The sequence below is a fragment of the Streptomyces sp. NPDC037273 genome (genome assembly GCF_055603625.1).
This window is the reverse complement of sequence record NZ_JBVJVO010000002.1, coordinates 658440-772289: the sequence shown is the minus strand read 5'-3', so window position 1 is coordinate 772289 and position 113850 is coordinate 658440. Positions and strand designations below refer to the sequence as shown.

97 protein-coding genes (2 of these 97 running past the window's edge) are annotated in these 113850 nt (G+C 73.3%); 55 read left to right on the top strand and 42 right to left on the bottom strand.

Annotation, left to right across the window (positions count from 1 at the left end; translation table 11 throughout):
• The 8 genes from ACZ7G1_RS08705 to ACZ7G1_RS08670 all read left to right on the top strand — a co-directional run.
• Window positions 1-2312: the 3' portion of a helix-turn-helix transcriptional regulator gene (locus ACZ7G1_RS08705; protein WP_470873450.1), read on the top strand. The gene continues 535 nt to the left of window position 1, outside the view; the window shows 2312 of its 2847 coding nt (coding positions 536-2847); the start codon falls outside the window, past its left edge; it ends in the stop codon at window positions 2310-2312.
• A 141-nt stretch (window positions 2313-2453) separates the two neighbouring features.
• Complete coding sequence (locus tag ACZ7G1_RS08700; protein WP_470873452.1) at window positions 2454-3326, top strand: NAD-dependent epimerase/dehydratase family protein; 873 nt, start codon at window positions 2454-2456, stop codon at window positions 3324-3326.
• Complete coding sequence (locus ACZ7G1_RS08695) at window positions 3319-4143, top strand: MBL fold metallo-hydrolase (RefSeq protein ID WP_470873453.1); 825 nt, start codon at window positions 3319-3321, stop codon at window positions 4141-4143. Before ACZ7G1_RS08700 ends, ACZ7G1_RS08695 begins: the two co-directional genes overlap by 8 nt.
• Before the next feature lie 42 nt (window positions 4144-4185).
• Complete coding sequence (locus tag ACZ7G1_RS08690; protein WP_470873454.1) at window positions 4186-7152, top strand: AfsR/SARP family transcriptional regulator; 2967 nt, start codon at window positions 4186-4188, stop codon at window positions 7150-7152.
• A 141-nt stretch (window positions 7153-7293) separates the two neighbouring features.
• Window positions 7294-8511, top strand: a complete 1218-nt coding sequence (gene eboE / locus ACZ7G1_RS08685; RefSeq protein WP_470873456.1) for a metabolite traffic protein EboE — start codon at window positions 7294-7296, stop codon at window positions 8509-8511.
• Entirely contained in the window at window positions 8508-9287 is a 780-nt protein-coding gene (locus ACZ7G1_RS08680; RefSeq protein ID WP_470873458.1) for an ABC transporter ATP-binding protein, read from the top strand. The genes eboE and ACZ7G1_RS08680 overlap by 4 nt, the downstream gene beginning before the upstream one ends.
• Window positions 9287-11848 (top strand): FtsX-like permease family protein, encoded by a 2562-nt coding sequence (locus ACZ7G1_RS08675; RefSeq protein ID WP_470873459.1) that lies wholly within the window; start codon window positions 9287-9289, stop codon window positions 11846-11848. The genes ACZ7G1_RS08680 and ACZ7G1_RS08675 overlap by 1 nt, the downstream gene beginning before the upstream one ends.
• A gap of 563 nt (window positions 11849-12411) precedes the next feature.
• A complete protein-coding gene (locus ACZ7G1_RS08670) occupies window positions 12412-12798 on the top strand; it encodes a peptidoglycan-binding domain-containing protein (protein ID WP_470873460.1) in 387 nt (128 codons plus the stop codon).
• Window positions 12799-12957: 159 nt separating this feature from the next.
• Here the strand turns inward: ACZ7G1_RS08670 and ACZ7G1_RS08665 are convergent, their stop codons facing one another.
• The 8 genes from ACZ7G1_RS08665 to ACZ7G1_RS08630 form a co-directional block, all read right to left on the bottom strand.
• A complete protein-coding gene (locus ACZ7G1_RS08665) occupies window positions 12958-13689 on the bottom strand; it encodes a helix-turn-helix domain-containing protein (RefSeq protein ID WP_470873462.1) in 732 nt (243 codons plus the stop codon).
• Between the two features lie 265 nt (window positions 13690-13954).
• Window positions 13955-14662, bottom strand: coding sequence for an alpha/beta fold hydrolase (locus ACZ7G1_RS08660; protein WP_470873464.1), 708 nt, complete (start codon window positions 14660-14662; stop codon window positions 13955-13957).
• 98 nt (window positions 14663-14760) lie between these two features.
• Window positions 14761-15306 carry a dihydrofolate reductase family protein gene (locus ACZ7G1_RS08655; RefSeq protein ID WP_470873466.1) on the bottom strand — a complete coding sequence of 182 codons (546 nt, stop codon included), beginning with the start codon at window positions 15304-15306 and terminating at the stop codon, window positions 14761-14763.
• A gap of 54 nt (window positions 15307-15360) precedes the next feature.
• Entirely contained in the window at window positions 15361-16224 is an 864-nt protein-coding gene (locus ACZ7G1_RS08650; RefSeq protein WP_470873467.1) for a haloalkane dehalogenase, read from the bottom strand.
• Window positions 16225-16264: 40 nt separating this feature from the next.
• Entirely contained in the window at window positions 16265-17080 is an 816-nt protein-coding gene (locus tag ACZ7G1_RS08645; RefSeq protein ID WP_470873468.1) for an NAD(P)H-binding protein, read from the bottom strand.
• A 312-nt stretch (window positions 17081-17392) separates the two neighbouring features.
• Window positions 17393-17737, bottom strand: coding sequence for a hypothetical protein (locus ACZ7G1_RS08640; RefSeq protein WP_471204020.1), 345 nt, complete (start codon window positions 17735-17737; stop codon window positions 17393-17395).
• 156 nt (window positions 17738-17893) lie between these two features.
• Window positions 17894-24067 carry a DNRLRE domain-containing protein gene (locus ACZ7G1_RS08635; RefSeq protein WP_470873901.1) on the bottom strand — a complete coding sequence of 2058 codons (6174 nt, stop codon included), beginning with the start codon at window positions 24065-24067 and terminating at the stop codon, window positions 17894-17896.
• Window positions 24068-24258: 191 nt separating this feature from the next.
• A complete protein-coding gene (locus ACZ7G1_RS08630; RefSeq protein ID WP_470873472.1) occupies window positions 24259-25419 on the bottom strand; it encodes an agmatine deiminase family protein in 1161 nt (386 codons plus the stop codon).
• A gap of 299 nt (window positions 25420-25718) precedes the next feature.
• Here ACZ7G1_RS08630 and ACZ7G1_RS08625 point away from each other — a divergent pair, with 299 nt between their 5' ends.
• From ACZ7G1_RS08625 to ACZ7G1_RS08600, 6 genes are all read left to right on the top strand, one after another.
• Window positions 25719-26318 carry an RICIN domain-containing protein gene (locus ACZ7G1_RS08625; RefSeq protein WP_470873474.1) on the top strand — a complete coding sequence of 200 codons (600 nt, stop codon included), beginning with the start codon at window positions 25719-25721 and terminating at the stop codon, window positions 26316-26318.
• A gap of 244 nt (window positions 26319-26562) precedes the next feature.
• Window positions 26563-30465 (top strand): GDSL-type esterase/lipase family protein, encoded by a 3903-nt coding sequence (locus ACZ7G1_RS08620; protein ID WP_470873476.1) that lies wholly within the window; start codon window positions 26563-26565, stop codon window positions 30463-30465.
• Between the two features lie 110 nt (window positions 30466-30575).
• Window positions 30576-32132 carry a hypothetical protein gene (locus ACZ7G1_RS08615; RefSeq protein ID WP_471204017.1) on the top strand — a complete coding sequence of 519 codons (1557 nt, stop codon included), beginning with the start codon at window positions 30576-30578 and terminating at the stop codon, window positions 32130-32132.
• Between the two features lie 10 nt (window positions 32133-32142).
• Window positions 32143-33453, top strand: a complete 1311-nt coding sequence (locus ACZ7G1_RS08610; RefSeq protein ID WP_470873479.1) for a hydroxymethylglutaryl-CoA reductase — start codon at window positions 32143-32145, stop codon at window positions 33451-33453.
• The gene (gene mvaD, locus ACZ7G1_RS08605; RefSeq protein WP_470873481.1) at window positions 33450-35528 is read left to right on the top strand and encodes a diphosphomevalonate decarboxylase; all 2079 of its coding nucleotides are present in this window, start codon (window positions 33450-33452) and stop codon (window positions 35526-35528) included. Before ACZ7G1_RS08610 ends, mvaD begins: the two co-directional genes overlap by 4 nt.
• Before the next feature lie 111 nt (window positions 35529-35639).
• Window positions 35640-36989 carry a hypothetical protein gene (locus ACZ7G1_RS08600; protein WP_470873482.1) on the top strand — a complete coding sequence of 450 codons (1350 nt, stop codon included), beginning with the start codon at window positions 35640-35642 and terminating at the stop codon, window positions 36987-36989.
• 202 nt (window positions 36990-37191) lie between these two features.
• Here the strand turns inward: ACZ7G1_RS08600 and ACZ7G1_RS08595 are convergent, their stop codons facing one another.
• Window positions 37192-37713, bottom strand: a complete 522-nt coding sequence (locus ACZ7G1_RS08595; protein ID WP_470873483.1) for an SMI1/KNR4 family protein — start codon at window positions 37711-37713, stop codon at window positions 37192-37194.
• Between the two features lie 176 nt (window positions 37714-37889).
• Here ACZ7G1_RS08595 and ACZ7G1_RS08590 point away from each other — a divergent pair, with 176 nt between their 5' ends.
• Complete coding sequence (locus ACZ7G1_RS08590; protein ID WP_470873485.1) at window positions 37890-39443, top strand: NCS1 family nucleobase:cation symporter-1; 1554 nt, start codon at window positions 37890-37892, stop codon at window positions 39441-39443.
• Here ACZ7G1_RS08590 and ACZ7G1_RS08585 read toward each other — a convergent pair.
• The gene (locus tag ACZ7G1_RS08585) at window positions 39397-40206 is read right to left on the bottom strand and encodes a serine protease (protein WP_470873486.1); all 810 of its coding nucleotides are present in this window, start codon (window positions 40204-40206) and stop codon (window positions 39397-39399) included. The genes ACZ7G1_RS08590 and ACZ7G1_RS08585 overlap by 47 nt on opposite strands.
• 295 nt (window positions 40207-40501) lie before the next feature.
• Here ACZ7G1_RS08585 and ACZ7G1_RS08580 point away from each other — a divergent pair, with 295 nt between their 5' ends.
• The 6 genes from ACZ7G1_RS08580 to ACZ7G1_RS08555 all read left to right on the top strand — a co-directional run bounded on the left by ACZ7G1_RS08580 (window position 40502) and on the right by ACZ7G1_RS08555 (window position 46468).
• Window positions 40502-41338 (top strand): inositol monophosphatase family protein, encoded by an 837-nt coding sequence (locus ACZ7G1_RS08580; protein WP_470873488.1) that lies wholly within the window; start codon window positions 40502-40504, stop codon window positions 41336-41338.
• Between the two features lie 127 nt (window positions 41339-41465).
• A complete protein-coding gene (locus ACZ7G1_RS08575) occupies window positions 41466-42869 on the top strand; it encodes a phytoene desaturase family protein (protein WP_470873903.1) in 1404 nt (467 codons plus the stop codon).
• A 9-nt stretch (window positions 42870-42878) separates the two neighbouring features.
• Window positions 42879-43499, top strand: a complete 621-nt coding sequence (locus tag ACZ7G1_RS08570) for an L-threonylcarbamoyladenylate synthase (RefSeq protein WP_470873490.1) — start codon at window positions 42879-42881, stop codon at window positions 43497-43499.
• Between the two features lie 112 nt (window positions 43500-43611).
• Window positions 43612-44376, top strand: coding sequence for a metallophosphoesterase (locus tag ACZ7G1_RS08565; RefSeq protein WP_470873492.1), 765 nt, complete (start codon window positions 43612-43614; stop codon window positions 44374-44376).
• A 94-nt stretch (window positions 44377-44470) separates the two neighbouring features.
• Complete coding sequence (locus tag ACZ7G1_RS08560) at window positions 44471-45958, top strand: AlkA N-terminal domain-containing protein (protein WP_470873493.1); 1488 nt, start codon at window positions 44471-44473, stop codon at window positions 45956-45958.
• Window positions 45959-45964: 6 nt separating this feature from the next.
• Window positions 45965-46468: a methylated-DNA--[protein]-cysteine S-methyltransferase gene (locus ACZ7G1_RS08555; protein ID WP_470873494.1), complete on the top strand. Its 504-nt coding sequence runs from the start codon at window positions 45965-45967 to the stop codon at window positions 46466-46468.
• Window positions 46469-46478: 10 nt separating this feature from the next.
• Here the strand turns inward: ACZ7G1_RS08555 and ACZ7G1_RS08550 are convergent, their stop codons facing one another.
• Window positions 46479-47198, bottom strand: coding sequence for an SIR2 family NAD-dependent protein deacylase (locus tag ACZ7G1_RS08550; protein WP_470873496.1), 720 nt, complete (start codon window positions 47196-47198; stop codon window positions 46479-46481).
• 64 nt (window positions 47199-47262) lie between these two features.
• On the opposite strand from ACZ7G1_RS08550, the gene ACZ7G1_RS08545 reads away from it, so the two are divergent.
• Window positions 47263-47466: a type II toxin-antitoxin system VapB family antitoxin gene (locus ACZ7G1_RS08545; protein ID WP_470873498.1), complete on the top strand. Its 204-nt coding sequence runs from the start codon at window positions 47263-47265 to the stop codon at window positions 47464-47466.
• 41 nt (window positions 47467-47507) lie between these two features.
• Here the strand turns inward: ACZ7G1_RS08545 and ACZ7G1_RS08540 are convergent, their stop codons facing one another.
• Together ACZ7G1_RS08540 and ACZ7G1_RS08535 are read right to left on the bottom strand one after the other, a co-directional pair.
• On the bottom strand, window positions 47508-48506 hold the full coding sequence (locus tag ACZ7G1_RS08540) for an ADP-ribosylglycohydrolase family protein (RefSeq protein WP_470873905.1): 999 nt from the start codon (window positions 48504-48506) through the stop codon (window positions 47508-47510).
• Window positions 48507-48576: 70 nt separating this feature from the next.
• Window positions 48577-50259 (bottom strand): BCCT family transporter, encoded by a 1683-nt coding sequence (locus tag ACZ7G1_RS08535; protein WP_470873500.1) that lies wholly within the window; start codon window positions 50257-50259, stop codon window positions 48577-48579.
• A 112-nt stretch (window positions 50260-50371) separates the two neighbouring features.
• On the opposite strand from ACZ7G1_RS08535, the gene ACZ7G1_RS08530 reads away from it, so the two are divergent.
• Window positions 50372-51523 (top strand): glycerate kinase, encoded by a 1152-nt coding sequence (locus ACZ7G1_RS08530; protein ID WP_470873502.1) that lies wholly within the window; start codon window positions 50372-50374, stop codon window positions 51521-51523.
• 65 nt (window positions 51524-51588) lie between these two features.
• On the opposite strand, the gene ACZ7G1_RS08525 is transcribed toward ACZ7G1_RS08530, so the two are convergent.
• Complete coding sequence (locus tag ACZ7G1_RS08525) at window positions 51589-52197, bottom strand: hypothetical protein (RefSeq protein ID WP_470873504.1); 609 nt, start codon at window positions 52195-52197, stop codon at window positions 51589-51591.
• 52 nt (window positions 52198-52249) lie between these two features.
• The gene (locus ACZ7G1_RS08520; protein ID WP_470873505.1) at window positions 52250-53458 is read right to left on the bottom strand and encodes a PucR family transcriptional regulator; all 1209 of its coding nucleotides are present in this window, start codon (window positions 53456-53458) and stop codon (window positions 52250-52252) included.
• 196 nt (window positions 53459-53654) lie between these two features.
• Here ACZ7G1_RS08520 and ACZ7G1_RS08515 point away from each other — a divergent pair, with 196 nt between their 5' ends.
• The 6 genes from ACZ7G1_RS08515 to ACZ7G1_RS08490 are packed head-to-tail and all read left to right on the top strand — an operon-like array spanning window position 53655 to window position 59535.
• A complete protein-coding gene (locus tag ACZ7G1_RS08515) occupies window positions 53655-54473 on the top strand; it encodes an ABC transporter ATP-binding protein (RefSeq protein WP_470873507.1) in 819 nt (272 codons plus the stop codon).
• The gene (locus ACZ7G1_RS08510; protein WP_470873509.1) at window positions 54470-55261 is read left to right on the top strand and encodes an ABC transporter ATP-binding protein; all 792 of its coding nucleotides are present in this window, start codon (window positions 54470-54472) and stop codon (window positions 55259-55261) included. Before ACZ7G1_RS08515 ends, ACZ7G1_RS08510 begins: the two co-directional genes overlap by 4 nt.
• Window positions 55258-56148, top strand: coding sequence for a branched-chain amino acid ABC transporter permease (locus ACZ7G1_RS08505; protein WP_470873510.1), 891 nt, complete (start codon window positions 55258-55260; stop codon window positions 56146-56148). The genes ACZ7G1_RS08510 and ACZ7G1_RS08505 overlap by 4 nt, the downstream gene beginning before the upstream one ends.
• Window positions 56141-57235: a branched-chain amino acid ABC transporter permease gene (locus ACZ7G1_RS08500; RefSeq protein ID WP_470873511.1), complete on the top strand. Its 1095-nt coding sequence runs from the start codon at window positions 56141-56143 to the stop codon at window positions 57233-57235. Before ACZ7G1_RS08505 ends, ACZ7G1_RS08500 begins: the two co-directional genes overlap by 8 nt.
• On the top strand, window positions 57232-58497 hold the full coding sequence (locus tag ACZ7G1_RS08495) for an ABC transporter substrate-binding protein (RefSeq protein WP_470873512.1): 1266 nt from the start codon (window positions 57232-57234) through the stop codon (window positions 58495-58497). The genes ACZ7G1_RS08500 and ACZ7G1_RS08495 overlap by 4 nt, the downstream gene beginning before the upstream one ends.
• A 42-nt stretch (window positions 58498-58539) precedes the next feature.
• Window positions 58540-59535, top strand: coding sequence for a GNAT family N-acetyltransferase (locus tag ACZ7G1_RS08490; protein ID WP_470873513.1), 996 nt, complete (start codon window positions 58540-58542; stop codon window positions 59533-59535).
• Window positions 59536-59602: 67 nt separating this feature from the next.
• Here ACZ7G1_RS08490 and pssA read toward each other — a convergent pair whose 3' ends face one another.
• The 9 genes from pssA to ACZ7G1_RS08445 all read right to left on the bottom strand — a co-directional run bounded on the left by pssA (window position 59603) and on the right by ACZ7G1_RS08445 (window position 70499).
• The gene (pssA, locus tag ACZ7G1_RS08485; protein WP_470873907.1) at window positions 59603-60469 is read right to left on the bottom strand and encodes a CDP-diacylglycerol--serine O-phosphatidyltransferase; all 867 of its coding nucleotides are present in this window, start codon (window positions 60467-60469) and stop codon (window positions 59603-59605) included.
• On the bottom strand, window positions 60462-61118 hold the full coding sequence (locus tag ACZ7G1_RS08480) for a phosphatidylserine decarboxylase (protein ID WP_453913825.1): 657 nt from the start codon (window positions 61116-61118) through the stop codon (window positions 60462-60464). The genes pssA and ACZ7G1_RS08480 overlap by 8 nt, the downstream gene beginning before the upstream one ends.
• Before the next feature lie 170 nt (window positions 61119-61288).
• On the bottom strand, window positions 61289-62494 hold the full coding sequence (locus tag ACZ7G1_RS08475; RefSeq protein ID WP_470873514.1) for an acyl-CoA dehydrogenase family protein: 1206 nt from the start codon (window positions 62492-62494) through the stop codon (window positions 61289-61291).
• A 2-nt stretch (window positions 62495-62496) separates the two neighbouring features.
• On the bottom strand, window positions 62497-63009 hold the full coding sequence (locus tag ACZ7G1_RS08470; RefSeq protein ID WP_318101974.1) for a MaoC family dehydratase: 513 nt from the start codon (window positions 63007-63009) through the stop codon (window positions 62497-62499).
• Window positions 63010-63013: 4 nt separating this feature from the next.
• The gene (locus tag ACZ7G1_RS08465) at window positions 63014-63979 is read right to left on the bottom strand and encodes an HpcH/HpaI aldolase/citrate lyase family protein (protein ID WP_015037486.1); all 966 of its coding nucleotides are present in this window, start codon (window positions 63977-63979) and stop codon (window positions 63014-63016) included.
• On the bottom strand, window positions 63976-66036 hold the full coding sequence (locus ACZ7G1_RS08460) for a protein meaA (RefSeq protein WP_470873515.1): 2061 nt from the start codon (window positions 66034-66036) through the stop codon (window positions 63976-63978). Before ACZ7G1_RS08460 ends, ACZ7G1_RS08465 begins: the two co-directional genes overlap by 4 nt.
• 14 nt (window positions 66037-66050) lie before the next feature.
• Window positions 66051-67388, bottom strand: coding sequence for a crotonyl-CoA carboxylase/reductase (gene ccrA / locus ACZ7G1_RS08455; RefSeq protein WP_470873516.1), 1338 nt, complete (start codon window positions 67386-67388; stop codon window positions 66051-66053).
• A gap of 395 nt (window positions 67389-67783) precedes the next feature.
• Window positions 67784-68602: a TetR family transcriptional regulator gene (locus ACZ7G1_RS08450; RefSeq protein WP_470873517.1), complete on the bottom strand. Its 819-nt coding sequence runs from the start codon at window positions 68600-68602 to the stop codon at window positions 67784-67786.
• Between the two features lie 115 nt (window positions 68603-68717).
• Window positions 68718-70499, bottom strand: coding sequence for a 3-hydroxyacyl-CoA dehydrogenase family protein (locus tag ACZ7G1_RS08445; RefSeq protein WP_470873518.1), 1782 nt, complete (start codon window positions 70497-70499; stop codon window positions 68718-68720).
• A gap of 280 nt (window positions 70500-70779) precedes the next feature.
• On the opposite strand from ACZ7G1_RS08445, the gene ACZ7G1_RS08440 reads away from it, so the two are divergent.
• Window positions 70780-71391, top strand: a complete 612-nt coding sequence (locus ACZ7G1_RS08440) for a HEAT repeat domain-containing protein (RefSeq protein ID WP_470873519.1) — start codon at window positions 70780-70782, stop codon at window positions 71389-71391.
• On the opposite strand, the gene ACZ7G1_RS08435 is transcribed toward ACZ7G1_RS08440, so the two are convergent.
• The 4 genes from ACZ7G1_RS08435 to ACZ7G1_RS08420 all read right to left on the bottom strand — a co-directional run bounded on the left by ACZ7G1_RS08435 (window position 71362) and on the right by ACZ7G1_RS08420 (window position 75969).
• Window positions 71362-72519 (bottom strand): MFS transporter, encoded by a 1158-nt coding sequence (locus ACZ7G1_RS08435; protein WP_470873908.1) that lies wholly within the window; start codon window positions 72517-72519, stop codon window positions 71362-71364. The two genes, ACZ7G1_RS08440 and ACZ7G1_RS08435, sit on opposite strands and share 30 nt — an antisense overlap.
• Before the next feature lie 101 nt (window positions 72520-72620).
• A complete protein-coding gene (locus tag ACZ7G1_RS08430) occupies window positions 72621-73073 on the bottom strand; it encodes a RidA family protein (protein WP_470873520.1) in 453 nt (150 codons plus the stop codon).
• Between the two features lie 92 nt (window positions 73074-73165).
• Entirely contained in the window at window positions 73166-74812 is a 1647-nt protein-coding gene (locus ACZ7G1_RS08425) for an alpha/beta hydrolase (protein ID WP_470873521.1), read from the bottom strand.
• 116 nt (window positions 74813-74928) lie between these two features.
• Window positions 74929-75969 (bottom strand): Rv2578c family radical SAM protein, encoded by a 1041-nt coding sequence (locus ACZ7G1_RS08420; RefSeq protein WP_470873522.1) that lies wholly within the window; start codon window positions 75967-75969, stop codon window positions 74929-74931.
• A gap of 146 nt (window positions 75970-76115) precedes the next feature.
• Here ACZ7G1_RS08420 and ACZ7G1_RS08415 point away from each other — a divergent pair, with 146 nt between their 5' ends.
• Entirely contained in the window at window positions 76116-76559 is a 444-nt protein-coding gene (locus tag ACZ7G1_RS08415) for an SRPBCC family protein (protein ID WP_470873524.1), read from the top strand.
• A 238-nt stretch (window positions 76560-76797) separates the two neighbouring features.
• Window positions 76798-79266, top strand: a complete 2469-nt coding sequence (locus ACZ7G1_RS08410) for an MFS transporter (RefSeq protein WP_470873525.1) — start codon at window positions 76798-76800, stop codon at window positions 79264-79266.
• A 12-nt stretch (window positions 79267-79278) separates the two neighbouring features.
• On the opposite strand, the gene ACZ7G1_RS08405 is transcribed toward ACZ7G1_RS08410, so the two are convergent.
• Window positions 79279-80481: a hypothetical protein gene (locus tag ACZ7G1_RS08405; RefSeq protein ID WP_470873527.1), complete on the bottom strand. Its 1203-nt coding sequence runs from the start codon at window positions 80479-80481 to the stop codon at window positions 79279-79281.
• Between the two features lie 161 nt (window positions 80482-80642).
• Here ACZ7G1_RS08405 and ACZ7G1_RS08400 point away from each other — a divergent pair, with 161 nt between their 5' ends.
• The 5 genes from ACZ7G1_RS08400 (at window position 80643) to ACZ7G1_RS08380 (ending at window position 87672) form a co-directional block, all read left to right on the top strand.
• Complete coding sequence (locus ACZ7G1_RS08400; RefSeq protein WP_470873528.1) at window positions 80643-82427, top strand: hypothetical protein; 1785 nt, start codon at window positions 80643-80645, stop codon at window positions 82425-82427.
• A 95-nt stretch (window positions 82428-82522) separates the two neighbouring features.
• Entirely contained in the window at window positions 82523-83356 is an 834-nt protein-coding gene (locus tag ACZ7G1_RS08395) for a M55 family metallopeptidase (protein WP_470873529.1), read from the top strand.
• Complete coding sequence (locus tag ACZ7G1_RS08390) at window positions 83349-84683, top strand: M20/M25/M40 family metallo-hydrolase (RefSeq protein ID WP_470873530.1); 1335 nt, start codon at window positions 83349-83351, stop codon at window positions 84681-84683. Before ACZ7G1_RS08395 ends, ACZ7G1_RS08390 begins: the two co-directional genes overlap by 8 nt.
• 35 nt (window positions 84684-84718) lie before the next feature.
• Window positions 84719-86722: a S9 family peptidase gene (locus ACZ7G1_RS08385; protein WP_470873531.1), complete on the top strand. Its 2004-nt coding sequence runs from the start codon at window positions 84719-84721 to the stop codon at window positions 86720-86722.
• Window positions 86719-87672 (top strand): S66 peptidase family protein, encoded by a 954-nt coding sequence (locus ACZ7G1_RS08380; protein ID WP_470873533.1) that lies wholly within the window; start codon window positions 86719-86721, stop codon window positions 87670-87672. The genes ACZ7G1_RS08385 and ACZ7G1_RS08380 overlap by 4 nt, the downstream gene beginning before the upstream one ends.
• A 75-nt stretch (window positions 87673-87747) precedes the next feature.
• Here the strand turns inward: ACZ7G1_RS08380 and ACZ7G1_RS08375 are convergent, their stop codons facing one another.
• Entirely contained in the window at window positions 87748-88836 is a 1089-nt protein-coding gene (locus tag ACZ7G1_RS08375; protein WP_470873534.1) for an adenosine deaminase, read from the bottom strand.
• Window positions 88837-88961: 125 nt separating this feature from the next.
• The gene (locus ACZ7G1_RS08370; protein ID WP_470873535.1) at window positions 88962-89714 is read right to left on the bottom strand and encodes a GntR family transcriptional regulator; all 753 of its coding nucleotides are present in this window, start codon (window positions 89712-89714) and stop codon (window positions 88962-88964) included.
• A 190-nt stretch (window positions 89715-89904) separates the two neighbouring features.
• Between ACZ7G1_RS08370 and ACZ7G1_RS08365 the strand changes: the two genes are divergently transcribed.
• From ACZ7G1_RS08365 to ACZ7G1_RS08355, 3 genes are all read left to right on the top strand, one after another.
• Window positions 89905-90156 carry a DUF1049 domain-containing protein gene (locus ACZ7G1_RS08365; RefSeq protein ID WP_470873536.1) on the top strand — a complete coding sequence of 84 codons (252 nt, stop codon included), beginning with the start codon at window positions 89905-89907 and terminating at the stop codon, window positions 90154-90156.
• Entirely contained in the window at window positions 90153-90506 is a 354-nt protein-coding gene (locus tag ACZ7G1_RS08360) for a hypothetical protein (RefSeq protein ID WP_470873538.1), read from the top strand. Before ACZ7G1_RS08365 ends, ACZ7G1_RS08360 begins: the two co-directional genes overlap by 4 nt.
• An 82-nt stretch (window positions 90507-90588) precedes the next feature.
• Window positions 90589-91146 (top strand): GNAT family N-acetyltransferase, encoded by a 558-nt coding sequence (locus ACZ7G1_RS08355; protein WP_470873539.1) that lies wholly within the window; start codon window positions 90589-90591, stop codon window positions 91144-91146.
• Here the strand turns inward: ACZ7G1_RS08355 and ACZ7G1_RS08350 are convergent.
• Window positions 91134-91466, bottom strand: a complete 333-nt coding sequence (locus ACZ7G1_RS08350; RefSeq protein ID WP_470873541.1) for a DUF6204 family protein — start codon at window positions 91464-91466, stop codon at window positions 91134-91136. The two genes, ACZ7G1_RS08355 and ACZ7G1_RS08350, sit on opposite strands and share 13 nt — an antisense overlap.
• A 178-nt stretch (window positions 91467-91644) precedes the next feature.
• On the opposite strand from ACZ7G1_RS08350, the gene ACZ7G1_RS08345 reads away from it, so the two are divergent.
• Window positions 91645-93603, top strand: coding sequence for a DUF5107 domain-containing protein (locus ACZ7G1_RS08345; protein WP_470873543.1), 1959 nt, complete (start codon window positions 91645-91647; stop codon window positions 93601-93603).
• A gap of 34 nt (window positions 93604-93637) precedes the next feature.
• On the opposite strand, the gene ACZ7G1_RS08340 is transcribed toward ACZ7G1_RS08345, so the two are convergent.
• Window positions 93638-94474 carry a methyltransferase domain-containing protein gene (locus tag ACZ7G1_RS08340; RefSeq protein WP_470873545.1) on the bottom strand — a complete coding sequence of 279 codons (837 nt, stop codon included), beginning with the start codon at window positions 94472-94474 and terminating at the stop codon, window positions 93638-93640.
• A 90-nt stretch (window positions 94475-94564) separates the two neighbouring features.
• Window positions 94565-95083, bottom strand: coding sequence for a GNAT family N-acetyltransferase (locus ACZ7G1_RS08335; RefSeq protein ID WP_470873546.1), 519 nt, complete (start codon window positions 95081-95083; stop codon window positions 94565-94567).
• 195 nt (window positions 95084-95278) lie between these two features.
• On the opposite strand from ACZ7G1_RS08335, the gene ACZ7G1_RS08330 reads away from it, so the two are divergent.
• From ACZ7G1_RS08330 to ACZ7G1_RS08320, 3 genes are all read left to right on the top strand, one after another.
• A complete protein-coding gene (locus ACZ7G1_RS08330; RefSeq protein ID WP_470873547.1) occupies window positions 95279-96487 on the top strand; it encodes a sulfite oxidase in 1209 nt (402 codons plus the stop codon).
• 83 nt (window positions 96488-96570) lie between these two features.
• Entirely contained in the window at window positions 96571-97803 is a 1233-nt protein-coding gene (locus tag ACZ7G1_RS08325; protein WP_470873548.1) for an aminotransferase class I/II-fold pyridoxal phosphate-dependent enzyme, read from the top strand.
• A gap of 157 nt (window positions 97804-97960) precedes the next feature.
• Window positions 97961-99025: an MBL fold metallo-hydrolase gene (locus ACZ7G1_RS08320; RefSeq protein ID WP_470873550.1), complete on the top strand. Its 1065-nt coding sequence runs from the start codon at window positions 97961-97963 to the stop codon at window positions 99023-99025.
• Here ACZ7G1_RS08320 and ACZ7G1_RS08315 read toward each other — a convergent pair.
• Entirely contained in the window at window positions 99005-99670 is a 666-nt protein-coding gene (locus ACZ7G1_RS08315) for a DedA family protein (protein WP_470873552.1), read from the bottom strand. The two genes, ACZ7G1_RS08320 and ACZ7G1_RS08315, sit on opposite strands and share 21 nt — an antisense overlap.
• Window positions 99667-100440, bottom strand: a complete 774-nt coding sequence (locus ACZ7G1_RS08310; RefSeq protein WP_470873554.1) for an MBL fold metallo-hydrolase — start codon at window positions 100438-100440, stop codon at window positions 99667-99669. The genes ACZ7G1_RS08315 and ACZ7G1_RS08310 overlap by 4 nt, the downstream gene beginning before the upstream one ends.
• Window positions 100441-100576: 136 nt before the next feature.
• On the opposite strand from ACZ7G1_RS08310, the gene ACZ7G1_RS08305 reads away from it, so the two are divergent.
• From ACZ7G1_RS08305 to ACZ7G1_RS08290, 4 genes are all read left to right on the top strand, one after another.
• A complete protein-coding gene (locus tag ACZ7G1_RS08305; RefSeq protein ID WP_470873555.1) occupies window positions 100577-100981 on the top strand; it encodes a recombinase family protein in 405 nt (134 codons plus the stop codon).
• A 121-nt stretch (window positions 100982-101102) separates the two neighbouring features.
• Window positions 101103-103208 (top strand): phage holin family protein, encoded by a 2106-nt coding sequence (locus ACZ7G1_RS08300; RefSeq protein ID WP_470873557.1) that lies wholly within the window; start codon window positions 101103-101105, stop codon window positions 103206-103208.
• A gap of 86 nt (window positions 103209-103294) precedes the next feature.
• On the top strand, window positions 103295-103684 hold the full coding sequence (locus ACZ7G1_RS08295; RefSeq protein ID WP_470873559.1) for a hypothetical protein: 390 nt from the start codon (window positions 103295-103297) through the stop codon (window positions 103682-103684).
• A gap of 62 nt (window positions 103685-103746) precedes the next feature.
• Window positions 103747-103899 carry a hypothetical protein gene (locus tag ACZ7G1_RS08290; protein ID WP_470873561.1) on the top strand — a complete coding sequence of 51 codons (153 nt, stop codon included), beginning with the start codon at window positions 103747-103749 and terminating at the stop codon, window positions 103897-103899.
• 50 nt (window positions 103900-103949) lie between these two features.
• Here the strand turns inward: ACZ7G1_RS08290 and ACZ7G1_RS08285 are convergent, their stop codons facing one another.
• Entirely contained in the window at window positions 103950-105158 is a 1209-nt protein-coding gene (locus tag ACZ7G1_RS08285; RefSeq protein WP_470873563.1) for a low temperature requirement protein A, read from the bottom strand.
• A gap of 201 nt (window positions 105159-105359) precedes the next feature.
• Between ACZ7G1_RS08285 and ACZ7G1_RS08280 the strand changes: the two genes are divergently transcribed.
• Window positions 105360-106100 (top strand): creatininase family protein, encoded by a 741-nt coding sequence (locus ACZ7G1_RS08280; protein ID WP_470873564.1) that lies wholly within the window; start codon window positions 105360-105362, stop codon window positions 106098-106100.
• 145 nt (window positions 106101-106245) lie between these two features.
• Entirely contained in the window at window positions 106246-106662 is a 417-nt protein-coding gene (locus ACZ7G1_RS08275) for a hypothetical protein (RefSeq protein ID WP_470873565.1), read from the top strand.
• On the opposite strand, the gene ACZ7G1_RS08270 is transcribed toward ACZ7G1_RS08275, so the two are convergent.
• Window positions 106652-107458: a helix-turn-helix domain-containing protein gene (locus ACZ7G1_RS08270; protein WP_470873567.1), complete on the bottom strand. Its 807-nt coding sequence runs from the start codon at window positions 107456-107458 to the stop codon at window positions 106652-106654. The two genes, ACZ7G1_RS08275 and ACZ7G1_RS08270, sit on opposite strands and share 11 nt — an antisense overlap.
• A gap of 115 nt (window positions 107459-107573) precedes the next feature.
• On the opposite strand from ACZ7G1_RS08270, the gene ACZ7G1_RS08265 reads away from it, so the two are divergent.
• Together ACZ7G1_RS08265 and ACZ7G1_RS08260 are read left to right on the top strand one after the other, a co-directional pair.
• Window positions 107574-107879: a 4a-hydroxytetrahydrobiopterin dehydratase gene (locus ACZ7G1_RS08265; RefSeq protein ID WP_470873568.1), complete on the top strand. Its 306-nt coding sequence runs from the start codon at window positions 107574-107576 to the stop codon at window positions 107877-107879.
• 64 nt (window positions 107880-107943) lie between these two features.
• The gene (locus tag ACZ7G1_RS08260) at window positions 107944-108705 is read left to right on the top strand and encodes a class I SAM-dependent methyltransferase (protein ID WP_470873569.1); all 762 of its coding nucleotides are present in this window, start codon (window positions 107944-107946) and stop codon (window positions 108703-108705) included.
• Window positions 108706-108732: 27 nt separating this feature from the next.
• On the opposite strand, the gene ACZ7G1_RS08255 is transcribed toward ACZ7G1_RS08260, so the two are convergent.
• On the bottom strand, window positions 108733-109197 hold the full coding sequence (locus ACZ7G1_RS08255; protein WP_470873571.1) for a hypothetical protein: 465 nt from the start codon (window positions 109195-109197) through the stop codon (window positions 108733-108735).
• Between the two features lie 39 nt (window positions 109198-109236).
• Between ACZ7G1_RS08255 and ACZ7G1_RS08250 the strand changes: the two genes are divergently transcribed.
• On the top strand, window positions 109237-110187 hold the full coding sequence (locus tag ACZ7G1_RS08250; RefSeq protein WP_470873572.1) for a helix-turn-helix transcriptional regulator: 951 nt from the start codon (window positions 109237-109239) through the stop codon (window positions 110185-110187).
• A gap of 67 nt (window positions 110188-110254) precedes the next feature.
• On the opposite strand, the gene ACZ7G1_RS08245 is transcribed toward ACZ7G1_RS08250, so the two are convergent.
• The gene (locus tag ACZ7G1_RS08245; protein ID WP_470873574.1) at window positions 110255-111109 is read right to left on the bottom strand and encodes a Rossmann-fold NAD(P)-binding domain-containing protein; all 855 of its coding nucleotides are present in this window, start codon (window positions 111107-111109) and stop codon (window positions 110255-110257) included.
• 100 nt (window positions 111110-111209) lie between these two features.
• On the opposite strand from ACZ7G1_RS08245, the gene ACZ7G1_RS08240 reads away from it, so the two are divergent.
• Both ACZ7G1_RS08240 and ACZ7G1_RS08235 read left to right on the top strand, forming a co-directional pair.
• Entirely contained in the window at window positions 111210-112145 is a 936-nt protein-coding gene (locus tag ACZ7G1_RS08240; RefSeq protein WP_470873576.1) for an AraC family transcriptional regulator, read from the top strand.
• Between the two features lie 151 nt (window positions 112146-112296).
• Window positions 112297-113259 carry a class I SAM-dependent methyltransferase gene (locus tag ACZ7G1_RS08235; RefSeq protein ID WP_470873577.1) on the top strand — a complete coding sequence of 321 codons (963 nt, stop codon included), beginning with the start codon at window positions 112297-112299 and terminating at the stop codon, window positions 113257-113259.
• 15 nt (window positions 113260-113274) lie between these two features.
• Here the strand turns inward: ACZ7G1_RS08235 and ACZ7G1_RS08230 are convergent, their stop codons facing one another.
• Together ACZ7G1_RS08230 and ACZ7G1_RS08225 are read right to left on the bottom strand one after the other, a co-directional pair.
• Window positions 113275-113739 carry an RICIN domain-containing protein gene (locus ACZ7G1_RS08230; RefSeq protein WP_470873579.1) on the bottom strand — a complete coding sequence of 155 codons (465 nt, stop codon included), beginning with the start codon at window positions 113737-113739 and terminating at the stop codon, window positions 113275-113277.
• Window positions 113740-113753: 14 nt separating this feature from the next.
• Window positions 113754-113850, bottom strand: partial view of an aldo/keto reductase gene (locus ACZ7G1_RS08225; protein WP_470873910.1) — the end only. 698 nt of this gene lie beyond the right edge of the window; the window shows 97 of its 795 coding nt (coding positions 699-795); the start codon falls outside the window, past its right edge; its stop codon occupies window positions 113754-113756.

Genomic DNA, 113850 nt, shown 5'->3' with positions numbered 1-113850 from the left:
ATGAGGACGCGGCGGCCTTCGACGGTGCGCCGGGCCTGCCGATGCTGCACCTCGGGCCGCTGACCGACGAGGAGGCGGCGGCTCTCCTGGCCGGCCGGGCGCCCGATCTGCATCCCGCCGTGAGCAGCCGGATCCTCGGGCTCGCACAGGGTAATCCGCTCGCCCTGGTCGAGCTCGTGGGGGCTCTGACGGCGGCCCAGCGGGACGGGAGCGAGCCGTTGGACGCGCGGGAGATCGCCGTGTTGCCGGCCTCGTGGCGGGTGCGGCGGATCTTCGACGAGCGGATCCGGGCGCTGCCCGCGCCGACCCGTCTGCTGCTGACCGTCGCCGCGGCGGACGACACCGGTGACGTGGCGCTGCTGGTGGCGGCGGGGGAACGGGTGGGCGCGGTCGCCGGGGACCTCGGGCCGGCGGAGGCGGCGGACCTGGTGCGGGTGTCCGGGCGCCGACTGGTGTTCCGGCATCCGCTTGTACGGGCCGCCGCGTACCAGGGGGCGATGCTGGTCGATCGGACGGCCGCGCACCGGGCGCTCGCCGAAGCGGCGCCGACCGCCGGGGACGTGGGTCGCCGGGCCTGGCACCTGGCCGCGGCGACCGTCGGCTACGACGAGGAGGTCGCCGCCGAACTGGACCGCACCGCCGAGCTGTTCCGCTCGCGGGGCGGCCGGGCCGCGGTCGCCGCCGCCTATCGGCGGGCCGCGCGGTTGACCGAGGACCAGGAGGCCCGGTCGCTGCGGCTGGCCGCCGCGTCCGCCGCCGCGGCCGAGGCCGGACAGGCGGAGCTCGCGAGGACGCTGGCCGACGAGGCGGGGCCGGTGAGCAGTCCTCCGGCCATCGCCCGGCTCGCCAGCGTCCGGGCGGCGCTCGAACAGGGGCAGGGCCGGGCGGAGTCGGCGCGGTCGCTGCTGGTCGATGCGATGCCCGAGGTGACGGCGTACCGCCCCGGGATGGGGGCGTGGCTGCTGTTCGAGTCGGCCGCCTTGGCCTGGGACGCGCCGGACCCGGTCGCGGCAGCCCGCGACACCCGGGCGCGGGTGGCCGGTCTGGACTTCGGAGGTCATCCCGTGCACCGGGGCGCGGCCGGGGTGCTCGACACACTGGCGGGTGATCCGGTGAGCGGGGCGGCGGCGGTACGGGAGTTCGCCGCGTACGTCGTGCGGACCCGGCAGGAGCGCAGCCTGACCGATCAGGTGCGACTGCACGGCTGGGACATGCTGCTCGGCGAATACCGCACGGTGCACGACGAGGCCGTGGCCCTGGAGCTGGAGTGCCGTGCGGAGGGCGCGGTCGGGGTGCTGCCCAGGGTGCTGCTGCGGCTGGCGCGGCTGCGGCTGTTCCTGGGCCGGCACCGGGACGCGTACACGACGGCGGTCGAGGGTCTGGAGATCGCCTGCGACACCGGCCAGCGCCATCTCGCCTCGATGCTCAGCGGCGTCCTGGCGGTGCTGGCCGCGCTCGACGGGGAAGGGCCGGGCCTCGGGGAGGGGCCGGGAAGGGTCCCCGGCGGGCCGGGCGGCAGGGGCCTGCCGGGCAGCCGGGAGGGTCTCGGCGCGCGGCCGGGGCGTGACCTGTGCCTCGATGTCGCGCCGGTCCCGATCTGGGGGACCAGGGCGCAGGGTTTGCTCGATCTCGGGCTCGGCCGCTACGACCGGGCGCTGCCGGGTTTCGCCGCCCTTACCGGAGGCCCGCACCGGCACCTCATGGTCTCCGTGCACAGCCTGCCCGACCAGGTGGAAGCCGCCGTCCGGACCGGCCGGGCCGCCGACGCCGGACAGGCCGCCGAACGCTTCGCGCGCTGGGCGGGAGCCACGGGGGCCGCGTGGGCGGGGGCGGTGGAGCTGCGCTGCCGCGCCCTGCTCGCCGCGGACGACGCCATGGCGGAGGAGTTCTACGAGCGGGCGCTCGCCGCCCACCAGGGGGACGGCCGGTCGTTCGAGGAGGCGCGCACCCGGCTCCTGTACGGGGAGTGGCTCCGCAGGGTGAAACGCCGGGCCGCCGCCCGGGAGGCGCTGACCGTGGCGTTGGAGTCGTTCGAGCGGATGCCGGCGGCCGCGTGGGCGGACCGGGCCCGAACGGAGCTGCGGGCCGTCGGTGCCGTCCCGGCCGTACCGGTGGCGGGCACGGAGCCCGTGGGCCGGCTGACCGCGCAGGAGCTGCGGGTGGTCCGGTTGGCGGCGACCGGCCTGAGCAACCGGGACATCGGCGCGCGCCTGTTCCTGAGCCCGCGGACGGTCGGCTACCACCTGTCCAACGCCTACCCGAAGCTCGGCGTGACGTCCCGGGCCGCGCTGGGGGCGCTCGACCTGGGCTGACGTCCCGTCGAGCAGGTCGACCCCGGCGCCCTGTCACGTACGAACGCCGGTACGACACCAGGTCGTTCGACGGATCCGCGGGGCCGGGCGCGTTTCCTACCGTCTCTCTCGTTCGGGAAAGCATTCCGCATGGGAGGGTTCATGAAGGTTCTGGTGCTCGGTGCCACCGGTTACATCGGCTCCGCGGTGGTGTCGCGACTGACCCTGGAGGGTCACGACGTGGTGGCCCTGGTCAAGGACGCGGGCGCACCGCATCCGGGCGGGTCGGCGCGGGTCGGTGACCTGGCCGACCCGGCGTCGTTGCGGGCGGCGGTGACGGACGACGTGGACGCGGTGGTGAACCTGGCCACGCCCACCGGCGACGAGGCCGTGGACACCGCCGCCCTGGAGGCGCTGCTCGCGCCGCTGCGCGGCACGGGCCGGGCGTTCGTCTACACCAGCGGCGTGTGGGTGCTCGGTGCCACCGGGGACGCCCCGCTGACCGAGGACGCCGCCACCGATCCGATCGCGATCGTCGGCTACCGGCCGCGGATCGAGCAGCGGGTGCTGGCCGCCGCCGAGGCCGACGTGCGGGCCATGGTGATTCGCCCGGGCATCGCGTACGGGCGAGGCGGCGGCATCCCCGCCCTGATGACCGGCTGGGCCCGGGAGCACGGCACGGGCCGCTACGTCGGGCCGGTCACGACCCGTTGGCCGATGGTGCACGTCGACGACCTCGCCGAGCTGTACGCCCTCGCGCTGACCAAGGGGCAGTCGGCTGACCTCCTGCACGGCGTGGCGTGGGAGTCCGTCCCCGCGGCCGCGATCGCGGCGGCCGCCGACAGCGCCGCGGGCGGCACCGGCCGGGCCGAGTCGTGGCCGCTCGCGGAAGCCGCCGAGGCGCTCGGAGCGCCGTTCGCCGAGGCGCTCGCGCTCGACCAGGTGGTGTCGGGACGGCGCGCCGTCGAGGAGCTGGGCTGGCGGCCGAGCCGCCCGTACGTCCTCACCGAGCTCGCCGGAGGCAGCCGTGGCTGACACCGCCGTCCTGGCACCTCCGATCTGCCGTACCTGTGGCACCCAGTACGCCTCCGACCGTCCGGACTGCCCGGTCTGCCTGGACGAGCGCCAGTACGTGAGCCCGGCCGGCCAGCGGTGGACGACGCTCGCCGAGTTGCGCGAGGAGGGCCACACCGGCCGCTTCGAGGAAGAGGGCCCCGGCGTGCTCGGCGTCGGCGTCACTCCCCAGTTCGCCATCGGCCAGCGGGCCCTGCTGCTGCGCACCGCCGCCGGCAACGTCCTCTGGGACTGCGTGCCGTACCTCGACGACGCCATGGTTCGGGCCATCGAGGAACTCGGCGGCATCGACCACATCGCCATCAGCCACCCCCACTTCTACTCCTCGATGGTGGAGTGGGCCCACGCCTTCGACGCCCCGGTCCACCTCCACGAAGCCGACCGCCAGTGGGTGGGCCGCCCGGACCCGGCCGTGCGCTTCTGGAACGGTCGCACGCTCCAGCTCACCGACGAGGTGACCCTGATCAACCCGGGCGTGCACTTCCCCGGCAGCGCGATCCTGCACTGGAGCGCGGGCGACGGGGCGCTGTTCACCGGAGACGTCGTCAACGTCTGCCCGGACAACCGCTGGGTCACCCTCATGTACAGCTACGCCAACCACATCCCGGAGCGCCCCCACGCGGTCCGCGCCGCCGCGGACCAGCTCGCCGACTACCGCTTCGAGCGGATCTACGGCGCCTGGTGGCACCGGGTCGTCGCCTCGCACGGCAACGAGGTTCTGGCCCGGTCCGTGGAGCGCTACCTCCGCTTCGGGACGGAACAGGAGGCCCGAAGGTAGGATGATCTTGCCGGCAGGCGCGGTCGGCCCTTGGGGGATGTGGTGGGTGAGCGGCTCAGCTTCGGGATACTCGGCCCGCTTTCGGTCGCCGCGGGCAGGCGTACGGTCTCGGTGGGGGGTGCGCGGCTGCGGACGGTGCTGGCCCTGCTGCTCCTGAGCCCCGGACGGGTCGTGCCGACGGACACCCTGGTGCACGCCGTGTGGAACGACCGGCCGCCGGCCAGCGCGCGCACCCAGATCGCCATCGTCATCGCGGCCCTGCGCAAGGCGTTCAAGAGCGAGGGGGTGGCGGAAGAGGTCATCGTCACCGAGCACCCCGGCTACCTGCTGCGGACCGAAGGCCATGACCTCGACAGCGTCACCTTCACCGCTCTGGTCGCGGACGCCGAGGCCGCCGTCCGCGAGCGGCGCCCCGCCGACGCCGCGCGCTGCTATGCCGAGGCGCTCGCCCTGTGGCGGGGGCCCGCGCTGGCCGGGGTCGCGGGGCAGCAGGTGGAGGACGAGGCGGCCCGCTGGGAAGAGGTCCGCATCCACGCCCAGGAGGCCTGGACGGGCGTGCGCCTGGATCTGGGGCAGCATCGTGTGCTGCTGCCCGAACTGGCCGCGACCGTACGGGATCATCCGCTGCGCGAGCGCGCGCAGTACCACCTCATCCTCGCGCAGTACCGCTCCGGACGCCGGGCGGAGGCGCTGGAGACCTTCCGGGACGCACGGCGCACGTTCATCGACGAACTCGGCATGGAACCGGGCCCCGAACTCCAGGATCTGCACGACGCGATCCTGCGGGACGCCCCCGCCCTGGGGGTGGCGGAGCCGGCGGCGCCGGTGGTGAGCCGTCCCGTGGTCCCGTCCGAACTGCCCGCCGACGTACCGGCGTTCGCGGGCCGGGAGGAGGAACTTGCCGCCCTGGACACGTTGGTGGAGGCCCGGAACGACGACCGAAGGACACCCGGCGTCGGCCTGATCACGGGCGTCGCCGGCGTCGGCAAGACCGGCCTGGCCGTCCGCTGGGCGCACCGGGCCACGAGGCACTACCCGGACGGCAGTCTCTTCGCCGACCTCCGCGGATACGACGAGCACCACGCCCCGACCGCCGCCGGCGAGATCCTCAGCCGCTTCCTGCGCTCCCTCGGAGTCGCCGGTGAGGCCGTCCCCGACGGGTTGGAGGACCGGATCGCGCTGTACCGCAGCATGCTGGCCGACCGCCGGGTGCTGCTCGTGCTCGACAACGTCCGCACGCCGGAGCAGATCCGGCCGCTGCTGCCGGGCGGCGGAGGCTGCACCGTCCTGGTCACCAGCCGGGAACAGCTGGAGCAGCTGGTGACCTGGCCGCCGTCCGCGCGGATCCACCTCGGGCTGCTGCCCGAGGACCGCTCCCTCGAACTGCTCGGCGGCATCGTCGGCGAGGCCAGGATCCTCGGCGCGCCCGCGGACTCGGCACGCCTGGTCGAGCTGTGCGACCGGCTGCCGCTCGCGCTGCGCATCGCCGCCGCCCGGCTCGCCTCCAAGCCGCACTGGTCGGTACGCCACCTGGTCACCCGGCTCAGCGACGAGCGGCGCCGACTGGACGAGCTCAGCCAGGGCGAGCTGCAGGTCCGGGCCGGCTTCGCGCTCAGCTACCGCTACCTCGACCGGGAGGCGGCCCGCCTCTACCGCCTCCTTGGGCTGCTCGCCGTACCGGACTTCACCGCGTGGGTCGGGGCCGCGCTCCTGGACCGCGACGTACGGGAAGCGGAGCGGCTCATCGAGCACCTCGTGGACGCGCAGTTCCTGGACGTCGCCGGGATCGACGCCACCGGCCGGCTGCGCTACCGCTTCCACGACCTGATGCGGCTGTACGCGGGCGAGCTGGCCCGGGACGAGGAGTCCGAGGCGGACCGGCTGGCCGCCTGCGACCGGTTCTTCCGGACCTGCCTGACCCTCGCCGAACTGGCGTACCGGCGTGAGGAGGGCGGGGACTACGACACGGTGCACGGCGATGTGCCGCGCAGGGAGATCGAACCCGCCCTGGTGGAAGAGCTGCTGGCGAGCCCGATGGAATGGTTCGAGGCCGAACGGCTCACCCTGGTCGCGGTCGTGGGGCAGTCCGCCGGGCTGGGCATGGCGGAGCTGGCCTGGGACCTCGCCCTGTGCCTCCAGGTGCTCTTCGAGGCGCGCAACTACGTGGAGGACTGGCGTTCGTGCAGCGAGCAGGCCCTCGCGGCCGCCATCGGCACGGAGGACGCCCGGGGGCAGGCCGCCATGCACCTGCAGCTGAGTGCGATCGACCTGAGGCTGCGCAACGTGCATGAGGCGTCCGACGGGGCCGAGACCGCCCTGGCGCTCTTCCGGAAGGCAGGCGACGCACACGGCGCGGCGCTCGTGCTCGGCCACCTCGGGCTCATCGACCGGATCAGGGGCGACCACGAGCGGGGCGCGCGCCGGCTGCGGGAAGCCCTGCCGGCGCTCCGGAAGACGGGCGATCTCGCCGCCCAGTCGTACGTGCTGCAGAACCTGGCCCAATTCGAGCTCGACGAGGGCAGGCCGCACGAGGCCCTGGAACTGAGCCGGCAGGCCGTCGCGGTCTGCCAGGGCATCGGCGTCGAGGGGCGCAGCGTGGCGATGGCCTCCTACCGACTGGGCAGTGCCTATCTGGCGCTGGGACGCCTCGGGCCCGCCGAGGAGGCCTTCGGCACGGCCGTCCGCATCGTCAAGGAGAAGTCCGACCTGCTCGGTGTCGCGCACGTGCTGTTCGGACTCGCGGAGACCCGGCGCGCGGCCGGAGCGGCGGAGGCGGCCGAGCAGCTCTACCTGGAGGCGCTGGACGGCGTACGACGCCACAACAGCGCCCTGATCGAGGGGCAGATCAGGTTCGGCCTCGGCCGGCTCCACCACGCTGCCGGCCGCCCCCGGGAGAGCCGACTGCACCTGACCGCGGCACTCGACGTGTTCCGCGTGATCGGCTCCCCGCCATGGGAGGAGAAGGCGGTCCGCGCACTGGAAGCGGTGGGCACGGCCGAAACCGCCTAACCGCTTGATAACAGGCTGATAAGGCCGGTTCCTAACGTCGCAGACGAGAAAGCCCACCAGGGGCCCAAGAGTTCCGGAGTCTTCGATGCCCCCTTCCGTCGGCGTGCCCCGCCGTGCGGCCTTGGAACCCGGAGCCGCGTGATGCGGTTCCACCACCGTGACGGCACCGCCGTCCACCTCGGCCACTGCGTCGACGTACAGCCGGCCGACACCCTGGAGGACATCACCGCCCGGCTCGCGGCGCACGCCGAGCCGATCCGCCAGGCCACCGGTGAGCCGGTCGTCCGCATCGGCCTGTGGCTGCCGGCGGGCACGGCGGCGGCCCTCGCGGCCGACCCGGCCGCCGTCGCCCGGCTCCGCCGCGAGCTCACCGCTCGGGGACTGGAGACCGCGACCCTCAACGGCTCCCGCTACCGGGCCTTCCACGCCCCCGTGGTGAAGCGGGCGGCGTACTACCCGGACTGGTCCGAGCCCGCCCGACTGGACTACACCCTGAACCTGGCCCGGATCCTGGCCGGGCTGCTGCCCGACGAAGCCGGGCGCGGCTCCGTGTCGACGCTGCCACTGGCCTGGCGCACCGCCTGGTCGCGGACCCGGATGGCGGCGGCGATGCGGCAGTTGGACGCGCTCGCCACCGGGCTCCGGCGGACAGCGGCGGAGACCGGACGGACCGTCCGTGTCGCCGTCGAGCCCGAGCCCGGCTGTGTCGCCGCGACCACCGGGCAGGCTGTCGAGCTGCTCAAGGACGCCGACCACGACTGGATCGGTCTCTGTCTGGACGCGTGTCACCTCGCCGTCGCCCACGAGACCCCGGGCACCGCCGTCGCCCGCCTGCTGACGGCCGGGCTCCCGGTGGTGAAGGCCCAGGCGTCCACCGCCCTGGAGGCCCCGGAACCGGTCGACCCCGGTGTACGGGAGGCGCTGGCGGCCTTCACGGACGCGCGCTTCCTGCACCAGACGGGAGAGGCCGGGCCCGGCGGCCGCGAACCCCTCGGCTCCGACGACCTGGGGCCCGCCCTCGCCGGCGCCCTGCCCGGAGTCGCACCGTGGCGGATCCACCACCACGTGCCGCTGCACGAGGAGCCCGCCGCGCCACTGACCTCCACCCGGGGAGTGCTGCGCGACACCCTGCGGGCGCTCTTCGCGGGTGACCGCGCCGTCACCGACCACGTGGAAGTGGAGACATCCACCTGGTCCGCGCTCCCCGAGCACCGCAGACCGGCCGACGCGGCCGGACGTGCCCGGGCCGTCGCCGCCGAACTCGCCTGGACCGCACGGGAGCTGGCAGCGGCGGGCCTGACGCGCGAGCTCCCCGGCACACCACCCTCACCCACCATCGAAAGGACAGGTCGCACATGAGGACCGAGACGAACCATCTCCACGGACGGAGCGGCGCCGGATCCGCGGACTTCGCGCTGCGCCTCGACGGCGTCGTGAAGGAGTACGGAAAGGCGGGCCGCGCCGTCCGCGCCCTCGACGGGGTCACGGTCGGCATCGAACGCGGTTCGTTCACCGCCGTCATGGGCCCCTCCGGCTCCGGGAAATCGACCTTCCTGCACTGCGCCGCAGGCCTCGACAGACCCTCCGGCGGCTCCGCCTTCATCGGCGACACCGAGCTCGGCGGAATGAACGAGACCCAGCTGACGGAGCTGCGGCGCAAGCGCGTCGGCTTCGTCTTCCAGGCCTTCAACCTCATCCCGGCACTGTCCGTACGGGAGAACGTCGAGCTGCCGCTGCGCCTGGCCGGCGAGCGCCTCGACCCCGCGTGGCTCGAAGAGATCCTGACCCGCGTGGGCCTGGCCGGCCGGGCCGCCCACCGGCCCGCCGAGCTGTCCGGCGGCCAGCAGCAGCGGGTCGCGATCGCCCGCGCCCTGATCACCCGTCCCGACGTCGTCTTCGGCGACGAGCCCACCGGCGCCCTCGACACCATGACCGCCAAAGCGATCCTCTCCCTGCTGCGGTCGTGTGTCGACGAGACCGGGCAGACGGTGGTCATGGTCACCCACGACCCCGTCGCCGCCTCGTACGCCGACACCGTCCTCTTCCTCGCCGACGGCCGGATCGTCGACCGGATGCAAGCCCCCACCGCCGACCGCGTCGCCGACCGCATGACGCACCTGGGAGCGTGGGCCTGATGCTGCGGTACGCCCTGCAGACCCTGCGCGCCCGCAAGGGCGGATTCACCGGAGCGTTCCTCGCGCTCTTCTGCGCCGCCGCGCTCGTCACGGCCTGCGGCATCCTGCTGGAGACGGGGCTCCGAGGGACCATCGGCAGCGAGCGGTACGCCGGCTCCCCGGTGATCGTCGCCGGCGACCAGAACGTCCACCAGGTCACGGTCGAGCGGAAGGGCGACAAGGTCAAGACAAAGGACAAGGCCAAGCCCCTCTCCGAGCGCGTCTGGCTGCCCGCCGGCACCGTCACCACGCTCGCCGCACTACCGGGCGTACGGGCCGTGGTGCCCGAGGTCACCTTCCCGGCGTACGCGGTCACCCCCTCGGGCCAGGTCGTCCCGGGCGTCGACGGCAAGGCGTCGTACGGACACGCCTGGACCTCGGCGCCCCTGACCCCCTTCAACCTGGTCGAAGGCGCCGCCCCGGCGGCGGCGGACGAGGTCGTCGTCGACCGCGAACTGGCCGCACGGACCGGCCTGAAGCCCGGCGCGCGGCTGACCGTCCAGTCGACCGAAGCCCCTCGCGCGTACCGCGTCACCGGCATCGCGGCACCCTCCGGCGGCGACCTCGGACAGCAGACCTCGCTGTTCTTCACGGACACCGAGGCCGAGCGGCTGTCCCGGCACCCCGGCCAGGTGATGGCCGTCGGCGTCCTGCCCGAGCCCGGCGTCTCCACGACGGAGCTCGCGGCCCGGGTCTCCCAGGCCCTCGACGGCACCACCGCCCAGGTGGTCACGGGCGGCGAGCGAGGCCCGGTCGAGTTCCTCGACGCGGCCAAGGCCCGGATCAAGCTGGTCTCCATGGGCGGCGCCATCGGGGGTACGTCGCTGCTCGTCGCGATCCTCGTCGTCGTCGGCACCTTCGCCCTCACGATCCAGCAGCGCCACCGCGAGCTGGCCCTGCTCCGCGCCGTCGCGGCGACGCCCCGGCAGATCCGCCGGCTGATCGGCAGCGAGGCGCTCATCGTCGGCGCCCTCGCCGGAGTACTCGGCTCGGTCACCGGTCTGCCCGTCGCCCACTGGCTGCACGGCGAGTTCGTCGGCTTCAAGGCGATTCCGGAGACCCTCGAAGTGACCTTCGGCGTCTTCCCGTTCTTCGCCGCCATCGGGGCGTCCCTCCTGGGCGCCTGGGCAGCCGCGCGGATCTCGGCCCGCCGCACCGCCCGCATCCGACCCGCGGAGGCCCTGTCCGAGGCGGCCATGGAGCAGCGCACCTTCTCCTGGGGCCGGGTCGGCGCCGGGCTCGCGTTCCTGACCGGCGGTGTCGTCCTTCTCGTGGTCCTCTCCGCCCTGCGCAGCGAGCCCGCCGCCACCCCTGTGACCTTCCTGTCGGTCGTGGTGCTCGCGGTGGCCGTCTCCCTGCTCGGGCCGCTCCTCGTACGGAGCGCGGTGGGCGTACTCGGGATCCCGCTGCGGATCTCCCGGGTCGGCGGCCACCTGGCCACGGCCAACGCCCGCGCCCACACCAAACGGCTGGCCGCGGCCGTCACTCCGCTCACCCTGCTGATCGGCATGGCCTGCACGGTGTTCTTCGTCCAGACCACCATGGGCGCGGCCGCCACCGCCCAGGCCCGCGCGGGCAGTAAGGCGGAATGGGTCGTGGGCTCGTCCGGACCAGGCGTGCCCGCGCAGGCCGGCGAACGCCTCCGCCGGGTCCCCGGCGTGACGGCGGTGACCGAGATCGTCCGTACGTCCGTACGCGTCGGCCTGGCGAAGTACCCGGCCCAGGGCGTCTCGACCGACGGCCTGAGCCGCACCTGGGACCCGGCCGTCACGGCAGGCAGCCTGGACGCCTTCGGCCCGAGGAGCGTCGCGCTCAGCGAACTCGCCGCCGACGCCCTCGGCAAGAAGCCGGGTGACGAGCTGACACTGACCCTCGGCGACGGCACCGAGACCGACCTCACCGTCGCGGCCGTGTACGAACGCGGGCTCGGCTTCGGCGACGTGACGATGGCCCACTCGCTCGTCTCCCGGCACGTCGACAACCCGCTGGCCTCAGCCCTGCTGGTGAAGACCCGGGACGGAAGCGCACCCGGCCGGGCGGAGCTGCGCACGGCGCTCGGCGCCCTCCCCGGGGTCGCCGTTCTCGACCGCGACGAGGCCGACGACCTGCAGGCGGAGGTCCAGCAGTCCAACGCCGAGGTGAACTACGTCGCGATGGGACTGATCATCGCCTTCACCGCCATCGCCGTGGTCAACACCCTGGCGATGTCGGTCTTCGACCGCCGACGGGAGTTCGCCCTCCTCCAGCTCATCGGCACCACCCGGCGCCAGGTGAGGCGCATGCTCCGCATCGAGACGGCCCTGGTGGTGCTCATCGCCACCACGCTGGGGAGCGGCATCGCGTTCGCCGTGCTCACAGCCTTCAGCATCGGCATGACGGGCTCGGCCTCCCCTGCCGTCGACGGCCGGATGTACCTCGCCACCCTGGGCTTCGCCACCCTGCTCACGGCCCTGGCCACCCTGATTCCCGGCCACCTCGCCCTCGCCGGCCGCCCCGCGGACGCCATCGGCTCCCGCACCTAGCGGCGGGACCGGCGTCCGGCCCGCCTCAGCACCGGCAGCCCACGCGCCGGCCGATGGCTGACCGGCCCTCCCGGTCACCCCGCCCCGGCGAGGCCATCGAGGTCATCCGCACCCTCAAAGCCGCCTTCGCCCGGTTGCCGGCCGAAGCTGAGACGTCTCAGCTTCGGCCGCGCCCCCCGTCGACCGTCGCAGGCCAGCGGTGGTGGGACGGGTGGGACGGCCGTGGGACACAGTGACAGCAGGTCCGCCACGCCCCGGCGGCGGCTAGAGTCCTGGCCCAGTGATCGTCACCGAACAGGGGAACGTCGATACGGCTGCAGCACCTCCGACACGGGGTGTGGTGCGTGCAGCACAGCATCAACTGCTACCTGAACCACAACGGCTCGGCCTCTCGCGGGAGCGCGCCGTACTGGTCGCCGGATCGCCGGATCGCCGGATCGTCGGACGAGGACGGCCAGCGGGGCCGAGTACCAGCCAAGCCCCGGCATGTACTGCGCCTACACACCGGGCCTGCCGTGCCCCCCCCGCGAGTCATCCGAGTCATCTCTCACCGAAGGGTCATCATGATCAAGAAGTCGATCGGCCGCGCCTTTGCCGCGGCCACCGCCGTCCTGCTCTCCACTGCCGCCCTGGCCGGCACCGCGAACGCCGCGCCCGGTGTGCCCTACCTCGGTTACGGCCGCACCACCTCCGGCACCGGGGTGTGGTGCGTGCAGCACCTGGTCAACGACTTCCTGCGGCTGGACGGCCGGACGACGATCAACGAGGACGGCCAGTGGGGCCCGCAGACGGATTCCGCCGTGCGGTACTTCCAGGAACGCGTCCTCGGCAGCAGCCAGGCCGATGGCATCGTCGGCCCGATGACGGGCTCCAAGCTGATGAACGTCGACTGGACCGACCCGTACGCCGGTCCCAGCGGCCACTGCCTGCCGTACGTCCCGACCTACTGACCGACACCCGGCCGCGAGGCGCTGGTGTCCAGGACCCGCGGCCGCCGGTCGGGCGAGCACCAAGTGCTCGATCCGGACCAGCAGCAGTACATCATTCCCGCGCTCAACGCCTGAACCGGCCCTTGCCGCCCGGCCCTTCCGCGTTCCCGCGCGGGATGGTCACGTGGCGACGGAGGTCGCTTCGGCGTTCGCGCGGAGGATCTCGCGGGCCTGCGTCGCTGTCCGGCCCAGACTCTCGGAGACGAAGTCGAGGACCTGAACGATGTTCCTGAGGCGCGCGGCGGCGCGGCTGTGGGAGCCGAGGACACCGATGCCTTGGCGCGCGGTGTCGACGAGATGGGCGGTGGAGCGGGCGGCCGCCATCATCGTCCGGTACCAGACCTCGTCGTCGACGGTGTAGCGCTCGCGGCGACGTTCGCCACGTTCTCGACGGATGAGGCCCTGGCTGTCGAGGAACGCGACCGCCTTGGAGACGGATGCCGGGCTGACCTGGAGGTGCCGGGCGAGTTCGGCCGCGGTGAGGCTGCCGGCCTCGGCGAGGGTGAGGCAGGCCATGACGCGGGCCATCATCGCGGGCAGGCCCATGGCCACAAGCACACCGGTGAGCGTCTCCTCGTACTCACGCACGGCTTCGATGCCGCCTCCGTGGGCCGACGGGCGCGACCGCGGACCTTGGGGAGTACCGCGCCCTCGGCGGCGGGCCCGGCGTTCGGTGGCGCGGTGGGCCAGGTCGGAGCGGTAGACGGTGGGCCCGCCGTTGCGCATCACCTCCCGTGTGATGGTCGAGGCCGGACGGTCGAGACGCCTGGCGATCTCCGCGTAGGCGAGACCGTCGGCCAACCCCAGCGCGATCAGCCGCCGTTCCTGTTGAGTGAGCCTGCCTCCCGGCACCGCGGTCCCCCTTCTCGTTCCCTGAGGCACCGAACCTAGCGTCCACGACCCACTCAATGCAACGCGCGGCGACGTCTTCGTTGCGTTGAGCTGCAACCTATTGCAACGATTGAGCTGCAACTGCCTGCGCTAATGAGCCCAGATCGTAAACTTGATGTTGTGTATTTCATGAAGGCAACGTAGCGTTTCGGTCACCGGAAACGGTGATAGGCTGAGGTCGCCCACGCCGACGCCGTCCTGCGGATCGAGGCGCCGGAGGCCTCGCTCAGGCGGACGCGACGTGGTCGGCGAACGCCTGCGGGTTGTCGAGCATGATGTTGTGTCCGGCGTTCGGGATGGTGACGAACCGGACGCCGGAGGCTGCGAGTTCGGCCGTGCCCGTCGGGGGCTGTGAGCGCGCCCCGGTGAGCAGGGTGCGCGGGATCGTCAGCTCCGCGAGCAGCGTGCGGGCCGATGGGGTCGTCCCCGCGCGCAGGCCGAGCGCGCTGCGGTGCAAGGAGACGGGGTCGGCCAGACGCATGGTCGCGGCCCACAACGGATCGACCCCTTGCAGGAATTGGGTCATCCCGCCGTCGGCGAACTCGGCCTCGGTGAACGTCGTGACGCCGACGGTGCCGCGCGCGGGCGGGGGGACCGGATCGAGGGCGGGCTCGGCGAGGATGAGACGGGAGACGAGGTCCGGCCGCCGGGCGGCCAGCACGATGGCCACGGCGCCGCCCATGCTGTGGGCGATGAGCTCGGTGCCCACGGCACCGGCTGTGTCCAACGCCCGGGCCAGCGCGTCGGCGTGGTCCTCCAGCCGGTAGCCGAAGTTCGTGGGCCGGTCGCTGAGCCCGAAGCCCAGGAGATCCGTCATCAGCGTGCGCCGGCCGGCCAGCGCGGGCAGGGTCATCACCTGGGTGAAGTACGCCGCGGCCTGCCCGCCGGCGCCGTGGACGCACACCCGGGCAGGTTCCTCTCCGTCGATCTCCACCCAACGGATCCGTGCATCGCCCGGTCCGGCTATCGCGTCTCGCACGCTTCCTCGCAGTCGGTCAGGTTTACCCAGGAGGGTCTTCTTCGAAAGGGGAGTCAGGCCGGCTGGTAGGTGAGGTCGAGGACGCCGGTGGAGAAGGTGGCCGAGCGGGTGAGCCGGAGCGGCACCCTGGCGGTGCCTTCCGGGAACAGGAGCAGTCCGGTACCCAGCACGATCGGGTGGACCAGCAGCCGCAGTTCGTCGACGAGCCCGGCCACCAGAAGGGTGCGGGTGAGGGCGATGCTGCCGGTGAGGTTGATGGTGCCGCCCGGCTGCTGCTTGAGGTCCTTGACCGCGGTGACGACATCGCCCTCGATGAGGGCGGAGTTGTTCCAGTCGGTCCCGGTCAGGGTGGTGGAGGCGACCAGCTTGCGGATGCCGTTGATGCCGTCGGCCATCTCGCCGCTCCGCTGCGGCCAGGCCGCGGCGAACGACTCGTAGGTCTTCCGGCCCAGCAGCAGGGTGTCGGCCCCGGTGAACATCTCGCCGACGGCGGCTTCCATCTCGTCGTTCAGGTACGGGAAGTGCCAGGTGTCCGGCGCCTCCACGACGCCGTCCAGCGAGATGAACAGCCCGGCCGTGATCTTGCGCTGTGCGGTCATGAGATTTCTCCTTGTAGCGGTCTCGGGGTCGTCGTCGTGCTGTGGTCATCCGCCTCAGCGGAGCTTGTGCCGGTCGGCCCAGGCGGCGATGGCGGCGCCGATCGCGAGAGGCTGATCCTCCGGGGTGTGGTGGCCGGCGACCGCGTCGTGGTGTTCGATCTCCAGGCCGGCGATGTGCTCCGCGCACCAGTCGACGATCGCCGGGCCCATCATGACGCCGGGGCCGGGCGCGAAGGTGAGGAGCAGTTTGGGCACGTTCGCGTCGGCCGCCAGCCACCGGTCGTAGGCCAGGACCCTGGCGACGACATCGGCGGGTTCGCCTCCCAGCGGCATCGAGCGCGGCCACTGCAGAAGCGGGCGGCGGCTCTCCCTCGTGGGGTACGGAGCCCGGTAGACGTCCAGGTCGGCCGGGTCGAGCGGGGTGGCGACGGTGCCGGGCAGCGCCTGCTCGATGAAGGCGTTGTCGTCCAGGACCAAGGCCTCGCCGACCTCGGGCGTCTTGATCGCCTCGAACAACGGGCGGCCGCCCTCGGGGAACTCCTCCCAGGTCATCGGCTTGACGATGGTCTCGGTGAACGCGATGCCGCGCACGCGGCCGGGATGCCGTGCGGCCCAGTCGAAGGCCAGGGCGCCGCCCCAGTCGTGTCCGACCAGCACCACCCCGTCGAGGCCGAGCGCGTCGAACCAGGCGTCCAGGTAACGGGCGTGGTCGGCGAAGGTGTACGCGATGTCGGGCTTGCCCGACGCGCCCATGCCGATCAGGTCCGGGGCCAGCAGCCGGCCCGGTTCGCCGACGGCGGGGAGGACGTCCCGCCACAGGTGCGAGGAGGTGGGGTTGCCGTGCAGGAAGACCATCGGCGCACCGGCGCCGGCCTCCCGGTGGAACATGGTGGAGTCGAGTACGGGCTGAACGGGCAAGACGGTGGAGCCTTTCACGTATGCGACCACTGGCGGGAGTTCACCGGAACGCGGGGGCGGTGCGGGCGGCCCAGTCGGCGAAGGGGCGCGGCGCCCGGCCGAGGACGCGCTCGACATCCGGGCTCGTCTCCCGTTCGGCGGGCAGCGGGTCGCCGAGGATCGCGAGGGTGCCCTCCACCACCGGCTCGGGCATGAGGGCGAGCATCTGCGAGCGGGCCTCCTCGCGCGTCTGCTCGACGAACCGCACCGCGGCGCCCAGGGCGTCGCCGATCGCCTCGGCCCGCTCGCGCGGGGTGACCGGGGCCGGTCCGGTGAGGTCGTACGTGCTGCCCGCGTGGCCGCCCTCGCGCAGGACCACGGCCGCGACTGCGGCGACGTCCGCCGGGTCGACGGTGGGCAGCCCGACATCGCCGAACGGCGCGGCGGCCGTCCGCTCCGTCCGGATGGACTCGGCCCAGGCGAAGGCGTTCGAGTTCAGCCCCCCGGAGCGCAGAACCGTCCATTCGAGGCCCGAGCGGCGCACGGCTTCCTCGTACGCCACGGGGTGACGGTAGACCGTCGGCCGCGTCCCGGCCCCCTGGGAGGACAGCAGGACGACGCGCCGCACCCCGGCCGCCTTGGCGAGTCCGAGGATGCCCTCCGGGTCCTCGCCCGCGACGAGCAGGAACAGCGCCTCGGCCCCTTCGAGGGCGACGGCGAGGCTCGGCGGATCGGCGAGGTCCGCCGCCACATGCCGTACACCGTCCGGCAGTGGGGCCGGGCGACGGGAGACCGCCGTCACCCGCTCGCCGGCTCCCACGAGGAGCCGTACGAGCTCCCCGCCGACGTTCCCGGTCGCACCCGTCAGGACAATCACGAAAAACCCCTGGTTCGTAAGTTGGTCGGCGGACGCGCGAAGCGCCCCGGCGATCGCCGCCTGGAACGGTCCGCCGTGGCCGCCGCAAGACGTGGGGAAGGCTATGTTTCGCTCATGTGGGGGTCAATCGAATCGAGAGCGGCTTGGGTCGAATCCCCAGGTGGAAGCCCTTGAATTGCTGCAATGGGAATGCCGGTGAATGCAAAGGCGGGGTGGTGGGCCGTTTGCCGTGCCTCATTGCATTCATCGCCAGGCCCATTGCAACAAATGCGACCTGATGGGGACGTCCCCGCGCTCAACGGCTGACGCGGTTCACGGTTCGTCGCGGAAGGTGAGGCGGCCGTCGGTGACGGACCAGTAGCGGCGGTGGTCGGACAGGCGCCAGGTCTCGCCGGCGGCGAGGGCCCGGGTGATCCAGTCGTGGAGTTGGGGGAGTGCCTGGGTCAGGAGGACGGGGCGGGTCCCGGCGCGATCGGCCGTGGGGATGGGGAGGATGTCGACGCGGATTCCGGCGGCGTCCGGGTGGACTCCGCGGCCGTATCGGAAAGGTTCGGGGGCCACCCAGGCGACGCCCAGGGATTCACCCGTTTCATTGGCTCCCTGGAGAAGTCGCACTTCTCCCACGGGGGTGGCGAGGTCGGCGAGGGCGTCTTTCACTTCTTTCGCTGTGAGGGGCCAGGAGCGGCCGTCGGCGAGTCTGGGCTTTCTGGACGACATGGGTTCCCTGTTTCTTGAGAGGGGGTGACCGAGCGGTGGACGGACGCCCGATGGGCGGCGGTCCGGATGTTCCGACCGCCGCCCACCGGGCGGGTTCTATCTACGGTTCAGGTGCTTCTTGATTTTCGCCCATTCCGTTCCCGAGCGGCGTTCCTTCGTGGTGGGAAGGCGCCCGTAGTGCTCCTTGAATATCCGGTCGACGGCCTGGTCGGTGGTTTCCGAGCCTTGCTTTCCCTTGCCCCTCGCCCAGGAGGGGATGTCGGTGGCGCGTTCCTTTCCGGACTTCTTGGAGACCTTCGCCCAGAGGATCTTGACCTGGCGGATGGCCCAGGCCTTCCCCTTCCACCAGACGTAGGCGAGGATCGCGACGAGGGCGGCCGCGCCGACGACGGCGATGACCGTGCCGACGCTGACGCCGAGTCCGGCGGAGGCGACGAGGGCGGCCATGGCCATGCGCCCGTCGAGGTCGAGCATGTTGACGGGGTCGCCGCAGACGTATTCGTAGCCGTTGCAGCTGCCGCCGGCGACCGGGTCGACGGAGAGGAAGCGGCCGGTGGCCGGGTTGTAGAGCCGGACGCCCATGAGGTCGAGCCCGGTGACCGTCTCGCCGGAGCGCTGGTGGGCGCCGAGCCAGCCGTAGCGGGTCTCCGCCTGGCCGGGGCGGGGCTTGCCGTACTCGTCGGCGTCGAGGGCGGTGGGGGCGACGCCCGCGTCCAGCGGGAGGAGGAGACCGACGTCACCGCGGATGGTGGTGAGTTGGAGGACCGTGCCGCCGGTCTTGGCCGTGGTGGCGGCGAGGCGCCCGTCGGGGCCGGAGATCATGCGGGTGAGGGCGCCGGTGGCGGTGTCCTCGGTGATCCAGCGGGGACTGTCGCCGTCGCTGTCGAAGTGGTTGACCTTGGAGCCGGTCTGGGTCCAGGTCGAGCCGCCGCCGGTCTCGGTCTTCCAGGAGCGGAAGCGCTGGGCGGCGTCCAGCTGCCAGGTCTGGCGCGTGCCGTTGGCGGTGAGCTGGTGGGCGAGGTCGTTGGCGTAGTAGCCGATCGTGCCGTGGCCGGGGGCCGTGGTGGTACGCCCGAAGGCGTCGTAGCCGTAGCCCGGGTCGACGAGCCGGTCGGCGCTGTCGTAGGTGTGGGTGGTGGTGGTGCCTCCGGTGGTGGGGCAGGGCAGGCCGGGGAGGCCGGGAGCGGCGGTCAGGGACTTGCGGTTGCTGCGGCCGTCGAACGCGTACGTCCGCCGGGTGCAGACGGTGTCGGCGGTGTCGTCCGCGGTGACGAGCCGTCCGACCTTGTCGTACGCGTAGGACTGGTCCGAGCGGCCCGCGTGGGTCACCACCTGGCCGAACACGGAGCGGGTGACCGTGTCGGTCAGGACGCTCACGCCGTCGCTGTCGCGCGTGTAGGTGCGCTCGACGGGGGCGCCGATGGTGTCCTCGGTCTGCCGGAGGGTGTAGCCGCCGGGCAGCTTCTGGGTGCTGAGGGAGCCGTCGGCGTCGTAGGTGGCCTGGAAGACGCCCGCGACGGAGTCCGTGGTCTGCGTCGCGAGGCCGCGCGGCTCGGCCGTGTGGTCGTAGGTGTAGGTGACGGTGGAAGGCGTGTTGTCCGAGGTCTTGGCCGGACGGTCGAGCAGGTCGAACTCGGTCGTGGTGACGCCGCCGTCGGCGTCCGTGTACGAGACGAGGCGGCGGAGCTTGTCGTAGCCCCGGACGATGGTGCCGCCGGTGGGTGAGGTGGTCCTGACGGGCTGTCCGGAGGCCGGGTCGTACTCGGTCGTGGACTCGGGCACCGCCTGGCCGACGCCGTCGGTGACGACGACCTTGGACTGCCGGCCGGCCTCGTCGTACGTCGTCGTGGTCGTGCGGGTCACGCCGTTGGCGGTCTCCGTCACCTTGGCCGGCTTGCCCCACCAGTCGTACTCGGTCGTGGTGGTCGGCAGCTGGGACGGGTTCGTGCCCCCGCCGGTGATGGCTCCCGCGGGACCGGTGGAGCAGACCAGGTCGGCCCATTCCGGCCGGCCCTGGCAGGGCCCGGTGCCGCCGGCGGACCAGTAGGCGATCACCCGGGTGCCGGCGTCCGTGCCCGTCGCGCCGGGCGGCAGCTGCTTGGTGACGCGGCCCTCGGAGTCGTACTCGGTCGTGGTGGTGACGGCGAGACCGGCGGGGTCGTGGACGGTCCTGGTCGGGAGGCCCTTGGCCCAGTCGTAGGTGATCTGGGAGGTACGGGTCTCGGCATGGACGGTGGGGTGTTCGCGGACCTGGGCACCGGCGGTGCTCTTGGTGATCTGGTCCCTGGCGGCGGCGGTGCCGTCCGTGGGGCGGCCCGCGTCGTACTCGTTGACGAGCCAGGTGCGCGCGGTCACCGAGGTGCCGGCCGAGACGAGGGTGGTCGCACCCGACGTGAGGTCGGCCGTGAGGGTGACCCGGCGCAGCGGACCGAACTTCTCGGTCTGGCGGGTGCCGCCGGCGCCGTAGACCGAGGTGGTGGCCAGCAGGTTCGCCCGCTCCGCCGTGGCCAGCGCGGCGATGCCCAGGTCCGCTTGCGCGGTCCGGTCGGCGGCGCTGATCCCGAGGGCGACGGCGCGGTTGCCGGCGGAGAGTTCGCGGACGGTGTTGCCGAAGCGGTCGTACTCGGTGGTGGTGACGTACCCGCCGGGAGCGGCCGAGTTGACCTGACGACCGGAGGCGCCGAGGTAGTGCACCTCCGCGCGCTTGTAGTCGGCGGCGTTCAGCGCGGTGCCGGTGGCGGAGGCCGGGACGGCGTCGGCGGGGAACACGGCGGTCGCGTCCGCCGGCGCGTCGAGCTGGCCCCACGCCTTCACGTCGGCGGCGCCCATGCCGTACGGGGCGGCGGCACCGGTCAGCGGCACGTCGTAGACGACGCTCGTGGTGGCGGTGCCTTCCTGGACGTCCGTGGTGCCCTGCTTGAGGCCGGACCGGGAGGCGGTCAGGAGCATGCCGTCACCGGCGGTCGCCGCGTTCCCGGCCTTGCCGTACGCGAACGTCCACGGCAGTTCGCCGGGGGGCGCGAGCGAGGTGACGCGGCCCTCGGAGTCGTAGCCGTACTCCGTCTTCAGCGACGGGCTGATCTGCGGATTCCACGCCTGACGCAGCCGGTTGGCGTCGTCGTAGGCGTAGGTCTGCACGGCCTTCGAGGTCGCCGCGGCCGCGCCGGGGGCGGTGCTCCACAGGCGGATCTCCTTCACCTGGCCGGCCACGTCGCCGAAGGCGCCGGAGGTCGCCGTGGTGGACGTCGCGTAGACGAACTCCAGGGCGCGGCAGCCCTTGGTGGCCGGGTCGGCCGCGCAGCCGGCGGCGGCGACGGCCGAGGTGGGAGCGATGATCCGCTTGGGGCGGGCCAGGTTCTTGCCGTCGACGGTGACGGTCTCGGAGACCACGGTGACGGTGGAGTTGGCCACGCCGTCCATGAGGGTGCCGGAGACCTGCCAGGTGGTGGCGGAGGCGTCGGGCTTGGTGAACTCGGTGACCGTGCCTTCGTTGTCGGTCAGGGTGAACGCGGCGGTCACCCCGCCCTTGAGGGTGAGTTCCTCGGCGCCCGGCTCGGCGATCCAGCCGGTCTTCGCCGTGTTCGCGGTGAAGTGGGTCTCCTCGCCCCCGGAGCCGATGACGGCGACCGCGGTGTCGGAGATCCGGCGGACGTGGGAGTAGCTGGACGCCGCCACTTCCGCGGCGGTGCCGGCCACCCACTCCTTGCCGAAGATCGCCGCCTGGCCCTCCTGCCTGGCCGCCTTGTCGGGCGTACGGGAGGAGGCGGTGCGCGACAGCGAGGGGCCGAACGCGGAGGCGTCCGTGGCCGAGAGCGTGAACTCGCCGGTCAGCAGGTTCACCGAGCCGGGGCCGATGTCGGTGGAGGCGGCGCCGGAGGCGTTGCGGTCCACGATCACGTTCAGCGGCTGGGTGCTGCCCGCCGCCGCGTTGGGGCCGGTGAAGTCGGCCTTGATCTGCACGCTGCCGTCGGGGTTGACGGTGTCGGTGGCGTTCCAGACCAGCGGCGCGTTCCTGCCGCCCGTCATCGGCACCGGCCACGCGGTGAGCGGGGTGCCGCCGGAGGTGACGTGGCCGGCGGGGATCGCCGCCCAGGGGTCGGCCTCGGAGCGGCGCCAGAAGAACGCCGCCGCGTCGTACTTGGTGCCGTCGGCCTCCGCGACCAGCGGCAGACGGCGCGCGGTGCGCTCGCCGTCGGCGGGCTGGACGAAGCCGCCGGGGCCGGCGTGGAAGGTGTACGTGACGGCCTCGGACTTGTTGTCGGCCTTGTCGGCCTGCCGCACCTGGAGGGTGTGGGTGCCGTCCTTGGGCGGGGTGACGCTCAGGTCCTTGGCCGTGGAGGCGCCGCCGGTGGCGACCTTGGTCCAGGTCACCCCGTCGAGGGACCATTCGAGCCAGTTGTGGTCCGTGCCGTTCGGGGTGACGGTGAAGGTGCCCGGCTGGCCCGCGCCCTTGACCCAGGTGCTCGGCGGGTAGTCGGTGGAGGTGACGCCGGCGGGGGCGGAGGGGGCGGAGGTGTCGACCGTGAAGGTCTTCCACTCCGACCAGCCGAGGTTGTAGTGCGTGCCGTCGTACGGGCTGCTGCGGAACTTGTACGTCTTGCCGTTGGCCAGCGCGCCGGCCGGTACGACCACCGGGGCGGGCTGCCCGGACGGCACGAACGCCGACCGCAGCACCGCGCCGACCTGCGTGTCCGTGGCCGCGTCGAAGACCTGGTAGGCGCCCTGGATCTTGTCGCCGTTGGGGTCGACGAACGTGTCGCGCAGGGTCGGCGTCGCGGTGTTGACGACGTAGGCGCCGGAGTAGGAGAAGTACGGCGGACCGGCCTCCTGCTTCGTGCCGGTGCGCGGCCGGTAGTTGTAGGTGACGACCAGCTTCGGGGGGTTGGTGGCGGCGTTGGCGGAGTTGACCCGCTTCCACTGCGCCGTGATGTTCTCGTCGGAGGCGCGCAGGCCCATGTGGGACTTGGCGGCCTTGGCCGAGGCCCATTCCTGCACCATCGTGGTGACGTTGGCGTTGATCCAGCCGTCCGGCTGGGTGGCCGAGCAGGAGGCGTTGCCGCGGGTCTCGGTCGAGGTGGCCTTCGCCGCGATCCAGGCGGGCTGGGCGGTCCACCGCGACGAGGTCGAGGCGGCTCCCGTGGACCACACCTCCCACGGCTGGTTCGGGCAGGACGAGCCCGTGTAGTTGGCCGAGTGGAAGTTCCACAGGGACAGCTTGGCGTCCATCACCAGGGCGTCGGAGATGGGCGCGGTGTTCCAGCTGACGAAGGAACGGGCCGTGCGGTAGGTGCCGTCGGCGTTCTTCGTGCCCGGGTTGCCCAGGTCGAGCTCGACGTCGTTGGACCAGTCGACCGTCGTGCCCTGCTGGACGTAGGTGTCGAAGACGTTCGAGAGCGCGGCCGTCGACGGGTCGACCGTCACCGGGTACTTCGTCGCCGGATCGGCGAGGAAGCCGGCGTCCGGGGTGAGGACCAGGTCGACGCCGCCCTTGGTCTTGACGACCTTCATCGCGACCCTGGCCTGGTGCGTGTGCTCGCCGGAGACGGGGTCGACGGTCGCGTCCCACATGACCGGGGCGGGCATGACCGCCGACTTCCGGGACTTCTTGTCGGTGAACAGCACACTGCCGTCGGCACGCGGCTCGACCTTCAGGCCCTTGGTCCTGAGCGGCAGCGTGTAGGAGAAGCCGGCCTCGGGCCTGGCCTTGACGTCGACGAACTGCTCGAAGCCCGTACGGGTCGCCTCGATCACGACGTCGGCCCCGGGCACCGCGTCGGCGTAGGTCGCGCGGGTGCCGTCGATCCGCGGCGCGGGCAGGCCGCCCCGCCACTGGAGGGTGATCTGCTCGTCGCCCTGGCCGAGAGTGACCAGGTCGGTGGCCGGGGCGGACGCCGCCGCGCGCGGGGTACGCGCGGGCGTGCCAGTCCTGCCCGACAGCCTCAGCCCCCGCGGGTGGGCCTTGGCCGCGACCGAGCCGTCCGGTCGTGCGGCCAGCGACACGTCGACGTCCCGCCAGACGCCGGTGAGCGGGTCCGCGAACCTGACCGGTCCGGCGGAGAGTTCGGTCGTGAGGGAACCGTCCTTGTTGACCCACGTGGTCGACGTCTCGGTCCGCTCCGACAGGGCCTCCACCCGTCGGCCCGACAGGCGCGCGGCGACCCGCGCCGAGGCGATGTCCGCCGCCTGTGTGACGGCGGGCCCGCCGGGTGCGGCGGCCGCCCGGAGCGGCGCGGCCGTCACCTCGGCGCCGCTGAGGAGCGTGACGGACAGGGCCACGGCGAGGCTTCCCGCCACGCCGGCGGAAGTCCTTCCACGCCAGAGGCGTCTGCGTCTTGAGGACGCGGATATGCCAGGCATCATGATTTCTTCGATCTCCAGTTCGGATGTGTGCCGCGCCGTCGCGGATCGGACCGCTGGGCGGCCGGGAGCCGGAAGGCGGTCGTAAGCGGGTCGGAAGGAGGTCAGACCGCGGGCGGGACGACGGGCTGGGACTGGGTGGCGCAGTGGATGCCACCGCCGCCGCTGGCGATGTTGTTGATCCTGACCTGGACCACGGTCCGGCCCGGGTACGCCGCCCGCAGGATGCCGACGGCCACGTCGTCGGCGTAGGTGTCCCCGAACTGGGGCACGAGGACGCCGCCGTTCACCGTGTAGTAGTTGGTGTAGCTGGACAGGAAGTCCTTGCCCCTGCCGGTGATGTAGCGGCGGTCGGGGCCGGGGAGTTCCGTGATCTCCAGCCGGCGCCCCTTCGCGTCGGTGGCGCTCTGCAGGACCTTCTTGGTCTCGTTGTAGACGGCGACCCACTTGCTGTTGGCGTCGGGGCCGGGCTGGTCGAGGATGACCTTGCCGGGCGCGACGAAGCGGGCGAGGCAGTCGATGTGACAGTCCGTGATGTCCGCCCCGGCCAGGCCCGGGACCCAGATCACCTTGTCGGCGCCGAGCGCCCACTTCATCGACTGCTCCACCTGATCCTGGGTCATGCCCGGGTTCCGGTTGCCGTTCACCATGGAGCTGACCGTCGCCATCAGCGTGCCCTCGCCGTCGGTCTCCAGCGAACCGCCCTCGCCGACGAACGGCGCCTGGATCCGGTTGACCCCGTACTGGCTCAGGAGCGTCGTGGCCGCCACCGCGTCGTTGGCGTAGGGCTGGTAGTAGCTGGTGCCGCTCTTGCCCCAGCCGTTGAAGTTGGTGTCCACGCCGGCGACGGCACCGGGGGCGACGACGAACGTAGGGCCGAAGTCGCGGATCCAGAGGTCGTCGACGGCTATCTCGACGACGTCGATGGGGTGGTGGGCGCCGGTGCCGCACACGTACCGCGCGTCGGCGGCCTGCGAGGGGCGCGCCAGGACGACGACCGGCTCGAACCGGGAGATGGCGTGCGCGACGCGCGCGATGTCGTCGCGGACGCCGCCGAGCTGGTTGGGCCAGATCGACGACAGCGCGGGCCAGGCCATGAAGGTACGGACATGGGGGTCGGTCTCGGCGGGCATCCGCAGCGTGGTTCCGGCGGCGGTCCCGGCCGCGACGGCGGGCGTGGGCAGTGCGGACCCGAGGGCGGCGAGGGGCACGGCGGCCGCCCCGAACTGGAGGAGCCTGCGTCGCGACGTGACAGGTGTGGTCATGGAACTTCCCTGGTGATGGAGGGGGATGAGGGTCTTTCGCCGCCCATCCTGGGGGTGACTGAAAATTCAGTCAAGATCACTTAAGGACCATCGCGAGCCCCGCCCACCAGCTCCCCCGGCTCCTCCGGCCGGCCCGTTCACCCTGGTCGCGAGCGGCGGACCGGGGCGCGAAGGCCCGCCCCCGGACGGGTCTGTTCACCGCGGACCACGGGCTCACACGGATGGCCGATGCCGTGAGCACGGCCCCGCCGTTACGTTCGCGGTGCCGATCTTGTGCCACCCCCCACCGAGGAGTCCCCGTGTCGCACCGTGCCCGGCTGCCCCGAATCCTCCGCGCCCTCGCCGGCGCCACCCTGCTCGCCGTGGTCTCCGTCGCCCCCGCCACGGCGGAACCGGCCGGCCCCGGCGCGCGGGCGGCCGCCGGGGGGCTGCCGTCGATCTTCCCGCCCGACGGTCTCGTCGGACGTCTGGTGAACGTGGGGTCCGGCAAGTGCCTGGAGATCGCGGACGGTTCGCACGAGGACGGGGCCCGCGCACAGCAGTGGGACTGCGTGGGGGTACCGCAGCAGACCTGGAGGTGGGAACTCAGGGGGATCTGGTACGACCAGTGGGAGCAGGAGCGCCACAACTACCGCCTGATCAACGTCGCGAGCGGCAAGTGCCTGGAGATCGCGGACTTCTCCCGGGCCGACGGCGCCCGCGCGCAGCAGTGGACCTGCGCCAACGTCGGCTCCCAGATCTGGGACTTCCCGTACGCCAGCTACCGGCGCACGATGATCTACAACTTCCACAGCGGCAAGGCCCTTGAGATCGCCGATGGTTCGCGGGCGAACGGGGCCCGTGCCCAGCAGTGGGGAGTGCCGCACATCGTGCCCAATCACATGCAGTGGGACTTCTGAGCGGTCGCCGCGGGAGCGGGGGGAGGCCGCTCCTGGCGGGGAGGCCGCCCTTCGCAGGGAGGTCGCCCTTCGCGAGGAGGCCGCTCGCGTCGGCGTGGGTGGAGCCGGACGTCCGGAAGGCGCGCTGTCGGAGGGGTGGCGAGAACTTGCCAGGTGGCCACCCGTTCGGTGCATGGCCAGCGGTGATTACGCTCCGTAATGTCGTGGGTGTCCACGGAGTCGGAGTCCGTCCCGGGAGGTTCCCATGCGCCTGTTCGCCGCTGCTCTGGCATGCGCGGCCGCGATCGGACTCGTCGCGCCCGCGCTTCCCGGGCCCGGGGTGCCGGACGACCCACGGCCGGGCTCGGCGGCGCGCGCCGAGCCCGGCGGGGACCTCGCGTGGACGACCGTCGGCGACGCGGAGGGCTTCCACGTCCTCACCGCCAAGCAGTCCGAGGGGCACAGTTGGCGGACCGTCACCTCGCTGTCCGAGCCCGGGATCGAGACGGACCGGTGGATCGGGAACGCCTGTCTGACGGCCTCGGGGCGCAGACTGGTGGTCGTGTACGCGCCCCGGGGCTTCACCAACCGGCCCGAACTCTTCCTGCGCGGCGGCTACTCGGCGGTCGTGGACCTGGACACCGGGGCCGTGCGCAAGCTGCCGGTGCGGACCACGCTCGCCTACTACAACCCGGGGTGCGGCGCGGGTGAGGAGGCCGTGCTCACCCAGGCCGGCGACAGCGATCTGGGGCGGACCCGGCTGATGACCCTGGACACCGCCGAGGGCACGCTCGCGGCGCCCGTCACGGTGGCCGGGCAGCTCACCTCCGCGATCCCGACCTCCCAGGGGCCGGTGGCCGCCAGTGGATCGCGGGTCGTACGGGTCGCCCCGGACGGGTCCCTGCGGACGCTGGCGCGCTCCACCGGCACGCCGTTCGAGCTCCACCCCGACGGGGACGGCGGGGTGTGGTTCATGGACCACACGGCCGACCAGGTGCGCGTCCGCCGCCACCACGACGGCGCCACCCGCTCCTACGCCGTCGCCGCGACCGGCCGCGTCGGTCTGTCACCGGGCGCCCGGGGGCGGATGTTCCTGACCGGCCTTCCCGGCGACAGGCGCCTCCCACGCGGCACGGCGGGCCCGGGCGAGACGGCGGGCGCGCTGCCGGCGATCGCCTCCTGGCTGCCCGTTCCGGCCGGCGCCGCCGCCTCCTCGACCGGTGCCCTCGCGGTCACCGAGACATTCGCCGGGACATTCGCCGAGACCGAGTACGGCGGGGGAGACCGCGCGGCCGACGGGCCGCGCATCACGACGGTGGCCGTGCCGAGCGGGCGCCGGAGCGTGGCCGGAGTCCTCGCCGAACGGCGCGCACCGGCCCTGCCGGAACAGGGGCACGCTCCGTCGCCGCTCCCCGGGGCGCGCCCCGCGGCCGGTCCGCGCGCCGCCGAGGACCCGCACGACCCCGTGGACGCCGACCGCACCTGCTCCGTCGTCCGGGGCGACGTCCGCACGCAGGTGTACCAGCCGACCCCCCACCAGGTGGAATGGGCCGCCGACATGCTCGCCCAGGGGCGCCTCGACCTGGAACGGCCGGCGAACTGGAAGGGCTCGGGCCTGCCCGCGTACGCGCCTAACCGGATGTTCCCGCCCGTCCCGCTGGCCGGCGGAGGGCACATCCCGGCGCAGATCCTCCTCGGCATCACGGCCCAGGAGTCCAACATGTGGCAGGCCTCGCGCCACACCGTGGAGGGGCTCACCGGGAACCCGCTCATCGGCAACTACTACGGCATCCCGTTCAAGGTCGCCGCCGACGAGAACCAGTGGGACGTGTCCTGGACACACGCCGACTGCGGGTACGGCATCACCCAGGTCACCGACGGCATGCGGCTGGCCGGCCGCACCAAGCCCGGCGAGGTCGCCCTGCCGCCCGACCAGCAGCGGGCCATCGCCGTGGACTATGCCGCGAACCTCGCCGCGGGCGCCCGCATCCTGGCCGAGAAGTGGAACGAGCAGGCCGCGCACGGCATGAAGGTCCACGACGGGGACCCGGCGCTCATCGAGAACTGGTTCATGGCGGTCTGGGCGTACAACAGCGGCTTCTGGCCCAAGAAGGGAGCCGGCGAGCCCTGGGGGCTCGGCTGGCTGAACAACCCGGCCAACGCCCACTACAACTGGAACCGGCTCCCGTTCCTCGACGGCCGGCCCGGCGACGCTTCGCACCCCCAGGAATGGCCCTACCCGGAGAAGGTCCTCGGCTGGGCCGCCAACTCCATCGGCAAGGCCACCCAGACCGGAGCCGGGTTCCAGCCCGCCTGGTGGACCACCGACGCCCTGCGCCGCCAGGTCAAACCCCCACAGCTGCTGTTCTGTTCGGTGCAGGCCAACGACTGCGACCACAGCCGCACCTTCGTGCCCGACGACCCGTCCGTCATGCCCACGCAGGCCGGCGAGAAGCCCGAGCCGCCCAGCCACTGCGGTCACGTCAACCCGGCCACCGGAAAGTACGACCTGCGGTGCTGGTGGCACGAACCGGTGGCCTGGAAGGTCGCCTGCGCCCAGCAGTGCGGCCACGAGAAGATCCGCTTCGACGCGGGGAAGCACCCCAACCCTCCCGACACCGCGATCCACCGGCCGAACTGCCAGGCCGAGGACCTTCCCCAGGGCGTCCTCGTCGTGGACGACGTCCCCGCGGACGTCCCCGCCGTCACACCCGCCGCGTGCCCGCGCCGCAGCGACGGCACCTTCACCTTCGACTTCGCCAAGGACGGCCAGACCGGGGACTACCTGTCCAAGGTCGACCTCCACCAGATCGGCGGCGGCTTCGGCGGCCACTTCTGGTTCACCCACAGCCGCGCCGGAGCCCTGGGCGAGCGCCTGAAGACGACCGGACGCTGGGAACTCGGACGCGAACTGGACGGCTGGGCCCGGGTCATGGTCCACATGCCCGACCATGGCGCCCACACCCAGCAGGCCGCCTACACCGTCCACACGGCGGACGGCCCCAAGCGCCGCACACTGCTCCAGCGCACCGAGGAGAACCGCTGGGTGCCCCTGGGCGCCTTCCGGTTCACCGGGCGGCCGAGAGTCGAACTGTCCTCCCTCACCGGCGGCGCGCCCGACGGCAAGGAGGACCTCGCCTTCGACGCCATCGCCTTCCAGCCCCTGCCGGGCAAGCCACGGCACCAGATCGTCGTCCTCGGCGACTCCTTCGCCGCCGGCGAGGGCGCCTCGCCGACCAACGGATCGAAGTACTACCCCGAGTCCGACCGGATGGGCCTGACCCTCTACGCCAACGCCTGCCACCGCTCGTACGCCGCCTGGTCCCGCAAGACCCGGCTGCCCGGCAGCCGGCACACCCTCGGCTACCGGACCGACGTCTGGGACCCCGAGATCGACGCCCACCTCCTGGCCTGCAGCGGGGCCCGCACCCAGATGCTCCTGCCGACGGCCGCCCCCGGACAGGAACCCGTACGCAACGCCTTCGGGCTGGCGGCCGAGGGTCAGCACCGCGAGCCCTCGCAGCTCGACAAGGGCTTCCTCGACGCGAACACCACCCTGGTCCTGCTGTCCATCGGAGGCAACGACACCGGATTCGCCGACATCTTCACCACCTGCTTCGTCACCGTGGCCTGCCACGAGAACTTCCTGCTGGACCTGGACGGCACGACGAGAAAGCGGATCAGCGAGAAGGTCGCGCCCTCCGTGCGGACTGCCCTGCGAGAGATCGCCAAGGCCGCGCCGAACGCCAAGATCGTCGTCATGGGATACGTGAAACTGTTCACGGCCTCCTGCGACACGACCTCTCAGCCCGACCAGACCGCCGCCCTCAACCCGGAAGCCGGAGAGGTCGAGTGGATGGGCAGGATCACGCTCCATCTGCGCGACCACATCGCCGCCGCGGTCAAGGACCTCAGAGAGGGCTCCGACCACCTCGACGTCCACTTCACCGATCCCATCGACCGCTTCGGAGCACGAGGGGTGTGCGGCAACCCCGAGGCGGTCAACGCCGGCATCCCCAAGCCCACCCGGGGCGAAGGTACCAAGGGCGGATTCCCCGGCCTCAACCCCCCGATGAGCCAGCAGTCCTTCCACCCCAACGAACTCGGCACCACCCTCCTCGCCGACGCCCTCACCACCGACCTCGCCCAGCTGCTGCCCCAGCCCTGACCGGAAGGCCCTGACCGGAAGGCCCTGACCGGAAGGCCCCGACTGGAAGGCACGGGCCGGAAGGCCCTCGCCCCCGTTCAACACCTTCAACACATCGCCGCCCGGCGACCGTGGTCGCCGGGGCGGTGGCCGAGCCATGCTGGCCGAAACAGGGCTGGTGCACGGAGCGGAGGGTGCGCGTGGAGGCATGGTCAACCGACGGCGGCGCGGTCGGGATCGGTGCGATGAGTGTGTATCTGCCCCGGCTGCGCGTGGACCTGCGGCAGTGGTGCGCCTGGACCGGGCACGACTGGGGGAAGGTGGGCACCGTCACCGGCAGAGCCTTCCGGATGTGCGGGCCGGACGAGGACGTCTACACGATGGCCGCGACCGCCGCGCTCCGGCTGATCGTCGACAACGACGTCGACCCGGGCACGGTGGGGTTCCTGGCCCTCGGCACCGAGTCCAGCACCGACAACGCCGTCGGCACCGCCACGGTGCGCGGGATGGTCGACCGGGAGCTCCGCCGGCGGGGCCTGCCCTCCCTGCCCCAGGACGTGGAGATACCGGAGTACAAGCACGCCTGCCTCGGCGGCATGTACGCGCTGTGTGGCGCCGCCCGCTTCGTGCGGTGCGACGCGCGCGGTCGGCGCGGACTCGTGGTGGCCTCGGACGTCGCCGAGTACGAGAGGGGCAGCTCGGGCGAGCAGACCCAGGGCGCGGGGGCCGTCGCGATGCTCGTGGAACGGTCGCCCGCGCTCGTCGAGATCGACCTCGACGACGTCACCGGCGTCTCCGCCTACCGGGGCCCGGACTTCCGCAAACCCGTCGCCCGCCACCGGCTGCCCGGCTACGCCCCGCACACCGAACGCCCCAGCGACTTCCCGGTGTTCAGCGGCCGCTACTCGGCGACCGCCTACCTCGACGCGGTCACCGGCGCCGTCGAGGCCCTGTGGAGCCGCGGCGACACCAGCCCCGCCGAGCAGCTCGAAGGCCTCGGGGCACTGTTCCTGCACCGGCCGTTCCGCCGGATGCCGCTCCAGGCCCTGTCGTTCCTGTACGCGCGGGCCCTGGCCGCCTCACCCGGACGCCAGGAGGAACTGGCCGCGCTCTGCCAGGAGTGCGGGATCGCACCGGAGGACGTACGGGCCGAGCTGAGCCACCGGCCCGACCTGTATGCCGCGGTGCTCGCCGGGGACCTGGCCCCCGATCCGTACCCCGTCACCACGCGACTCGCCGCGAGCCTGCGCCACCGGGAAGCCTTCCAGGACTTCGCGCGGTCGGCGCTCGGGCCCGGGCGGGACCTCGTCGACGACGTGGGGAACCTCTACACGGCGGCCCTGCCCGCCTGGATCGCGGCGGGCCTCGAAACGGCCGCCGAAAGGGAAGCCGACCCCACTCCCGCCGCCATGCTCGCCCTCGGCTACGGCAGCGGCGACGCGGCGCTCGCCCTGCCCTTCACCCTCGCCCCCGGCTGGCGGGACGCGGCCCGCCGCATCGGCTTCGCCCGCGCGCTCGACCACCCGGTGGACCTGGACCAGGAGCGCTACGAGGCCCTGCACGACCGGCGGGAGGTGCCCGGTCTGCACCTGCACCCGCTCGACCGTTTCACCGTGGTCGCCACCGGCGAGCGGTACGGGCGGGACTTCCAGGACCTCGCCGTCGACTACTACGCGTACGAGTACTGAGGTGGCCGAGATGACCGCACACCCCCGGACCACGACCGCCGCCCCCGGCGCAGCCGCACCGGACCCCGCCCCCGCGCCGGACCTCGTCGAGGAGCTGGCCTCCGGCCGGAGGTCCCTGCACGCCCTGCCGGCGGAGCTCGGAGTCGACGAGGCGGCGCGGCTCCGGCGTACCGCCCTCGAACACCGGCACCGGATCGGGCTGCCGGGCGTCGGGGCGTACACGATGGACCTGGACAGGGCCCGTTGCGAGAACGTCCTCGGCGCCGTACAGGTGCCGCTGGGCGTGGTCGGCCCGCTCACCGTCCACGGCGAGCACGTGCGCGGCGAAGGCCTCCACGTCCCCCTCGCCACCACCGAAGGCGCGCTCGTGGCCTCGGTCGCACGCGGTTGCCGCGCGCTGCGGGAAGCGGGCGGGGTCACCGTCCGCGCCGAGGAGGTGGGCATCACCAGGGCGCCGGTCTTCGCCACCTCCGGCATCGAGGAGAGCCGTCGGCTCGTGGAGTGGATCGAGGGCAACGGGCCCCGGCTCGCCGCCGTCGCCGCCGAAGGCAGCACCCACCTGCGGCTCCTGGAGATACGCCCCCGGATCGTCGGACGCTCCGTCTACCTGAGGTTCCGTTTCACCAGCGGCGACGCCATGGGGATGAACATGGCGACCGTCGCCTGCGAACGGATCGTCCGCGAGCACATCGAACCGGCCACCGGCACCCGTTGCGTCGCCCTCTCGGGCAACTACTGCGCCGACAAGAAACCCGCAGCCGTCAACCTCATCGAAGGCAGGGGCAAACGCGTCACCGCCGAGGCCCGCCTCGACGCCGCCGTCCTGGCGCGCGTGCTCCGCACCGGGCCCGAGCGGCTGTGTGAGGTGAACTACCGCAAGAACCTGCTCGGTTCGGCCGTCGCCGGATCGCTGGGAGGCTTCAACGCCCACTACGCCAACATGGTCGCCGCCTTCTTTCTCGCCACCGGACAGGACCTCGCGCACGTCGCCGAGGCCTGCCAGGGCATCACGTGCGTCGAGCCGTACGAGGACGGGGTGTACGTCTCCGTGTTCCTCCCCGACGTACCCCTGGCCACCGTCGGGGGCGGCACCGGCCTGGACACCCAGCGGGAGGCGCTCGCCCTCCTGGGGATCGGCACGAGCGGGGGCGGAGGGCGGAACACCGAAGGCGAGACCCCGGCGCCCGGCACCGAGGTCCTGCGGCTCGCCGAGATCCTCGGCGCCGTCGTCCTCGCCGGCGAACTCAACCTCCTCGCCGCGCTCGCCGGCGGCGACCTCGCCGCCGCACACCAGAAACTCGGCCGCCCGGTGGCCCCGTGAGCGCCGCCCTCACGGGCCAGGCGCCCGCCGTCCGGGCCACGGCGCCCGGCAAGGTCGTGCTGTCCGGGGAGCACGCGGCCGTCCTGGGCCGCCCCGCCCTGGCGGCGGCCCTCGGCCGCCACTGCACCGCCTCCATCGCGCGACGGCCCGACGACCGGGTCGCCCTCCTGCTGCCCGGCCCCGGCGTGCGGCGGCTCACCGACTGGCCGACGGTGATCCGGTACGAGGCCGAGGCACGGGACCGGTGGGCCGCACGGACCGCCACACGGCGCCCCGGAGACTTCGCGGCGGTCCGCGGCGACGACCCGGCGCATCTCGTGCTCGCCGCGCTCGGCGAGACCCTCCGCCACCTGCCGGAACCTCCCGGCGGTGTGACCCTGACCGTCACCTCGGACCTGCCGTCCGGCGCCGGTTTCGGCAGCTCCGCCGCCGTCGCGGTCGCCGTCTGCGCGGCGCTCCTGGCGTACGCGCGGGGCCACCCCGATGCCGACGCGGTGGCCGAGGCGGCCGGACGCACGGAGGAGCTCCAGCACGGCAGCCCGTCGGGCATCGACACGGCGACCGTGCTGCGGGGCGGGCTGCTCTGGCTCGCTCCCGACGGGCGGGGGACCGCCGAGGCGCGGTCGCTTACCGTCTCCGACGGCGCCCTCGACCTGTTCGCCCTGCACCACACCGGCCCGGCGGCCGAACCGACCGGGCAGGTCGTCGCGGCCGTACGCGACCGGCTCACGCCCCGGCTCCTCGACCGCGCTGCGCGACGCGCTGACCGCGCCCGTCCCGGACCCGGCCGAAGTCATCGCGGCCGTCCGGGAGAGCGCCCGCTTCCTGGCCGCGATCGGCGTGGTCCCGCCGCCGGTGGCCGCCCTCGTCCGCGCCGTCGAGGACGCGGGCGGCGCGGCCAAGGTCTGCGGCGCCGGATCTCTGCGCGGACCGGGCGCGGGCGCGCTGCTCGTCGTCCGGCCGCCCGGGGGAGCCGCGCCGGTCCCCGGTCTCACCCCCTCGACCCGTATCGATGCGCCCCTCGGCGCGCCAGGCCCGCACTGGGAGACCACCCCGTGAACGAACCCCTGAAGGGCACGGCGACCGCCGTCGCCCCCGCCAACATCGCCCTCATCAAGTACTGGGGCACCCGCGACGAGGCCGCCGTCCTGCCGGCCAACCCCTCCCTGTCCATGACGCTCAGCCGGTGTGTGTCCCGCTGCACCGTGCGGCGCCTCGACGGCGCGGACGGCGCGGACGAGATCTGGTGGCGCTCCGCCGACGGGAGCACCGGGCCCGCGCCCGCCCCGGTGGCCGAGGGCATCCGCCGCCATCTGTCGCGGCTGCGCGGACCGGGAGGGCCCGCGCTGCGGATCGTCACCGGGAACACCTTCCCCACCGCCGCCGGAATCGCCTCCTCGGCCTCGGGGTTCACGGCGCTGACCCTTGCGGTGACGACGGTCCTGGACGCGGAGCCGGAGCGGGGACGCCTCTCCGTGCTGTCCCGGCTGTCCGGCTCGGGCTCGGCGGCGCGCTCCGCCTTCGGCGGCTTCGTCCGCTGGCCCGCGTCACCGGAGGACCCGGCGGGGCCGGCCGCCCCGGTGGCGCCCGCCGAGCACTTCCCGCTGTGCGACGTGATCGCGGTGGTGGACGACCGTCCCAAGGAGACCAGCTCCCGCGAGGGCCACCGACGCGCCCTGACGAGCCCGTACTTCACCCGCCGCCTGGAGATCCTGCCGGAGCGGACCAGGGCCGTCGAACAGGCCCTGCGGGACCGTGACTTCGCGACGCTCGCCGAGGCCGTCGAGGCGGAGGCGATCGACCTGCACCTGATCGCCATGTCGGCCTCGCCCCCCACCTTCTACTGGCGTCCGGCGACCCTCGCCGTCCTCGCCGCCGTGCGCGGCCTGCGGGACGCGGGCCTGGACGCCTGCGCCACCATCGACGCGGGACCGAACGTGCACGTCCTGACGACCCCCGCCCATGTCGACGAGGTCCGGACGGCCGTCGCGGCCGTGCCCGGGGTGCTCCGTACCCTCACCGACGAGGCGGGCGACGGCCCCTTCCTCTCGGCGGACCACCTGGCCGCGCCCTGAGCTCCTGTCGCCTGTCGAACGCGGCGTTGCACGCGTTGAAAGTACTCGAAACCGGCCCGTATGAGGTGATAGCGGTTGGCGTACGTGTGAGGAAGAGATCGGAGTGACCCGATGCCCCGTCGTCGCGCCGCCAACGACCGTCTGCGTTCCCTCCTGCGCGAGGCGGACTGGACGCAGGAGGCCTGTGCCCGGGCCGTGAACGCAGCGGGTGCGGAGACCGCCGTACGCCTGGCCTACGACCGGACGGCGGTGGCGCACTGGCTGGCCGGCACGGAGCCGTACGAACCGGTGCCGCTGCTGATAGCCGAGGCGTTCACCCGGCGGCTCGGGCGGACGGTGACGCCGGAGATGCTCGGCTTCGGCAGGGCCGCCGTACGCGAGCCGTCCCACGAGCAGCCCGAAGCGCCTGCCGAGGTGCTGCTCGCCGCCGCGTGCGATGCGGGGGAGGACGGGGCCGGGACCCGGGTGCCGCCCTACCGGGCGCTGACCCGGACGCCCCGGTGGCGGGAGCGGTCCGAGCCGCGGGCCGTGGCGGCCGGGCGCGGGCCGCTGCCACGGGTCGGCGCGGGCGAGGCCGAGCTGCTCGGCGACGCCGTACGGCACTTCGCCCGCGCGATGGCCACCCACGGGGGCGCCCACGCGCGCCGCTCCCTTGCCGTCTACCTCTCCGACACCGCCGCGACCTGGCTGCGGTCGCCCGCCGACCCGGACACCCACCGCGAGTTGCGCCGCGAGACGGCCCGGCTCACCCTCGTCCTCGGCCTGATGTACGCGGACATGGGCGAACACGGCCGGGCACAGCGCTACTTCACGGCCTCCCACACCCTGGCCGGCGAGGCCGGTGACAAGACGGCGTGGGCGATCGCGCTCCGGGCGCTGTCCGGGCAGGCGCTCGCCCTCGGGCATCGCACGGCGGCGCTCCGGTGCGCGCTCGCGGCGGTCGACGCGACGGCCGGCCGAGCCCCGGGCGCCGTGCGGGCGTACACGCTCGCGCAGCTCGGAGTCGTACGGGCGGCGACGGGGGAGGAGCGGGCCGCGCTGCACACCCTCGACCAGGCGGAACGGGCGCTGGCCGAAGCCGACGGCGACGGCCCCTTCCACTCGTACCCGGAGAGCGCGCTCGCCTTCCAGACCGCCGAGGCGCACCGGCTGCTCGGCCGCCCGTCGCCGGCGCTCAAGGAACTGAGGCGCTCGGTGCGGGTGCGGGCGCCGCACGACCGGCGGGGCCTCGCGCTGTCCCTCGCCCGGCAGGCCGAGCTGCTGTTCTCCTGCCGCCGGCTCGACGAGGCGTGCGCGGTGTGGGAGGAGTTCGTCGACGCGCGCGAGGGCCTGCGCTCCCGTACGGTCACCGACGCCTCGCGCTCCCTGCGCGCCGCGCTCGCCCCGCACGCCAAGCACCGTCCCGTCCGCTCCCTCCTGCGGTACGAGGCGGCGGTGTCAGGCCGGACCGGCCACGGTTGAGCCCGCCGCCACGCGGCGCCCGACACGCGGCACCCGACACGCCGGGCCCGGGCGCTCCCCTCACCCTTTCGGCGGGCCGTGAGGGGGAGCTCCCGGCGCACGGCCGCACGATGGACCCATGAACGACCCGCTTCTCTACGCCCTGGTCAGACCCGCCGCGACCCCCGCCGCCGTCCCTCCGGGCGCCCCGGCGTCCCGTCCCTCAGGGAAGGAACGCGTGGAAGGGCCCGTCGGGCGCGCGGTCACGCGAGCACAGGGTCACGTCCCTGCCCTTCACATAGGCGAGGAACCACTCGCCGAACGTCATCTCGTAGAGGGTCCAGGACGGGCTGTCCATCTCCTGGACGAGGACGCGCCACGGTGACGAGGGGGCGTCGGGCACACGGAGGAAGACCATCTCGCCCGTCGTGGCCGTCGCCACCGGCAGCAGTTCGCCCGGGGCCGCCCCCGCCGGATCCGGCAGGAACTCGGCCATGTCCTCCTCGTTCCAGAACTCGAGGTCGCCGCGGATCATGCTGCCCAGGTCGTGCAGAAGGTGCCGGGCGGGGTGCTTCAGATACAGCTGGTCGTTGACGACGACCGAGCCGTAGGCGTCGACGATCTCCCGGAAGTCCGGGGGGAATTCGACGCCGAGCTCGTTCTCCAGCTCGGTCCAGGGCGCCGGATCGGACCAGTTGAACCGAGGCTCGCCCAGTACCGCCCGTATCTCCGAAAGCGTTGCCACCGACAGACCCCTTCTCGCGCGTGAGCGCAAGAACCTATCAGGCGACCGATTCCGCCCCGCCGGGACCGGAGGTCACGCTCCCTTGACGCCCCAGCCCGGCAGGACGAGACTCCGCACGGTCAAGAACCCCCACGCCCGCATGGCCTCGTTCCGTCCCCGAACGAAGGGTTCCGTCCATGACCGCGACCGCCTCCTCCGGTAGATCCGGAGCCTCCGAACTCGGCGAGGGCCGGGCCGAACTCGCGCCCGGCGCAGTCCCCGAGGACCCGCGCTTCGTCAACGACGACCTGCTGCCGGTGCCGCTCGCGGAGCGCCGCTGGACCACGTACAACTTCGCCGCCCTCTGGGTCGGCATGGCGCACAACATCCCGTCCTGGATGCTCGCCTCCGGTCTCGTCGCCCTCGGCATGGACTGGAAGCAGGCCGTCCTCACCATCGCGCTCGCCAACGTCGTCGTCCTGCTCCCGATGCTGCTCACCGGGCACGCCGGACCCAAGTACGGCATCCCGTTCCCGGTCCTCGCCCGCGCCTCCTTCGGGCTGCGCGGCGCCAACCTCCCCGCCCTCATCCGGGCCGGGGTCGCCTGCGCCTGGTTCGGCATCCAGACCTGGATCGGCGGGCAGGGCATCTTCATCCTGCTCGACAAGGTCATCGGCGAGCTCGCCGGCGACGGCTGGGCGGACGCGGCGCGGATCGCCGGGCAGCCGTGGACCCTGTGGCTCTGCTTCGTGCTCTTCTGGGCGCTCGAACTCGCCATCATCCACCGGGGAATGGAAACCCTGCGCCGCTTCGAGAACTGGGCGGCGCCCTTCGTCATCGTCGGCGCGCTCGCCCTCCTCGTCTGGATCACGGTCAAGGCGGGCGGTCTCGGCCCCCTCCTCGACCAGCCCTCCCGGCTCGGCTGGGGCGCCGACTTCTGGCCGGTCTTCTTCCCCTCCCTGATGGGCATGATCGCCTTCTGGGCGACCCTCAGCCTCAACATCCCGGACTTCACCCGCTTCGGCGCCGGCCAGCGCTCCCAAGTCCTGGGCCAGACCCTCGGGCTGCCCACCACGATGACCCTGTTCGCGCTGCTCTCGGTGCTCGTCACCTCGGGCTCCCAGGCCGTGTACGGGGCTCCCGTCTGGGACCCGGTGGCCCTCGCCGCCCGGACAGACAGCGTCTTCGCGCTCCTCTTCGCCCTGGTCACCGTCCTCGTCGCGACCCTCTCGGTGAACATCGCGGCGAACGTCGTCTCCCCGGCGTACGACCTCGCCAACCTGGCGCCGAGAGTGGTGAACTTCCGGACGGGCGCGCTGATCACCGGCGTCGTGGGCGTCGTCATCATGCCGTGGAAGCTCACCGCCACCCCCGAGCTGTACATCTTCACCTGGCTCGGTCTGGTCGGCGGACTCCTCGGCACCGTCGCCGGCATCCTCATCGCCGACTACTGGCTCGTCCGCCGCACCGTTCTCGACCTCGCCGGGCTCTACCGCGCCGACGGCCCCTACTGGTACCGGGGAGGCTGGAACCCGGCGGCCGTCCTCGCCTTCGCGGTCGGCGGCGTCCTCGCCGTCGGAGGCTCCCACTCGGCCCCCGGCGCGGGACCCTTCCCCGAGGACGGCCTGATCCCCTTCCTCAAGCCTCTCGCCGACTACGGCTGGGCCGTCGGCCTCGCCGCCTCCCTCCTCCTCTACACCGCCCTCATGAGGCGCGCGGGAGCCGCCCGATCGTCCGCTCGATCCAGCTGAGGTAGGACCCGACCCGGGTGTTCACCGCGGGGGTGTCGGTCGCGCACCCCTTCCCGTACGACACCAGACCGATCACGTACGGCCGCCGCCCGGCCATGTGCACGAGCGGACCGCCGGAGTCGTACTGGCAGGTGTCCCGCCCGGGCGCGTACGTGCACAGCTGCGAGGCGGTGACCCGCGCCATGCCCCTGCTCCCGCACACCGGGTTGCTCATGGTGTCCAGGGTCACCGTCCGCAGCACGTCCGAGGTCCGTCCGCCGAACGAGGTGGTCCCCCAGCCGTGCGCCTCCACGCGCGCGTGGTCCAGGGCGTCCCGCCCGTACGAGGCCGGCAGCGCGATCGGGCGCACGTCCCGGTTGAACGCGACGGGTTCGGAGAGCCGCACCAGGGCGATGTCGTTCCGCTGGCTCTCCGGGTCGTACGCGGGGTGCACCAGAAGCCGGGCGGGGGTCACCAGTACCGCGTTCGGGCTGTCGTCCCGAGAGGTCAGGTCGTGATCGCCGAGCAGCACCCCCACGCGCGCGGTGCTGCTGTACGACCCCGTCAGGCAGTGCGCGGCCGTCACCACGTACCGCTCCGTGATCAGCGCCCCACCGCACATCACCCGCCCCTCCTCCCGGTCCACGAGACCCGCCATGTACGGGTACTGATGCGGCCTCGCCTCCTCGCCGCCCACGATCCCGCGCGCCGCCCCGGCCCCCAGCGCGCAGACGGCCACGACGGCCCCCGTCACCGCGGCCGCGGCCTTCCTCGCCCAACCCATGAACCCTCCGTACGCACCCTGGCCGGCCTCACCGGCCTCGCCCCGGGCCCCGTCGGCGCTGCCGAGACGTTTCCTCACCCCGGTCCGGCGCCTCCGTCCGGCCCGTCGCGACGTCAACGATCAGGGCGCGGCCCGGTCACGTCCGGTTGACGCCGGGCCGGGGAGGGGCGCGGCACGCGCGCGCGAAAGGACCCGCATGGTCGCAGGCCCGGGCGGACCGGGGATGCCGGCCAGGGGAACGGGGGGTGACGGCGGGGCCGTACCGCTTGTCAGAAGGGCGTGCTTTGCTGGAGGCATGATCGGAGACTTCCTTGAGCACGTCCTCGACGGCGGTACGGGCGAGGTGGAGGAGGCGGTCCGCAAGGCGGCCGCCGCCGAGATCATGCCGAGGTTCCGGCAGCTCGCCGCCGACGAGATCCTGGAGAAGAACGGGCCGCACGACCTGGTGACCGTCGCCGACCGGGCGGCGGAGGCCCATCTGACGGCTTCGCTGACCGCGCTGCTGCCCGGCTCCGTCGTCGTGGGCGAGGAGGCCGTGCACGCCGACCCCGCCGTCTACGAGGCGCTGCGGGGCGACGCGCCGGTGTGGATCGTCGACCCCGTCGACGGCACCCGCCAGTTCGTCCACGGCGACCCCGCCTTCTGCACCCTCGTCGCCCTCGCCCTGCGCGGCGAGGTGCTGGCGTCCTGGACCTTCGCGCCCGCCCTTGACGAGTTCGCCGTCGCGGTGCGCGGCCGGGGCGCCACCCTCGACGGGCGGCCGTTGCGCTCCGGATCGCCCGAGCCCGGCGCGGTCGTCGAGGTGGCGACCTCGCACCCGGACTACACGACCCCCGAGCAGAAGCGCGCCCTGCTCTCCCTGGACACGGAGGGCGTGCGCCGCCGGCCCTGCGGCTCGGCGGGCCTCGAATACCTGGCGGTGGCGCGCGGCGCGCTCGACGCCACCGCGTTCACCTGGGAGTACGCCTGGGACCACGCGGCCGGCCTGCTCCTCGTCGCCGAGGCCGGCGGCACGGACCTGACGGTCGCGGGGGAGCGGTTCCGCATCGCCGGGGGCAACGCGCTGCCGTTCACCGCGGCCCGGGACGCGGCGACGGCGGAGCGGATACGAGCGCTGCTCGCGGGCCTGTGAGACGGACCGGGGCGCGGCGGTACGGGGACTCCCCGGGGGCCTGTGAGGCGGCCGGCGGCACCGGCCTATCCTGGGGGCCTTGGCCACCGGCTGACGAAGGAGTCCGAAGGTGACGAACGGGACGTCGATGCTCGATGTGGTCGTCGTGGGGGCCGGGCCCAACGGACTCACCGCGGCGGTGGAGTTGGCCCGGCGGGGCTTCTCGGTGGCCCTGTTCGAGGCCGAGCCGACCGTCGGCGGCGGCGCCAGGACCGAGGAACTGACGCTTCCCGGCTTCCGGCACGACCCCTGTTCCGCCGTGCACCCGCTCGGGGCCGGTTCGCCCGTCTTCAAGACGATGCCGCTCGACCGGTACGGACTGGAGTGGCTGCACCCCGAACTGCCCATGGCCCACCCCTGGGACGACGGCACCGCCGCCGTCCTCGCCCGGTCCGTCGCCGAGACCGCCGCATCCTTCGGGCCGCGCGACGCGGGCACGTACCGCAGGCTCGTCGAGCCGTTCGTCGCCAGGTGGGACACCCTGGCCAAGGACTTCATGCAGCTGCCGCTCACCGCGCTGCCCCGCGACCCGGTCACCCTCGCCCGCTTCGGACTCGCCGGACTGCCGCCGTCCACCTGGCTGATGCGCAGGTTCCGGGACGAGAAGGCCCGTGCGCTGTTCGCCGGGCTCGTCGGCCATGTCATCGCCCCGCTGGGCGGTTTCGCCACCGGAGCGGTCGGCCTGGTCTTCGCGCTGGCCGCGCACGCCGGCGGCTGGCCGATGCCCCGGGGCGGCTCGCAGTCCATCTCGGACGCGCTCGCCGCCTACCTGAAGGACCTCGGCGGCGAGGTCCACACCGACTTCGAGGTCAAGCGGCTCGACGACCTGCCGCCGGCCCGCGCCTACGTCTTCGACACCTCGCCGACCGCGCTCGCCCGGATCGCGGGCTTCGGCGGGCACTACGACCACTACAAGTACGGCGCCAGCGTCTTCAAGATCGACTACGCGCTCGACGGACCCGTACCGTGGACCGCCGACGAGGCCCGGCGCGCCGGCACCGTCCAGATCGGCCCCACCGCGGGCGAGATCGACACCGCCCTGTGCGAGGCCTCCTCCGGCACCGCCCCCGACGTCCCCTTCCTCATCACCGCGCAGCCCAGCCTCGTCGACCCGTCCCGCGCCCCCGAGGGCAAGCACGTCTTCTGGGCCTACGGCCACGTGCCCAACGGCTGGCGCGGCGACCTCACGGAGGCGATCGAGCGCCAGATCGAGCGCTTCGCCCCCGGCTTCCGCGACCGCGTCCTCGCCCGCGCCACCGCGGGACCGCCCGAACTCGCCGCGCGCAACGCCAACTACGTCGGCGGCGACATCGCCTGCGGCGCCGCCCGCGGCCTCCAGCTCCTGCTGCGCCCCACCCTCTCCCTCCGCCCCTACGCCACCCCGCACCCGGCGGTCTTCCTCTGCTCCTCCGCCACCCCGCCGGGCCCCGGCGTGCACGGCATGTCCGGGCACAACGCGGCGAAGGCCGTGTGGCGGCGGCTGCGAAAATAGACTGCCCCCATGGCCAAGTACTTCGACGTCCACCCCGACAACCCCCAGCGCCGCACGATCACCTCGGTCGCGGACTCCATCCGGAACGGGGCGCTCGTCGCGTACCCGACCGACTCCTGCTACGCGCTCGGCACCCAGCTCGGCAACCGTGACGGCCTCAACCGCATCCGTGCCATCCGCGACCTCGACGACCGGCACCACTTCACGCTGATGTGCGAGAACTTCGCGCAGCTGGGCCAGCTCGTGCAGATCGACAACGACGTGTTCCGCGCCGTGAAGGCGTCCACGCCCGGCGCGTACACCTTCATCCTGCCGGCGACGAGGGAGGTGCCCCGCCAGCTGCTCCACCCCAAGAAGAAGACGGTCGGCGTCCGCATCCCCGACCACGTCATCACCCAGGCCCTCCTCGCCGAACTCGGCGAGCCGCTCCTCTCCAGCACCCTCCTCCTGCCCGACGAGGCCGAACCGCTGACCCAGGGCTGGGAGATCAAGGAACGCCTCGACCACCAGGTGGACGCGGTCCTCGACTCCGGCGACTGCGGCACCGAACCGACCACCGTCGTCGACTTCTCCAGCGGCGAGCCCGAGATCGTCCGCCGCGGTGCCGGCGACACCACCCGCTTCGAGTAGGCCACCCCACCGAACGGGCCACCACCCGCGAGGCGGCCCTTACGGAACCGGGCGTGATCACCGTACGGTCGACCGGCATCCGCTCACCCGGACCGACGGAGGACCGAGTCACGTGATCGTCATCGCCCACGTCAGCGACATCCATGTCGACACGGAGCCGCGCAGCGCGGAACGCACCCGCGCGGTCATGCGCTACCTGGAGGAACTCCCGTACGACCTCGCGGCCGTCCTCGTCACCGGGGACATCGCCGACCTCGGGAACCCGCCGGGGTACGCGATCGCGCGGGAGCTCCTGGTCTCGCGCCACCCGCTGCTCGTCTGCCCCGGGAACCACGACGTCCGCGCCGACTTCCGCAAGGGCCTCCTGCCGGAGGGCGCCGGGGAGCGGCCGGACGCGCCCGTCAACCAGGTGCTGCGCGGCGAGGGCTTCGTGATCGCCCTCTGCGACTCGTCCGTGCCCGGCGAGGACGAGGGCTACCTGGAGGACGAGACGCTGGAATGGCTGGACGGCGTCCTCACCGGCACGCCGCGGGACGTGCCGGTCCTCGTCGGCTTCCACCACCCGCCGGTGCCGCTGCACACCCCGTACGTCGACGGGATCCGGCAGTTCGGCGAGGAGCGGCTCGTCGCACTCGCCGGCCGCCACCCCCACCTCAAGGCCTTCCTCGCGGGGCACGCCCACACGGCGGCCGCCACCACCTTCGCCGGGCGTCCGCTGCTCGTCGCCCCCGGGGTGGTCTCCGCGCTCCGGCTCCCCTGGGAGAACCCGAGCCCCGAGGACGAGAACGTCCACCTCACCCTGCCGCCCGGTCTCGCCTTCCACGTCCTGGGCGACGACGGCAGGCTCACCACCCACTACCGGACCGTCACCGTCTGACGCCCCGGCCACTGCTGGCGCCCCGGGGCCGGGGCCGGACGACCATGTCGTTTTCTCGCCAGCCCGGGCGTCGTCCGTCCCCGATCCTGGAAGCATGCACACCGACACCGAGCGCTGCGTGCGGGCCGTCCAGTCGAAGGACGCCCGCTTCGACGGCGTGTTCTTCACCGCCGTTCGCACCACCCGGATCTACTGCCGGCCCAGCTGCCCGGCCGTCCCGCCCAAGCCCGAGAACATGGAGTTCCACCCCAGCGCCGCCTCCTGCCAGCGCGCCGGCTTCCGGGCCTGCAAGCGGTGCCGGCCCGACACCAGCCCCGGCTCGCCCCAGTGGAACGTCCGGGCCGACGCCGTCGCCCGTGCCATGCGGCTCATCCAGGACGGCGTGGTCGACCGCGAGGGCGTCCCCGGGCTCGCCCGGCGGCTCGGCTGGTCCACCCGCCAGATCGAACGCCAGCTGCTCGCCGAACTCGGCGCCGGACCGCTCGCCCTGGCCCGCGCCCAGCGCGCCCAGACCGCCCGGGTGCTCATCGAGACGACCCCGATGCCCCTCGGGCAGGTCGCCTTCGCGGCCGGCTTCTCCTCGATCCGCACCTTCAATGACACCGTCCGCGAGGTCTTCGCCCTCACCCCCGGCGAACTCCGCGCCCGCGCCGGCCGCCGCTCACCGGACCGGGCGACCGCCACGCCCGGCGTGATCAGCCTCCGGCTGCCGTTCCGCGCCCCGCTGGAACCCTCCAATCTCTTCGGCCACCTCGCCGCGACCGCCGTCCCCGGCGTCGAGGAATGGCGCGACGGCGCCTACCGCCGCACGCTGAACCTCCCGTACGGACACGGCATCGTCGCCCTCGCCCCGCGCCCCGACCACATCGCCTGCCGGCTCTCCCTGACCGACCCCCGCGACCTCACCCACGCGATCAGCCGCTGCCGACGGCTCCTCGACCTCGACGCCGACCCCGTCGCCGTCGACGAACGGCTGCGCACCGACCCGCTCCTCGCACCCCTCGTCGACAAGGCGCCCGGGCGCAGGGTTCCCGGCAGCGTCGACCCCGCCGAGTTCGCCGTCAGGGCCGTCCTCGGCCAGCAGGTGTCCACCGCCGCCGCCCGCACCCACGCCGCCCGGCTCGTCACCGCGCACGGCGTGCCCGTCGACGACCCCGAGGGCGGCCTCACCCACCTCTTCCCGACCTCCGAGGCGCTCGCCGCCCTCGACCCCGAGACCCTCGCCCTGCCGCGCAGCCGCCGCACCACGCTCCTCACCCTGGCCGGGGCCCTCGCCGACGGCACGCTCACCCTCGGCCCCGCCGACGACCGGGAAGAGGCCCGCGCCCGGCTGCTCGCCCTGCCCGGCTTCGGACCGTGGACCACCGAGATCATCGCCATGCGGGCGCTCGGCGACCCCGACGCCTTCCTCCCCGGCGACCTCGGCGTCCGCCGCGCCGCCGAAGGACTCGGCCTGCCCGGCACCCCCGCCGCCCTGGTCGCCCGCGCCGCGCACTGGCGCCCCTGGCGCGCCTACGCCGTCCAGTACCTCTGGGCGACCGACGACCACCCGATCAACCTGCTGCCCAGCGAAGGACTCTGAACCGCCATGGCACCCACCGTCCGGCACACCGTCGTCGACAGCCCCTACGACCCGCTGACGCTCGTCGCCGTCGACGGCGTCCTCAGCCGCGTCCACATGACCGGCCAGCGGCACCGACCGCCCGAGGAGACCTTCGGCGAACCCGACCCACGCCCCTTCGGCGAAGCCGTCCGCCAGCTCGACGCCTACTTCGTCGGCGAACTCACCACCTTCGAGCTGCCGTTGAACCTCATCGGCACCCCGTTCCAGCTGCGGGTCTGGGAGCAGCTCCTCAACATCCCGTACGGCGAGACCCGCACCTACGGCGAACTCGCCGAGGAACTCGGCAACCCGGGCGCCTCCCGTGCCGTCGGCCTCGCCAACGGCAAGAACCCGGTCAGCATCATCGTCCCCTGCCACCGGGTGATCGGCGCCGGCGGCGGCCTCACCGGCTACGGCGGCGGCCTCGACCGCAAGCAGCGCCTCCTCGCCTTCGAATCGGGCGCGGCCGAGCCGGAGGCGCTGTTCTAGCGGACACCCGCTAGCGGAGCCGGTCGAGGAGCGCGGGCAGCGCCGAGCCGATCGGCTCGCGTACGACCTCGTCGGCGACCGGGTCGTACGGGGTGGGCTCGGCGTTCACGATGACGAGGCGGGCGCCGTTGTCGGCGGCGATCCCGGCGAGGGAGGCCGCGGGCTGTACCTGGAGGCTGCTGCCGACCACCACCATCACCTCGGTGGCCTTGGCGATCGACATGGCCTCGCCGAGCACCACCGGATCGAGCCGCTGCCCGAACATGACGGTCGCCGACTTCAGGATGCCGCCGCAGACCAGGCACGCCGGGTCGTCCTCGCCGGCCCGCACGCGGTCGAGCGCCTCGGCCATCGAAGAGCGCGCGTGACAGGCCGTGCACACCACCGACCGCGCCGAGCCGTGGAGTTCGATCACCTTCCGCGCGGGCACCCCGGCGGCCTGGTGCAGACCGTCCACGTTCTGCGTGATCACCCGCAGCGCGTTCCCGGACGTCCGCTCATAGGCGGCGATCGCGCGGTGCGCCACGTTCGGCTCGGCGCTCAGGACCGGGCCGTCGAGCCGCATCCGCCACGAGCGGCGCCGGATCTCCGGATCGGCCATGTACGGCCCGTACGTCACGAGCCGCTCCGCTTCCGGGTCGCGTCGCCACAGGCCGTTCGGCCCCCGGTAATCGGGGATGCCCGAGTCCGTGGAGATACCGGCACCACTGAGGATCGCGACCATCGTCATAGGGAAACCCTAGGCACCACCGAACCGCTCCCGCGAGCGGGTTTCGGGGTGTTAGGTTCCCCGCATGGCCAAGGTGAACATCGCGCTCGACGCCGAACTCGTCGTGGAAGTCATGGTCCTGGCCGGCATCGGCAGCCCCCAGGACGCCGTGGAGGCCGTCGTGCGCGACTACATCGCCCGCGGCCACCGCACCGAGGCGCGGGCCGTCAGCAGGGACGAGCCGCACCGCACGGGCGAGATCGTCCCCCAGGAACCCCCGCAGGGCTGAGCGCGGAGGCGGGCGGTCCGTCGGGGAGCCGCCCGCGTCCTTCACTCCGGCGGTGTCGCCAACCGCAGTGTCCGCTCGGCCAGTTCGCCGATCCGGACGCCGTCGAAGCCGAACACGGCGCTGCGCACCCGGTCCCGCAGCGGCTCCGACCACTGCGGCGGGATCGCCGCCGCCCCGCACATCACCCCCGCCACCGAACCGGCCGTGGCCCCGTTGGAGTCCGTGTCGAGGCCGCCGCGGACGGTGAGGGCGATGGTGCGGGTGAAGTCCCCTTCCCCGTACAGGAGCCCGGCAGTCAGGACGGCCGCGTTCGGGACGGTGTGGATCCAGCCGAGGCCCGCCGTGCGCTCGGCGAGCTCGTCGAGCGTGGCGGACCAGCCGAGCCCCGACTCGTACAGGGCGATCGTCCCGCGGACCGTACGCGCCAGCCGGCTGCCCGCCGGGATCTGGTCGAGGCCCGCGTCGAGGGCCGCCCGCACGTCCGGCGCGGTGAAGGCCGCCGCGATCACGGCGGCCGCCCACATCGCCCCGTACACCCCGTTCCCGCTGTGCGAGAGGACCGCGTCCCTGCGGGCCAGCGAGGCGGCCCGGCGCGGGTCGCCCGGGGAGGTCCAGGCGTAGACGTCGGCCCTGATCAGGGCGCCGATCCACTCCTGGTGGGGGTTGTCGTACGTGGCGGTCAGCGGCGGCCGCAGGCCGTTCGCGAGGTTGCGGTAGGCGGCGCGCTCGGCCGTGAACGTCTGGAGGTACGGCAGCCGCAGCAGCCACTCCTCGCCGAGCTGCTCGGTGGTGAAGCCGAAGCCGCGCGTCTCCAGGACGTGCAGCCCGAGGACCGACCAGTCGACGTCGTCGTCCCGGCAGCTGCCGTCGACCCCGCCCCGCACGCACATCGGCCACTCGGGCCGCAGCTCGAACCCGGTCGCCCCCGGCGGCGGGGGCGGCAGGTAGTCCGTCAGCGGCAGGGCGTCCGTCAGCCGCAGATACGCGTCGATGTGCTCCCGCGTCCAGTGGTCGCCCCGCTCCACCGGCTTGCCCAGCATGTTCCCGGCGATCCGGCCCGTCCAGCCGCCCAGGATCCGGTCCGCGAGATCCCCGTGCGCGCGCGGCACCTCAGACCCCGCCCTCGGGCGGCTCCGCGTCGCTGCGGGCCTTCGCGGCCCGGCGCAGCCGGTGGTGACGGTCGGCGCCCTGCTCGGTCATCGCCTCCCCGACCAGGGTCCGCACCGCGTCCCGCAGCCCGTGCAGGGCGTGGTGCCGGGCCGGGCCCGCCCCCGGGTCCTCGCGCAGCTCCTTCAGGAGCGCGAAGCACAGCACCAGCATCACCACGACGAACGGCAGCGCCACCAGGATCGTCGCCGTCTGGAGCGAGTTCAGACCGCCCACCACCAGCAGCACCGCCGCCACGGCGGCCATCAGGACGCCCCAGGTCACCACGAGCCAGGTCGGCGGATGGAGCGAGCCGCGGCTCGTCAGCGACCCCATCACCAGCGAGGCGGAGTCCGCGCTCGTGATGAAGTACGTCATCACCAGGAGCATCGCCACCACCGAGGTGACCGTGCCGATCGGCAGCGCCTCCAGCATCGCGAACAGCGAGGCCTCGGCCCCGTCCTTCACCGCCGTCGCCAGATCGGCCTCGCCCGTCGACTCCAGGCGGATCGCCGTGCCGCCCATCACGCAGAACCACACCACCGTGGCCCCCGACGGCACGAGCAGCACGCCCATCAGGAACTCCCGGATGGTCCGGCCGCGCGAGATCCGGGCGATGAACGTGCCCACGAACGGCGCCCAGGACAGCCACCAGGCCCAGTAGAAGATCGTCCACGCCCCCAGCCAGTCACGGTCGGTGAAGGCGCCCGTACGGCTCGCCATCGGCAGCAGCTGGTGCAGGTAGCCGCCGACCGAGGCCGGAATGGTGTCCAGGATGTAGACCGTCGGACCGAGCAGGAACACGAACAGCATCAGACAGCCCGCGAGGACGACGTTCAGCGTGGACAGCCACTTCACGCCCTTGTGCAGCCCCGAGAACGCCGACAGGACGAAGGCCGCCGACAGCGCCACGATGATGATCAGCTGGGTCGCCGTGGAGTCGTCCACGTCCATCGTCAGGTTCAGCCCCTCGGCCACCTGCAGCGCCCCGAGACCCAGGCTCGTCGCCGTGCCGAACACCGTCGCGAACACCGCGAGCAGATCGATCGCCTTGCCCGGCCAGCCCTTCGCCCTGCGCTCGCCCATCAGCGGCACGAACGCCGAGCTCAGCTGGTTCCCGCGGCCCTTGCGGAAGCCCGCGTACGCCAGCGCGAGGCCCGCGATGCCGTAGATCGCCCACGGCGTCAGCGTCCAGTGGAAGAACGAGTACTCCATGGCCGTACGGGCCGCTGCCCCCGTCCCCGCCGGGACACCGCTCGCCGGCGGCGGGCTCAGGAAATGCGTCAGCGGCTCCCCGACCCCGTAGAACATCAGACCGATGCCCATGCCGGCGCTGAACATCATCGCGATCCACGCCAGGTTCGTGAACTCGGGCTCCGAATCGTCCGCGCCCAGCCTGATCCGCCCGAACCGGCTCAGCGCGATCACCACGCACAGCACCAGGAAGGTGTCCGCCGCGACCACGAAGAGCCAGGCGAAATTCGACAAGACCCAGTTCAGCGCCGTCGACGACGCGCTGTCGAAGGAGTCCTCGCCCAGCGCCGCCCAGGCGACGACCGCCACCACGGCCGCGACCCCGATCCCGATGACCTTGGCATCGGGCGCGTGCCGCTCCTGCGGGGCCCGTTCGATCGGTTCCGTACTCATGTGACCCCACTATGGTGCGGAATATCGCTTTATCAGGGGGTGGCACGCCGTCCGGCGGTACGGATAGGGTCAGGCTCGGCGCGACTGCACGTTCGAAAGCAAGGGATGCAAGGTGACGGACGGAGCAGCAACTCAGGTCGCTCACGTGCTCGTGGCGGCCGACAAGTTCAAGGGTTCGCTCACGGCCGTGCAGGTCGCGGAGCGGGTCACGACGGGACTGCGACGAGCCGTCCCCGGACTCACGGTGGAGACCCTCCCCGTCGCCGACGGCGGCGACGGCACGGTCGCGGCAGCCGTCGCGGCCGGATTCGAGCGCCGCGAGGTGCGCGTCACGGGACCGCTCGGAGAGCAGGTCACCGCCGCCTTCGCGCTGCGCGGCACCACCGCGGTCGTCGAGATGGCGGAGGCCTCCGGCCTCCAGCTCCTCCCGCGCGGCGTCTTCGCCCCGCTCACCGCGACCACCTACGGCTCCGGCGAACTCCTCTCCGCCGCGCTCGACGCAGGCGCCACCACCATCGTCTTCGGCGTCGGCGGCAGCGCCACCACCGACGGCGGCTCCGGCATGCTCGCCGCGCTCGGCGCCCGCTTCCTCGACGCGGCAGGCGAGCCCGTCGGCCCCGGCGGCGCGCCGCTCGCCGACCTCGCCACCGCCGACCTCAGCGGCCTCGACCCCCGCTTCGCGGACATCGACCTCATCCTCGCGAGCGACGTCGACAACCCGCTCACCGGCCCCAAGGGCGCCCCCGCCGTCTACGGCCCCCAGAAGGGCGCCACCCCCGACGACGTCCGCACCCTCGACGCGGCCCTCGCCCACTTCGCCACCGTCCTCGAGAAGGCCATCGGCCCCAAGGCGGCCGAGGCCGCCGTCGCGCCCGGCGCCGGCGGCGCCGGTGGCATCGGCTACGGCGCGCTCATCCTCGGCGCGAGCTTCCGCCCCGGCATCGAGCTCATGCTCGACGTCCTCGGCTTCGCGCCGGCCCTGGAGCGGGCCACCCTCGTCATCACCGGCGAAGGCTCCCTCGACGAGCAGACCCTCCACGGCAAGGCCCCCGCCGGCGTCGCCGCCGCCGCCCGCGCCGCCGGCAAGGACGTCGTCGCCGTCTGCGGCCGCCTCGCCCTCACCCCCGAGGCCCTCGCCGCCGCCGGCATCCTCCGCGCCTACCCCCTCGCCGCCCTGGAACCCGACCCGGCCGTCTCCATGGCGAACGCGGGCCCGCTCCTGGAGCAGGCGGCGGAGAACCTCGCCCGGGACTTCCTCGCCTAGCAGCACCGACGACACCCCGGCCGATCAGGCCGGGGTCTTCCCCGGCCGGTACGGCGATCCCGTGCTCACGGCACGGACAGCTCCCGCTCCGGCTTCCCGGTGCGGGGGTCGAGGCGGATGGTCGTCTCGCCGGTCGCGGTCGTGAGGACCAGGGCGTCGGGCCCGGACCAGGCCGCCCGCGTCAGCACGCCGCCGGCGTCGCCGTCGAGGGAGGCGACCGGCCAGTGGCGCGCGGCGAGGCCCGACCCGTCCACGACCGACACCCGCCAGAGCGGGTCGGTCATGGCCGAGCCCTCCTCGACCACGAGGTACCGGTCCGCGCCCTCGGGCGCGGCCGTCCGGGCCGTCTCCTGCCAGCCGGCGCCCATCGGGAGGACGACCAAGCGGAACCACACGGCACCGACGAGGGCCACCCCGCACACCGCGAACGCCCGCCTGCGGACCGCCGCCCGCTCCGTCAGCAGCGGCACCGCCGCGCCGAGCAGCACGACCGCCACGACGAAACTCGGCCAGCGGTACTCGAAGGCGGCGGTGAGGACCAGCAGCCGCGTCGACTCGGCGAGCCAGGGCCCCACCAGGCACGCGACGCCCGCCGCGGCCCCTCCGGCCGACAGGGCCCGGCCGAGGCCCCGGTGCCGGAGGCGGTTCGCACGTATGTCCATGGTGATCGTCACGGGCCCATCCTGGCAGGTCGGTTCGGCCGCCCGGGGCGGCCCGGCGACTCCCTCAGCCGGCACCTCCCGGCGCCGTCAGCCGGAACGCGTCCAGGGCCAGGGTCATCTCCGTGAGGTCCCGGGGCCTGGACAGTGACCGTGCCGTCAGCTGCTCCAGCCGCCGCAAGCGGTTGAAGACCGTGTTGCGGTGGCAGTACAGCCGGCCGGCCGCGCGGCCGGCGGAGCCCTCGCAGTCGAGCCACGTGTCGAGCGTCTCCAGGAGGACCGCGCGGTCCGAGGGGTCGAGCTCCAGGAGGCCGCCCAGGACGTCGGAGACGAGGAGGCCCGCGAGCTCCGGCTGGGAGACCACCATCGCGCCCGCCATGCGCCGGTCGAGGCGGACGACCTCGCGGCTGCCCGGCGGGCAGGTGCGGAGGGCCAGCTCGGCGAGACGGCGGGCGCGGCCGAGTTCGGTGAGGCCGGTGACGACCGGGCTGATGCCGCCGGGCCCGGGGCAGCGGCCGGTGAGGAGTTCGGAGAGCGCGTCGAGGCCGGTGTCGCCGGCCAGCGCGACGACGCCGAGCTCGCAGTCGGCGCCCATGCGCCAGAGGAAGCGGACGCCGTCGCCCCGCACCTGCCGGTGGAAGGGTTCGCGTTCCTCGCGCCGGTCGTAGCGGAGGACGACGACCGCGTACCGGCCCTGCTCGGGCAGGTCGAGGCCGGCCGCGGCGCGGGAGACCAGCTCGGGGGAGTGCCGGCCCTGGAGGAGGGCGTCGAGCAGCGCCTGGAGCTGCTCGTCCGTACGGCGCCGGAGTTCCAGCTCGGCCGCCCGGTACGCCTCCGACGCAGTGTCGGCCTGCGCGTCCACCGCCGACCACACCGTCGTGGCGGACTGCATCAGCGCCGTCAGCTGCCCGCCGTCGGTGCCGGCGCTCTCGATGAGCGCCTCCCACACCAGGTGCCCGGCGTGCCGGTAGGCGTGGACCACGAGCTCCAGCGGCATGCCCTGGGCGGCCCGCCGCCGGCCCATCTCGTCGGCGTGCTCCAGATCGCGGCGGGGCGAGTCGCGGGGCGCCGAGATCATCTCGATCCCGATCCGCATGGCCGCCTCGGCCTCCTGCCAGTGCTGGTCGTACGGGATGATCCGCCCGTAGGCGGGCTCGTACGCGTGAAGTTCCCGTAGATGCTCGTCCACCAGTTCCGGCACCCGCTCCAGAAGCGTCGAGCACGCCAGGGCGAGCACCTTCCAGTCGTCACCGGTCCGCCGTCTGCGCCGTCCCATGCCCGGAGGATCCACCGCCGCGGCCCTCCGGGCACAGCCCTGACGCGCAGCGTTGTGCGCATGCACAGCCCGTCGCCGCGCCCGCTGGTCACCGGCAGCGTTTCGGCCGCGGAGCGTGGACGCGCGGTCCGGCGCGGTGCTGGGGTGAGCGCCGGCGAACGGCCGGGCGACGAGCACGGCCGGGGAAAGGGGAACCATGGGAGGTACCGCACCCGCTCTCCAGGTGACGGACCTGACGGCGGGATACGGGCCCGTGCACGCGCTGCGGCGGGTCTCGCTGACGGTGCCGGCCGGTGCCGTCGTCACGGTCCTGGGAGCCAACGGGGCCGGCAAGTCCACGCTCCTGCGGGCGGTTTCGCGCACCCTCCGCTTCCACGGCGGCGCCGTGGTCTCGGGCACGGTGAGCCGCGACGGCCGGCCGCTCGACGGACTGCCGCCCGACCGGGTCGTCGCGGCCGGCGTCTCGCAGGTCCCCGAGGGCCGCCAGGTCTTCGCCCGCATGACGGTCGAGGACAACCTGCGCGCCGGCGCGCTCGGCGGGCGCGGCGGCCGGGGAGCGAAGGCGGCGGCGCTGCGCCGCGTGCACGAGCTCTTCCCCGTCCTCGCCGACCGCGCCCACCAGCGGGCCGGCCTGCTGTCCGGCGGCGAGCAGCAGATGCTCGCCGTCGGCCGCGCCCTGATGGCCGAGCCGGGGCTGCTCCTGCTCGACGAGCCGTCCCTCGGCCTCGCCCCGCTGATGGCGGCCCGGATCGCCGACGCCGTCCGGGAGATCAACGCGCAGGGCACGGCGGTGCTCCTCGTCGAGCAGAACGCGGCGCTCGCGCTGCGCCTCGCCTCCCTCGCGTACGTCCTCGAGGTCGGCGAGGTCACGCTCTCCGGTCCGGCCGCCGAACTCGCCGCCTCCGACGAGGTCCGCCGCCGCTACCTCGGTGTCGTCGACGAGACGGCCGCCGCCGACGCCGCCGAGGCACGCGCCGCCCACCCGGTCCTGTCCCGCTGGGAGGAGACCCGATGACACCGACCGCCACGCCGCCTCCCGCGCTCGAAGTCCGGGACGTCACCGTCCGGTTCGCCGGTCTCACCGCGCTCGACGGGGTCGGCTTCACCGTCCGGCCCGGCACCGTCCACGCCCTGATCGGCCCCAACGGGGCGGGGAAGTCCACCTGTTTCAACGTGCTGTCCGGGGTCTACCGGGCCACCGGGGGCTCCGTGCGCTTCGGCGCCCACGAGCTGACCGCCCTGCCCCCGCACCGGATCGCGGAGCTCGGGGTGGGCCGGATCTTCCAGAACCTGGCGCTGCCGCCGCGCGCCACGGTCGAGGACAGTCTGATGCTCGGCCGGCACCGGCTGACCCGCACCGGCTTCCTCGCCGCCGGGCTGCGGCTGCCGTCGGCGGCCCGCGAGGAGGCGCGGCACCGGGCGAGGGTCCGGGAGATCGCCGCGTTCGTCGGCCTTGAGGGACAACTCCGCAAGCCCGCCGGGTCGTTGCCGTACGGGCAGCAGAAGCTGGCCGAGCTGGCCCGCGCGCTGTGCATGGAACCGAAGCTGCTGCTGCTCGACGAGCCGGTCGCGGGGATGACCGCGGACGAGCGGCGCCGTACCGCCTCGGTCATCGCGGGCGTCCGCGACAGCCTCGGCATCTCGGTGCTGATCGTCGAGCACGACATGGGCCTGGTGATGCGGCTCGCCGACTCCGTCACCGTCCTCGACTTCGGCCGCCGGATCGCCGACGGGGCCCCCGCCGACGTCCAGAACGACCCGGCGGTCGTCCGCGCCTACCTCGGAGAGGAGACCGCCGCGTGAGCACCTTCGCCGAATTCCTGATCAACGGCGTCTCGCTGGGCTCGATCTACGCCCTCATCGCCCTCGGCTTCGTCGTCATCTTCAGGGCCACCGAGGTCGTCAACTTCGCCCACGCCTCGCTCCTGCTCGCCGGTGGCTACGTCACGGCCGTGCTCCACGACACGATCGGCTTCTGGCCCGCCCTGGCCGCCGGGGTCGCCGGCGCGGCGCTGGTGGGCGCGGCCGTCGAGTTCCTCGTGATGCGCCGCCACCGGGGCGGCGACCACAGCGTCCTCGCGATCGTGACGATCGGCGTCGACATCCTCCTGGCCACCGAGCTGACCCGGCGGATCGGCACCGACATCCTCGCGCTCGGCGATCCTTGGGGCGACGCCGTCGTCACCGTCGGGCCGGTGACGATCGCCGAGACCCGGATCGCGGCGCTCCTCGCCGCGGCGCTGCTCATCACCGCCTTCCTGCTGGCCTTCCGGTACACCTCCTGGGGCGTCGCGATGCGGGCGGCCGCCGAGAACCAGGAGACCGCCGCCCTCATGGGCATCCGGCTCGGCCGGGTCTCGCTCGGCGCCTGGGCGGTCGCCGGCGGTCTCGCGGCCGTCGCCGCGCTGTTCCTCACGGTCTTCCCGACGCCGGGTCTGGAGCGGGCCACCTCGCTCGCCGCCCTGAAGGCCTTCCCGGCCGCCATCCTCGGCGGCCTCGACTCCACCACGGGCGCCCTCGTCGGCGGACTGCTCGTCGGGATCACCGAGTCGCTCGCCACCGGCTACCAGGGCGATCTGGCCTTCCTCGGCCGGGGGATCGGCGACGTCGCCCCGTACCTCGTGATGGTCGCGGTGCTGCTGATCCGCCCGGCCGGACTCTTCGGTACGAAGGAGCTCGCCCGTGTCTGAGACCCTCACCCGCCCCGCGCTCCGGGTCCGCACCCGGGTGGCCGGCTGGTGCCTGGCGGGGCTGCTGCTCGCCGCGCTCCCGTTCTATCTGGACCGCTTCTGGCTCCAGGCCGGGCTGTTCGCGATGGCCGCGGCCCTCGGGGCGGTCGGCATCAACCTGCTGACCGGCGCCACCGGCCAGCTCTCGATGGGGCACGCCTTCTTCCTCGCCGTCGGCGCCTACGGCTACTGCGCCTTCGCCGGCGACGGGACCGATGGCCTGGCCGGCCTCGGCCTGCCCGGCTGGCTCGCCGCCGTGCTCGCGGTCGCCCTCGCGGGCCTGGCCGGCGGGGTGTTCAGCCCCATCGCGGGACGGCTCCGGGGCGCGTACCTGGGCATCGCCACCCTCGCGCTGATCTTCATCGGCCAGCACGTGCTGTTCAACGCGCACGGCCTCACCGGCGGCTACAACGGCCGGGCCGTCCCCCCGCTCTCCCTCTTCGGCCTCACCTTCGACGACAGTGAACTCCTCGTCGCCCAGGTGCCGTTCGGAGCCGTCGAGAAGCTCTGGTACCTGGGGCTCGTGCTGCTCGTCGGCGGAGTCCTGTTCGCCCGCGGGGTCCTCGGGGGCCGCCCGGGGCGGGCCATGAACGCCATCAGGGACCACCGGATCGCCGCCGGCGTCATGGGCATCCCGGTGGCCCGCTACCGCGCCGCCGTCTTCGTCCTGTCCTCGATGTACGCGGGCCTCGCGGGCGTCCTGCTCGCCCTGGTCTTCCAGCGCACGGTGCCCGAGTACTTCGGCATGGCGCTCTCCCTCGAATACCTGGCCATGATCGTCATCGGCGGTCTCGGCTCGGTCGCGGGCGCGGTGGCCGGAGGCGTCTTCGTCTCCCTCCTGCCCCAGCTCCTCACCCGCTACAGCGACGCGCTGCCCCTGGTCTCCGCCCCCGGGACGGGCGGGATCGCACCGGGGGAGGCCGCCCGCTACCTCTACGGCGCCGCCGTCGTCGCGGTGGTGCTCTTCCTGCCCGGGGGCCTGGTCCGCCTCGCCGCCCGGACACGTACGACCTCCACGTCAGACCGACCCTCAGGAGAGGCACGATGAACCACCGACGACAGGCCGTGCGGGGCCTGGCCGCAGCGCTCGCCGCACTGGTCGCGCTCACCGCCGCGGGCTGCAGTTCCAAGGCGAAGACCGGGGACGGCAAGCAGACCGGCGCGGGCGGGGTGAAGACCGGCGAGGGCGTCACGGACAAGACGATCTCCCTCGGCGCCCTCACCGACATGACCGGGGTGTACGCGACCCTCGGCAAGAGCGTCACCCAGTCCCAGCAGCTGTACGTGAAGCAGGTCAACGCCGCCGGCGGGATCTGCGGCCGGCAGCTGGAGCTGACGGTCCGCGACCACGGCTACGACCCCCAGAAGGCGCTCGCCGCCTACACGGAGCTGGAGCCGAAGGTCGTCGGCTACACCCAGTTCATCGGCTCCCCGTTCGTCGCCGCCGTCAAGTCACGCGTCGACGGCCAGGACAAGGGCCTCGTCCTGCCGCAGGCCTGGTCCGCCTCGCTGCTCGGCTCCCCGTACATCCGCGTCCTGGGTGCCACGTACGACGTCGAGACCATCAACGCCGTGGACTTCCTCGTCACCGAGAAGGGCCTGAAGGCGGGCGACAAGCTCGGGCACGTCTACTTCGAGGGCGACTACGGCGAGAACGCCCTCAAGGGCTCGAAGTACGCGGCCGGCAAGGCGGGCCTGACCGTCGTCGAGCAGAAGATCAAGCCCACCGACAACGACATGTCGGCGCAGGTCGCCGCCCTCAAGCAGGCCGGCGTCAAGGGCGTCGTCATCAGCGCGGGCCCCCGCCAGGCCGCCTCCCTCGTCGGCGTCGCCGCCGCCACCGGCCTCAAGGTCCCGGTCGTCGGCAACAACTCGGCCTTCGCCCCGCAGCTCCTCGGCACCCAGGCCGGGCCCGCCCTGGAGAAGATGTACTGGTTCGCCTCCCCGAGCCTGCCCATCGGCGCCGACACCCCCACCGCGAAGAAGCTGGTCGCCGACTACCAGGCGGCCTACCCGGGCGACGGCCTCGACAACGGCATCGTCGCCGGCTGGACCGCGGCGAGCGTCTTCGGCGAGGCCCTGAAGAAGGCCTGCGCGAACAAGGACCTCACCCGCGAGGGCGTCGACAAGGCCCTGCTCACCCTGAACGCACACGACGCGGGCTTCGGCCTCACCCACGACCTCGGCGACCCGAAGGCGCCCTCGTCCCGCGAGTCCGTCATCATCCAGCCCGACAAGTCCGTCCCCGGCGGCATGCGCACCGTCCGGCAGCCCTTCGTCTCCGAGGCCGCCAAGTCCTACACACCCTGATCTTCACGTCCCCGAAACATCCCGGTGTGAGGCTCAGGCCTCATGAACGCACGCATCGAGGAGAACCGCTCCCACCCGGACCTCGCCGCCCTGCTCGGCGCCTATCACCTGGTCAACCAGGCGGAGAAGGGTACGGCGGTGGAGTCGGTGGCCGCGCTGCCGGCCGTATACCGCGTCGAGGCCGAGGACCCGGCCGGCGCCTTCGCCGCCGACACGGTCCTGCTCGCCACGCCGGCCGGTGCCCAGGCACCGGCCGGCTGTGTCGTGCTCAAGGCCCCGCGCGAGGGCCGCGCACCCGAGATCAAGCGGCTCTGGGTGGCGCCCGAGGCGCGCCGCAAGGGCCTCGCCAGGGCGCTCATGACCGAGGCCCTGCACCGGGCCGCCGCCTCCGGCGCCTCCGCCGTACGCCTCACGGTGTGGGCGTGGCGGGACGAGCCCGTCGCCCTGTACCGGAGCCTCGGCTTCGCCGCCGTGGAGCCCTGGGACGACCGGCCGGACCTGCTCTGCCTGGAGAAGCCGCTGGACGTCGTCGAGCGGCTGTCCCCGGAGGCCGTACGCGCCCACGCCGACGGCCTCGCCGCGCTCCTCGTGGACGCCGTGGACGGCGGCGCCTCCGTCGGCTTCCTGGCGCCCCTGGAGCCCGCCGCGGCGGCCGCCTGGTGGTCGGGCGTCGCCGAGGAGGCCGCGGCGGGCGTACGGGACGTCTGGGCGGCCCACGGCCCCGACGGGCGCCTCGCCGGCGTCGTCACCCTCGTCCGGGCCGCCACCGCCAACGGCCGGCACCGCGGCGAGATCGCCCGGCTGCTCGTCCACCGCTCCGCCCGCGGCCGGGGCCTCGGGCGCCGCCTGCTCGCCACGGCCGAGGCCCACGCCGCCGCCACCGGCCTCACCCTGCTCGTCCTGGACACCCAGACCGACAGCCCGGCCGAGCACCTCTACCGGGCGGCGGGCTGGACGGCCGCCGGCACGATCCCGGACTTCGCCGCCGATCCGGCGGGGACCCTCAGGGCCACGACCCTGTACTACAAGCGCCTCTGAGAGCGCATGCGAAAGGGCCCCGGGCGGCTTTCGCCACCCGGGGCCCTTTCACGTACGGCTCGTATCGCTACGGCAGCTGCGCCGCCCGCGCCTCCCGGCTCTCACGCCGGTTGTCGCGGAAGGTGTTCACCCGCCGCGCCGTGGCGAAGAGGGGGATCACCGCGCCGAGCACGACCTGGAGCGCGCACCCGGTCTGGAGCAGGAACGCCCCGCCGGGGGCGTCGAACGCCCAGGCCGCCAGCATGGCCATCGCACCGACGATCCAGCTGAGCATCGCGACCGCGAGGATGCCCCGCGGCTTCGGGTACTCGACCCGGCTCACCATCAGCCAGGCGACACCGATGATCGCGAGGAGCGTCGGGATGAACGGCAGCTCGAGGAGCACGATCGAGACGACCGTCAGCGCGCCGAAGGGGCTCGGCATGCCCTGGAACATGCCGTCCTTCATCGTCACGCACGAGAATCTCGCCAGCCGCAGCACCACCGCGAGCAGCACCACGATCGCGGCCACGGCCGAGACCTTCTGCTGCGCGTCGTCCGCGACCATGCCGTAGACGAGCACGAAGTACGCCGGGGCCAGACCGAAGCTGATCAGGTCCGACAGGTTGTCGAGCTCGGCGCCCATCGGCGAGCTGCGGAGCTTGCGCGCCACGATGCCGTCGAAGAGGTCGAAGATCGCCGCGCAGAGCATCAGTATCACCGCGGTGGCGGCGCTGTTGCGCGCCATGCCGGTCTCGGTGCTGCCGGTGAGGTGCGGGATCAGGATGCCGGTCGTCGTGAAGTAGACCGCCATGAAGCCACACGTGGCGTTACCGAGAGTGAGGGCGTCCGCTATGGACAGCCTCAACGACAGCGGCATCTCCTCGGCCTCTTCGGCCGCCTCCGCCTCGGCGTCGGCGACCCAGTCGGCGGCCCGTGTGTCGGGATCAATCACGGTCAATGCGAGTCACCCCCGCGGTCGTGGCCTGCCCGACCTCGACGGCGACCTCGACACCCTCCGGGAGGTAGATGTCGACCCGCGAGCCGAAGCGGATCAGACCGATCCGGTCACCCTGCTCGACCTTCGTCCCCTGCGGGATGTACGGCACGATGCGCCGTGCGACGGCACCCGCGATCTGCACCATCTCGATGTCACCGAGCTCGGTGTCGAAGTGCCAGACAACGCGCTCGTTGTTCTCGCTCTCCTTGTTGAACGCCGGGACGAACCCGCCGGGGACGTGCTCCACGGACGTCACGGTGCCGGCCAGCGGCGCGCGGTTGACGTGCACGTTCAGCGGGCTCATGAAGATGGCGACCCGGGTGCGTCCGTCCTTCCACGGCATGATGCTCTGCACCACACCGTCGGCGGGGGAGATGACCCGGCCCTGAGCGATCTCGCGCTCGGGGTCGCGGAAGAACCACAGCATGCCGGCCGCGAGAGCGGTGGTCGGCACGGCGATGGCCGCGGCGCGCTTCGACTTGCGCGCGCGCACGAGGCTGAGCGCCGCGGTGGCGACGGTCGGGAGGAGCCACGGCGATGCTCCGCGCGCGAGGCGTACGCCGGAGAGGCTGTCGCGGTGTGCAGAGGTTTGGCTGTGGGGCATGGATGACCTTCGTAGCGGATGATGCCGCGCTGGCAACGGGGGGACGGCGGCTTTCCGGCGATGCTATCGGTTGCGGGGCGCAACTGGGCAAGCCAGGAACCGAGTCGACGGCCGGAAGACGAACACAGGGTGTGATCTTCTTCGCGGCCGAACCGACTCAAAACCGACAATCAGCCCTGGAATCGGTACTCCTCCAGGAGCCGACGACCAATGATCATTTTCTGGATCTCGGCGGTACCTTCACCGATGAGCAGCATCGGCGCCTCGCGGTAGAGGCGCTCGATCTCGTACTCCTTCGAGAACCCGTAGCCACCGTGAATGCGGAAGGCATCCTCGACGACCTCCTTGCAGTATTCGGAGGCGAGGTACTTCGCCATCCCTGCTTCGAGGTCGTTTCGTTCCCCGGAGTCCTTTTTGCGTGCTGCATTCACCATCATGGCATGAGCGGCCTCGACCTTGGTAGCCATCTCGGCCAGCTTGAACTGAATCGCCTGGTGCTGGGCGATCGGCTTGCCGAAAGTGTGACGTTGCTGGGCATAAGAGACACCCAGTTCGAAAGCACGCTGCGCGACGCCGCAACCACGGGCCGCCACGTTCACGCGGCCGACTTCCACGCCGTCCATCATTTGGTAAAACCCTCGGCCGGTGACCCCGCCCAGGACCCGATTGGCCGGAATGCGCAGTCCGTCCATGATGAGTTCGGTCGTGTCGACGCCCTTGTAACCCATCTTGTCGATCTTCCCGGGAATCGTGAGGCCGGGACGGACCTCTCCGAAACCGGGCTCCTTCTCGACGAGGAAGGTCGTCATCGACTTGTGGGGCGCGGTGCCCTCCGGGTGTCCTTCGTCACTTCGGACGAGAACGGCGACCAGAGTTGACGTTCCGCCGTTCGTCAGCCACATCTTCTGGCCGTTGAGGACGTACTCGTCGCCGTCCTTGACCGCCTTGGACGTGATGGCCGACACGTCCGAGCCGAGGCCCGGCTCCGACATCGAGAACGCGCCACGGGTCTCGCCGGCCGCCATCCGCGGAAGGAAGTACTCCTTCTGCTCCTGGGTGCCGTGCTGCTTCAGCATGTACGCCACGATGAAGTGGGTGTTGATGATGCCGGAGACGGACATCCAGCCGCGGGCGATCTCCTCCACGCACAGCGCGTAGGTGAGCAGCGACTCGCCCAGGCCCCCGTACTCCTCGGGGATCATCAGACCGAAGACGCCGAGCTCCTTCAGCCCGTCGACGATCTGCTGGGGGTACTCGTCGCGGTGCTCGAGCTCCGTGGCGACCGGGATGATCTCCTTGTCGACGAAGTCCCTGACCGTGGCGAGGATCTCCTGCTGGACATCGGTCAGACCGTGGGTCTGGGCGAGTCGCGCCATGGTTACTTCCCCTGTTCCTTCAGCTCCGGGCGGCCGGCCTGCTCGCCGCCGCGCGCCTCGATGTACTCGGCGGTCGGGACCATCACCTTGCGGCGGAAGACGCACACCAGGGTGCCGTCCTGCTTGTAGCCCTTGGTCTCGACGTAGACGATGCCGCGGTCGCTCTTCGACTTCGACGGGGTCTTGTCGAGGACGGTGGTCTCGCCGTAGATGGTGTCGCCGTGGAAGGTCGGCGCCACGTGCCGCAGCGACTCGATCTCCAGGTTGGCGATGGCCTTGCCGGAGACGTCCGGGACGGACATGCCGAGCAGCAGCGAGTAGATGTAGTTGCCGACGACGACGTTCTTCTTGAAGTCCGTCGTGTTCTCGGCGTAATTCACATCCATGTGCAGCGGATGGTGGTTCATCGTCAGCAGACAGAAGAGATGGTCGTCGTACTCGGTGACCGTCTTTCCGGGCCAGTGCTTGTAGACGGCACCGACCTCGAACTCTTCATAGGTGCGGCCGAACTGCATGGTGCTACGCCTCCGGGATCTCGAACTTGCTGGTGCGCTGCATGCCGGCGGCGCGGCCCTTGCCGGAGATGACCAGGGCCATCTTGCGGGAGGCCTCGTCGATCATCTCGTCGCCGAGCATCGCGGAGCCCTTCTTCCCGCCGGCCTCGGACGTGTAGTAGTCGTACGCGTCGAGGATCAGCTCGGCGTGGTCGTAGTCCTCCTGCGAGGGCGAGAAGATCTCGTTCGCGGCGGCGACCTGGTCCGGGTGCAGCACCCACTTGCCGTCGAAACCCAGGGCGGCGGCGCGCTGCGCGACGGCCTTGTAGCCCTCCTGGTTGCGGATCTGCAGGTAGGGGCCGTCGATCGCCTGGAGGTTGTTGGCGCGGGCGGCCATCAGGATGCTCATCAGGATGTGGTGGTACGCGTCCGCCGGGTAGCCGGGCGGCTGCTCGCCGACGACCAGCGACTTCATGTTGATGGAGGCCATGAAGTCGGCCGGGCCGAAGATGATGGTCTCGACGCGCTGGGAGGCTTGCGCGATCGCGTTGACGTTGGTCAGGCCCTGGGCGTTCTCGATCTGCGCCTCGATGCCGATCTTGCCGACCTCGAAGCCCATCGTCTTCTCGATCTGGGTCAGCAGGAGGTCGAGCGCCACGATCTGCTGGGCGTCCTGGACCTTCGGCAGCATGATGCAGTCGAGGTTCTGGCCGGCGCCCTCGACGACGGTGACGACGTCACGGTACGTCCAGTGGGTCGTCCAGTCGTTGACGCGGACCACGCGGGTCTTGCCGGTCCAGTCGCCCTCGTTCAGGAACTTCACGATGGTGTGCCGGGCCTCGGGCTTGGCCAGCGGGGCGCACGCGTCCTCCAGGTCCAGGAAGACCTGGTCGGCCGCGAGGCCCTGGGCCTTCTCGAGGAAGCGCGGGTTGGAACCGGGCACCGCCAGGCAGGAGCGGCGTGGGCGCAGACGGTTCACGGGGCTGGTCATGCGGGGACCTCCGTACTTTCGAGGGGGCTGAGCTTGTGGGCGTTGCGGATCTCGTCGACGATACGGCCGATGATCTCCGTGATGCCGAAGTCCTTGGGGGTGAAGACGGCGGCGACACCCGCGCGCTTCAGTTCCGCCGCGTCGGCGTTCGGGATGATCCCGCCGACGATGACGGGGATGTCGGTGGCGCCGGCCTCGCGGAGCCGGTCCAGGACGTCGGGGACGAGCTGCGCGTGCGAGCCGGACAGGATCGACAGGCCGACCGCGTGCACGTCCTCCTCCAGGGCCGCGTCCACGATCTGCTCCGGGGTGAGCCGGATGCCCTGGTAGACCACCTCGAACCCGGCGTCGCGCGCCCGGACGGCGATCTGCTCGGCGCCGTTCGAGTGCCCGTCGAGGCCCGGCTTGCCGACCAGGAAGCGCAGCTTGCCGCCGCCGAGGTCCTCGGCGGTACGGGCCACCTTGCGGCGCACCTCGGAGAGCGGGGAGCCCTCCTCGGCGGCCACGGCGACCGGGGCGGAGGAGACGCCGGTGGGGGCGCGGAACTCGCCGAACACCTCGCGCAGCGCGCCGGCCCACTCGCCGGTGGTGACACCGGCGCGGACGCACTCCAGGGTCGCCTCCATGAGGTTCTCCTCGGTCTGTGCGACCTCCTTGAGGCGGTCGAGCGCCTGCCGGGTGGTCGGGAAGACGAAGGGGTCGCCGCCGCCCTGGCGGTCGGTGGACTCCTGCCGCTCGGCGCGCCAGCGCCCGACGGCGGAGACCACCCGGGCCTCGACGGCCGGGTCGACCGTCATGATCGCGGTGTCCAGGTCGGAGGTGAGGGGGTTCTCCTCGGTCGCCTGGAAGATGTTGACGCCGACGATCTTGTCCTCGCCGCCCTCGATCCGGGCGCGCCGCTCGGCGTGCGAGGAGACCAGCTGCGACTTGAGGTAGCCGGACTCGACGGCCGCCATGGCGCCGCCCATCTCCTGGATCCGCTCGATCTCGGCCAGGCACTCCTCGACGAGCGAGTCGACCTTGGCCTCGATGACGTGGGAGCCGGCGAAGATGTCCTCGTACTCCAGGAGGTCCGACTCGTGGGCCAGGACCTGCTGGATGCGGAGCGACCACTGCTGGTCCCAGGGCCGGGGGAGGCCGAGGGCCTCGTTCCAGGCCGGGAGCTGCACGGCGCGGGCGCGGGCGTCCTTGGAGAGGGTGACGGCCAGCATCTCCAGGACGATCCGCTGGACGTTGTTCTCCGGCTGGGCCTCGGTGAGGCCGAGCGAGTTGACCTGCACGCCGTAGCGGAACCGGCGCTGCTTGGCGTCCTCGATGCCGTACCGCTCGCGGGTGATCTTGTCCCAGATGCGGCCGAAGGCGCGCATCTTGCACATCTCCTCGATGAAGCGGACGCCCGCGTTCACGAAGAAGGAGATGCGGGCGACGACATCGCCGAACCGGTCCTGGGGGATCTGGCCCGAGTCGCGGACCGAGTCGAGCACCGCGATCGCGGTGGACATCGCGTACGAGATCTCCTGGACCGGTGTGGCGCCCGCCTCCTGCAGGTGGTAGCTGCAGATGTTGATCGGGTTCCACTTCGGGATGTTGTTGACCGTGTAGCAGATCATGTCGGTCGTCAGGCGGAGCGAGGGGCCGGGCGGGAAGACGTGCGTCCCGCGCGACAGGTACTCCTTGACGATGTCGTTCTGCGTGGTGCCCTGGAGCTTGGTGATGTCCGCACCCTGCTCCTCGGCGGCCACCTGGTAGAGCGCCAGCAGCCACATCGCCGTGGCGTTGATGGTCATCGAGGTGTTCATCTGTTCCAGCGGGATGTCCTGGAACAGCCTGCGCATGTCACCGAGGTGCGAGACGGGGACGCCGACCCGGCCGACCTCGCCGCGGGCGAGGATGTGGTCGGGGTCGTATCCCGTCTGCGTCGGCAGGTCGAACGCGACCGAGAGGCCGGTCTGACCCTTGGCGAGGTTGCGCCGGTACAGCTCGTTGGACGCCTCGGCGGTGGAGTGACCGGCGTACGTCCGCATGAGCCACGGCCGGTCTTTCTGGCGCTCAGTCATCTATGGTCCCGGGCTCAGATGTTGCGGAAACGGTTGATGGCGTCGATGTGCTTCTCGCGCAGCTCGGGGTTGGTGACACCCAGGCCCTCGCGCGGGGCGAGCGCCAGCACGCCGACCTTGCCCTGGTGCAGGTTGCGGTGGACGTCGTACGCGGCCTGGCCGGTGTCCTCCAGGGAGTAGACCTTCGACAGCGTCGGGTGGATCTTGCCCTTGGCGATCAGGCGGTTGGCCTCCCACGCCTCGCGGTAGTTGGCGAAGTGCGAGCCGATGATCCGCTTCAGCGACATCCACAGGTAGCGGTTGTCGTACTGGTGCATGTAGCCCGAGGTCGAGGCGCAGGTGGTGATGGTGCCGCCCTTGCGGGTGACGTACACCGAGGCGCCGAAGGTCTCGCGGCCCGGGTGCTCGAAGACGATGTCGATGTCCTCGCCGCCGGTCAGCTCACGGATCTTGGAGCCGAACCGCTTCCACTCGCGCGGGTCCTGGGTGTTCTCGTCCTTCCAGAACTTGTAGCCCTCGGCGTTGCGGTCGATGACCGCGTCGGCGCCCATCGCGCGGCAGATGTCGGCCTTCTCGGGGGAGGAGACGACACAGATCGGGTTGGCGCCGCCGGCGAGGGCGAACTGGGTGGCGTACGAGCCGAGGCCGCCGCTCGCGCCCCAGATGAGGACGTTGTCGCCCTGCTTCATGCCGGCGCCGTTGCGGGAGACCAGCTGGCGGTACGCGGTGGAGTTGACGAGGCCGGGGGAGGCCGCCTCCTCCCAGCTGAGGTGGCCGGGCTTCGGCATCAGCTGGTTGGACTTCACGAGGGCGATCTCGGCGAGGCCGCCGAAGTTGGTCTCGAAGCCCCAGATGCGCTGCTCGGGGTCGAGCATCGTGTCGTTGTGGCCGTCGGAGGACTCCAGCTCGACCGAGAGGCAGTGCGCGACGACCTCGTCGCCGGGCTTCCAGGAGTTGACGCCCGGGCCGGTGCGGAGCACGACGCCCGCGAGGTCGGAGCCGATGACGTGGTACGGCAGGTCGTGGCGCTTGGTGAGCTCGGAGAGGCGGCCGTAGCGCTCCAGGAAGCCGAAGGTCGACACCGGCTCGAAGATCGAGGTCCAGACCGAGTTGTAGTTGACCGAGCTCGCCATGACGGCGACGAGGGCCTCGCCCGGGCCGAGCTCGGGCAGCGCCACGTCGTCGAGGTGGAGCGACTTGCGCGGGTCCTTGTCGCGGCTGGCGAGGCCGGCGAACATCTCGGCCTCGTCCTTGTGGACGGTGACGGCCCGGTACGACTCGGGGAGCTTGATGTTCGCGAAGTCGGCGGACGTGGAGTCCGGGGACTGGATCGCGTCCAGGATTTCCTTCACGGGTTGCCTCCGGCGGTGGGCGTCCTGAGGGAGGGACGCCTGAAGAGTTACGGCGGGAAGTGCTGCTGCTGTGGAGGTGTGCCGTCGGTTCGGCTGGGGTGGTGCGGTGGCCGCGCGGGTGGCGCGAGGGTGCCTGTGACGCAGGCGTCCGGGCGCACGAGCCGTAGCTGTGGGGACAGCCGGCGAACGAGGTTTCTCTGCTCGCCGGCCGCCCGGACAACATCAACGTATGGCACGCCGTGTCACCTGACAAGGCACTGCGTGCCAACAATTTCACTCAGATGCAATCTGCCCATCACGGATGAGCGATGATCGATCGAAACCGCCCGTGAACTGGGCGAACGCACGAGGGCCGCCCCCGGAAACCGGGGGCGGCCCTCCTCGTGGAACGGTGCTCAGGAGCCCTTCAGGGCCTCCTGGATCGTGCGCATGACCTCGTCCAGCGGTGCGTCCGTACGGGCCACCGCGACGACCACGTCGCCGGTGGTGGACACCCGGGCGGGGGGCGCCGGCTCGGTCTGCGGGGACGGGGCCGGACGGCCCGCGCCTATGCCCGTGCCGAAGGTCTCCCTGACGATGGCGAAGGCGTGGTCGAGCTGCGCCTCCACATCGCCCTGGCCGCCCGCCCGCAGCCAGCGGCGCAGCACGTGGTTGTGGGCCGTGACGACCGCAGAGGCGGCGACCTCGGCGAGCAGCGGGTCGTCGTTGCCGTCGTGGTGGTCGCGCTCGTCGAAGTGCCCGAGCAGATAGCGGGTGAACAGCCGCTCGTAGCGGGCCACCGAGGCGATCTCGCGCTCCCGCAGCGTCGGCACCTCACGGGTGAGCCGGTAGCGCTCCACCGAGACCGAGGGCGAGCCCGCGTACATCTTCATGACTTCCTTGATGCCACGGCACACCGTGTCCAGCGGGTGCTCGTGCGGCGGCGCCGCGTTCAGCACCGCCTCCGCACGCACCAGCGTGTCGTCGTGATCGGGGAAGATCGCCTCTTCCTTGGAGCGGAAGTGGCGGAAGAAGGTCCGCCGGGCGACCCCGGCCGTGGCCGCGATCTCGTCGACCGTGGTGGCCTCGTACCCCTTGGTCGCGAAGAGCTCCATGGCCGCCGTGGCGAGCTCCCGGCGCATCTTGAGCCGCTGAGCGGCGGCACGAGTGCCCGCCGCGCTCTCCGGAGCGTCGGACGTGGACGTGGCACGGGGTGTCTTCGCGGCCTTGGGCATGGTCCGAAAGTACTGCATCGGAGTGGGAGTGTGCCCAGGTGGGGGCGGGGCGCCCCCCGGGACACCGACGGTGCCCGAGGAGCTCAGCAGCCCGCCCCAGCCGGCCGTACGGGGCTCAGCGTCGGGCATATTCGCGGAAGCCGCGCCCCGTCTTGCGGCCCAGGCAGCCGGCCGCCACCAGGTGCTCCAGGAGCGGGGCGGGGGCGAGGCCCGGGTCGCGGAACTCGCGGTGCAGCACCCGCTCGATCGCCAGCGAGACGTCCAGACCGACCACGTCGAGCAGCTCGAACGGGCCCATCGGGTAGCCGCCGCCCAGCTTCATCGCCGCGTCGATGTCGTCCAGGGTCGCGTAGTGCTCCTGGACCATCTTGACCGCGTTGTTCAGGTACGGGAAGAGCAGCGCGTTCACGATGAAGCCGGCCCGGTCGCCGCAGTCCACCGGGTGCTTGCGGATCTTCGCGGTGACCTCGCGGACGGTGGCGTGGACGTCGTCGGCGGTCAGCACTGTACGGACGATCTCGACCAGCTTCATCGCCGGGGCCGGGTTGAAGAAGTGCATTCCGATGACGTCCTGCGGGCGCGTGGTGGCACGGGCACAGGCCACGACCGGCAGCGAGGAGGTCGTGGTGGCGAGCACCGCGCCCGGCTTGCAGATCTTGTCGAGCCGCGCGAACAGGTCCTGCTTGATCTCCAGGTCCTCGGCGACCGCCTCGACCGCCAGGTCGACCTCGGCGAAGGCGTCGAGCGTGCCCGCCGCCGTGATCAGCGCCAGCGTGGTGTCGCGCGCCTCGCCCGTCATCCGGCCCTTGTCGACCGAGCGGGCCAGGGACTTGGCGATCCGGGCCTTGGCCGTGTCCGCCTTCTCCTGCGAGCGGGCGGCCAGGACGACCTGGTACCCGGCCTTGGCGAAGACCTCGGCGATGCCGGAGGCCATCGTGCCCGAGCCGGCGACGCCGACCGAGCGGACCTCGCGGCCCGAACCCGCCTCGGCGGAGGTCAGCGGGGTCAGCGCGTCGCGGACCACCTCGCCGGAGCCCGGCGCCTCGTACGTGTAGAAGCCGCGGCCCGCCTTGCGGCCGGTCAGGCCGGCCTCGCTGAGCTGCTTGAGGATCGGGGCGGGGGCGTGCAGCCGGTCGTGCGAGTCGGCGTACATGGCCTCCAGGACCGTACGGGCCGTGTCGACGCCGATCAGGTCGAGCAGCGCCAGCGGCCCCATAGGCAGGCCGCAGCCCAGCTTCATCGCCGCGTCGATGTCCTCGCGGGAGGCGTACTTGGCCTCGTACATGGCGGCGGCCTGGTTCAGGTAGCCGAAGAGCAGGCCGTCGGCGATGAAGCCGGCCCGGTCGCCGACCGCCACCGGCTCCTTGCCGAGGTCCTCGGCCAGCCGCGTGACGGCGTCGACGGCCCGCGGGTCGGTCAGCACCGAGGAGACCACCTCGACCAGCTTCATCGCCTGGACCGGGGTGAAGAAGTGCAGGCCGAGGACCCGCTCGGGGTGCGCCGAGTCGGCGGCGAGCCGGGTCACGGAGAGCGCGTTGGTGCCGGTGGCCAGGATCGCGTCGGGGCGGACGATCGCGTCGAGGGCCCGGAAGACCTCCTGCTTGGCCTCGTACGACTCGGGCACGACCTCGATCACGAGGTCGGCCTCGGCGGCGGCCTGGAGGTCGGAGAAGGTACGGAACCGGGCCAGGACGTCCTGCCGCTCCTCCTCGGTGATCCGCTCACGGGACACCGCGCGGGCGGTGGAGGCCTCCAGGGCGGCGACGGCCCGGGCGGCGGCGGTGTCGCTGATGTCGATGCCGATGACCTCGCGGCCGGCCCGGGCGAGGACGTCGGCGATACCCGCGCCCATGGTGCCGAGACCGACGACGGCGATGGTGGAGAGAGGGGTGTCCATCAGGGGACTCCAGGGAGGAAGAGTGACGACTGAGGGCAGTGCGCGCACGAAAGGGCGCGGGAAAAGGCAAGCGAGATGCCCGGTGAAAAAGGCGACGGACTCTGTCCCGGAGTCACATCGAAACTGCCGAACCGACGAACGACACAACGGCTGCGTCACCAGGCCGTTGTGGAAAGTGCGGGTGGTGCCCGCTCACCTGAGACTAACCGGCCGGTAACGAGCGCGCCAGTCCCGGGAAGTTGAGGAAGATGTGATCTGGATCGCGGATAGGCTCGGATTCATGGAATACGCCGACGACCCGGAATTCTGCTCGATGATCGATCGATTGCGCGACGAGATCGAGAATGACACCGGAGAGGTCCCGGCGGCATTCGACGCACTCGCGGAACTCGCCGGAACCGGCGACCCCGAAGCCCTGCACACGGCCCTCACCGCCCCCGGACAACCCCTCTGGGCCAGGGAGATCGCCGCCTACGCGCTCGGCGTCGCCGGCGACCCCCGCGCCTTCGAGGCCCTCGTCCTCCTCCTCAACCACCGCGACCCCGAGCGCTGCGTCACCGCCGCCCACGCCCTGACCCGGCTCGGCGACCCGCGCACCGCACGCGCCGCCGCCGCCCTCGCCACCAACGAACTCCGCGTCGGCTACGCCCTCCTGCCGGTCCGTCTGCTCGCCGCGCTCCGCGCCCCCGAGTCCGTACCCGCCCTGATCACCGTGCTGGAGCGGCGACTTCCGGCCGACGACCCGCACTGGCGGGTCGGCCTCGCCTGCGTCGAGGGACTCGGCACCCTCGGCGACCCGCGGGCCCGCCCCGCCCTCGAGGCCGCGCTGCCGCACCCCCGCCTCGGCCGCGCGGCCGGGGAATCACTCGCCCGGCTCGACTCCGTCGGCTGACCGCGCCGGGAGCAGTGTCACGAGCGCGGTGACCACGGCCGGGAGGGCCGTGAGCGCGAAGCAGAGGGACAGCGGCAGCCGGCCGACGAGGAGTCCCGCGCCGGCGGTCGCCGCCGTGCCGCCCGCGTTGAAGGCGGTGTTGACCCAGGCACCGGCCTGGGTCCGGCCGCCGGGCCCCGCGGACTCGTCGGCGAGGAGATAGGCGCTCGTCAGCGCGGGCGCCAGGAACAGACCGCCCAGCGCGACCCAGCCGACCAGGACGTACGGATGCGGCGAAAGCCCCGCCGCGGCCAGGACCGCGCCGAGACCGAGCGTGAGCAGCGAGACGCGTACGGCGGTGGACATCCGCACGTCCACGGCGCCGAGCACCAGACCGCCCACCGCGCTGCCCGCCGACAGGGCCGCCATCGCCCACGGCACCGCGCCGGGCCGCCGGTGCTCGTCGCCGAAGGCGATCACCAGCAGGTCGAAGGCGCCCAGGCAGACACCCATCGAGGCGGCGACGGCGACGGCCCGCACGACACCGGTACGCACCGGGGTACGGGGACCGGCCCCGCCCTCCCGCGCCTCGGGCACCGCCACCCGCCCGCTTCCGGCCGCGCCCCGCACCACCGGGGACGTGACGAGACCGAGCGTCCCGGCGAGCACCAGGCCCGCGCTCACCGCGAGCCCGGCCGCCGCGGACGCGAAGCCCGTGAGCAGCCCCACCAGCAACGGCCCCGAGACGAAGAGGATCTCCTCCGCCACCGTGTCCAGGCTGTACGCGCGCCGCAGCAGATCCCGGTCCGTGAGCACCGCGCTCAACAGGCTCCGCGTCACCGGGCCGAGCGGCGGGGTCACCGCGCCCGCCGCCCCGGCGAGCGCCGCAAGGACGAGCACCGAGGGCGCGGCCCCGGCCGCCGCCACCGCCAGCGCGCAGAGCAGCAGCGCGTACCCGAAGGCGAGCGGGGGCAGCGTCCGGCGCGGTCCGAGACGGTCGATCACGGCCGCCCGCGCGGGCGAGAGCAGGACCGTGGTCAGCCCCCACACGGCCATGACCGTGCCGGCCGCCGCGTACGAACCGGTGCCCGTCCTGACCGAGAGGAGCAGGGAGAGCGGGGCGATCCCGTAACAGAGCCGCCCGAGCAGCGCCGCCCCGAAGGTGCGGCGGACGTGCGGGGCAGAAGGGTCCGGTGGGCCGGCTGCTCGCCGGCGTGCGGACTCCTACGCACGGATGAGGAACATGCGCGTCAACGTATCAAACGAAGATCCGCCTCCGCCTCCTCCGATGCCTCGGCCGCCCGCTCGGGCACGAGCGCGAACGCCTCGATCTCGACGAGCAGTTCCGGCCGGACCAGAGCGGAGACCTGCACCGCCGAGCTCGCCGGCAGCGGCAGGCCCGCGAAGTGGGCGTCCCTGGCGTCCCGCACCGCCGGGAGGTGCGCCACGTCCGTGACGAAGTACGTCAGCTTCACGACGTCCCCGAAGCCCGCGCCGGCCGCCGTGAGGCAGCGCTCCAGGTTCGCGAAGACCTGGTGGGCCTGGGTTGCCGCGTCGCCCTCCCCGACGACCGCCCCGGAGGCGTCGAAGGCACATTGCCCGGATATCGCGACGAACCGGCCCGTCCCCCACACGACGTGGCTGTACTGGGGGCTGGGCGCGAGGCCGTCGGGTGCGGGCACGTGGGTGAGGTGGCTGGTCATGGGGCACATCCTCGCCCACGGCACTGACAATGCCCGCGCCCCCTCGCGGGACGCGGGCACTGTGGGCCGGTGGCGGTGTGGTGTCCGTGCGGTCAGCGCACGTGGCCGAGGAGGCCGTGCAGCGCGAGGCCGACCGGCCCGGCGACGCCGAGGACGCCGGCCCGCTCGCCGGTGTCCTCCTGGGGCGTCTCGGCCTCGGCCTGCTCGCCGGCCCGGACCGGCGGCTCCGGGTCGGGCTCGGGAAGGGCGTCGCAGACGGCGTCGACCTCGGCGTCGCCCTGGGCGCGGGGGACCTTGCCGGTGGCGAGGTAGGTGGCGAGGTGGTCGTCGAGGCAGTCGTTGCCGCCGAGGGTGACGCCGTGGTTGCCGCCGCCCTGCTCGACGACCAGGCTGGAGCCGCGGACGAGCCGGTGCAGGGCGACCCCGCCCTCGTACGGCGTGGCCGCGTCGTCGGTGGCCTGGAGGATGAGGACCGGCGGCAGCTGGTCGTTGGTGACGTCCGGCGGGGTCAGGGACGCGACCGGCCAGAACGCGCAGGGCGCGTTGTACCAGGCGTTGTTCCAGGTGGAGAAGGGCGCCTTGGCGTGCACGTCCCAGTTGTCCTTGCGCCAGACGTTCCAGTCGCGGGGCCAGCCCGCGTCCCGGCACTGCACGCTCGTGTAGACCGAGTAGCCGTTGTCGGCCGCCGCGTCGGCCTCCCCGTACCGCTCGTACGCCTCCTTGAGCGGTGCCGGGTCGGCGTCGTTGACGTAGGCGGAGAACGCGCCGGCGAGACGGGGCCAGTAGCCGTTGTAGTAGCCGCCGGGCAGGAAGGTGTCCTCCAGCTCGCCCGGTCCGACCTTCCCGCCGGCCGGGGCGTCGCGCAGGGCGTTCCGCATCCGGTACCAGGCGGCCTCGACCGCGGCCGGGTCGGTGCCCAGCTTGTAGACGGTGTCCTGGCGGGCCACCCAGGCCATGAAGTCCTTGTGGCGGGTGTCGAAGGCGTAGTCCTGGGAGATGTTGTCCTCGTACCAGACGCCGTGCGGGTTGACGACGGAGTCGAGCGCCATGCGCCGCACCCGGTCCGGGTAGAGCCGCCCGTAGACCGCGCCCAGGTAGGTGCCGTACGAGTAGCCGAGGTAGTTGAGCTGCGGGGCGCCCAGCGCGGCGCGGATGGAGTCCAGGTCCCGCGCGGTGCTCACGGTGTCGATGTACGGCAGGACGTCGGCGTACTTCTTGCCGCAGGCCTCGGCGAAGGACCGGGCCCGCTCGACCGCCGCCCGCTCGGCCTCCGCCCCGGTGGGCACGGAGTCGGCGCGGACCGGCGCGAAGTGGCCGGGCTTGCAGTCGAGCGCGGGCTCGCTCCGGCCGACCCCGCGCGGGTCGAAGCCGATCACGTCGTACTCGGCGGCCACCTTCGGGGGCAGCGAGGCCGCCACGAAACCGGCCATCGTGCGCCCGCTGCCGCCGGGCCCGCCCGGGTTCACGAGCAGCGGGCCCTGGAAGGTCTTCGCGGTGTGCGGGATCCGGGTGAGGGCCAGGGTGATGCTCCGCCCGGCCGGGTCGTCGTGGTTGAGCGGCACCTTCAGGGTCGCGCACTGGAGCTTCGGGTACGCCTTCGTGGCGCAGCCGGTCCAGGCGAGCGACGGCAGTGGGCGGGGGGCCGGTTCCTCGGCGCCGGCGGGGGCGGCGGGCAGGACGGTGACCGTCCCGGCGACCAGCGCTCCAGCGGCGATCAGCATTCCTGCGCGTGGGGTCATGGGGCCTTTGTGTCCCGTGCGGGCCCCGGCAGGACCTGTTTCGGCCAGAGTTGACCCGAACAGAGGAGGATCCGACGGCGTGTCAGGTGACCGGTCCGATGATCGGAGCGGTCGGCTCAGAGCAGCGTCAGCTGTTCCGGGGCCGCCGCCAGTGCCGGTTCCTCCGGTACGGGGATCCGGCGTGGCGCGCCCCGGTGGGCGGGCCCGATGCCGAACTCGGCGGCGAGTTCGTGCACCTGACGGGTGATCCGGCGCTGGTACCACGTGGGCGCGTAGGCCCCGCCCTCGTACATCCGCTCGTAGCGCCGCACCAGGCCGGGGTGGTGCTCGCGCAGCCAGCCCATGAACCATTCGCGGGCGCCGGGGCGGAGGTGCAGGACGAGCGGGGTGACCGAGCTCGCCCCGGCCTCGGCGATGGCGCGGACCGTCTCGCGGAGCTGCTCGGGCCGGTCGCCGAGGAAGGGCACGACGGGGGCCATCAGGACCCCGCAGTCGATGCCGTGCTCACCGAGGGTGCGGACGACGTCGAGGCGGCGCTGGGGCGAGGGGGTGCCGGGTTCGATCGTCCGCCACAGCTCGCGGTCGGTGAAGCCGACGGAGACGGAGATCCCGACCTCGGTGACCCGGGCGGCCTGGGTGAGGAGCTCGAGGTCGCGCAGGATCAGGGTGCCCTTGGTGAGGATCGAGAACGGGTTGGCCCGGTCGCGCAGGGCCGTGAGGATGCCCGGCATGAGCCGGTAGCGGCCCTCCGCGCGCTGGTAGCAGTCGACGTTGGTGCCCATCGCGATGTGCGCGCCCTGCCAGCGGGCGGAGGCGAGCTGGCGGGCCAGCAGCTCCGGGGCGTTGACCTTGACCACGATCTGGGAGTCGAAGCCGATCCCGGTGTCGAGGTCCAGATAGCTGTGGGTCTTGCGGGCGAAGCAGTACACGCACGCGTGCGTGCAGCCGCGGTAGGGGTTGACCGTCCACTCGAACGGCATCCGGGAGGCGCCCGGCACCCGGTTGAGGATCGAGCGGGCCCGCACCTCGTGGAAGGTGATGCCGCGGAACTCCGGGGTGTCGAAGGTGCGGGTGGTGACCGCCTCCGTACCGAACAGGGCGATGTCGGCGGGCGCTCCCGGGCCGCCCGGGGTGTCGCCCAGATTGTCCCAGCGCATGGACGCCTCCTCGGTGACTGTGCTCGACCGTGCGCCCAGAATAGAACACCTGTTCCCTTGATCGCCGCAACCCGGATTTCGCCCCCCGCACCCCACGTGGTTCGCTTGGCCCACACCCCCGAGGAACCACGAGCTGGAGGAAGTCAATGGCGCAGGTCGAGGCCACCACCGAACGGATCATCGCCGCGGACGCGGAGACGGTGTTCGACGCGCTGGCCGACTACAGCGGCACGCGCGCGAAGCTGCTCCCCGAGCACTTCAGCGAGTACGAGGTGCGCGAGGGCGGCGACGGCGAGGGCACCCTCGTCCACTGGAAGCTCCAGGCCACCAGCAAGCGCGTCCGCGACTGCCTCCTGGAGGTCACCGAGCCCACCGACGGGCAGCTGGTCGAGAAGGACCGCAACTCCTCCATGGTCACCACCTGGACCGTGACCCCCGCCGGCGAGGGCAAGTCCCGCGCGGTCGTCAGCACCGTCTGGAGCGGCGCCGGCGGCATCGGCGGCTTCTTCGAGAAGACCTTCGCGCCCAAGGGCCTCGGTCGGATCTACGACGCCGTCCTCGCCAAGCTGGCGGACGAGGTCGAGAAGTAACGCCCTGAGCGTTCACCGATTCGAGTGGATCGCCCGCGCCCCCGTACCGGAGCCCCCGCGCACCGAGGGGGCGCGGGCCTCCTCGTAAACGCGCTGATGAGCGACCCAAGTGCGCCGTGGCACAGGGGCGTTCGGCCGCCGGAACGCCACTGACCTCCCGTACCGCCCGACTTGCTCCCCCTTCGCGCGCAATGCGAAGAATGGCGCGGCGCAGACGCCGTGACGAGGGGAGCAGTACGTGGGTGCGATCACGCTCGCGAAGGAAGCCGAAGGAGACGCGGAACCGCTCGCCGCGGACGGCCCGCCCGCCGGCCTCGCGCCACCGCCAGGACCCGCCGCCCTCGATCCGCGCCGCGTCCGGCTCGTCTTCTGCGGCCTGATGCTCGCGCTGCTGCTCGCCGCCCTCGAGCAGATGATCGTCGCCACCGCCCTGCCGAAGATCGTCGGCGAACTCCAGGGCCTGGACCGGATGTCCTGGGCGATCACCGCCTACCTGCTGACCTCCACCATCGGCCTGCCCATCTACGGAAAGCTCGGCGACCTCCTCGGCCGCAAGGGCGTCTTCCTCTTCGCCATCGTCGTCTTCGTCATCGGCTCCGGACTCGCCGGCTGGTCACGGTCGATGGACGAGCTCATCGCCTTCCGCGCGATCCAGGGCGCCGGCGCCGGCGGCCTCATGATCGGCGTCCAGGCGATCATCGCCGACATCGTCCCCGCCCGTGAACGCGGCCGGTACATGGGCCTGATCGGCGCCGCGTTCGGCCTCGCCTCCGTCGCCGGACCCCTGCTCGGCGGCTTCTTCACCGACCACGTCTCCTGGCGCTGGTGCTTCTACTTCAACGTGCCCTTCGGGCTCGTCACCCTCGCCGTCGTCGCCGCCGTCCTCAAGCTCCCCAAGCCCGCGGCACGCGCGCGCTTCGACGTCCTCGGCGCCCTGCTCCTCGCCGCCGCCTCCACCTGCCTCGTCCTGCTGACCAGTTGGGGCGGCACCGAGTACGCCTGGGACTCCAGGGTCGTCCTCGCCCTGGCGGGCGGAGCCGCCGCGGCCACCGCGCTCTTCCTGGTCGTCGAGCACTTCGCGCCCGAACCCCTCATCCCGCTGCGGCTGTTCCGCGACTCCGTCTTCACCGTCACCGCCCTCGTCGGCGCCGTCGTCGGCATCGCCCTCTTCGGCGCCGCCAGTTACCTGCCCAGCTTCCTGCAGATGGTCGAGGGAGCCAGCGCCACCGAGTCCGGCCTCCTGATGCTGCCGCTGATGGGCGGCATCGTCATCGCCTCGGTCGTCTCCGGCCAGCTCATCAGCCGCACCGGCCACTACAAGATCTACCCGGTGATCGGCGGCGCCGTCTCCGTCCTCGGCATGTGGCTGCTCTCCCGCATGGACACCGACACCCCGCGCCTCCAGCACAGCCTCTGGCAGGCCGTCCTCGGCACCGGCATCGGACTCGTCATGCCGGTCCTCGTGCTCGCCGTGCAGAACTCCGTGCGCCCGGCCGACCTCGGCACCGCCACCAGCGCCCACAACTACTTCCGCCAGATCGGCGGCAGCGTCGGCGCCGCCGTCTTCGGCACCCTCTTCGCCTCCCGGCTCGACGACGCGCTCGGCGACCGGCTCGCCGGCGTCCTCTCCCAGGGCGGCCCGGTGACACCGCCGCCCGCCGAGTCGATCACCCCGGGGACCGTCCACACCCTGCCGCCGGCGCTCCGCGACGCGTACGTCCAGGCGTACGCGGACGCGATGCCGCGGATCTTCCTCTACCTCGTGCCGGTCCTCGTGCTCGGCCTCGTCCTCGCCTTCTTCCTCAAGGAGAAACCGCTGGTGTCCCACCACAGCCCGCTCACCGAGGCCACCGAGGCCACGCACGCCGACGCCTTCGGCGGCGCCCAGGCGGTCCCGCACGCCCGCCACGCGGCCCCCGCGCAGACCACCGCCGTGGCCCTGCCGCACACCGGAGTGCCGGTCTGCGGAGCCGTCCAGCACCACGACGGCAGCCGGGTGCCCCGGGCCGCCCTCACCCTCATCGACGTCCAGGGCCGGCAGGTCGGCCGCGGCGCCAGCGGCGAGGACGGCCGCTACGCGCTGAGCGTGCCTGACCGGGGCTCGTACGTCCTCATCGCGGCGGCCGGCGGACACCAGCCGCAGGCCGTCTCCGTCACCGTCGGCGACCGGCCGGTGGAACTCGACGTCGTCCTCGGCGGCGCCGGACGGCTCGCCGGCAGCGTCGTCACCGCCGACGGCACCCCGGTCAGGGACGCGGCCGTCACCCTCACCGACGTGCGCGGCGAGGTCGTCGCCTCCACCCGCAGCGGACGCGAGGGCGGCTACGTCATCGGCGAGCTCGTCGCGGGCGAGTACACGCTCGCCGCCAGCGCCCCCGCCTTCCGTCCCGCCGCGCTCCCGGTCAGCGTCCAGGCGTCCCGCGAGACCCGCCAGGACATCGAACTGGCCGGCGGCGCGGTGCTGCGCGGCACGGTACGGGCCGGCGGCGGGCGCCCCGTCGAGGACGCCCGGGTGACCCTGCTCGACGCGGCCGGGAACGTCGTCGACACCCTCACCACCGGGCCCGACGGCACGTTCCGCTTCGTGGACCTGTCCTCCGGCGAGTACACGGTCATCGCCGCCGGGTACCCGCCCGTCGCCACCGTCCTCCAGATGGCCGGCGGAGGCCGCACCGAACGCGACCTCCAGCTCGGCCACCAGGACTGACCGCCGGCCGGCTCAGGAGGTGGTCGTCGCCTTGCGCAGCGCGCTGATGCAGGTGCCGATCGCCTCCTGGAGGGCTTCGAGGCGCTGGAGCATGTCCGCCTCGTAGATGTCCTCCTCCATCACCTCGTCGAGGGTGAGCTCCTCGAAGACCTTCGTCGCCTTCTGCAGGCTGTTGTAGAACTTCGTCCGGCGCTCCTGGACGCGCAGCGCCGGGTCCTCCTCGACCGCCTTGGCGACCAGGCCCTTCACGGTGTCGTAGGCCTCGCCGGCCCACTCGCCGGCCTCCTCCGAGTCGTCGAGCTCGTCGAGGAGCGACAGGTGCCGCTCGGCCTCGGCGCGCAGCTCGGGCGGCGCCTCGACGGTCTGCCCGGCGGGCGTCTTGATCTGGCCGTTCTCGACGATCTGGCGAACGTAACCGATGCGGTCGGCCGCCTTCGCCTCGCTCGCCACCGCCTTCTTCAGGTCGTCGGTCCTGGCGATCGCGCGGGCCATCTCCGTCTGGAGGGCCGGGTCCTCCTTCATCCGGTCGAGCAGCGCGCCGCGCGCGGCCTCCGCCGTGCCCGGGTCGGCGAGGATCGCCGCCCGCAGGGCCGTCGGGTTCTCCGCGACCTCCAGCGCCTTCGTCGGCCGGATGCCCTCCGCCTCGGCCGCGGCGGTGATCGCCTGGCCGCGCACCGAGGAGGCGCTGTTGCGGGAGGTGTAGTACGACAGCCAGACGTCCGCCTCGGGCAGCTCGATGTCCTCGCCGGGCACCAGCACCTCGAACTGCGGGACCAGACCGTCGTCGGCCGCCATGTCCCAGGCCTTGTAGTAGCGCATGACCCGCTCCGGCGAGCAGCCGGCGAGCCGGGCGAACGCCTTCGCCGAGACCTTCGTCCGCGCCGTGCCCTCGGCCGCCTGGCCGCCGGGCCGCACGCTCCGGGCCACCTTGAGCGCGAACGCCCAGCCGCCGGTCCGCGCGTACACCCCGAAGTCATGGGCGTCACGGACGACGACGGGGTCGTGCTCGTCGTCGCCGTGGCCGTCCGCGTCGTCGTCCTGCTCAAGCTCGCCCTCCTGGGCGGCCCGCACGTCCTGCGGCTCGGGGGCCGACGGCACCCAGAACTCCGGCTCCTCCGCCATGACGGGCGCGACGGCGTCGACGGGCTCGGCGGACGCGAGAGCCTCGACGGCCTCGACGGGTGCGGTTTCGGACGGGGTGAAGGCGATGGTCACCGAAAGCTCTCCGGAAGGTCGGGTACGACAACTGACCCAGCCTATACGCACCCGTTGGCGATGTTTCGCCCTATTCGGGGCGGAGTTAATCACTGGCGGGAAGGGCACACCGGTGGGCAGCATGCCCCCATGACTCACGGAATCGAGCTCCACCCCGCGCGTTGAGCGCCCCCCACGAGCGCCCGACGCTCGCACCCGCCCTGTACGCGTACGCCCGGGACCTCCGGAGCACCGCGCCCGACGCGCCCCTGCCACGCCGCGGCCTCCCGCTGCCCGAGCACGCCCGTACCCCGCGCGTGCCCCACGAGGGCCCCGAGCTTCCCGAGGCCCTCGACGTCGTCACCGACCTCGTCAGGCCCTTCCTGGACACCCCGGACCCCGAGCGCGCCGCCGCCGAGGTGGAGCGCCTGCTCGCCGGTACGGGGATCGGGGACCGTGTCGTCCTCGCGGGCGTCAAGGCCGTCGACCTCCCCCCGGCGGAGGACCCCGCCGCCCGCGACCGGGCCCGCGCGCTCGCGCGGTGCCTGACCAGGGGCGGCACGACCCTCGCGGCCGTGACCGCCGGACTCGGACTGCTCGCCCGGCTCGGCGGGCCCGAGGACGTCCCCTACCTGCGCACCCTCGGTCTCCTCCAAGGACTCGGCCTGCACGTCGTGCGGACCCTGATGCCCCTGGACAGACAGGCCGCCGCCGTGGTCTGGCTCGTCCACCGGGCCAGGGCGGACGCGCTGCGGGAGCTGGTCGACGCCCTGGCCCGCGGGGACGACACGGCCGCCCGCGAGCGGCTGCGGGACCTGCCGGCCTCGCCCCGGGACCTGGGCTCCGAACACGCGTGGCGCATCGCGGAGGCCGTCGGACTGCCGGAGCTCCTGCGGCGGGAACCGGACGATCCCGGGCTCCTCGAACTGGCGCTGCGCCTGCTCACCCGCATGTCGGGCAGCCGCGGCTACGAGCACGCGGTCCTCGCGTACGGGGAAGCCGTCGCGCTCGTCGAGACCGTGGCGGCCCGCGCCCACGAGCTGCCCCCGCTCCTCGGCCACCAGGCCGGCCTCGTCTCGCTCGCGCTCGACCTGCACAGCGGCGCCGCGCACCTGCTGCCCTGGCCGCCCGGCCGTCGCCGGGCCGTGACGGCCCTGCTCCTGGCCGCCGTCGGGGACCCGGGCGCCCCGCCCGACCGGGCAGGGCGGCGGCGCGCCGACTGGGTCCGCCGTACGGCACGGGAGCTCCGCGCGGCCGTGCCCGACGCGCCATCGGCGGAGCCCCGGCTGCGGATCGAGGTCGCCGTCGCCGACCCCGGAGACCCGGATGTCGTCGAGACCCGGTTGCTCGTCGACGGGCGCCCGCTCGTCCCGGAGGTCTTCGGCCGCGGGCCCGCCGGGCCGCCCGAGCGGCTCCTCGCCGGCGGAGCGCTGCGGGCCGGCCCCGAGCCGAAGGAGGTGCGCCTCGCCGAGGCGTACTGCACCGAAGGCTGCTGCGGCGCCCTGTACGTCACCGTGCGGCGCGAGGGCGGGCACGTCGTCTGGGACGGCTGGCGGCGGCCCGGCACACCGCCGGGGCTGCCGCCGGCGCCCGGCGCGTACCGCTTCGACGCGGAGGCGTACGACGCCGAGATCGCCCGCGCCGAACGGGACCGGAGCTGGATGTGGCCGGCCCGCGAGACGGCCTGGCTGATCGGCGCGGGGCTGCGCGAGCGGCCGGAACTGCTCGGCCGGTGGGGACTGCGACGCGGGTGGATCTCCACCGACTTCCAGGTGCCGGACACCACGGTCGTCAGCTTCCTGGGGCCGTCCCCGGCCGCCGACGGCGCCGCCGGTACGGAGCGGCTCGACCACCAGTACCTCTGGTGCCTCCCGGACGACGGCACTCCGCCCGGGGAGCAGGCCGCGCGGGCCCTGCGCCGCCTGGCCGAGGGCGACCCGCGGGACTATCCGGAACTGCGGGGATGAGGCGTACCGCCGTCCGGTGGGCGTCATTGGTCCACTCCAACGGAGGTTATCCACAGGGGTGGTAGGGCCGCCGGGCGGCGCGTACGGTGCCAGGCATGAAGATCCTCATCAGCGCCGACATGGAGGGCGCCACGGGCGTGACCTGGCCCGCCGACGTGCTGCCCGGCACGCCCCAGTGGGAGCGGTGCCGCGCGATGTTCACGTCCGACGTGAACGCGGCGGTGCTCGGCTTCTTCGACGGCGGCGCCGACGAGGTCCTGATCAACGAGGCGCACTGGTCCATGCGGAACCTGCTCCTGGAGCGGCTCGACGAGCGGGCCGAGATGCTCACGGGCCGGCACAAGTCCCTCTCGATGGTCGAGGGCGTGCAGCACGGGGACGTCGACGGCATCGCCTTCGTCGGCTACCACACCGGCGCCGGCACCGAGGGCGTCCTCGCGCACACCTACCTCGCGAACTCCATCACGGGCGTCTGGCTCAACGGCGTCCGCGCGAGCGAGGGCCTGCTCAACGCCCATGTGGTCGCGGAGTACGGAGTGCCGGTCGTCCTCGTCACCGGCGACGACCTGACCTGCGAGGACGCCCTCGGATACGCGCCGGAGGCACCCAAGGTGGCCGTCAAGGACCACGTCTCGCGGTACGCGGCGGTGTGCCGCCCCCCGGCCAGGACCGCCGCCGACATCCGGGCGGCCGCGAAGGCCGCCGCCGCGCTCGCGGTCCGTCACGAACCGGTCAGAGGCGGGCCCTTCACGGTGGAGCTGGAGTTCGACGCCGAGCATCTGGGCGCGGCCGCCACGGTGGTTCCCGGCGTGGTGCGGAGCGGCGAGCGGCGCGTCGCCTACACCAGCGAGACGATGTACGAGGCAATTCGCACGTTCAAGGCGGTCACGACCATCGTCTCGGCCGCGGTGGAGGAGCAGTATGGCTGAGGAGGTCCGGGGCCCGGACACGACGGCGCTCGACGAGGTGGTCACCTTCACCTCCGAGCTCATCCGCATCGACACCACCAACCGCGGCGGCGGCGACTGCCGGGAGCGGCCCGCCGCCGAGTACGCGGCCGAGCGGCTCGCCGCCGCCGGCATCGAACCCACGCTCCTGGAGCGCACCCCCGGCCGCACCAACGTCGTGGCGCGCATCCCCGGCACCGACCCCTCGGCCGACGCGCTCCTCGTCCACGGCCATCTGGACGTGGTCCCCGCCGACCCCGCCGAATGGTCCGTGCACCCCTTCTCCGGCGAGGTACGCGACGGGGTCGTCTGGGGGCGCGGCGCCGTCGACATGAAGAACATGGACGCGATGGTCCTGGCCGTCGTCCGCTCCTGGGCCCGCCAGGGAATCCGGCCGCGCCGCGACATCGTCCTCGCCTACACCGCCGACGAGGAGGCCAGCGCGGAGGACGGCTCCGGCTTCCTCGTCGAACGGCACGCCGGCCTCTTCGAGGGCTGCACGGAGGGCATCAGCGAATCCGGCGCGTTCAGCTTCCACCCCACCCCCGGCACCACCCTCTACCCGATCGCGGCGGGGGAGCGCGGCACCGCCTGGCTCAAGCTCACCGCGCGCGGCCGGGCCGGCCACGGCTCCAAGGTGAACACGGCGAACGCCGTCACCCGCCTCGCCTCCGCCGTCGCCCGGATCGGCGCGCACACCTGGCCGGTCCGCGTCACCACCACCGTCCGCGCCGCCCTCACCGAACTCGCCGCGCTGTACGGCATCGAGATCGACACCACCGCGCGCGACCTCGACGTGGACCTGCTCCTCGACAAGCTCGGACCCGCCGCCGCCGTCGTGCAGTCGACCGTCCGCAACAGCGCCAACCCGACGATGCTCGAAGCCGGTTACAAGGTCAACGTCATCCCGGGCGAGGCCGTCGCGTACATCGACGGGCGGATGCTGCCGGGCACGGAGGAGGAGTTCGCGGCGACCATGGACCGGCTCACCGGGCCCGACGTGGACTGGGAGTTCCACCACCGCGAAGTGCCCCTGGAGGCGCCGGTCGGCTCGGCGACCTTCGCCAAGCTGCGCGCCGCCGTCGAGCGCTTCGACCCGGCGGGACACGTCGTGCCGTACACGATGTCCGGCGGCACCGACGCCAAGCAGTTCTCCCGGCTCGGGATCACCGGCTACGGCTTCTCGCCGCTCAAGCTGCCCCCGGACCTCGACTACGGCGCCCTCTTCCACGGCGTCGACGAGCGCGTCCCGGTGGACGCCCTGCACTTCGGCGTCCGGGTGCTCGACCACTATCTGAAGACCGCGTAGGGCGGGGGACAGGACCTGTGACAGGGGGAGACGAGATGGAGCCGACCACGGCCGCCTACGGCAGCTGGCCGTCACCCGTCGACGCGGAGCTCGCCGCCGCGCACGACGGCCGCCCCGAATACCTCGGCGCCGTCGGCGACGAGCTGTGGTGGACCGCGCCCCGCCCCGCCGAGGGCGGCCGGCGCGCCCTCGTCCGGCGGCGCGCCGACGGCACCGAGGACACCGTGCTGCCGGCGCCGTGGAACGTCCGCAGCCGCGTCGTCGAGTACGGCGGACAGCCCTGGGCCGCGCTCGCCCGCCCCACCGGCGGCCCGCTCGTCGTCTTCTGCCACTTCCCCGACCAGCGGCTGTACGCCTACGAACCCGACGCCGGGCCCGGCGCGGAGCCGCGGCCCCTCACGCCCGTCTCGACGACCGGCGACGGACTGCGCTGGGTGGACCCGGTCGTCAGGCCGGAGTCCGGCGAGGTGTGGTGCGTCCTGGAGGAGTTCACCGGACCCGCACCCACCGATGTCCGCAGGGTGCTCGCGGCCGTGCCGCTCGACGGCTCGGCCGCCCACGACCGCACGGCCGTGCGCGAACTCTCCGACGCGCGCCACCGGTTCGTCACAGGACCCCGGATCTCGCCGGACGGCGAACGGGTCGCCTGGCTTGCCTGGGACCACCCCCGGATGCCCTGGGACGGCACCGAGGTCCTGATCGCCGACATCGCCCCCGACGGCACCTTCCGGGACGTCAGGGCCGTCGCCGGCGGGCCCGCCGAGTCGATCCCGCAGGTCGGCTGGGACGCGGCCGGACGCCTCCTCCTCGTCAGCGACCGCACCGGCTGGTGGAACCTCTACCGGGCGGACTTCGACGCCGACGGAGCCCTCGGCACGCCCGTCGCCCTCTGCCCGCGCGCCGAGGAGTTCGGCGGCCCGCTCTGGAAGATCGGGCTCAGCTGGTTCACGCCCCTGGAGAACGGGCTCATCGCCGTCGTCCACGGCAAGGGCACCACCGCCCTCGGCATCCTCGACCCCGGCAGCGGCACCCTCGCCGACGCCCCCGGACCCTGGACCGAATGGGCCTCGACCCTCGCCGCGCACGGCACCCGGGTGGTCGGCGTCGCCGCGGGACCGCACAGCTCCTACGAACTCGTCGAGGTCGACACCCGCACCGGCCGCTCCCGGGTGGTCGGCGCCGCGCACACGGACGCCGTCGACCCCGCGTACTACCCCGAACCCCGTATCCGTACCTTCACCGGACCCGGCGGGCGCGAGATCCACGCGCAGGTCCACCCGCCCCGCAACCCCGGCTTCACCGGACCCGCCGGCGAACGGCCGCCCTACGTGATCTGGGCGCACGGCGGACCCACCGGCCACGCCCCGCTCGTCCTCGACCTGGAGATCGCCTACTTCACCTCGCGGGGCATCGGCGTCGCCGAGGTCAACTACGGCGGCTCGACCGGCTACGGACGGGAGTACCGGAACCGGCTGCGCGAACAGTGGGGAGTCGTCGACGTCGAGGACTGCGCCGCCGTGGCCGCCGCGCTCGCCGCCGAGGGCACGGCCGACCCCGCCCGCCTCGCCGTCCGGGGCGGCAGCGCCGGCGGCTGGACGGCGGCGGCCTCCCTCGTCGGCACCGACGTGTACGCCTGCGGCACGATCATCTACCCCGTCCTCGACCTGCGGGCCTGGGCGACCGGCGAGACCCACGACTTCGAGTCCCAGTACCTCCACGGACTCGTCGGCCCCCTCGACGAGGTACCCGCCCGCTACAAGGAACGCTCGCCCGTCGAGCACGTCGACCGGGTCACCGCCCCCTTCCTGCTGCTCCAGGGACTCGACGACGTCATCTGCCCGCCCGCCCAGGCCGAGCGCCTCCTCGCCCGCGCGGCGGGCCGGGGCGTCCCGCACGCGTACCTCGCCTTCGAGGGGGAGGGGCACGGCTTCCGCAGGGCGGACACCCTGATCCGGGCCCTGGAGGCCGAACTCGACCTGTACGTGAGGACCTTCGGCATCAGCCGCACGGACGTACCCGCCCTGGAGTACCGCACATGAGCACCACCGCCCCGCACGCCCCCCTCGAACCCCTGGCCCGCGCCGAGCGACTCCGCCCCGGCGCCCGGGTCGCCGTCGTCGCCCCCAGCGGACCCATACCCGAGGACCGCCTCCGGGCCGGCCTCGACATCCTGCGCGGCTGGGACCTGGACCCCGTCGTCGCCCCGCACGTCCTGGACGCCCACCCCACCCTCGGCCACCTCGCCGGCGAGGACCGGGCACGCGCCCGCGACCTCACCGAGGCCTGGTGCGACCCCACCGTCTCCGCCGTGATCTGCGCCCGCGGCGGATTCGGAGTCCAGCGCATGGTCGACCTCGTCGACTGGCGGGCGATCGCAGCGGCCGGACCCAAGGCCTTCGTCGGCTACAGCGACGCCACCGCCCTCCACGAGGCCTTCGCCGCCCGCGCCGGCCTCGCCACCCTGCACGGCCCGATGATCGCCGCCGGCACCTTCCTCTCGGACCCGCTCACCCAGGAGTCCCTGCGGGCCACCCTGTTCGAACCCGAGACCGTCCGCGTCCTCGGCCTCGACACGGCACGGGCCCTGGCACCGGGCCGCGCCCGGGGCGTCACCCTCGGCGGCTGCGCCAGCCTCCTCGCCGCCGACCTCGCCACCCCGCACGCCCGGACCTCGGCCCGCGGCGGGCTGCTGCTCCTGGAGGACGTCGGCGAGGAACCGTACCGGCTCGACCGGGTCCTCACCCAGCTCCTCCGCTCCGGCCTCCTCGACGGGATCACCGGCATCGCCCTCGGCTCCTGGGTGGACTGCGGACCCTACGAGGAGGTGCGGGCCGTCCTCGCCGACCGGCTCGGCGGACTCGGCGTCCCCGTCGTCGAGGAACTGGGCTTCGGCCACAGCACCACGGCCCTGACCGTCCCGCTCGGCGTCCCCGCCGTTCTCGACGCGGAGTCGTGCACGCTGACGATGGAGGTGCCGGCGCTGCGGTGAACCCCTCCCGAACCGGCGCGGGCCCGCGCCGGCTGGTCGCCGACGCGGGCCCGGGTGGGTGCGGGGAGGGGGCGGCTAGAGCGCCGCGTACCCCGGGCGGACGATCTCGTCGATCAGCCGCCGGCGCTCCGGGAGCGGCAGGAACGCGGCCTCCAGGGCGGCGACCGTGAACTCCTCGAAGACCTCGGGGCCGTACCCGAACGCGTCCACCATGTGCTGGAACTCCTCGCTCATGGTGGTGCCGGAGACGAGGCGGTTGTCGGTGTTCAGGGTGATCCGGAAGCCGAGCCGGCGCAGCTCGTCGATCGGGTGCGAGGCGTAGTCCTTCGCCGCGCCCGTCTGCAGGTTGGAGGTCGGGCAGACCTCCAGCGCGATGCGGTTGTCGCGGACGTACGAGGCCAGCCGGCCCAGCGTGCCGTCCTCGGCGATGTCGTCCGTGATCCGCACGCCGTGCCCGATCCGCTCGGTGCCGCAGACCTGCACGGCCTCGTGGATCGACTCCGCGCCGACCGCCTCGCCGGCGTGGATCGTGAAGTGGCAGTTCTCCCGCTTCAGGTGCTGGAAGGCGGGCAGGTGGCGGGCCGGCGGGTTGCCGATCTCGCCGCCGGCTATGTCGAAGCCCGCCACGCCCTTGTCCCGGTGCGCGACCGTCAGCTCCGCGATCTCCAGCGACCGGTCCGTGTGCCGCATGCCGGTCAGCAGCGTGCGGACCGTGATCCGGCCGCCGGTGCGGCGCTCGCCCTCGCGGAAGCCGTCGTTGACCGCCTCGACGACCTCGTCCAGGGTCAGCCCGCCGGCGAGATGCTGCTCGGGGGCGTAGCGGATCTCCGCGTACACCACCCCGTCCGCCGCCAGGTCCTCGGCGCACTCGGCCGCGATGCGCTCCAGCGCCTCGCGGGTCTGCATGACCGCGCACGTGTGGGCGAAGGTCTCCAGGTACCGCTCCAGCGACCCGGAGTCGGCGGCGTCACGGAACCACACGGCGAGTGCGGCCGGGTCCTCCGTGGGCAGCGCGGTGTAGCCGCACTCCCGCGCCAGTTCCACGATCGTCGCGGGGCGCAGTCCACCGTCGAGGTGGTCGTGGAGGACGGCCTTGGGGGCCCGGCGGATCCACTCGGAAACGGTGGCGTCGGCAGGCGTGGCAGGGTTGTCAGACAAGTGCATGGCCGGGAAGTGTACGCCACGGCGGGGGCGGGTGCTGTGACGGCCGCGACAAGGGGGCGTGGGCGGGCCGGGGGCAAGGGGCGTGGGCGGCCGCGACGAGGGGCCGCGGGCGGCCGGGCGTCCGCTCAGTGCGACTGGAGCACCGGCAGCGCGGGCGTGCCCGTCGGGAGCATGTGCTTCGCGGCCAGGATCGGGGTCTCGCCGACCCGGACGACCTGGGTGACCAGGACCGCGGGGGTGTCCGCCGGGCGGCCGAGCTGCTCGCCGCGCCGCCGCCCGAGGAGGGTCGCCGTGATGCCGCTGTGGGCGCTGAGCGCGGTCTCGCGGGAGGCGCTGATGAGGACCGCGAGCATGGAGACCGCCGGGGCGTCCGGGTCCGCGGCCCGCAGGGCGCGGGCGAAGTCCGGGTGGACGCGGGCGAGGAGCTCGTCCGGGGCGGCCCATTCGTGCAGGAGGGCGGTGGTGGCGCCGTCGCCGGTGAGCAGGGACTCCCAGAAGCGGAGTTCCGCGCGGGCGGGGGCGAGGAGGTGCTGGGTGGTGAAGTCGGTGGGTTCCTCGAGGGTGCGCAGGAGGGCGCGGACGCGCAGCGGGGCGCCGGCGCCGATGAGCTCCTCCAGGGGTTGGAGGTGCTCGAAGCCGCGCCGCGGCGGGCGGTCGTTGACCGTGCGGCCGACTCCTCGGCGGACGGTCAGGACGCCGTCCTCCTGGAGTAGCAGGAGGGCCTCGCGGAGGGCGGGCCGGCTGACGCCGAGCTCGGCGGCGAGCTTGGGTTCGGAGGGGAGGGTCGAGCCCGGCGGGTAGGTGCCGTCGTGGACGGCGTCCGCGATGCGCTCGTAGAGCGCCACGACCGGTCGCCGCCGCTGTCCGCTGACCGCCACGGCTCCTCCTCGTCTCGTACCGGCCCTGGTCTCCGCCGGTGTCCGGCACCCACGGTAGCGGGCCTCGTTGTCTGACAAGTCACCCGTACGGCTCTCCCCACCGATCCAGTGGGGCTCCGCTCGGCACATTCTGGACCCACGGTGGTCGGCCGGGTACGACCGACGGCACGACGGAGGAGAGGGGCCGGGCATGAGTCCCAAGGAGACGCCACGGACAGCGCGAGGGGGCACGTCCCGGTTCAGCGGAGCCTTCACGCCGGGCCGGATCGCGATGGTGGCGGTCGCGGTGCTCACCCTGGTCTTCATCTTCGAGAACACCCGTGAGGTCAAGATCCGGCTGCTGATCCCCGAAGTGACGATGCCCCTGTACGTGGCCCTGCTCGCGACCGCCCTCCTCGGCGCCGCCTGCGGCTACTACGCCGCGGCCCGGAGGCGGAAGTGAAGCGGGCCGCCGTCCTCGGCGCGGGAGCCGTCCTCGCGCTCGCGGCCGTCGCCGTCTCCTCGGCGGAGGAGGCCGCCGCCCCGGGGGACGACGAGGCCCGGGCGCGGCCGATACCGGACTTCCTCGGTCGCGGGCTGTGGCGGGTCTTCACCCATCTGCCGCGCAGGACCCGACTCGACGTCCACGACGTGAGTGGCCGGGACCGGCGGGTCGTCTGGCCGCCGAACTGGCAGGTCTGCACCCAGTACCCGGCGGTGGGCACGGGCCTCGACCGCCGCACCACGGTCATGATCGGAGTCGTCCGCAAGGGCGAGAGCTGCCCGCCCCGCGTCCAGAGCGCCCGCCGCTGAGCTCCGCCACCCGGCGGGTCCGACGCGGCACCGCCTAGGGGTGTCCGGCGGATCAGGGTCGGACACCCCCTAGCCTGGCCCCATGTCCGACGATCACGGCCGGTATCTCGCGACCGGGCCCCGCGTGGGCCTGCGTGCGTTCTCCCTCGACGACGCCGAGGAGTTCACCGCCCGTGTGCGGGAGAGCCGTGGGCTGCACCGGCCGTGGCTCTTTCCGCCGGGTACGGCGGAGGCGTACGCGGTGTACGCGGGGGCGCTCCTGGAGGACCCGGCGCGGGCCGGTTTCCTGGTGTGCGAGCGGGCGGAGGGCGGCCGGATCGCCGGGTTCGTCAACATCAACAACATCGTCCGGGGCGCCTTCCGGAGCGGGGCGCTCGGCTACGGCGCCTTCGCGCACGCGGCCGGGCGCGGCCTGCTCACCGAGGCGCTCGGGGTGCTCATGGGGTACGCCTTCGGGTCGCTGGAGCTGCACCGCCTTGAGGCGAACATCCAGCCGGGCAACACGGCGTCCCGCGCGCTGGTCCGCCGTGCGGGCTTCCGGCTGGAGGGGTTCTCCCCGGCGATGCTGTTCATCGACGGCGCCTGGCGGGACCACGAACGCTGGGCGGTCACGGCACCGGACACCGGTCAGCGCTTGTAGTTGATCTTCATGGTGTCGAGGTCCGTGACCGTCGAGCGCAGCGGCCCGTGACCGTGGCCGAGCTCCTTGAGGGCGGTCTCGACGCGGTCCTCGGCGAGGGCGCCCGCCATCTCGTCGCCGTCCGCAGCGTCGGAGACGACGACCAGGCGGTAGGAGAAGTGCTTCAGCGTGCGGTCGTAGGTGAGCGAGCCCTCCTCCGTGAACTGCATCGCGGTCAGCCCGTGCGCGTCGACCTCGGCGAGCAGCCGGGTGCGGCTCTCCTCCGAGAGACCGTCGAACGTGCCGCGCACGATGACCCGGTAGGTGTGCTGCGTGCCCATTCCTCGTACTCCCTGTGTCCCTGTTCCGCGGGCGCCGGGGGCGGCGCCGACCCCTCACCGTACGGCGGACGGGGTCCGGTCCGCCGGGAATATCCGGGCGGGGACGCGCCGCGCCTTTACCGAAGCCTGACGTGGAGAGCCCCTGGTCAGGACGGGCGCCGGCGTGTTCCATGGGGCGATGACGACCGTACGACGTGCCGTACTGACGCTGCCGGCGGCCCCGTTGGGCCCGGACAGTCCGCTGCCCGCCCTGCGCCCGCACGACGCCGCGCACGCGGTCGACGCGGACACGCTGGCCTCCCTTCCGCGTGACATGGCCCGGGGGATCGGGCGCGATCCTCTGCGCAGCCTGCTTCCCGCGCCGGTGCGTGACGGGTACGGGCGCGAGCGCACGCCCGCGGATCTCGACGCGATCGTGATCGAGAACGACCGGCTGAGGGCGACCGTGCTGCCCGGTCTCGGCGGTCGGATCCACTCGCTGTGGCACAAGCCCACCGGGCGTGAACTCCTCTACCGGAACCCGGTGTTCCAGCCCGCGGCCTTCGCGCTCAACGGCGCCTGGTACTCCGGCGGCATCGAGTGGAACATCGGCGCCACCGGCCACACCACCCTGTCCTGTTCGCCGCTCCACGCGGCGACCGTCCGCGCCCCCGACGGCGGTCCGATGCTCCGGCTCTGGGAGTGGGAGCGGCTGCGCGACCTCCCCTTCCAGGTCGACCTGTGGCTCCCGGAGGGCTCCGACTTCCTGTACGTGGGGGTCCGCGTGCGCAACCCCCACGAGCACACCGCCCCCGTCTACTGGTGGTCCAACACCGCCGTCCCCGAGGACCGTCGCGTCCTCGCCCCGGCCGAGGCCGCCTGGCACCACGGCTACGAGCGCGGCCTGCGCAGGCTCCCCGTACCCGTCGCCGAGGACGGGACCGACCGGTCGTACCCGCTGAACGCCACGCACGCCGCCGACTGGTTCTACGACCTGCCCGAGGGGCGGCGCCGCTGGATCGCCGCGCTCGACGCCGATGGCACCGGCCTCGTCCAGACCTCCACCGACCGGCTGCGCGGCCGGAAGCTCTTCGTCTGGGGGACGGAACGCGGCGGCCGCCGCTGGCAGGAGTGGCTCACCGAACCCGGCACCCCCGGCTACGCCGAGATCCAGGCCGGGCTCGCCCGCACGCAGCTGGAGCACCTGGAGCTCGCGGGCGGAGCGGAGTTCAGCTGGCTGGAGGCGTACGGGCCGCTGGCCGTCCCGCCCGGCACGGCCCTCGGCGGCGACTGGGCCGCCGCCCGCGCCTCCGTCGAGGACGCGCTCGCGTCGGCGCTGCCCCGCGCCTCGGTCGACGCGGCCCACACGGCCTGGCGCGAGCACGCCGCCGACGCCGGACCCGAGACCCGCCTGGCCTCCGGATCGGGCTGGGGCGCCCTCGAAGTCCTGCGCGGCCACTACGAGTTGCCGGGCACCCCGTTCCCCGAGTCGACGATCGGCCCCGACCAGGAACCCTGGCGCGCCCTCCTGCGCACCGGTGTCCTGCCCGCCCCGCCGAAGGGCGCCCCGCCGGGCCCGCCGCTGGTCGCCGCTCCCTGGCGGGACATGCTGGAGACCGCCCCCGCCGACCCCTCCACCGAGTACCACCTCGGCATCGCCCAGTGGCACGCGGGCGACCGCGCCCAGGCGGTACGCAGCTGGGAGCGCGGCCTGCGCGAGGCCGAGGTCCGCTGGCCGCTGCTGTACTGCCTGGCCGTCGCCGACCGCGAGGACGGCCACCCGGCGCGGGCGGCGGAGCGGTTCGCCGAGGCCTTCGCGGAGCACGCGTGCGGCACGCGGGCCGCCGAAGACCTCGCCGTCGCCGCCGGCCTCGGGCGCGAGGCGATCGACGCCCTGCTCGCCGTCCGCCGGCCCGGCGCGGCGGGCGAGGTGTGGGCGCGGCTCCCTGAGGAGGTGCGGGGGAGGGGTGCCTTCCGGCTCCTGGAGGTGCGGATCCTGCTCGCGGAGGGCAGGACGGGCGAAGCCCGCGCCGTCTTCGACGCGGGCTTCGAGGTCGCCGATCTGCGCGAGGGCGCCGAGGTCCTGGGGGAGCTGTGGGCGGAGCTCACGGACGAACCCCTGCCGTACGCCTACGAGTTCAGGATGCGTCCGAGCTGACGCCCGGCCGGCGGGGCGCAGGGCGCCGGGTGTCTCAGGAGACCCGGCACAGGATCTCGCCGTGGGGGACCATGAACCAGGCGTCCTCCTGCTCGCCCCACTCGCGCCAGGCCTCGCTGATGGCGGTCAGTTCGGCGGCGGTCGCGTGGCCGCCGGTGACGGCCAGGTCGGCGTAGACGGAGGCGGTCGTGCGGTCGGCCCACAGGCCGCTCCACCAGGCGCGTTCCTCGGGGGTGGCGTAACACCAGGTGCCGGCGGTGGTGGTGACGTCGGTGAAGCCTGCCTGGCGGGCCCAGGCGAACAGGCGCCGTCCGGCGTCCGGTTCGCCGCCGTTGGCGCGGGCGACCCGGTGGTACAGGTCCAGCCATCCGTCCAGGGCGGGCCGTTCGGGGTACCAGGTGAAGGCGCCGTAGTCGCTGTCGCGGGCGGCGACGACACCGCCGGGGCGGCAGACGCGGCGCATCTCGCGCAGGGCCTGGACGGGGTCGCCGACGTGCTGCAGCACCTGGTGGGCGTGGACGACGTCGAAGGAGTCGTCGGGGAAGTCCAGCGCGTGGACGTCGGCGACGGCGAACTCCACGTTGTCCAGGCCGCGTTCGGCGGCGACGGCGCGGGCCTTGTCCAGGACGTCCTCGGCCGCGTCGACGGCCGTCACCCGGCCCGGCGCCACCAGGGCGGCCAGGTCGGCGGTGATGGTGCCGGGGCCGCAGCCCACGTCCAGGACGTCCAGTCCGGCGCGCAGTTCCGGCAGCAGGTAGGCCGCCGAGTTGGCGGCGGTGCGCCAGGTGTGCGAGCGCAGGACGGACTCGTGGTGTCCGTGGGTGTAGACCGCGGTCTCGTGGGCGGCGGACGGTGCGGAGGCGTGCGTCATGGAAGCGACTCCCTCGGTGTGGGTGCGTGCCTCCACCGTACGCACGACGGCCGGATTATGAGATACGTGTCTTGCCATGTGGACGACACCTCAGCTGAACAGGTCCCGCCGGTACCGGAGTTCGTCGAGCATCACCCCGCCGGTCTCCTCCCGCACGACCTCGCCGTCCGGCCGCCAGCCCGCCGCCTCGTAGAACCTCCGCCCCCGCGCGTTCCCCTCGAACACCCACAGGGCCGCCGCACGGAACCCGGCCGCCACCAAGGCCTCGACCGACGCCGACAGCAACGCCCGGCCGACGCCCGTGCCCCACACCTCCGGCAGCGCGTACAGCGCCGCCAGCTCCGCCGTCGTCCCGGCGGGCCGGTCCTCGTCCGGCCAGGCCCGGAAGCACGAGAAGGCGACAGGACGGCCGTCGGCCTCCGTGCTCAGCAGCACCGTGGGCCGGTCCGGCGCCGTCAGCCGGGCGCGCCACACGGTGGTGCGCTCCCCGACGTCCAGGGAGTCCAGGTAGGGGGCGGGGAGCAGGTCGCGGTAGGCGGCCCGCCAGGACGTGACGTGCACGGCGGCGAGCGCGGCCGCGTCCTCGGGAAGTGCTTCGCGTATCGGCATGCGGCATTGTCGGCCCGGGAGCGGGACCGCCGCTCGGCATTTCCCGCGCGCGGGAAACCCCTCGGCCCCGGTACCCGACCTGACGAATCCGTGTATGACAGGACTGTGAACAGGCCGTTCGGACCCGGCCCGCGCCCCTAGGATCGGCGCGCCGCCGCCCGGTGGCTCCGCCCCTCCCGTGTGCCGAGGAGTCCCGTGTCGTACCTGCCATCACCCGCCCGCCGCTCCCTGCTCAAGCTGATCGCGGCGGGTCCGGCGGTCTCCGCCGTCGGCGGACTCGCCGTCGCGGCGCCCGCCCGCGCCGCGACCGCGCCGGTGGCCGCCGCGCCCGGGATCGTCAAGGCCCTGCCCGCCGAGTACTTCACCATCCGGGGCACCAACGCCGAGGCCCGGTTCGACGCCCTCGCGGACACCGGGTACCTCACCCCCGCGGCGCGCTTCTTCGTCCGCAACCACACCAGCACCCCGGTCATCGACGCCTCCGAGTGGAAGCTGACCCTCTGGGGCGACGGGCTGCACGGCGGGAAGCCGGTCCACTTCACCTACGGACAGCTGCGGGACCTCCCGTCCGTCACCCGTACGGCCCTGATCGAGTGCGCCGGAAACGGCCGCAGCCTCTACACCAGCCAGCAGGGCGAGCCGGTCACCGGCACCTCCTGGACCCTCGGCGCCGTCGGGGCGGCCCACTGGCGCGGAGTCCGCCTCTCCGAGGTGCTGCGGCGCGCCGGCATCGCCCACGACGCCGTCGACGTCCAGCCGCGCGGCCTCGACGACCCGTACGTCTCCGGCGGCGTCGACTACGGCCGGGTGCGGCGCCCGCTGCCGGTCGCGAAGGCCCTGGACGACGTGATCCTCGCGTACGAGATGAACGGCGAGCCGCTGCCGTACGACCACGGGTACCCGGTCCGGCTCGTCGTGCCCGACTGGGTGGGCATCGCCTCGATCAAGTGGCTCGGCGACATCGAGGTCTCCACCCGCCCGCTGAGCTCCCCCTGGAGCACCGAGTGGTACCGCCTCCTCGGGACCGCGCACCCGGCCGGCGGCACGCTCGTCAGCCGCCAGACCCTCAAGTCCGCCTACCAGCTGCCCTTCGGCGCCACCCTGGAGGCCGGGCGCGTCCACCGGCTCACCGGGCGCGCTTGGTCCGCCCTCGCGCCGGTGCGGACCGTCGAGGTCTCCACCGACGGCGGCGCCCACTGGCGGCACGCCCGGCTCCTCGACACCCCGCGCCGGGGCGGCTGGGTCCGCTGGACCGTGCCGTGGCGCCCGCAGGGCACGGGACCGGCCACCCTGCTCTCCCGCACCACCGACGCCGCCGGCAACACCCAGCCCGAGCGGGCCGTCCACAACACGCAGGGGTACCTCTTCAACGCGGTCGTACGTCACCCGATCACCGTCGTCTGAAGCGGCGGAACCGCCCGAACCTTCGTATAAAGGGCACGGGGGTGCCTGCCCGGCGCCCCCGTGCGCTCAGGAGGTACGGGAACATGCGGCAGACGGCTCCGGAAGGCCGCGGCCCGGTGCGCTACGGCCCTCCCGCGCCCGACACCGGACTGCCCGTGCTGCCCGGACTCGCCGCCCTGCTCGCCGCGGCCGCCGCGCGGACCGCGGCCGAACCACCCGGCGGCGGGCCCGTCCTGCGGGAGGCCGCCGCCGGCTACTGGTGGCGGCGAGGCCTGCGTACCCACCCCGAGGACGTGGTCGCCGCGCCCGGCGCGCCCGCGCTCCTCCTCGCGCTGATCGCCGCCCACGGCGGCGACCTGCTGCTGCCCCGGCCCTGCCCCGCCTGGTGGACCCCGCAGGCCCGGCTGCTCGGCCGGCCCGCCTACCACGTGCCCACCCCCGCCGAATGCGGCGGCGTGCCCGACCCGTACGCCCTCCTGGAGACCGTCCGGCGGGTGCGCGCCGAGGGCGGCGACCCGCGGGTGCTGCTGCTCTCCGTCGCCGACGACCCCACCGCCACCGTCGCCCCGCCCGAGATCGTGCGCGAGGCCTGCGAGGCCGCCGTCGCCGAGGGGCTGCACATCATCAGCGACGAGACCTGGCGCGACACCCTCCACCACCCGCAGGACACGGTGCTCCTCGGCCCCGCCGAGATGTGCCCCGACGACGTCACCGTCCTCAGCGACCTCGGCGGCGCCCTCACACCGGTCGCCTGGCCCTGCGCCGTCGCCCGCTTCCCGCCCACCGACCCCTCGCGCGCCGACCGCTGGACCGACCGCAGGGCCCGCGTCCTTGACGTCCTCACCGCCCTCGGGGCCGTCGTCCCCGGACCCGTCGCCCCCGCCGCCGCGCACGCCCTCGACGAACCCGAGGACGTCACCGTAAGGGCCCGGCGCGCCGCGACCGTCCACGGGCGGCTCGCCGCGGCCGCGCACCGCGCCGCCCTCGCCGCCGGAGCCCTCGCCCGGCCCCCGCAGGCCGGCCGCCACCTCTACGCCGACCTCGGACCGCTCCGCGCCGGGCTCGCCGCCCGGGGCGTCACCGACTCCCTGGAGCTGGAGAGCCACCTCACCGCGCGCCTCGGCGCACCCGTCCCCGGCGGACACCGCTTCGGGGACGAACTCGGCGCGCTCCGCGCCCGGTTCGGCACCGCCATGTTCCTCGGCACCACCGAGGAGGAACGCGCCGAGACCCTCGACGCCCGCGACCCCCTGGAACTTCCCCATGTCGCCCGGAAACTCGCGGAGTTCGGAGGAGTCCTGGAGGAACTCCGGTGACCGCGCGCGCTGCGGCCCGTCCGGCGGATCACGGCCGGGGGCGCGGCCCGAGCGGCCCCCGACCGGACCTCGAACCCCGCACCCCGCACTGGTACGTGGCACCCCACGCCCCGCACCGGCGAAGCCCCACCCGAGCCGCGCAGAACGGAGCCCGCAGATGACCGAACGGACGGCGCATCCCGCCGGAGCCGCACAGGTCCCGCCCCACCCCGATCCCGTCAAGGCTCCCGCCCCCGGGGCGACTTCGGTGCCGACGCCCGTGCTCCAGCCCGTCGGCCGGACGCGGCACGACTGGCCCCGCAGCTTCGTCGACCGGCTCACCGCACCGCTGCCCGGCGTCCGGGCCCTGGCGCGGCTCGCCAGGGAAGGAGCCGTACGCCCCCGGCCCGAAGGGCTCCGTGACATCCCGCTGCTGCCGTTCGAGCCCGGGCCGCTGCCGGCCGCCGGGCCCGACACCCTCGCCGTCACCTGGGCGGGGCACGCCAGCTGGGTGCTGCGGATCGGCGGGCTCACCGTGCTCACCGACCCCGTCTGGTCCCGGCGGATCTTCGGCACCCCGGCCCGGCTCACCCCGGTCGGGGTCCGCTGGGAGGACCTGCCGCCCGTCGACGCCGTCGTCATCAGCCACAACCACTTCGACCACCTCGACGCCCCCACCCTGAAACGGCTGCCCCGCCACACCCCCGTCTTCGTCCCGGCCGGACTCGGCCGCTGGTTCGCCCGCCGCGGCTTCCACCGCGTCACCGAGCTCGACTGGTGGGAGGCGGCCGAACTCGGCGGCGTCCGCTTCGACTTCGTGCCCTCCCACCACTGGTCCAAGCGCACCCTCCTGGACACCTGCCGCTCACTGTGGGGCGGCTGGGTGCTCACCGACCGCTCCGGGCGCCGCGTCCACTTCGCCGGGGACACCGGATACGGCCACTGGTTCGCCGAGATCGGCCGCCGCTACCCCGGGATCGACCTCGCGCTGCTGCCCATCGGCGCGTACGACCCGCGCTGGTGGCTCAGCGACGTCCACACCGACCCGGAGGAAGCGGTCCGCGCCCACCAGGACCTCGGAGCACGGCACATGGCTCCCATGCACTGGGCCACCTTCGTCCTCTCCTCCGAGCCCGTCCTCGAACCCCTCACCCGCGTCAGAGCCGCCTGGGAAAAAGCCGGCCTGCCCCGCGACGAACTGTGGGACCTGCCGGTCGGCGCCTCACGAGTGCTCGTGCCCTGACGACGGGGCCCGACCGGCGGACCCGCGGATCCGCCGCCACAGCCCCGGCACCGCGCTGATCAGCACCGTCAGGCCGACCGCGGCCACGACCCCCTGCCAGGGCTCCGGGAACAGCGAGCCGCCCAGGATCCCGATCAGCTGGTACGTCGCCGCCCAGGCAAGGCACGCCGCCACGTCACCCCGCACGAACCGGCGCAGCGGCATCTCGGAGAGCAGGCAGGCCAGCATCACCGGGATCCGGCCCGCCGGCACCAGCCGGGACAGCACGAGCACCGAGACCTGATGGGTGTCGAGCCGCTCCTGCGCGTGGGCGAGCCGCTCGGGAGTGACCCGGCGGCGCAGCGCGGCCAGCCACCGCGAGCCGTTGCGGGAACGGACCCCGCGCTGCCCCAGCCAGTACAGCGCCGCGTCGCCGAGACAGGCGGCGAAAGCGGCCACCAGGAAGACGAAGAGCAGCGAGAACGGCGAGGTCTGGTGGAAGGCCACCACCGCCGCCGAACTGACGATCGCGCCCGTCGGCACGACCGGCACCAGCGCGCCCAGCGCGACCAGCAGGAACAGCGACGGGTAGCCGACGGCCTGCTGCGTCGACTCCGGCGGCAGCTCCCGCACGGCCGTGACGAACCCGGTGAACCCACCGATCACCGGGCGACCTCCGGCCGCACCCGCTCGCCGTGGCCGAGCCGGTGCACCGTCACCTTCGGCGCCAGCCGCGCCGCGTGCCGGACGAACTCGTCCCCCGGGGCGTGGAACTCGTGCGGCCGGACCCCGTCGAGCCCGATCGGCCAGTACGTGCCGTAGTGCACCGGCACCGCCGCCGCCGGGGACAGCGCGGCCAGCGCCTCCGCCGCGCGTCCGGCGTCGAGATGACCGTGGCCCAGGTACGGTCCCCAGCCGCCGACCGGCAGCAGTGCCACGTCGACCGGCCCCACCGCGTCCGCCATGCCGTCGAACAGGCCGGTGTCCCCGGCGAAGTACGTCCGCGCCTCGCCCTCGACGACGTACCCCAGGGCGGGGGAGCGGTGCGGGCCGACCGGCAGCCGGCGGCCGTCGTGGAGCGCCGGCACGGCCCGTACCGTCACGCCCTCCACCGTCACCGCGTCGCCCGGCGCCACCTCGGTCAGCCGCAGCCCGTCGAGCCTGCGCAGACCCGGCACGGCGGCGGGCGCCCCGCGCGGCACGACGACCCGGGTGCCCGGCGGGAGCTGGGCGAGCGAGGGCAGGTGGAGGTGGTCGGCGTGCAGGTGCGAGACGAGGACGGCCTCGGCGCGGGCGGCCTCCGGCGGTGGCAGGGCGCCGCGCCGCCGCCGCAGATGGGCGAGCCGCCGGGTGAACAGCGGGTCGGTGAGGAAGCGGACCCCGGAGTCCTCGACCGTGCAGGTCGCGTGACCCCACCAGGTGACCTCCACCGGCATGCCGCCTTCCGTTCTCGCGGGCCGCGGCCGCCGCGCGCGATGTCCGCGGCCGTTCCGTAACTCCTTAACGAGGGTAAATGTCCGGAGCGTGCTCCGGAGGATGTTCGGCCGTCCCGATCCCCAGTAGGGTCGGTCCATGGACGACGTTCGGGTGGCGGCGATCGCCAGCCTCACCCCGCTCGAAGAGCTGGACAGCGACCCCTTCCTTGTCGACACGCGCGGCCAGCACGCGATCTGCGCCCGCTGGGCCGAGGACAACGGGTACGTCATCACCCGCCGGCTGATGTTCTACGGCATCCGCCCCGACCACGCGGCCCTCTGGGCGGACGTCGAGGCGGGGGAGGTCGACCTGTTCGTCGCCGCCAACGAGCGCGTCCTCGCCCGCGCGCTGACCTCCGTGGCCGGCTTCCGTGCCGAGTGCGAGCGGCGCGGGGTGCGGGTGGAGACCGTCCGCCCCGACGAACCCGCCTACGACGCGGCGGCCAAGGCCGGCGTGCACCGGCGCCTGTCGATGCCGACCGCGGGGTACGACGGCTCCTGACCGGGCGTCGCCCGCGGACCGACCTGACACACCCGGGCCGTCCGCCGTCACCCGTTCACCAGCCCGTTCGTGCGCGTTGTGTCACGCTTGGGGCAGGAAACGGGCGAAAGGTGAAGCGGGAGTGGGTGACGGGCGATGGGGTGGCGCCGAGCGCTGGCGGTCCGCGGGCAGAACGGTGACGCGGGTGGTGGCCGTCTGGGCGGTGTCCACGCTCACCATGCTGGTCCTCGCCGGACTGCTGCCCGACTTCGAGCTCCAGTCCGCCGACGGCGACAGCTTCACCAGGACCGCCCTCACCGCCGCCACCGCCGCGGGCGCCTTCGGTCTGCTCGGCGCCCTCGTGTGGCCGCTGCTCGTCCGGGCCCTGCTGCTCGTCCCCGCCCTCGTCCTCGGCCTGCTCGTCTTCTTCCTCAACGGCTCGCTCCTCCTCGTCGCCCTCTGGCTGATCCCCGACGGGCGCGGCGCGGCCGACCCCGAGACCGCCGTCGTGGTCGCCGCCGTCATGTCCGCCGTCGCCTCCGCCACCTCCACGGCCCTGGCCGTCCGCGACGACGACGCCTACCGCCGCCGCCTCTACCGGCTCACCGGCCGCACCCGCCCCCGCGACCCGGGCGACGCACCCGAAGCCGTCCCCGGCACGGTGTTCCTCCAACTCGACGGCGTCGGCCACCACGTGCTGCGCGGCGCGGTCGCCGACGGCCTCATGCCGACCGTCGCCGGCTGGCTCGACGCCGGGCACCGGCTCACGCCCTGGCGCACCGACTGGTCGAGCCAGACCGGCGCCAGCCAGCTCGGCATCCTGCACGGCTCCAACGAGGACGTGCCCGCCTTCCGCTGGTACGAGAAGGACACCGGCCGCCTCATGGTCTCCAACCGGCCCGCGAGCGCCGTCGAGCTCCAGCGCCGGGCCGTGCGCCGCACCGGCGACGGCGGACTCCTCACCGTCGACGGCGCCTCCCGCGGCAACCTCTTCAGCGGCGGCGCCGACCAGCTCGCGCTCGTCCTGTCGATGGCCGCGAGGCGCGGCCGCCGCAACCGCTCACGGGCCGGCTACTTCGCGTACTTCTCCGACCCGGCCAACGCCGTCCGCACCGCCGGATCGCTCGTCACCGAGTGCGTCCGCGAGATGTGCCAGTCGACCCGTGCCCTGCTCCGCCGCGAGACCCCCAGGGTCTCCCGCGGCGGCACCTACCCCTTCGTCCGCGCCTTCGCGACGGTCGTCGAACGCGACGTCGTCGTCTCCGCGGTCATGGGCGACATGCTCGCCGGGCGCACCGCCGTCTACGCCGACCTCGTCGCCTACGACGAGGTGGCCCACCACTCCGGCCCCCACGGCCGCGACACCGACCAGGTCCTGCGCCGCCTCGACCGCGCCATCGCGCTCATCGCCACCGTCGCCGAGCACGCCCCCCGCCCCTACCGCATCGTCCTCCTCTCCGACCACGGCCAGAGCCCAGGCGAGACCTTCGAAGGGGCCTACGGCCTCACCCTCAAGGACCTCGTACGCGCCGGCTGCGGCCTCCCCGTACCGCGCCGCGTCCGGCGCACCCGCAGCGGCTCGGAGGCGCGGGACGCCGCCAGGGACGCCCTCCGCAGCGCCCTGCACCGCCCCGTCGACGAGAACGGCGACACCGCCCGCGAACTCCCCGCCCGCCCCTCCGAACCCGTCGTCCTCGCCTCCGGCAACCTCGGCCTCGTCTCCTTCCCCGACGTCCCGCACCGCATGACCCGCGAGGAGATCGACCGCCGGCACCCCGCGCTCCTGCGCACCCTCGCCCACCACCCCGGCGTCGGCTTCCTCCTCGTCGCCAGCGCCGAACACGGCTCCGTGGTCCTCGCCCGCGACGGCGCCGAAGTCCCCCTCGCCGAACTCACCGACGACGGCCCCCTCGCCGTCTTCGGCCGCGGCGCCGCCGACGCCGTCCGCCGCACCGACGGCTTCCCCCACGTCGCCGACATCATGGTCAACTCCATGTACGACCCCGCCACCGGCACCGTCCACGCCTTCGAGGAACAGATCGGCTCCCACGGCGGCCTCGGCGGCGAACAGTCCCACCCCTTCTTGCTCTCCCCACCCGACCTCTCCCCACCCCTCGCCCCCGGCGAGGAACTCGTCGGCGCCGAACACCTCCACCGCGTCCTCCGCCGCTGGCTCCGCGAATCCTCGGGCCCCCAGGTACCGCTGGGCACCACACCCGCGTCGGAACCGCTTCCCCCGGTGCGGTGAATCCGGCGCCCCCGCTGTAGGCCGCCCGGGCGGAAGTACGCGCCACGGCGCCTTCCCCGCCCCCTGACGGGGCAGTACGGATCTCCATGAGCTCCGTGTCCGGACCGACCGCCGCGCCCGCCACCCCGGCGGGGCGCAGGGTGTGCCCGGACCGGGCCGGACGCCGTTGGGTCGCGCTGCTTCTCGTCCTCGTGGCGCTGTTCGGCGCCGGAGCCGCGGCAGCGCTGCCCGGTCCCGCCGAACTCCGGGCCGGCGCTGCCGCGCCGGCCTCGGACACGGGGGGCGAGACGCACGATCCGGCGGCCACCGAGGCCGGGCTCCCGGGTCGGGCGCGCAGACAGCGGACGGGCTTGCGGCCGGTGCGTGCCGGACGTACGGCGGCCGCGGGCGCCCGCGAGCGTCGCCGGGCCCCTGCACCCGCGCGCGTATCGGCCCCGCGCGGGGACGCCCTGCGGTGTGTGGTGATGCGCTGCTGAGAGGCACGGTCCCTCAGCAGTCGATCGACGTCACCATCCCCCGTAGCGCGAGGAGTTCCGTCATGCCCGTAGACCCGTACGCAGTACTTCAGGCCCTGGTGCGCGCCGAGGCCGCGCGCGCTCGGCGCGGTGAGCGCTCGGCGCCCGAGCCGGCGGCGCCGAGGCCCGTGCCGGAGGCCGAGGAGCCCAGGCAGCGGGAGGAGCCGACGCGCTGACGCGTCGGCAGGCCGGAGGGGCGGGTGGCCGTCGGGCCGGGGCCGGTGTGTCAGGCCGGTTCGGCCGCCCGTACCGGCGGTGCGGCGCGTCGGGCGTGGAGGCCGACGAGGGCGGCGGCGGTGGTCGCGAGGACCGTGAGGGCGAGGAGGGCGGGGACGAGGGTGACGAGGGGCCCGGCGGCCAGGCAGCAGAGGCCGCCGAGGGCGAGGGCGGTGGGACGGCGGCCGGTGGTGCGGAGCACGATGGCGGCGGAGCCGAGGAGGTAGACGCCGACGCCGCCGGTGAGCGACCAGGCGACGGCCCCGTGGAGGGGCTCGGCGAGCCCGTAGTGGCCGGTGTCGGCGACCTGCTGGAGGACCTTCTTCATGCCGAGGGCGCACAGGACGACACCGGCGACGAGCGGGAGGTGCAGGAAGGTGTAGACGTCACGGGCGAAGCGGGTGCGGTCGTCGCCGTCGAGGTGGGTGAGACGGTGCTCGGCGGCCTCGCCGAGCTGACGGAAGTACAGCCGCCACAGCCCCGCCGACAGCAGCAGCCCGGCGGCCGAGGCACCGAGGACCGCGAAGGTGAGGTCGAAGCCCGAGACGCCGACGCCCATCGCCACGATGGACTCGCCGAGCGCGATGATCACGATCAGGCCGTGGCGTTCGGCGAAGTGCCCGGGCGAGTTGACCCGCCAGCCGGACGAGCCGGTCACGTAGATGCCGCCGTAGTCGACCGCCACCGCGCCCAGCCACAGCAGGAGCTGCACCCGCCCGCTGTACGCGCTGCCGACCAGCAGCAGCGCCAGCGGGGGCGCCACCGACACCAGCGCCGTCCGCCGCAGCGTGGCGCGCAGGGCCTGGTCGCCGGGGCTCGAGATCCAGTACGACGCGAGGTGCAGGACGCGGACCGCCCCGTAACAGAGCACGAACAGCAGCGGCGCGGACAGCCCGCCGGACCCGTGCGTGAACACGTCCGGCACCGCGAGCGACACGATCAGCACGACGGCCATCACCGTCACCAGGACCGCGAACAGCGCGCCGGAATCCGCCCGCACGACGTTCCCCAGCCACGCGAAGCAGCACCAGCACCACCACAGCAGCGCCAGCACCACCATCCCCCCGACCACCCGCACCGGCGACGGCGCCGCCGCCATCAGCGCCGTGACCTGCGTGATCGCGTACACGAACACCAAGTCGAAGAAAAGCTCCGCCGGCGTCACCTTGTGATCGTCAGCGGTGGCCACCATCCGGGCCCGCTCCCTGTTCCACGCCATCCCGTTCTCCCCCCATCCAGGGCACCGGTCTCGGCCACCCCGGCGCGAAGAATACCCATCGGCGCCAACGCAGTTGCTCCGGGCATTACCTCAGGCGCAGTTCCGGTGAGCCCCCGGGCTTGGCGGAAGCCGGTCGAGATTGCCGTTCTCAACCACCTGCTCGGCACTATGAAGGGCAGCTGACTCGACCAGAGGAGAGCCGTGAACCTGCTTCCCACCATCACCACCATCGATGTCCAGAACCAGGCCCCCCGTGTGGCCGTGCTGCCCATCGGGTCGTACGAGCAGCACGGCGCCCACCTGCCGCTCATCACGGACACGGCCATCGCCTGCGTCATCGCGCGTGAACTGGCCGCCGCCTACCCCGTCCTCGCCCTGCCTCCGATCACCATCGCGTGCAGCCACGAGCACGGGACATGGCCTGGCACCGTCAGCATCAGCGCGCGAACCATGCACGTCTTGATCAGCGACATCTCCGCCTCTCTGGAGGCGTCCGGAGTGCGGAAGCTCGTCCTCGTCAACGCTCACGGCGGCAACTACGTGCTGTCCAACATCGTGCAGGAGGCCAACCTCACCGAGCCGCGGATGAGCCTCTTCCCACAAGGCCGGGAGTGGATCCGAGCGCGCGAGCACGCCGGCCTGTCCAGCAGTGCCCACGACGACATGCATGCCGGGGAGATCGAGACCTCCATCCTGCTCCACGCTGAGCCGTCCCTCGTCCGCGCCGGCTACGAGGGAGCCGACCACGACGCGAGTGACCGTCCCTTCCTCCTCACGCTGGGCATGAAGGAGTACACCAAGTCCGGGGTCATCGGCTTCCCCTCCCAAGCCACCGCCGAGAAGGGGCAAGCGGTTCTCTCCAGCCTCACCGCCAGCTTCGCCGATCACCTGACGGCTCTCGGAGAGGGGCTTCCTTCGCGACAAGAAGCAGAGGACGGATGATCGGGGGGCTCCCATTACCTCAGGCGTAATCGACCCCCTCCGCGCCGGACGGCATGCTCGTGGACACCGGAACCCGGGCGGCGCACTCCGACCGGGCTCCGGGTTCATGACCAGCACGAACGTCTCCCTTGGAGGGTGATCCGTCATGTCCCAGGCTCTGCTCGCCGGTCTTGCCCGTACCGATCGCCCGCAGGTGGCGGTGCGACGGTTTCTGGCCCTCGACGCTGTGGTGACGGGGGCGAACGGGGTCGCGTACCTGGTCGCTTCGCGACCGCTGGGGGAGTTCCTGGGGGTCGACGGGGGGCTGTTGGTCGAACTCGGGCTGCTTTTGACGGTGTACGCCGCGGGGGTGGCGTGGGTGGCGAGCAGGCGGCGGCCGCCGGCGTTCGCGGTGAAGCTGGTCGTCGACATCAATGTGGTGTGGGCGCTGCTGAGCCTGGTCGCCCTGGTGGCGTGGCTGGAGCCGACCACGGCGGGGCTGTTGTGGACGCCGGTGCAGGCGGCCACCGTCGCCGGGTTCGCCGTCCTGCAGTGGGCGGCGCTGCGGGCGGCTACGCGCTGAGCGACCTGAGGTAGTCGACCGTCGCCGCGTCGGCCGGGAGGAGCGTCTCGATGGCCAGCTCGGCGACGGTGACGTCCATCGGGGTGTTGAACGTCGAGATGGACGACACGAACGACAGCTCGCGCCCGTCGTGAGCGATCCGCAGCGGCAGCGCGAAGTAGGGGTACGGCTCCTCCACGGGCGAGTCGTCGTCCTCCGCGCCCGGCGGCAGCGGATACGCCGCGACCTCCTCGTACAGCTCGCGGAGCGACTCCGAGCGGGAGAGCGCGATCTGACGTTCCATCTGGGCGAGGAGGTGGCCCCGCCACTCCCGCAGGTTGAGGATCCGGGGCGCGAGGCCCTCCGGGTGGAGGGTGATCCGCATGGCGTTCAGCGGGGGCGTCAGGAGGTGTTCGGGCAGGCCGTCCAGGAGGAGGGTGATGCCCTGGTTGGCCGCGACGACCGTGTACGAGCCGTCGACCACGATCGCCGGATACGGGTCGTAGCCCTGCAGCAGCCGCTCGATGCCCTCCCGCAGCGCCTCAAGGCGCGGGGCGTCGAGCGGCGACTCCGTGTACCGGGGGGCGTAACCGGCGGCGAGGAGCAGCGCGTTCCGCTCCCGCATCGGAACGTCCAGGTGCTCGGCCAGCTTGAGGACCATCTCCTCGCTGGGGCGGGAGCGGCCGGTCTCCACGAAGGAGATGTGCCGGGCCGAGGAGTCGGCGCGCAGCGCCAGCTCCAGCTGGCTGAGCCGGCGCTGCTCACGCCAGCCGCGCAGCAGCGGTCCTACGCCCGTGTCGCTCACGACGGTTGTCATGGTCAGACGGTATCCCAGAGGTGGACCCCGGGTACGTTCTCCCCGGGGCCCCTGTCCGTCACCCCGTCACCCCGTCACCCCGTCACCGCACCGCCCGACCGGAGGGAGCACCGCCGTGGCCACACAGCCGCTGTCGCAGAAGGAGATCGAGGACCGCCTGCGGGAGCTCCCCGGCTGGTCCGTCGAGGACGACCGGCTCACCCGGACCTTCCGGCTCGCCGACCATTTCGCGGCGACCGCCCTGGTCGTGCACGTGGCGCAGATCCAGCAGGAGCTCGACCACCACTCCGACCTCACGCTCGGCTACAACACCGTCGCCCTCGCGGTGAACACCCACTCGGCGGGCGGCACCGTCACTGAGAAGGACTTCGAACTCGCCGAGCGGGTCGCCGGGATCGCCCCGGGCCACGGAGCGGCCTGACCGCCGGCCGTCGGGCGAACGCGCCAACTGCCCGCCCCCGCACCGGACTCGTAAGATCATCCGCATGGCGGACACCGTGCTCGACTACGAGGCAGAGGCAGCGCACTACGACCGGACCCGGGGCGGAGTGCCCCGGGCCGAGGCCGCCGCCGCGGCGGTCCTGTCCCTCGTCCCGCCCGGCGCCCGCACCCTGCTCGACCTGGCGTGCGGGACCGGCCTGGTCACCGAGCGACTCGCCAGGCCAGGACTGCGCGTGTACGGGGCCGACGCCGCCCACGCGATGCTGCGGGCGGCGGCCGACCGCCTCCCCGGCCGGACCGTACGCGCCGACGCCCGGCGGCTGCCGCTGCCCGACGCCTCCGTGGACGCGGTCACGGCCGTCTGGCTGCTGCACCTGGTGCCCTTCGCCCCGGAGATCGTGGCCGAGTCCGCCCGCGTACTGCGCCCCGGCGGCGTCCTCGTCGTCACCGTCGACAAGGACGCCGCCCACGACGTCGGCAGCGACATCGACGAGATCCTGCGCCCGCACCGCTCCGCCGCGGCGGCCTCCGACCGCGCGGACCTCGTCACCGCGCACGCCGCCGCCCACGGGCTCGCCCCCGCCCCCGGCGCCCACTTCACGGGCCACGGACAGGGCGCCTCCCCGCGCGACACCGTCCGCAAGCTCCGCGCCGGCTACTTCAGGTCCTGGTTCCCCGGCGACCCGGCCGTCCTCGACACCCTCGCCACCGCCCTGACGGCGCTCCCCGACCAGGACCGCCACCGCGCCGAACCCCGCTACCGGCTGGCCGCCTTCGTCAAGCGCCTGAGCCCCGTCACGCGGTGACGCGGGCGAACTCCATCACCCAGTTCGTCACCCACTCCGCCCCGTCCCCCGGGGGGCGTCGACCGGCGCGAACGACTGTTCCCAGCGGGCCGTGTCCGGGCCGATCCCGGACCAGCGGAACCGCACCTTGACGGGACGCCCTCGGTAGCCGTCCGTACCGTGGAAGGAGCCGGTGCCGTCCTCGGCGAACCGTCCTCTGACCGGCGGGTCCAGCCTCCCGGCGGTGCTGTTGGACCAGTTCAGGGTCCACTCGCCGCTCTCCGGCTCGTACAGCCGCAGCGTCAGCCCGCTGAAGCCCTTCGACGGGAACACGATCTCGTCGACGTGCGCGCGGCCGTCCCAGAACAGCCGCCCCGTCGTGTGTCCGTCGAACTCCTCCCAACCGCTGTCGGGATCGAGGAAGTCGAGGAGCCGCCGGTTGCGGACGTTCCAGCGGCCGTCGAGGAACGCGAAGCCGTCGCGGGCGGGGAGGGTTTTCTCTGCGGAAGTCATGACTGGACCGTACGAGGGCTTCACTGACATCTTGTGTCAGTGAAGTCCAGCCGACTCGTCTCGATCCTGCTGCTGCTCCAGACCCGGGGCCGGATGACGGCGGCCGAGCTCGCCGAGGAGCTGGAGGTGTCAGTCCGTACCGTCTACCGGGACGTCGACGCGCTGCACGCGGCCGGGGTCCCGCTGTACGGGGACGCCGGGCACCGCGGCGGCTACCGGCTCCTCGCGGGTCACCGCCACCGCCTCGCCCAGCTGTACACCCGCGAGGCCGAGGCGCTGGTGCTCGCCGGGATGCCGGGGGCCGCCGAAGGACTCGGCCTCGGCCCGCACTTCGCCGACGCCCAGCTGAAACTGCGCGCCACGCTCCCGGCACCGCTGCGCGAGCACGTCGACCGGCTGCGGGCCCGGTTCCTCATCGACGCCCCCGGCTGGTACGCGGAGGGCGACGAGGTCCCGTTCCTGGCCGAGGTCGCCGACGCCGTCCGCGCCGGCCGCGTCGTCGAGGTCCGCTACCGGCGCTGGAAGGAACCGACCGACGTCGACCGGCGCCTGGAACCGTACGGCCTGGTCCTCAAGGCCGGCCGCTGGTACCTCGTCGCCGGGCCCGGGCCCCGCACCTACCGGGTCGACCAGATCCTCGCCCTCACCGTCACGGAGGAAGAGGCCCCGATCCCCGAGGAGTTCGACCTCGCCGCCCACTGGAAGGCCAGCCAGACGGACTTCCACACCCGGCTCCACACCGGCGAGGCCCTGGTACGGATCTCCCCGGCCGGCGCCGCCCGGCTCGGCGGGGCCGCCGCCCGCGCCCTCGCCGCCACCGGCACCCCGGAACCCGACGGCTGGACCCGCGCCACCCTCCCCGTGGAGTCCCCGCGCCACGCCCACGACACCTTCCTCGGCCTCGGCGCGGACGTGGAGGTCCTCGCCCCCGCCGACCTCCGCGACCGCATCGCCGCCACCGTACGGACGCTGGCGGAGCGGTACGCGTAGAGACGGCGGACGCCCGGGAGCCCAGGCCCCGGACACCCGGTGGCTCAGGCCCCGAACGCCCGGGGGCTCAGGCCCCGGACGCTCCCCACGTCTCCGTCGCGAAGTCGGCGAAGGAGCGCGGTTCGCGGCCGAGGACGCGCTTCACGCCGTCCGTCGCCGAGGAGTTGTGGCCGTCGAGGAGCGTCGCGAACAGTGCGGCGAGCCAATCCGCCTCGGGGGCGGGGAGGCCGAACCCGGCGAGCAGACCGGCGTACGAGGCCTCGGAGACGGCCTCGTAGACCACCGGGCGGCCCGAGGCGCGGGAGATCTCCGCGGCGACCTCGGCGAAGGGCACCGGCCGGGGGCCGGTCACCTCGTGGATCCGGCCCGCGTGGCCGTCCGAGGTCAGGGTCTCGACGACGACGTCCGCGAGGTCGTCCGCGTCGATGAAGGGCTCGGCGGTGTCGCCCGCGGGGAAGACGACCGCGCCTTCGGCGACGCCCTCCGCGAGCAGGCCCTCCGAGAAGTTCTGCGCGAAGAACGAGGCCCGTACGACGGTCAGTTCGGCCCCGGAGGCCGCCGCCCGCAGGGACTCCTCGGCGAGGACGGCCTCCGGCTCGCCGCGCCCCGAGAGGAGGGTGAGCCGCCGGACGCCGTTCTCCACGGCCAGCCGGCCGAAGGTCTCCATCGCCTCGACCGCGCCGGGGGCGGCCAGGTCCGGGTAGTAGGCCACATAGGCCGCGTCGGCGCCCCGCAGCGCCGGGGCCCAGGTGTCGGGGGCCTCCCAGTCGAAGGGGGTGGCGCCGGTGCGGGAACCGGCGCGGACCGTCACGCCGCGGGCGGCGAGGCGGTCGGCCACGCGGCGGCCGGTCTTGCCGGTGGCGCTGGTCACCAGGATCGTGGCGGCGGGTGCGGTCTGCGTCTGCTGCGTGTTCGTCGTCATGGCTCAAGACTCCCGCCCACGGCCCCCGGCGCCCATGCTCCGCCGTCTCACGCACCTACGTCTGCGTCTCACCCGCCCGCACGCCCTACCCTTGCCCACCATGGACGCACTCGCCGGACTGCTCGACGGGCCACGCGCCAAGGGCGCCTTCCTGCTCCGCATGATCATGGAACCGCCCTGGTCCGTACGGATCGAGGACGAGGCCCCGGTCTGCCTCATGTGCGTCACCGAGGGCGAGGCGTGGATCGTCCCCGACGCCGGCGAACCCGTCCTGCTGCGCCCCGGCGACATCGCCATCGCCCGCGGCCCGGAGCCGTACACCGTCGCCCACGCCCCCGACGCGCCGCCGAGCGCCCGGATCGGCCCCGACGGCACCTGCAGCACCCTCAGCGGCGAGCCGCTCTCCCAGTCGATGCGGCTCGGCGTCCGCACCTGGGGCAACGCGCCGGACGGCGGCACCACCGTCCTCGTCGGCACCTATCTGATGGACGGTGAGGTCGGCCGCCGGCTCCTCGACGCCCTGCCGGGTCTCATGCACCTGCCGGCCGAGGTGTGGAACTGCCCGCTCATGCCCTTCCTCGACGAGGAGATCTCGCGGGACGAACCCGGCCAGTCCGTCGTCCTCGACCGGGTCCTCGACCTGCTGCTCATCGCCGTCGTCCGGGCCTGGTTCGCCCGCCCCGGGGCCGAGGCGCCCGCCTGGTACCGGGCCATGGGCGACCCCGTCGTCGGCCAGGCGCTCCGGCTCCTCCAGAACGATCCCGCGCACCCGTGGACCGTCGCCTCGCTGGCCGCGAAGACCGGTGTCTCGCGGGCCGCGCTCGCCCGCCGCTTCACCGCGCTCGTCGGCGAGCCCCCGATGGCGTACCTCACCGACTGGCGGATCGCGCTCGCCGCCGACCTGCTCCGCGAGCCGGACGCCACGGTGGAGTCCGTCGCCCGACGGGTCGGCTACAGCGGCGCGTTCGCGCTGAGCGCCGCCTTCAAGCGGGTACGGGGGATCAGCCCGCAGGAGCACCGGACGGCCAGGGAGTGACGGAACGGCCCGGGGTGGCGGCACGGACCTCCAGGGCCACCCCGCCCCCCAGGGCAGGGCCACCCCGGCCCCCAGGGCCACCCCTGCGCCCCGGTTTGCCGGACCGGCAACATTTCTCGCGCCCCGGGCCGGTCCGCCGCACCCTGGAGCCATGAGCCAGCATCACGGATCCCACCCCGGCCACCCGCACGGCGAGGGCCACGGCCCCCACGGCACCGAGAAGCCCGCCGGCGCGCACCGGCACGGCCACGGCGGCCACCACCACGACGACACCCACCTGGACTGGTCCGAGCTGGCCCCGCTCCTGGAGCGGCAGGCCGAGATCGCGGGACCGGCGTACACGGACGCCGCCGCCTGGCTGGGCACGCTCGCCCCGGTGTACGGCGTCCGCCGGATCCTGGACGTGGGCAGCGGTCCGGGTGTCGTCACGAGCCTGCTCGCCGAGGCGTTCCCGGTCGCCGAGGCGGTCGCCGTCGACGGCAGCCCCGAGCTCCTCGCCCTGGCCCAGGCGCGCGCGGAGGCCCGCGGACTCGGCTCCCGGGTCTCCACCCTGCACGCCGAACTCCCGGAGGGCATCGCCTCGCTGGGGCGCGCCGACATCGTGTGGGCGGGCAACTCCATGCACCACATGGGCGATCAGGGCGCCGCGCTCGCCGAGTTCGGCGAACTCCTCAACCCCGGCGGCCTGATGGTGCTCGTCGAAGGCGGCCTCCCGACCCGTCACCTGCCCTGGCACATCGGGATCGGCCGGCCGGGTCTCGAAGCCCGGCTCGACGCGGCCAACGCGGACTGGTTCGGCGAGATGCGCGCCGGACTCCCGGGCGCGAAGGACGAGCCGGACGACTGGCGGGCGCTGCTCGCGGGCGCCGGACTCACCCCGTCCGGCACCCGCACCTTCCTCACCGACGTCCCCGCGCCCGTGTCGCCGGTCGTGCGGGAACTGGCCGTGTCCCACTACTCGCGGCTGCGGGACGGCTGCGGTTCCCGGCTCGACGCCGACGACAAGGCGACGCTCGACCGGCTGCTCGACCCGGCCGACGAGCTGTCCCTGCACCACCGCACGGACCTGTTCCACCTCACGGCCCGCACGGTCCACACCGCGCGCAAGGGCTGACGGCCCGGGACCTGGTCAGGACACCGGCTCCAACCGCCACCACTGGAACGGGGAGTCGGTGTCCTCCCACTGGCGGACGTCCCCGCCGTCCTCCTCGGACTCGTCGGCGACCTCCAGGAACAGGCCGCTGATGAAGCTCACCAGGGCCACCGTCCCGGGCGACTGGAGGTCCTGCTCGATGATCCACTCCTGCGCCCCGAAGTTGTTCGCCTTCCACTGCTGGATGTTGGCGCCGTTCTCCGTGGACGCGTTCGCGACGTCGAGCCGCTTCCCGCTCGCCGCGTTGACCAGGTGGTAGAGCCCGCCGCCGTTCGGGACGGGCGCGATGTGCCAGTGCTGCCCGGGAGTTCCGTTCCCGGTGCCCTGCTGCACGTTCGCGCCGCTGCGGCCCGACCCCTGGTACACCTCGAGGAGCAGCCCGCTGGCCACGTTCCGCACCCGGTAGAGGCCTTCTTCTATCGGCTCAGGGGAACCGCTCACCGTACGGTCTCCCCTCAGGCGCCGACGTTGAACTCCGACGGGTCCGGGCCGAGGCGGCGGTTCTCGTCGAGGGCGGCGATGGCGGCCAGGTCCTCGGCGTCCAGCTCGAAG

Coding starts and splice junctions, on each gene's coding strand:
- ACZ7G1_RS08700 (WP_470873452.1), top strand. CDS start 2,454: ATGAAGGTTCTGGTGCTCGGTGCCACCGGTTACATCGGCTCCGCGGTG.
- eboE (WP_470873456.1), top strand. CDS start 7,294: ATGCGGTTCCACCACCGTGACGGCACCGCCGTCCACCTCGGCCACTGC.
- ACZ7G1_RS08680 (WP_470873458.1), top strand. CDS start 8,508: ATGAGGACCGAGACGAACCATCTCCACGGACGGAGCGGCGCCGGATCC.
- ACZ7G1_RS08675 (WP_470873459.1), top strand. CDS start 9,287: ATGCTGCGGTACGCCCTGCAGACCCTGCGCGCCCGCAAGGGCGGATTC.
- ACZ7G1_RS08670 (WP_470873460.1), top strand. CDS start 12,412: ATGATCAAGAAGTCGATCGGCCGCGCCTTTGCCGCGGCCACCGCCGTC.
- ACZ7G1_RS08655 (WP_470873466.1), bottom strand. CDS start 15,306: ATGACCGCACAGCGCAAGATCACGGCCGGGCTGTTCATCTCGCTGGAC.
- ACZ7G1_RS08630 (WP_470873472.1), bottom strand. CDS start 25,419: ATGACCACACCTGTCACGTCGCGACGCAGGCTCCTCCAGTTCGGGGCG.
- ACZ7G1_RS08620 (WP_470873476.1), top strand. CDS start 26,563: ATGCGCCTGTTCGCCGCTGCTCTGGCATGCGCGGCCGCGATCGGACTC.
- ACZ7G1_RS08610 (WP_470873479.1), top strand. CDS start 32,143: ATGACCGCACACCCCCGGACCACGACCGCCGCCCCCGGCGCAGCCGCA.
- ACZ7G1_RS08600 (WP_470873482.1), top strand. CDS start 35,640: ATGCCCCGTCGTCGCGCCGCCAACGACCGTCTGCGTTCCCTCCTGCGC.
- ACZ7G1_RS08590 (WP_470873485.1), top strand. CDS start 37,890: ATGACCGCGACCGCCTCCTCCGGTAGATCCGGAGCCTCCGAACTCGGC.
- ACZ7G1_RS08585 (WP_470873486.1), bottom strand. CDS start 40,206: ATGGGTTGGGCGAGGAAGGCCGCGGCCGCGGTGACGGGGGCCGTCGTG.
- ACZ7G1_RS08580 (WP_470873488.1), top strand. CDS start 40,502: ATGATCGGAGACTTCCTTGAGCACGTCCTCGACGGCGGTACGGGCGAG.
- ACZ7G1_RS08575 (WP_470873903.1), top strand. CDS start 41,466: ATGCTCGATGTGGTCGTCGTGGGGGCCGGGCCCAACGGACTCACCGCG.
- ACZ7G1_RS08570 (WP_470873490.1), top strand. CDS start 42,879: ATGGCCAAGTACTTCGACGTCCACCCCGACAACCCCCAGCGCCGCACG.
- ACZ7G1_RS08560 (WP_470873493.1), top strand. CDS start 44,471: ATGCACACCGACACCGAGCGCTGCGTGCGGGCCGTCCAGTCGAAGGAC.
- ACZ7G1_RS08555 (WP_470873494.1), top strand. CDS start 45,965: ATGGCACCCACCGTCCGGCACACCGTCGTCGACAGCCCCTACGACCCG.
- ACZ7G1_RS08550 (WP_470873496.1), bottom strand. CDS start 47,198: ATGACGATGGTCGCGATCCTCAGTGGTGCCGGTATCTCCACGGACTCG.
- ACZ7G1_RS08545 (WP_470873498.1), top strand. CDS start 47,263: ATGGCCAAGGTGAACATCGCGCTCGACGCCGAACTCGTCGTGGAAGTC.
- ACZ7G1_RS08540 (WP_470873905.1), bottom strand. CDS start 48,506: ATGCTGGGCAAGCCGGTGGAGCGGGGCGACCACTGGACGCGGGAGCAC.
- ACZ7G1_RS08535 (WP_470873500.1), bottom strand. CDS start 50,259: ATGAGTACGGAACCGATCGAACGGGCCCCGCAGGAGCGGCACGCGCCC.
- ACZ7G1_RS08520 (WP_470873505.1), bottom strand. CDS start 53,458: ATGGGACGGCGCAGACGGCGGACCGGTGACGACTGGAAGGTGCTCGCC.
- ACZ7G1_RS08515 (WP_470873507.1), top strand. CDS start 53,655: ATGGGAGGTACCGCACCCGCTCTCCAGGTGACGGACCTGACGGCGGGA.
- ACZ7G1_RS08510 (WP_470873509.1), top strand. CDS start 54,470: ATGACACCGACCGCCACGCCGCCTCCCGCGCTCGAAGTCCGGGACGTC.
- ACZ7G1_RS08495 (WP_470873512.1), top strand. CDS start 57,232: ATGAACCACCGACGACAGGCCGTGCGGGGCCTGGCCGCAGCGCTCGCC.
- ACZ7G1_RS08490 (WP_470873513.1), top strand. CDS start 58,540: ATGAACGCACGCATCGAGGAGAACCGCTCCCACCCGGACCTCGCCGCC.
- ACZ7G1_RS08480 (WP_453913825.1), bottom strand. CDS start 61,118: ATGCCCCACAGCCAAACCTCTGCACACCGCGACAGCCTCTCCGGCGTA.
- ACZ7G1_RS08475 (WP_470873514.1), bottom strand. CDS start 62,494: ATGGCGCGACTCGCCCAGACCCACGGTCTGACCGATGTCCAGCAGGAG.
- ACZ7G1_RS08470 (WP_318101974.1), bottom strand. CDS start 63,009: ATGCAGTTCGGCCGCACCTATGAAGAGTTCGAGGTCGGTGCCGTCTAC.
- ACZ7G1_RS08465 (WP_015037486.1), bottom strand. CDS start 63,979: ATGACCAGCCCCGTGAACCGTCTGCGCCCACGCCGCTCCTGCCTGGCG.
- ACZ7G1_RS08460 (WP_470873515.1), bottom strand. CDS start 66,036: ATGACTGAGCGCCAGAAAGACCGGCCGTGGCTCATGCGGACGTACGCC.
- ACZ7G1_RS08450 (WP_470873517.1), bottom strand. CDS start 68,602: ATGCCCAAGGCCGCGAAGACACCCCGTGCCACGTCCACGTCCGACGCT.
- ACZ7G1_RS08445 (WP_470873518.1), bottom strand. CDS start 70,499: ATGGACACCCCTCTCTCCACCATCGCCGTCGTCGGTCTCGGCACCATG.
- ACZ7G1_RS08440 (WP_470873519.1), top strand. CDS start 70,780: ATGGAATACGCCGACGACCCGGAATTCTGCTCGATGATCGATCGATTG.
- ACZ7G1_RS08430 (WP_470873520.1), bottom strand. CDS start 73,073: ATGACCAGCCACCTCACCCACGTGCCCGCACCCGACGGCCTCGCGCCC.
- ACZ7G1_RS08425 (WP_470873521.1), bottom strand. CDS start 74,812: ATGACCCCACGCGCAGGAATGCTGATCGCCGCTGGAGCGCTGGTCGCC.
- ACZ7G1_RS08420 (WP_470873522.1), bottom strand. CDS start 75,969: ATGCGCTGGGACAATCTGGGCGACACCCCGGGCGGCCCGGGAGCGCCC.
- ACZ7G1_RS08415 (WP_470873524.1), top strand. CDS start 76,116: ATGGCGCAGGTCGAGGCCACCACCGAACGGATCATCGCCGCGGACGCG.
- ACZ7G1_RS08395 (WP_470873529.1), top strand. CDS start 82,523: ATGAAGATCCTCATCAGCGCCGACATGGAGGGCGCCACGGGCGTGACC.
- ACZ7G1_RS08390 (WP_470873530.1), top strand. CDS start 83,349: ATGGCTGAGGAGGTCCGGGGCCCGGACACGACGGCGCTCGACGAGGTG.
- ACZ7G1_RS08385 (WP_470873531.1), top strand. CDS start 84,719: ATGGAGCCGACCACGGCCGCCTACGGCAGCTGGCCGTCACCCGTCGAC.
- ACZ7G1_RS08380 (WP_470873533.1), top strand. CDS start 86,719: ATGAGCACCACCGCCCCGCACGCCCCCCTCGAACCCCTGGCCCGCGCC.
- ACZ7G1_RS08375 (WP_470873534.1), bottom strand. CDS start 88,836: ATGCACTTGTCTGACAACCCTGCCACGCCTGCCGACGCCACCGTTTCC.
- ACZ7G1_RS08365 (WP_470873536.1), top strand. CDS start 89,905: ATGAGTCCCAAGGAGACGCCACGGACAGCGCGAGGGGGCACGTCCCGG.
- ACZ7G1_RS08355 (WP_470873539.1), top strand. CDS start 90,589: ATGTCCGACGATCACGGCCGGTATCTCGCGACCGGGCCCCGCGTGGGC.
- ACZ7G1_RS08350 (WP_470873541.1), bottom strand. CDS start 91,466: ATGGGCACGCAGCACACCTACCGGGTCATCGTGCGCGGCACGTTCGAC.
- ACZ7G1_RS08345 (WP_470873543.1), top strand. CDS start 91,645: ATGACGACCGTACGACGTGCCGTACTGACGCTGCCGGCGGCCCCGTTG.
- ACZ7G1_RS08340 (WP_470873545.1), bottom strand. CDS start 94,474: ATGACGCACGCCTCCGCACCGTCCGCCGCCCACGAGACCGCGGTCTAC.
- ACZ7G1_RS08335 (WP_470873546.1), bottom strand. CDS start 95,083: ATGCCGATACGCGAAGCACTTCCCGAGGACGCGGCCGCGCTCGCCGCC.
- ACZ7G1_RS08325 (WP_470873548.1), top strand. CDS start 96,571: ATGCGGCAGACGGCTCCGGAAGGCCGCGGCCCGGTGCGCTACGGCCCT.
- ACZ7G1_RS08320 (WP_470873550.1), top strand. CDS start 97,961: ATGACCGAACGGACGGCGCATCCCGCCGGAGCCGCACAGGTCCCGCCC.
- ACZ7G1_RS08310 (WP_470873554.1), bottom strand. CDS start 100,440: ATGCCGGTGGAGGTCACCTGGTGGGGTCACGCGACCTGCACGGTCGAG.
- ACZ7G1_RS08305 (WP_470873555.1), top strand. CDS start 100,577: ATGGACGACGTTCGGGTGGCGGCGATCGCCAGCCTCACCCCGCTCGAA.
- ACZ7G1_RS08295 (WP_470873559.1), top strand. CDS start 103,295: ATGAGCTCCGTGTCCGGACCGACCGCCGCGCCCGCCACCCCGGCGGGG.
- ACZ7G1_RS08290 (WP_470873561.1), top strand. CDS start 103,747: ATGCCCGTAGACCCGTACGCAGTACTTCAGGCCCTGGTGCGCGCCGAG.
- ACZ7G1_RS08285 (WP_470873563.1), bottom strand. CDS start 105,158: ATGGCGTGGAACAGGGAGCGGGCCCGGATGGTGGCCACCGCTGACGAT.
- ACZ7G1_RS08275 (WP_470873565.1), top strand. CDS start 106,246: ATGTCCCAGGCTCTGCTCGCCGGTCTTGCCCGTACCGATCGCCCGCAG.
- ACZ7G1_RS08270 (WP_470873567.1), bottom strand. CDS start 107,458: ATGACAACCGTCGTGAGCGACACGGGCGTAGGACCGCTGCTGCGCGGC.
- ACZ7G1_RS08260 (WP_470873569.1), top strand. CDS start 107,944: ATGGCGGACACCGTGCTCGACTACGAGGCAGAGGCAGCGCACTACGAC.
- ACZ7G1_RS08255 (WP_470873571.1), bottom strand. CDS start 109,197: ATGACTTCCGCAGAGAAAACCCTCCCCGCCCGCGACGGCTTCGCGTTC.
- ACZ7G1_RS08245 (WP_470873574.1), bottom strand. CDS start 111,109: ATGACGACGAACACGCAGCAGACGCAGACCGCACCCGCCGCCACGATC.
- ACZ7G1_RS08240 (WP_470873576.1), top strand. CDS start 111,210: ATGGACGCACTCGCCGGACTGCTCGACGGGCCACGCGCCAAGGGCGCC.
- ACZ7G1_RS08235 (WP_470873577.1), top strand. CDS start 112,297: ATGAGCCAGCATCACGGATCCCACCCCGGCCACCCGCACGGCGAGGGC.